A 110,651-nucleotide genomic window follows, 5' to 3' on the forward strand; every position below is an offset into this window, starting at 1 on the left:
GACGGCGTCGCCGTCGCCCAGCAGGCCTACGACCCCGACTCGCCCGAGTCGGCCTGGTACCGCGACGCCCTGACCGGCGAGAACTGGCTCGACGAGCGGATCGGCGACTACAACTACACCCAGGTCGGCACGCGCACCTGGAACGGCACCGAGGTGCGCGTCTTCGAGGAGGCTCGCGACATCGAGGTCCTCGTCGGGTCGGGCGAGGCGCTGACCGTCGAGTCGACGGTGCTGGTCGACCGTCGGGGGGTCGTCCGCCACGTCCGACAGGTCCGGACGCTCCAGCGCGACACCATCGACGGCATCGTCAACACTACAGAAGTCGAGACGTTCACCGTCGGCGAAGTCGGCACCGTCACCGTCGGCCGGCCCGACGCGTTCTGCGTCCCCGGCTCCGAGGCGGTCACCGTCACGACCCCGGCACCGACCGCGACCGACACCGCCGTCGACCGAGCACCGACCGGCACTACCACGACACCGACCCCCGTCGGCACCGAGTCCGCGCCGTCGGCGGTCGGCTCGGCCGCCGCCGGACCGTCGACCCGCTCGCCCACCGTCGCGGCGTCGAGGCCCGGCTAGTGCCCGCGAGTCGCTCACTTCCCGGGGGGTTCGGTCGGCTCCTCCTCCGGCGGGAGTGACGAGACGGGGGCGTCGACGACGGTCGTCTCGGGGATCCGCGCCTCCGGCTCCGGCGGCCTGGTGAGCAGTCGCTGGAGGAGCGTCTCGTCGTCCGGGTCCGGCTTGTCGACCACCTCGTAGTCGACGCGAACGCCGCCGTCGTCGGTCGCGGTGAGCCGGAAGTAGTTGAGTCGATAGGACGCGTAGTACACCGGCGGGAGGAGCCCGATTCGGGGGTCGACGCGATGCAGGCGTTTGAGCCACGTCCCGGTGTTGATCACGAGCCGGTCGCCCACGTCGGTCGCCGACGGACGGTGGGTGTGACCGTAGACGTAGACGGCGACGGCCGGGTCGGCCCGAAAGACCGCCCGCGCCCGGTCGAGGTACTTCTCGACGGGGTCCTCGTCGTTTCCCTCGTGGACGAGCCCGAACCGCCGGAGCGTCTTGCGCACGTCCCTGAAGAAGACGTACAGCGGGACCGCGATCACGGCCAGCAAGCCGATGAGGACCAGATTCGCCGTCAGCACGACGTCGACCAGATATCCCACCGGACCGAACAGCGCGAGGGCGTCCTGCACGAGGGCCATCGGGAACGACCAGACCCCGGTCGCGTCGAGAGCGACGACCCCGACGTACCACAACGCCGCGTTGAACAGGGCCAGGAAGGGGACGACCGCGAACCGCAGCCAGGCGCTCATCTCCCGGTAGAAGTAGTTCGAGGCGATCCAGTCGGGGATCTGCGTCATCGGCGTCACCGCCTGGATGTCCCTGAGCCAGTTGTACGTGCCCCGACCCGAGAGCCGGCCGGCTCGGCTCGTGATCTGGCGGTTGACGAAGTAGCCCGGCGGGTTCGCGTAGGGGTTCCCGAAGTCGGGGATCCGGTTGTTCGGGTCCTGTTGCATCCCGTGTTCGACGTGGACGACCGCGTCGCCCAGCTCGCGGGTGAGCGACACCGACTGGTCGAGCGTGACGTTGTACTCGGCGAGCCCGTCGACGTACTCGTCGTGAGCGGCGAGTTCGTAGTCGTGGTTGCCCGGGATGAGCGTGATCGGGACTCGCTCGCCGGTCGCTCGCAACTGCGCGAACAGCTCCGGGTAGTCGGCGACCAGCGCGTCGAGCTTCGCCGGGCCCTCGACCTCGGTGAACTCCCACAGCCCGAACGCGTCGCCGTTGATCAACAGCTCCGCGTCCTCCTCGCCGTCTTCCAGGTCTTGGAGAAAGTCGATCAGCTCCTCGTGGAATTCGACGTGTCGCAACTGCTCGTCGCCGCCGATGTGGAGGTCACTGATCAGATAGTACGTGTCGGTCATCCGACTCCGTCCCCCCGGTGGACCGCCGACTCGATCCCGGCCGCGACGGACGGCCGGGCAACCGCGGGGCTCGCGAGCGGCGACGAAACCCGTGCCATCTCGTCTCGGAGCGAGGGGCGAGGCGGACAAGTCGGTTGTTTCCACTTGGAACCGGCTCTGTGGCCAGCCGCCGAGGCGCCGTCGCGTCCCGCCGCCGGACGGGCGCCGTGGCTCCGGTAAGCTCCCCGTTCCCCGGTAGCCGTACGCAACCGCTCCCGACGGTGTGCGGATTGGCCACAATATCAAAACAATATCACGAATACGGTTATGCCGGGGGTCGACGTAGCTCCGATCGAGAGACAATGAGCACAGACACATCCTCGGTCGTATCGGCGGACACACAGCGGAGCTGGCGGTATCTGTTGGGTGCCGGTGTCCTGATCACGGTCCTCGGACTGATCGCGATCGCCGCGCCGTTCGTGACGGGCGTCGCGGTCTCGGTCCTGCTGGGCGCGTTGCTGGTCGTCGGCGCGCTCGGGCACGCCGTCAACGCCTTCTCGGCGGGCGGGGTCGCCGGAACCGTCTGGCAGGTCGCGCTCGCGGCCATCTACGCGGTCGCCGGGATCTCGCTGCTGGCGAACCCGGTGCTCGGCCTGACGACCGTGACGATCCTGCTCATCGTCTACTTCGCCGTGGAAGGCCTCGTCGAGGTCGCGATGGGCGTCGGGACGCGCTCGGACCCCAACTGGCCCTGGTACGTCGTGAGCGGGACTGTCTCGGTGGGGCTGGCCGTCCTGTTGTGGGCCGGCTTCCCGAGCACGGCCGCGTGGGCGGTCGGACTCCTGACCGGGGTGCACCTGCTGTCGACCGGCCTCCTGTTGGCGTACGTCGGCTACACGGGCCGGCGGAACGTCGCCGCGAGCGGCGAGGCGACGGGCGAAGCCAGAGCCGGGTGACCGGCCGGCTCGACACGGGTTCGAACCGATTTCCCGGGTGCTCCGGGGACCATCGCCACGGGAACGGCACCCCTTACTCCGCTTCTCCGGGAGATTACTCGCGGTTCGGCGACCTTTCTCGTCGTTGGCGCGTCTATTACTATGTGTGAACTCCACTCACGGTCGGACGTATGAGTTCACTCGTCGTACTGGCGTTCGACACCGAAGACGGCGCCGAGCAGATGCGCGAGAAGATGTACGACTTCCAGCGGCGGGAGCTGATCACACTCGACGACGCCGCGGTGATGGTCCGAAAGGAGAACGGTCGCGCGAAGGTCAAACAGGCCCATAGCCTCGTCGGCGCGGGCGCCCTCGGCGGTGCCTTCTGGGGCATGCTGATCGGGCTGCTGTTTTTCGCTCCGTGGGCGGGGTTGCTCGCGGGTGCCGCCGCCGGCGCGGTCTCCGGAAAGCTCGGTGACATCGGGATCGACGACTCGTTCATCGAGGAGGTCAGCGAGACCGTCGAGCCGGGTCACTCGGCACTGTTCCTCCTCACTCGCGACGCCAACCTGGAGCGCATCGCCGAGGAGACCGGGGACGTGGACTTCGAGGTCATCGAGACCAACCTCTCTCCCGACGAGGAGACGCAGCTACGCGAGACGTTCGCCGCAGAAGAGGTCGCTGGATGAAGCGACAGCCGCCGCGGCGCGACCGGTCGCGCCGCAGACCAGTCGGAGCGTAGCACACTCATACTGCCGGCGGTCGTCGCTCGGGTCGGCCGCCCGACGACCCCGGTTCGATTCGCGACGGAGACCACCCGAGATAGATGCGACTCGTTCAGGTCCTGATCCCGGAAGGGAATCGCGCGCCCGTCCTCGACGCGCTCGACGAGGAGGGCATCGACTACGCCGTGTTCGACGAGGTCGGCCGCGGCGACTTCGAGGCGATGGCACAGTTCCCGGTCCCGCCGGGCGGGGTCGAACCGGTGCTGGAGGACCTCGTGGCCGCCGGTATCCGCGAGGACTCCTACACTATCGTCGTGCCCACGGAGACGGTCGTCTCCCAGCGGCTCTCGGCGCTCGCCGAGAAGTTCCCCGGACTCCGGATCTCCCGCGAGGAGCTGTACGCCCGGGCTCAAGATCTGGCACCCGCCAATTCGACGTTTTTCGCCTTCCTCCTGCTGAGTACCGTCATCGCGACGACCGGGCTGTTGCTCGATTCCGCGGCGACGATCATCGGCGCGATGGTCGTCGCTCCGCTGATGGGACCGGCGATCTCCGCCTCGGTGGGAACGATCCTCGACGAGCCGAAGATGGCCCGTCGGGGCGCCGTGTTGCAGGCGACGGGGCTCGTCGCAGCGATCGCGACGGCGGCCGTCATGGGACTGGTCCTCCAGCAGACCATCCTCGTTCCACCCGGACTCGACATCACGACCATCCCGCAGGTCGCCGAACGGACGAGCCCGAACTTCCTGTCGCTGTTTCTCGCGCTCGGGTCCGGGCTCGCCGGGTCGATCAGCATCATGCGCGGGTCGGGTTCGACCCTGGTCGGCGTCGCGATCGCCGTCGCGCTCGTCCCGCCCGCGGCGACCGCCGGGCTCGGCATCGCCTTCGGCCCGCCCGGCGTCGTCGTCGCGGCGACCGTCCTCGTCGTCGTCAACCTGCTCGCGATCAACGTCTCGGCGCTCGTCCTGTTCTATCTCTCGGGGTTCAAACCGATCGACGCGGGACAGTTCGAAGGCGTCCGCGCCTCGGTGTTCTCCCGCGTCGTCGTCCTCGCCGTCGCGATCGCCGTCCTCTCGATCGCACTCGGCGCCGTCACGTGGACGACCTACCAGACTCAGTCGTTCGAACAGCGCGTCTCGGGCGAACTGCAACAGCGCTTCGACGAGGCCGACGTCGAAGGGGTCGAACTCCTCTCGGTCGGCGTCGACTACGAACCGATCGACCTGATCCTCGGGAACGAGGCGCGGGTGAACGTACTGGTCGGCCTCCCGCGCAACGAGACGGCCCCGCCCGACCTCGCCCAGCGGTGGGACGATCAGCTGTCCGCCGAGTTCGACCGCGAGATGGTCGTTCGCGTCGGCTTCGTCGAGGAGCAACTCTCCGAAGGCGACGTCGCCGGGTCCGAACCGGCGACCGGCGACGGCACGACGTTCGGCGGCGGAACGTTGTCGGAGAGCGAGAGCGGGTTCGGGCCCGACGCACCCACCGCTGGTCTCCGACCCGGACGATCCGAACCGCGGGGTGACGGCGAGTCCGTGGCCGGTCGACCGTCCGTCGATCGAACTGTGTGGGTACCCTCTCTATTGTGCCAGTGATCGTACCCCGTATATCGGCCCCGTCTCCGCCATGACACAGCTACGCCCGGTCGTCGGCACCCCCGACGAATACGATCTTGACGACTCGAACCGCGTCCCGTGGATCCTCGGGACCCACCTCCACCCCGAGGTCGGGCCGCTCGATCGCGCGCCCTCGGGATCGCGCGTCTGCATGATCGAAGCCCACGGGTTCGCCCGTCGCAAGCCCTACCACCACCACAAGCTCACACTCGTCTTCGCCGCGATGCGTCACGTCCGCGACGAACTCCGCGAGGCTGGCTACGAGGTCGAGTACGTGCGGACCGAAACCTTCCGCGAGGGTCTCGCGACGTACTTCGACCGCCACCCCGACGACACGCTCGTCGCCATGCGCTCGCCGAGCCACCGCAGCGGCGACCGCTTCGCCGATCTGGTCGACGCCGTCGGCGGCGACCTCGAACTCGTCGGCAACGAACTGTTCTGCTCCACCCGCGCCGCCTTCGACGAGTGGGCCGACGGCGAGACCGACGCCTTCCGCCACGAGGGGTTCTACCGGTGGCTGCGCAGCGAGAGCGGCGTTCTCCTGCGCGAGGACGGGAGCCCGGTCGGCGGCGAGTGGAACTTGGACGAGGACAATCGCGAGTTCCCGCCCGACGACTGGGCGGCCCCGCCGGTCTACGAGCCCGAACTCGACGATCTGACCGCGGAAGTGAGCGAGTGGGTCGCCGCGGAGTTCGACACCTGGGGGTCGACGTCGGACTTTCCCTGGTCGGTCACCCGCGAGGACGCGCTCGCCGCCCTCGACCACTTCGTCACCGAGCGCTTGCCCGAATTCGGCCCCTATCAGGACGCGATGCGCGCCGACGACCCCGCGATGGCCCACGCGCTGTTGTCGCCCGCGGTCAACCTCGGCCTGCTCCATCCCTGGGAGGCGGTCACCGCGATCGAGGACGCCTACCGGTCCCGCGACGACGTGCCACTCAACTCCGCAGAGGGGGCCATCCGCCAGTTCCTCGGCTGGCGGGAGTTCATGCGCCACGTCTACCGCCACGCCATGCCCGACCTGGCCGAAGCGAGCCAGCTGGGCGCCGAGCGACCGCTACCCGACTTGTTCTGGAGCGGTGAGACCGACATGGCCTGCGTCGGCGGCAGCGTCGGCGACGTGTACGACCGGGGCTACTCCCATCACATCCAGCGACTGATGGTCCTCTCGAACTTCGCGACGCTGTGGGGGGTCGACCCCGACGAACTCAACGAGTGGTTCCACGCGACCTACGTCGACGCCTACCACTGGGTGACCACGCCCAACGTCGTCGAGATGGGGAGCTACGGCAGCGGCGTCTTCGCCACCAAACCGTACGTCTCCTCGGCCAACTACGTCGACCGGATGAGCGACTACTGCGAGGGCTGCGCCTACGACCCCGACCAGACCACCGGCAAGGGCGCCTGCCCGTTCAACGCGCTGTACTGGGACTTCCTCGCACGTAACGAGGACGACCTGCGCAGTAACCACCGCATGGGCCTGCTGTACGGCCACGTCGACGACAAGCGCGAGGACTGCGAGATGGACGAGATCTACCAGCGCGTCAGCGAGCTCCGAACGATGGAACGGGAAGGCGAGCTGTAGCCGGAGACCGGTCCGACCGGTCGGCGAACGCCGGCCCGGCCGGATCTCGGCGGAGACGACCGTGCCACGCGTACATCGCACGGTGTCTTGAGTCCGGCTACCGTGGCGCTCGCGAACGGTGGCGGTACCGGCGGAGCCGACCGAGAAAGGTGTCCATACTCCCCGACGCAGTCGGGACCGCGGCGGTCGGGGCCGTCCGTGCCCGACGCGTCACCGGCCGACGCGCCGACGGTCTCCCTGCTCGGATTCGCGAAGCTCGTCGATGGCGGCGACGACGGCGAGGACGAACGCGTCGTCCTCGCCCGGTACAACCTCGACGCCGTATGTGTCCCGGACGCGGAAATACCGCTTCGAGACGGTGGCGATCCGCAGGCCGTCGCGCGTGATCGCGTACTCGTGGTCGAAGACGTTCCCTTGGACGGACAACGGCGGGCCGCCCTCGACCTGTACGTCGAAGCGATCGCGCAGCGGCGTCACCAGCGCCTTGTGGATAGTCGCCACTCGCTGCCCGTCTCGCTCGATCACCATCGTTTCCCTGAACCGGAGCATGCGCTCCTGAACGCGGTAGAGCGGAGTCCCCTCTCGGTCCCGGATCTGGATCGTGTCGCGGACCCGGAGCGCCTTTCCGTCGACCCGAAACGCGGGCTGACCCGCCGCCGTCTCGATCACGAAGTCGTCGCCGATCGCGAGCAGTCGCTCGCGCATCCGGTAGCGGGTCGGCGTCGCCGTCTGACCGCCCGACCCGACGCCCCGATCGGGTGGCACTGTGGACGGTGGACCTGGTCCGACACCTCCCCGAGGCGGTGGCGCTGCCGACCCGCCTCGCCTGCTCGCGCGGCGCTGGCGCCTCGCTTCGCGACGCCGCTGGCGTCGCTCTCGCCCCCCTGGCGGGCTCATCCCCGCACCTCACCGGGTCGCCGTTTCGTTTCGAGAGCTGTCCCGCGGTGCTCTGTGATTCGATTTCGTATCATGATCGTGGGTCTCGGGTCGAGACGGCGATCCGGGATCGGGTGCCGACGACCCGCGGTCGGTGCGAGTTCGCCGGCCGGTCGCTTCGTAATGTGGCCGGTTCCAGCCTCTGTCACCGGGGTCCCGCCCGGTATGGTCGGCCTTGTCCGGTGGCGACCACGTGGCGACGCGCGACCGATCGGGTGCGACCGGAGCGGTCGGGAGATGGCTGAGCATTACAAAACCGTCGGGCCCTGTACCGACCAGTCGGTGACGCTCGGGTGACCGACGGCGACACATCGCGAACTGCTCTCCTCGCGACGCTGCTCGCGCTCGGCACCCTCTCCGTCCTGATGGTGGTCCCGCTGTTTCAGGCGATCGTCCTGGGGGGGTTGCTGGCCTACCTCGTCGCCCCCGTCAACGAGCGACTCGCGCGCCGGGCGAACGCGACCGTCGCGGCGCTGGTCACGACCGTCGCGACGACGCTGGTCGTCCTCGTCCCGCTGGCGCTGCTTGTCGGCGTCGCGGTCGAGCAGGCGGTCTCGCTGGGCCGCGGCGTCGAGGTCCCCGACACCGACAGCCTCGCGGTCGGGCTCCGCGAGTGGCTCGGGACGGCTCGCGTCCCGGCGATGTCCGACAGCTCGCTCGGGGACCTCGCCAGCGCGGTTCTCGGCGGGCTCACCGGCCGGGTCGCCGGCGTCGTCGGCCTGATCCCGGGGGCTGCCATCGGCGTGGTGGTGTTCCTGTTCACGTTCTTCTACCTCCTTCGCGACGGCGACGCGCTCCTGACGTGGGTCCGCGCGAACAGTCCGCTAGCGGAGGCGGAGACAGCGAAGCTGTTCCGCCGCACGGACGACCTGCTGTGGGCGGCCGTCGTCGGCAACGTCGTCGTCGCCGCCCTGCAGGCGGTGCTGACGGTCCTCGGTCTGGCCGTCGTCGGCTTCGGCGACCTCGTCTTCTGGGGCGTGCTGACGTTCGCGCTCTCCTTGCTCCCGCTCATCGGCGCGTCGGTGGTCTGGATCCCGGTGGTCGTGTACCTCGCGGTTACGGGCCAGACGGCGGCCGCGGTCGGGTTGACCGTCTACGGGGCCGTCGTCGTGAGCGGCTCGGACAACGTGGTCAGGCCGTTCGCGATGCGCCGCGGTGCGCGACTCAACCCCGCCCTGCTCGTCGTCGGTATCTTCGGCGGGATCGCCGCCTTCGGCTTTCTGGGCCTGTTCGTCGGCCCAGTCGTCCTCGGCCTGGCGAAGACCGTCGTCGAACTGCTGGCGGCGGACCGGGACGGCACCGCCGGGGCGGCCTGAAGCGAGTGCGTCGGTGAGGACGACACCGATCGGTCGGCTCAGCCTCCGATCTGCAGTCTCGGGACGGCGGGCAACTCGGCGAGGAGCGTCGAGCAGTCCTGGAGAAAGGGGCCGGGGTCGTCGAGCGAGAGGTAGTCGAACCGCGGGTGTCGATAGGTTGAGACGGCGATATCGCGCAGCGTCGCGGCGTAGCCCGGCCGCTCGACGTGCGGGGAGTCGAAGCGGAACAGACTCAGCGCGTGGAGGAACTCGCCTTTCACCCAGTGGCAGCCGACGCCGACGTCGTAGGCGGGATCGATCTCGTCGGCCCGGCCGGTCGCCTGCTGCCAGTAGTACCGGGGGAAGTCCGCGCCCATCGCGACGGTCGAGGCGAGCGACTGCCACATGCGCGGGTTGATCTCCGCGAGGACGAACTCGCCGGTGGTCTCGTCTCGCAGGTACTCCAGACAGGCCAGCCCGTGCCACTCGAGGTGGTCGAGCAGGTCCGTCGCCACCGCCTCGAGTTCGGGGATCGACACCGACTCGCGGTAGGCGCCGCCCGACCCGGTGTAGCGGGTCCCACGGACCTGGCGGTGCTGGAACACGGCCAGTGGCTCCCCGGAGTCGTACAGGGCTGCGACCATGAACTCCTCGTCGGCCGGGACGAACTCTTGGACGATCGGCTCGACCTGGTGGCGGGCCCGCAGCGAGTCCAGATCCGGCACCACCCCGGCTTCGAGGTGCTCGATGGTGTCCGAGGTCGCGCTCTCCTCGGGCCCCAGCGAGTCGTCGTAGGTGGCCGTGAGCAGGTTGTACCGGGACTTGGCGAGCAGGTCGCGCGACCAGTCATCGACCTCGTCCGGTCGGTAGGTCTCTGGCACCGGAACGCCCGCCGCCCGGGCTTCCTCGGCCAGCAACAGCCTGTCGTGGACCCGCTCCAGTCGCTCGACGTCCGGCACCGGCAGGGAGACGTGCGGTTCGAACGCCGACCGGTATCGCGAGAGAACGTACGCGTCGACCTCGCGGACGGGGACGATGGTCCGAACGTCGTCACGAGCCGCCACGTCGAGCAGGTCGTCCCTGTAGGCGAGCAGGTCCGCGCTGGGGTCGGCCGTCGTGACGACCTCGTCACAGTACTTCGAGGCGAAGGCCTGGGAGGTGGACTTCTCCGAGAGGACGACCGTGTGGATGCCCCGCGGGCCGAGCGAGCGGATCGTGGCGACGGTGCTCGGGACGTTCGTGACCGGCACCGCGACCGACGGCCCGTCGGACGTGCTGCCTTCGACCATGCTCGAGCACACGGACGGACGGCTCGTAGTAATCGACCCTGAAACGGCCGGTATCGAGACGTTTCGCTGTCGTAAGCCGGGAGTACTCGCCGAGTTCACTCGACGCGGTCGGAGCGGACCGCACCGGCCGGCCCGGTCGCTCCACCGCTCGGAACCCCGAGGCCGCTCGACGCGGTGGCGAGCGGAGCGATCCGGCGGTAACCCGAGCGTATCGCTCGGTTACACGCGTCCAGACGCCGCCGGGTCGGCGCCTCACCGGTTCAGCGCGACGACGAGCAGCGTCGCGGCGATCAGGAGGACAAAGAGCGTGGTGACTGGCTGGCGGGTCGGCCCGACCTCGAAGAGGACGAGCCCGAAGACGGCCGTGAGGAGGCCGACGACGGCACCGACCATCGCGTGGAGATTCTCCGCGCGGACGGTGTCGGCTTGCGCCCCCAGCTGTCGGCCCAGCGAGACGGCGTTTGTCCCGGTGTCCCAGGCGACGACCGCCGCGACCGTCCCGAACAGGACCGCCGCCGCGGGGGCGTCCGACAGCGCCGCGACGGCGACGCCGAGGAAGGCCACCAGCCCGCCCGCGTCGACGGCGCGGTGGTTCGCCCTGTGGACGCCCGCGAGCAACGCGAGCGTCCCCAGCGCCGCCACGACCGCACCGGTCCCACCGCCGGTCAACGCCATCGCCGCCGCCGTCGCGCCCGCGACGCCAGAGACGACCAACGAGTGCCGCCCCGGCCGACGCGTGATCTCCGTCCCGCTCACGACGACCGCCTCCCGGGCCGCGCCGGCGCCACACGGCTCGTCCGGACCACGGCCGGTCTCGCGCCGCTCATCCAGACCACCGCCTGCGTGCGCGCTCGAGCGCCTCGGCCAGCCGCTCGTCACCGTCCCAGTCGACGACGCGCACGTCGCTGCCCCGCAAGTCGTTCAGCCGGTTCGACCGCTCGACGGCCGCCAGCCGCCGCCCGGGCGTGTCGCTCATCGTCGGGTCCGGGCTGATGACGGTGACTGCGTGGCCCCGCACGTGCAGCGAGCGGGCGATCACCGTGCTGGTGTCGTCGGGCATCGGCGAGACGAACACCACCTGCGCGTCGTCGTCGAGTCGCTGGGCCAGCCGACGCAGCTGGAAGCGGACATACACCCGCCCGTCGGGCGGGAGCGGCGACAGCGCCGAGTGGGTGGACAGCAGTTCACGGGCGCGAGCGCGGTGAGTCGGCCCCGCGCCGGGCGACAGCCAGACGGATTCGGCCGCGAACGCGGCGATCCCGACGCGGTCGCCCGTGTCGAGCAGCGAGTTGAACACGCGGCGAGCGGCGTCGATGCCCCGGTCGACGGCGTGTTGGCCGTCGTCGCCGGCCTGGAGGTACGCCTCCGGGCGCAGGTCGAGGACGACCACCACCGTCGCCATGCGCTCCTCGCGGAACTCCATCGTCGTCAGCGTCCGGTCGCGGGCGAACGTGTTCCAGTCGATCCGCGAGAGGGAGTCGCCGTGCTGGTACTCCCGTAGCGACGAGAACTCGGTCCCCTCGCCCGAGGAGTCCGTCGAGACGCGGCCGGTGTACGGCGACGTGAGCCCGCGCAACGGGACCGTCGCGGTCGCGTCGACCGGGGCCAGACAGGTGATCGCCGCCGACTCGGTCCCGACGTCGAGTTCGCGCTCGCGACTGCCGCTGGCGTTGCGGGCGATCACGGTCACCCCCTCGAACCGGTAGGCCCCCCGCCGCGCGAGGACGGTGTATGAGAAGGTCATCCGCGCGCCCGGGCGGAGCGCGGTCGCCGCCCGCGCCGGTCCGTCGGTGACCGCAAGCGCCTCCGGCACCTGCTCGACGACCCGCAGGTCCGCCAGCGCCGCCTCGCCCACGTTCTCGACGACGACCGTCACCTCGACGGTGTCCCCCGGCTCCGGGTCCTCCTCGGAGAGGCGCCGCTGGATGGCGAGCTCGGGCTCGGGCGCCTCGGTCGTGTTCGCGTACGCGAGATACCCGACGCCGACCACCGCCGCGAGCATGAGCGGCCGCGAGCGCAACAGGGCCCCCAGCCCCGCCGAGCCGAAGACGAGCGTCGCGAACCCTACCCAGTGGTTGGTCGACCGGAGCCGCGACGACCGAACCGTCGCCGCCGCTATCTCCCCGGCCCCGCCCGTGTCCACCGAGGCGTCGCCCGCGCTCGTCCCGTCGGCCGGCGCCGTCTCCACCGCGTCGTCGTCCCGCTCGGACCCATCGGCCGTCCGACGTTCGTCGTCGACCGCGACGGACGGCTCGTCGGCCTCGTCGATCACCGCCCGGCCGCCGTCCGGCCGCTCGGGGCCGTCCTCACTCATCGTCGGCCTCCGGTTGGCCGTCGGTCTCGCGTCGGTCGTCGACCGCCCGCCTGTCGTCTGCCTCCAGCAGCCGTTCGAGCGCGTCGATCGCCCGGACGGCGCGGCGCTTGAACGGCGACTCGCGGTCGAACAGCTCCCGGAGGCGGTCGGTCGTCGGCGCCTCGGGCACCCGACCGGTGAAGAAGGCCGCCGCGAACGGGTCGTCGGTCCAGGTCCCCTCGTCGAGCGCCCGCTGGGCCGCCTCCGCCGAGCCGCGCTCGCGGCGCCGGATCGTCTCGGCGGCCACGCCGCCGATCTCGTCGCGGATGCGGTGGCGTTCGGCCTCGTTGAACCGCGTCAGCTGCAGCCGACCGAGCCGCCGGTCCAGGTCGTCGCCCGGCGTCGGCAGGTTGACCGCCAGCTCGGCATCCGGCGTCTCCGCGTACTCGAGGTCGGTGTGGCGTCGGCGCTGGACCTGCGCCACCGCCCCTAGGAGGAGGACCAACCCGACGATCAGGACGAACGACTCGCCGGTCGGTAGCGGCGTCGTAATCGACGGGACGGCGAGCGCGGCGAGCCCGACGACGCCCAGGAGCACCCCCAGCGTCGCCGTGACGCTCCGACTCATCGGTCGTTCGCCTCCCCGTCGACACCGTCCTCGCCCCGCGACCCCTCGGCGTCCGCGTCGGCGTAGGTCGCCTCGATCCGCCGCAGCGTCTCGACGGCCGCTCGCTCGCGTTCAGCCGTCGGCTCCTCGCCGCCGTAGCGCACTTCCTCGAAGACCTCTGTGAGCCGGGCCACGTCCGACGGGTCCATCCCCGCGGCCGTCGCGGCGGTCGCGAACTCGGCGGGCGTGCTCGACTCGGGTCGGTCGACCGCGAGGTGGTCGGTCATCGCCGCCCACGCCCGGTAGACTTCGTTCTCGAACTCGTCGCTCTCCTCGATGCGGTCGGCCGCCCGCCCCGCGGCCGCGCCGACCGCCCGCATATCCGCGGGCGACTCAGGCTCGGGGTCGTCCTCGTCGCCGCCGCGCTCGTGGTCCTCGCGCTGGTCGTGGTTACCGGTCAACACCAGCGCGGCGACGGCGACCAGCGTGACGACGACGAGCACGAGCAGCGCGGCCGTCGAGAACGAGGGCGGCGCGACGGTGGCCTCCCCGCCGAACAGCCCGCCGCCCTCCTGTGCGGGTCGGCCACCGTCGGCGAGCGAGAGCAGCCCCAGGTCCGACCGACAGGTCGTAAAGAGGAGATACAGGAAGAAACCGGGGTAACCGACGACGAAGACGGCGGCCAGCCCCGTCGCCGCGTCGTCGAGCCAGCGACCGACCGAGAACACGCCGACGGTCCCGAGCACCAACAGCAGCTGGACGAGCGGCTGTTTGAGCCACGGCTGGCAGAACTGCAGCGGCGTCCCCCGCTCGAAGTCGAGGTCGAACAACGAGTCGCGCTGGCTCCTGCTGTCGCCGGTCGACTCCTCGGCCGGGGTGCGCTCGCCACCCAGCTGGTCGACCGGGCCGGTGTATCCCGCGCCGGCCGACGCGCTCGGGTCAGTCGTCGAGTCGAGCGTCGCCGCCGCGAACGCGATCACCGCGACGCACAGCACGGCGAGCGCGACCGTCCGCGGGCTCAGGCGTGACGCATCCACACCCGCCCTAGCGGGTAGCCGCCCTTAGGGGTACCGCAGAGCGAACCCGACGGGCGGCCCCCTCCCGAACCCGCGGACGGGCGACATCGAACCCCGCACTCACCGGTTCGTCGACGGTTTGGGCGGCATGTGTCGCTTGTGTCGCGTCGTCGCGCACCACTCTTTCAGCCGGGTCACGACCGAGCGGTCGATCCCCAGACGGTCGGCAACCGCCCGCGGCTCGCGGCCCTCGTCGACGTGGAGTCGCAGCGCCCGGTCGACTGTCTCGACGTCGACGTCGAGCCTGTCCGCGTCGGTCGAGTCGTGAGGCGGCGCGCGCTCGGCCCCTCCGAGCAGGTCGACCGGCAGGTCCATCGCCGCAGCGAGCGCGTGGACCTCCGTCCAGTAGAGATCGCCGAACAGGAAACAGTCGACGCCCGTCTCGCCGTACTTCGTCGCCGACCCGAGCAGCCGGGCCGTCCGGTCGACCGGCCCGACGACCAGCGACTCCCGACGGTTGGCGAAGTAGTAGGTCGTCGCCGTCCGGAACCGCTCGACGGCGTTGTCCGTCGCGACGATATCGTCGGCCGGACCGCCGGCGTCGCCCACCGTCTCCTGAAACGCCGCGACGACCGGCTGCAGCTGCAGTCGCCGGTGGTCGACGCCGAGCATCTCCGCGACCGTCTCGGCGGTCCGCGCGGTCGCCTCGTCGGTCAACCCCGCGGGCATCGTGAGCGCGAGCACGTCTTCGGCGCCGACCGCGTCGACGGCCAGCGCCACCGCCGTCGCGGTGGCGACCCCGCCGTCCAGCGGGACGACCAGCCCCTCGGCGTCGGCGTCGGTCACTCGGTCGACGAGGAACTCCGGCAACAGCTCCTGCAGTCGTCTGAGCGCGACGGTCGTCGTCGCCAGCCCGGTCTCGTCGCGGGGCAGGTCCAGCACGCGCGGGTGCCTGGCCGCGTCACTCACGGCGTACCACCGCCCCGGTCCGTCGGTTCGCGTCGTCGGCGTGGCGTCGTTCGGTCACACCTGATCCGGACGACTGGTCACCCTTAGCGGTTATCTACATACCTATCATGGGACCCCCGTAGCCATGATACACCTAATACGCGCTCGGCGGCGGGATCGGGGGCAGTGGCGGGTAGTGGCCGTCCCTCGAACGTCGGTGGCGTGTGCCGGCCGGGGTGTTTTGTCGGCCGCACGTCTAGACCGTTCGCCCGAACCACACGATGAGCGAGCCATCGACGACGCGCCCCGCCGGCGAGCTTCGCGACCTGCTCGGAGCGGGCGAATCGATCACCATCCTCTGTCACAACAACCCTGACCCCGATTGCCTGGCGAGCGCGCTCGCGCTCGGACAGATCGCCGCGTCCGCCGGCGTCGACGAGTGGCAGATCGTCTACAGCGGAGAGATCTCCCACCAGCAGAATCGCGCGTTCGTCACCCTGCTCGACATCGACTTAGAGCGGTTCGACCCCGAGACGGTTCGGGACCGGCCCGAAGCGTCGCTGCTCGCGTTCGTCGACCACTCGGTCCCCGGCCAGAACAACCGGGTCCCCGAGGGGACTCCCGTCGATATCGTCGTCGACCACCACCCGGCCGACGAGGTCGACGCCCGGTTCGTCGACCGCCGCGAGGCGGTCGGCGCGACCGCCACCATCTTCACCGAGTACGTCCGCGACCTCGACACGAACCTCGACGCGGACCTCGCGACCGCACTGTTGTTCGCGATCCGCCGGGAGACCCTGGAGTTCCTCCGCGGGACGACCCGCGCCGAGTACGAGGCCGCCGGCTTCCTCCAGGAACACGCCGACACCGACCTGCTCCGGCAACTGGCCAGCCCGTCGGCCAGCGGCGCTACGCTCGACGCCATCGCCACCGCCATCGAGAACCGCCGCACCCGCGGCTCGGTGCTCATCTCCCACGTCGGCCGCACCACCGAACACGACGCCCTCCCCCAGGCCGCCGACTACCTCCAGACGCTCGAAGGCGTCGAGACCGCCATCGTCTTCGGCATCGTCGGCCGCTCGATCCATCTCAGCGGGCGGACGACCGACCCGCGCATCCACCTCGGCGACGCGCTCGACGACGCCTTCGCCGACGTGGGCACCGCCGGCGGCCACCAGGACATGGCCGGCGGCGAAGTTCCGCTGGGCGTCTTCGCCGACTACACCGCCGACGACGAGCACCTGCTCGCCATGGTCGAAGCGGTCGTCAGCGACCGCCTCGTCTCCGAGTTGCGGCTTTCCGAGGACTCGTCAGGGTGAGCGACGCCGGTCGCGGACGACGGGAGCGCGGTCGGGCCGGCTCCCTGAGGACGGTCACTCCCAGAGGAGGAGACACGGGAGGTCCGCACCGGCCAGTCGGAGGAGGCTGTAGCCGATCCCGGGCTCGCCCAGGAACAGCGATTTCGCGTACCAGTTGTCGGTCTGCCACGGGACGGAGAACTCGCCCCGCTGTTCGGCCCGGTGGACGGCGTCGGTCGCCAGCTCCTCGGCCTGTCGCCAGTACGCGTCGACGTCGAGGACGCGAGACGCGCGGAGCAGGAACTCGACGCGGCTGAAATTACCGCAGCAGACCTGGTCCTCGCGCGCGAGGCTGTCGTGGTCGAGGCCGCCGAGCGCCCGGTCGAGGTCTCGGCGCAAGACCGGCCGCCGGTCGGTCTCGAACATCCGCAAGCGTGTGAGTCCGATCCCTGCGCGGCCGGCACACCACCCCTCGCGGTACCGATCGAACCGAAAATCAGGCCATCTCGGCTGCTCGGGGACGTAGTGGCGGTCCTCGAACCGCAGCGCCTCGACGGCCGCGGCCGAAAAGCGGCTCTCTCCAGTGGCGTCACCGAGTCGGTCCGGCGACCGCGGGTGCGGGGGCGCGTTTTCGCGGCCAGTTCGTGATTTTTGATTTGCATCATATTTTTACCTTTCGGCAGTCACCGCTCTAGCATGAACGGGACGAGTGTCGGACGCCGCCGGTTTCTGTCGGCCGCTGCCCTGTCCGGTCTCGGTGGGCTGGCCGGCTGTCTGGGATCCGGCGGCGTCTCGGACGCGGGGAAACGTGACGTTTCGTCGAATCCTGTCGCCAGTTCGTTGGACGGGCGTCCCCGACTCGGTCCCGCGCGGTCAGAGACCGACATCACGCTCGTGACCTTCGACGACCCCAGCTGTCCGTCGTGTGCCAGCTACCACGGCGGGACGTTCGGGGAGATCGAGTCGAAGTGGGTCGAATCCGGGAAGGCGACCGTGTACAACCGACTCTACCCGTACGTCGCCCCGTGGGGACGGACGGCTATCCACGCCCTCGTCGCGCTCAACCGCCGGCGACCCGAACAGTTCTGGTCGCTCAAGTCGAAGTACTACGCCAACCAGGACCGGCTCTCGGCGGACAACATCGTCGAGGAGACCAGGCGGTTCCTCCGGGACACCGATGTCGACGCCGACGCCGTCGCGCGGGCCGCGGAGAACGGCGCCAACGAGTCGTACGTATCGACGGAAGTGTCCGACGGGGACGACGCCGGGCTCTACGGTGTCCCGCTCACCTACCTGTTCGAGGACGGCGAGTTCGTGACGACGATCATGACCGAGAGTTTCGGTACGTTCTCCAGTGCGGTCGAGAGCCATGGGTAGCCTCTCGCTGCCGACCAGTTCGACGGACTGGCGCCGAACCGCCCGGACGACTCGGGACGTGCTTCGCTCGCCGCAGTGGCTGGCGGTGGCGGTCCTCGGGGCCGTGTTGACGGTCACGACGTTCGCCGCGTTCAACAGCCCGGTGTACGTCCGACGGGTCGTCGTCGGCGGCGACCTCTCCGTGGTCGGCCGGGTTCAGGCGCTCGCCTCGCTGTATCCGCTCGCCGGCCCCAGCACCTACGTGCTACAGGACACGCTCCTGTACGTCATCGCGGCCGTCGTCGGGACGAACCTCGCGGTGGTCGGGTATCACCTGCGCCGAAACACGGTCGGGCTGCGAAGCGGGACCGGAGGCGCGTTCGGCGTCGTCGTTGGGACCCTCGGTGCCGGCTGTGCCCCCTGCGGTGCGGCGGTGTTCGCGGGTATCACGTCGGTGTTGGGTGTCACTACGGGGGTTTCCGCGCTCCCGTTGAAAGGCGCCGAGTTCCTAGTGCTTTCGCTGGCCGTGGCAGTTCTCTCGCTGTACTGGGTCGCCGACGGCGTCAGAATGGCGGACCGCGAGGTGTGCCCCGTCGACCCCTGACCGGCGACCCGGCCTCTCCCACCGGTCGTCCGGGGGAGCGAGGATCCCCGCCCGGTCAGCGAGCCGAACGGGGCCGTCGGGAGTCGACCAACCGGTATTTTAATTATATTTAGAAAACCATATCATATATCACAACGGTGGGATAACTATCTCGCGAATATTCCGGGTGTTAGCACTCTACAGTCTGTTCGGCCCATCGGTCCGAGTCGTTCTGATAGACCATTTTTTGACCAGAATGCTGCCAGAGCACGGATCGCGGTCCATTTCGTAGGTTATCGTGTATGGAAATGAATCACACACTATCGTTGTTTCCCCCTGACTTCCCGATGAATCTATCGTCCCGATGCTATGACGGCAGACGACCGTTCCCTGTTCGTTTTGAACGACTACCGATACGTTTCGGATCGGTTCCCAGTCGCCGGAAACACCGACTTCCGTCTCGGCACGGATTTCATACCCGGACTCTACCTCACTCACATCGAGTGACCGGACGCTAATCGAGATATTCGAATCAGCCAGACATCCCGCAACAGCTACCCCTGCGAGTCCCACTGCGGCCAGAGTTTCGCGTCGAGTCACTCGATCAGTCATTTATCCAATTCGTGCCGGCAAATAGTATAGTTTCGTAGGGAATGCCGATATCGTTTTTGTGATCGCTACCCGTGTGGAGACCACCCGCTCAATCGTGTACCGCGAACCAATCAGTCGTCACATTCGACGATCTCCTCCGTCGACCAATCTTCTTCCTCGACGTACACTCGCTTGTGAACGGTGGTATCCCCCCGGCACGGATCACGGTCTAACTCGTACGTGATCGTGTGAGGGAACTCGTCGCAGGTGAAAGTGACCGGATCGTATTCACCCGATTTTGTGAGGTCACCAATCGGATTCCGACAGACGACGACATCCGCCTCAATTTATATTACAACTGATACGTTACGGAATGGTTCCCAATCACCGACGACTCCGACTTCCGGCGTCATCTCAATCGTGTATGTCCCATCTGATTCTGATACGTTGAGTGAGTCCGTCCCGAGACTCGCTTGAGACCCAGAATCAGGGACACAGCCAGCGAACGAAGCCATCGCTGCCGACACGACAGCGAGCAAACGTCGTCTCGTGAATCGGTCAGTCATTTTTCGATGGGATATCCTCAAAGTCTACCGTGAAGAGTTCCTCAATGCTGAAGACGAAGCGGTCCCCATCGAGGCTATCTGGTCGACCAGTCGGTGCCATAATACTCCACACGGAGTCCGGGTTCTGGCTGTTGGGGAAGACGACCTCCTCCCGCGTTTCGTCGTTGCCTCCACCGACGCCAAACTGACCGACACAGAAACTACCGCTGTAACACTCGGCGATGTGGCCGGACCCTTTGTCGTCGAGCCAGCCGATTCCCAGGCCGTGGCCGAGTTCGTACATAATCTCATTGCCTCGCGAATAATCCACGGTATTAACACTCTACATTTTCTGGGGCCCAACTGTCTGTGTCGTCCTGATAGACCATCTTTTTGACTAGAATACTTTCCGAGCACGGGTCCCGATCCATCTCGTACGTTATCGTATGTGGGAAATGTTCACACGCCATTGTTGTTTCCCCCTGACTTCCCGATGTATTTATCGTTCCGATGTTTCGACGACATACAACTGTTCCCTGTTCATTTTGAACAACCACCGATGCGTTTCGGATTGGTTCCCAGTCACCGGAAACTCCAACTTTCGTCTCAACGTGGATCTCGTATTCGGACTCCATTTCGCTCACATTGAGTGATCGGACGCTGATCGAAACATTCGAACCAGGACCGTGACATCCCGAGACAGATACTCCCGCGAGCACCATAGCGGTCAGGATATCGCGTCGAGTTACTCGATCAGTCATCTGTCGAAGGGATGTCCTCGAAGTCGATAGTCAGTACTTCTTCGATACTGAACCCATACATATTATTCCTGATCGGTTCCGGATCATCGGTGGGGGCCATAACACTCCAGACCTCTTGTCTATTCCCTCCGAGGACTACTTCCTCGGGGGTTTCATCGTTGCCATCGCCAACACCGAAGGCACCGACACAGAAACTCCCGCTGTAACACTCGGCGATGTGGCCGGGCCCTTTGTCGTCGAGCCAGCCGATTCCCAGGCCGTGGCCGAGTTCGTGCATCGTCGTGCTCTTCAACGTCTCGACGTCGCTTAATTCTGGTTGGTCGGCCAGTATGACTGATCCATACGGTGCGGTCGGGATCAGATTGCGTTGGCCCGGTGAGCCAGTGTGACCTTCGAGTCCGTCGACGTCGGAATCGATAAAGGGGTCGTGAGTCGACAATATCGGTGTGTCAGCCGCGTAGTTCGTCGCGAACAGGATGTGATGTCTACTGGTGTCGTCGTGGTACTGATCTTCTACCTTGTCGAGTTCGTGCGCGTTCAACCCAGGAAGGGTGACTGTGCCACCGCAGGTAGGTCCGGGCCCAGCTATAGGCTGTTTGCAGACACTAGTTACGTTGGCAGTCGTGAGGCGGTCGTCCCGGTGGAAGACGATATTGAGTCCATAGAGGGCATAGTTGTCCTCGATCGAGTCGAGCAGACGCTGCCCGCCGATGGTCTCGTTGTACGGGTTTTGTCCTTCGATCCAGTCCACCTCGACGTGCAGAGTCGTTCGCTGGTCCAGACTGGGTGTCGGCGTTTCCGGGACGGTCCCCCAGTGGAGTTCACCGATGTGGGTATTCGAGTGTTCGAGGTTGTTGTCGCCGTCGATGTCCGCACCTGTAATCGGACTCGAAACGTTGTGGATTCCGACCTGTTCGGAGACGATTTCGTCGCCTTCGATCCCATCTCCAGTTGAAAGATGCTCCTGGTACAGAACGACGTTATCAGACCACTCTACCCCGTAGACCCCTATCCAGCCGTCCCAGTACCCGTCACCGTCGGTGTCGGCATCCGCCGGGTCGGTCCCGTAACTCACGCTCTCGTCAGTCTTGACGACACTCCGGCCGTTGACCTTCGTCAGCCCGTGGACTTCTTGACCGTCGGTCAAGCCGTCGTCGTCCGTGTCGGGATCCCAGACACCCAGCTCGCCCGCGTTGAACACCTCCCAGTCGAGTTCCTCCCCGTTCGACAGCCACGTGTCGGTCCGGGTCGTCCCGTCCAGCGCCGTGAAGTCGAGCCGGTCGACGAAGTTCTTCCCGTCGTCGGGCCGCACGAAGTCGAAGTCGTCGGTCCGGTCGGACAACTCCAGCGACGACAATTGCTCGCGATTGTCGACGATGTGGGCGCCGATCGCCACCCTGGCACGGCCGTCCGCTTCGAGACGTTCGACGAGGTCCTGATGTCGCTCGGTCAGTTCGTACGTTACCTCGGCTCTGGGGTCGGTAAACGTGGTCGCTTTCTCGACGCCGTCGACGAGACCGTCACCGTCGGTGTCACGGTCCAGCGGATCCGACGCGACGTGTAGACTTCCGAGCGTTCGCCCACTCTTCGGTGGATCACTCTTCGAACGATTGTAGTACCGGAACGGGTCGCCGTTGGCCGTCTCGACGACGGTGATGTTCCACCCTCTGAACTCGTCGTCTAATGCGCCATCACCGTCGGTGTCCGGGTCCGTCGGATGTGTCGTCGAGTTGGCGACCAACCGCGCTGTCTCGCGCGTCTCGTTCGCGGGTAATCGCCGCACCGAGTACTCCTGGCTGTCCAACACACCGTCGTCGTCAGTGTCCGGGTCCTGCCAGGACGTGTTGAACGTCTGTGTCGGTCGAATCCGCCCGGTCGTACGGCCCGAATCCGTCGCCGCCCCGTGCTCGTACGTGTAGGTCTTGTTCTCCCAGCCGTTCCACAGCCCGTCACCATCCGTGTCCGTCCGCGTCGTCACCTGCAACCGCGTCGAGACGTTCGCCGACACCGCCCGCACCGTCACGTCAGTGCCCGGCTGGAACGCGTCGAACGAGACATATTGGCGCACCGTGCCGACCGTCCCCATGGTCAGATTGCACTCCTTCGAGAGCGGCAAGCAATTCTGAGGCCCAGTAGTCGGTTCGCCTCTGATCGTGGGTTTCCCGCGGTCAGTACTCTGGATCGTAGTCCGAATATGTCCTGTATCGGTGGATTCCTTCGTATTTATCGGTCAAACGTAAACCGATAGCGTCCCCAGCCGCGTTAGACGGTTGACTCAGTGAGTCGTACTTGAAATTGATATAGTGGGGGCGCTGGGGGAGTACAACGCTGAAATTGTGGTACCCCGTTCCACGTTCGTTGGCCATCGTTCCGAGGCTGTGGCTCTCGATGACACGCCTATTAGCGGAGAGGAAGACGGCTTTTACGCCTGTGAGTTTTACACCATCTCCCTGCCCCTGAATAGAGAGAGTTACTGTCATGTTGATCCCGGTATCCATCTGAGAGATTCGTTCCACATCGCCTTCCAGTGTCCACGATTGGGGACTGGCGTGACACCCAGCTACAACGACCAATAGACAGATCCCTGCTGTGAGGCTTATATCGTTACGAACCATCGTTTTCAACTGTGGCAATGTTGCGCAGTTCGACGGATAGTAGCTCCTCGATACTATATGCCATGTACGAACCGTTCATCGGGTGGGCAGCCGCTTCATCTACCCATCCGGAAGACATGACGCTCCATCTTGGATCGTCGAATACGGGCCTTCCAACGGCTTCGAGAGTCCGATCTACTGGAGGGTTCTCACTGCCGCTGTATACTTCACCGAACGGATTGAGTCCCACACCATCATCTTTCCGTCCAGCACCGATGATATGGCCGACTTCGTGTACTATCGTCTTTTGTAGATGATGTGCACGCTTGTGATTTGGATTCTGAGACTGGTCGTGATCCGCGGTGAATATGAGTACGCCCCATCCAAATCCAGCACTGTTCCCGTTTGTAGAAGCGATCCCCTCATCAAAACTTTGAACGATGAATTCAGAGTTATTCCCACCTTCCGTTGTCACGAACATATAGAGTTTCGACGGCTCGTCGTGATACATCTGCTCCAGAGCGACGCTCTCTTTGTAATCTATCGGCAAGCCGACTTTCCCATATTGCAGTAGTTTAGTCCGGAGATAAGAGCGGGAAAACGTATCGGAGCTTGTGAACGTGATGTTGAATCCGTATAACGCGTAGTTGTTGCTAACGTTCTCGAACAACTGTTCGAACCCGATCGGATGAGCGGAAGCGTTCTCGTACCGGTCGACTTCGACAGCGAGGTCGAGGTCGGGTTCCGAACCTGCGTCTATCGGATCTGCCGAATGGCCCGCTTTGCCGTCCCAGTACGTCTCGCCCAGATGGATATTCGAGTGTTCGCGTTTGCCGTCGCTGTCGACATCTGCACCTGGCACTGGACTCGAAACGTGATGGGTGCCGATCTGTTCGGGCACTACTTCTTCACCTTCGATCCCATCTCCAGTTGAAAGATGCTCCTGGTACAGAACGACGTTATCAGACCACTCTACCCCGTAGACCCCTATCCAGCCGTCCCAGTACCCGTCACCGTCGGTGTCGGCATCCGCCGGGTCGGTCCCGTAACTCACGCTCTCGTCGGTCTTGACGACACTCCAGCCGTTGACCTTCGTCAGCCCGTGGACTTCTTGACCGTCGGTCAAGCCGTCGTCGTCCGTGTCGGGATCCCAGACACCCAGCTCGCCCGCGTTGAACACCTCCCAGTCGAGTTCCTCCTCGTTCGAGAGCCACGTGTCGGTCCGGGTCGTCCCGTCCAGTGCCGTGAAGTCGAGTCGGTCGACGAAATTCGTCCCGCCGTCGGGCCGCACGAAGTCGAAGTCGTCGGTCCGGTCAGTCAACACGAGATCGTCGACGCGCCCGCGCCGCTCGACGATGTCCTTACCATGCCACCTTGCTGCCTGTTCTAGCCAAGGTAAGGTCCATAGTACGGAGTGCCGCTGGATTGAGCAGTCCAGTATTCGGCGAGGTCTTCGTTGACGTTCTGTGAAATTTCGGGAATTCTGCCTTCGAAGAGGCCCATTTTGACTGGTAGTTGGGCTGCCCGTCGAACATTCCCGCTTTGTAGTAGTAGAGGGTTTGAATATTAGACCGGGACCAAAAGTCAGGAGAGTCGACAATCACGTACTTTGGCGCGGTTTCGACCCGTACCGAAACGTTTAGTCTACTATTGAGTTCTCCGACTCCCCGTTTCTCTAATAATTCTCCGTCTTCAGAGTAGAAATAGACCGAGATATTTTCGATCCCTGGTTCCGAGTAAGGATTTGGGATAATCGCACCATGCATCTGAAATCGATCTCCAACCATTTCGAACTGGCCGTCAAACTCAACATCGGTCCCAGGTCCGGGGGAGATCGCGGCAGAAAACAGGACGAGGTAGATGACGGCAGCGACTACCAGTGCCAAGCAACCGAACAGTAAGTACCGAGGGGGGATATCTGTATCAGCAGTCATGGCTTTTCGATACTCAGAAGCTCTTCGATAGAGTAAACGTAGTACCCGACACTATCGGATTCGAAGACTGTTCCGCTCCTCCAACCTTTACTCATCACACTCCACCGAGCACCCGGGCGATTGGCCAGTGTCTCGGTTGTTGAGTCCCCATCTCCGCCGGTGTATACTTCTGAGAACGGCAACGGACCGACATGGTCGTCAGCCAAACCGATGTCGAACGAGTGGCCCAGTTCGTGCAGTTCTGTTTTCGCTGCGTAGAGCTCAGTCTCTGTATTATACGGAGAAACGGAGACGTGAGCCTGTCCGTTCTTGTAGTCGTCCTGTGCGAGCGTTTGCGCGTAGATCATGTGTCCGTTGAGTGGTATCGGTGCCGGCACCACTGAAGCGTCGAGATTATATCCGGTTGAATCTCCTGCAATATTATTTTTCTTCACCACAGATAAGTGGAGATCTGTATTCATGTCGGACTCGATACCAGTGAGAGCAGCTACCTCGGTGACGGTATCATCGCGTTTGAGGTCCAGATCGATCCCGTAAAGAGCGAGATTTTGTTCGATCCCCGCTTCCCAGACACTGTTGTTGAGGCGGTTTTCTGGAAGTCCAGCGATGAAGTCCGCTTCGACGGATATGCTGAGGTTCGGTGTGCTACCCCCTGTAGGATCCGTATGCCACTGCAACTCACCGATGTGAACGTTCGAGTGTTCCCGAGTACCATCCCGGTCGATGTCTGCGCCGATCGAAGACGACTGAAGCATGTCGTGAATGCCGACCTGCTTTTGAACGATTTCAGTACTATCGATCCCACCGCCAGTCAGCAGATTTTCACGATAAAGCACAACATTGGTTGTGAACTCCGAACTCACGTTGTAGACTCCGATCCAGCCATCCCAGTACCCGTCGCCGTCCGTGTCCGGATCCGTCGGATCCGTGTCGTAGCTCACCGACTCGTCTATCTCGACGAGATCGGAACTCACTGCTTCTGTCACATCGTGAACTTCCTGACCGTCGGTCAACCCGTCGTCGTCAGAGTCCGGATCCCACGGGTTGACGCTCCGCTTAAACACGAGCGATTTGTCGACCTCCTCTTCGTTCGACAGCCACGTGTCCGTCCGCACGACCGAATCCAGCGCGTGGAAGTCCACTCTGGCCAGGTCCTAGCCGAACGTCGGCCGGACGAAATCGAAGTCGTCGGTATCGGTGCTCAACGGGCCCGAGAAGAATTGGACGGTATCGATGGTTCGACCGTCCGTCGGCTCGTCCATATCGAGGGGAGCGGTTCGCGGCCAGACGGCTATCAGTACGTCGCCGTGTACTCCGCGTAGGTGACGTACCGGTACTGGCTTTCTCCACTACCCATGAGCCGTAATCCGACGACGCCGCCGTCAGCGTCGGTCGGTCGATCGACGCTGTCGTACCGTAGGTTGATGTAGTACGGTCGCGTCGGCGTGGTAACGGTAAACGACCGACCCCCACCCCAGTCGATCTCGACGGTTCCTAGGCCGGTTTCGTTGAGGACAGTTTCGTTTTGAGTGAGGAACACGACTTTGACGCCGTTCAGAACCACCGGACTCGCGTTCCCCTCCAAGGTGAACTGAACGGTCGTCGAGTGCCCGTCGTCGGTCTGGACACTGTCTGAGACTTCCGGAGCGACTGTCCACCCCTTCGATTCGTTCCCGACCTCGTGGCAACCGGCAGTCAAGACGAGAAGAACGACGAGATACTTCGCGTAACGAGTCATCGTCTATGTACTAGTCCCTCCTCACAGTCGCGATGTTATTGAATTCGATCGTCGATAGCTCCTCGAGGCTGAATGCGATGTAGTTCCCGTTCATCGGTGGGGCGTTGAGGTCGTCAACCCAGCCGCGAGTCATCACGCTCCAACGTGGGTCATTGTACCCGGGTATTCCGGAGTATTCCAAAGTCTCGTCAATTCCGTTTCTCTGAGCACCGCTGTATATTTCGCCAAATGGATTGAGTCCCTTCCCATCGTCTGCTCTACCCGCTCCGAGTATGTGCCCGATTTCGTGGGTGATGGTCTTCTGGAGATGAGTCGAACGACTGTGGTTTCTCGATCCGTTGTGATCCCGTGTAAACACGAGGACACCCCATCCGAATCCACCCACATCGTTTCCGTTCGTCGAAGCGATGCCTTGGGTACCGTTGAAGCTCGGAGCGAGGTACCCGGAGTTCTCGGCGCCTTTCGTTGTCACGAAGGTGTAGAGCTTAGACTTATCATCGTGCTCGATCTGCTCCAAAGCGACACTCTCTTCGTAACCTATCGGTAGTCCCACCTTTCCGTAGGGGAGTAGTTTGGTTCGAAGGCGGGAGCGGGAAAACGTATCAGACATAGTGAACGTGACATTGAATCCGTACAGTGCGTAGTTGTTGCTAACGTTCTCGAACAATTGTTCGAACCCGATCGGATGGGCGGAAGCGTTCTCGTACCGGTCGACTTCGACAGCGAGGTTGAGGTCGGGTTCGGATCCTGCGCCCATCGGATCTGCCGAATGTCCCGCTTTGCCGTCCCAGTACGTCTCGCCCAGGTGGATGTTCGAGTGTTCGCGTTTGCCGTCGCTGTCGACATCTGCGCCCGGTACCGGTCCTGAAACGTGATGTGTGCCGACCTGTTGTGGGACCACCTCGTCGCCTTCGACCCCGTCACCGGTGTAGAGATGTTCCTGATACAGGATCACGTTGTCGCTCCAGTCGACACCGTACACCCCGATCCAGCCGTCCCAGTACCCATCGCCGTCCGTGTCCGGGTCCGTCGGATCCGTCTCGTAACTCACCGACTCGTCCATCTCGACGAGGCCGGCACTGACGGTTTCCGTCACCCCGTGGATTTCCTGCCCGTCGGTCAGCCCGTCGTCGTCCGAGTCAGGATCCCACGGATTGACGCTCCCGTTGAACACGACCGATTTGTCGACTTCTTCCTCGTTCGAGAGCCACGTGTCCGTCCGCACGACCGAATCCAGCGCGTGGAAGTCCACTCTGGCGAGATCTTGCCCGAACGTCGGCCGGACGAAGTCGAAGTCGTCGGTCCGGTCGGTCAACTCCAGCGACGACAATTGCCCACGGCGCTCGACGATATGCGCGCCGATAGCCACACCCGCACGGCCATCCGCTGCCAGATCCTCGATGAGGTCTTGATGCTGCTCGGTCAGTTCGTACGTTACCTCCGACTTGGGGTCGGTGAACGTGGTCGCTTTCTCGACCCCGTCGACGAGACCGTCGCCGTCAGTGTCACGGTCCAGCGGGTCCGAAGCGACGTGTAGGCTCTCGACCGTTCGTCCGCTCTCCGGTGGATCGCTTTTCGAACGGTTGTAGTACCGATACGGGTCGCCACTTGCGGTTTCGACGACGGTAATGTTCCAGCCGCGGAACTCGTCGTCCAGCAAGCCGTCGCCGTCGGTATCGGGCATCGTCGGATGGGTCGTCGAATTGGCGACCAGCCGCACCGTCTCGCGCGTCTCGTTCGCGGGCAGTCGCCGCACCGAATACTCCTGACCGTCGGCAACCCCGTCGTCGTCAGTGTCCGGGTCTTTCCAGGACGTGTTGAACGTCTGGGTCGGCCGTATCCGCCCGGTCGTGCGGCCCGAATCCGTCGCCGCCCCGTGCTCGTACGTGTAGGTCTTGTTCTCCCAGCCGTTCCACAGCCCGTCGCCATCGGTGTCCGTCCGCGTCGTCACCTGCAGCCGCGTCGAGACGTTCGCCGACACCGCCCGCACCGTCACGTCAGTGCCCGGCTGGAACGCGTCCAGCGGAAGGTACTGGCGCACCGTCCCGACCGTCCCCAGCGTCAGATTGTACCGTTCGGTAATCTGACGGCGATTCCGCGGGTCGGCCGCCTGCTCGTACCCGCTCACGACCACCGTCGCGTTGGGGTCGATCCCCGTCTGCTCGGTCTGGTAGGTCAGGTCCAGCCCGCGGTCGCCGACCGCCGACGGCACGTCGTAACTCCATTCGAGCGAGCCGTTCATCGCGCGGTCGGAACCGCTGGCCTGCTCCCGCGTCTCGGGCACTTCGATGGTGATCGGCTCGTCCACGTCGAGACTGACGTTGCGCGGGTCAGTCGCCTGGCCGGTGAGGAACTGCCAATCGGTGATTTCGCCCGTCGTCAGCGGTTCGAGTCGCGCGGCACTGCCGAACGCCGACGCGACGGTAAACGTCGAGTTGACCAGCCCGCCGCGGTAGGCGCCGCCGTCGGTGTTTTGCCCGTTCCAGGTCCAATCGGGGTCCATCCCGTCGTCGGAGTAGTCGTCTTTCGCGGGTAGCTGGTCGTCTCTGACGACCCACCGGCCCTCTTCAGTCGGAAGCCCCGAGATATCGAGCGATGCCGCGCCACCCGACCCGTCGTTCGGAAGATCGTGAACCGTGACGAGGCTCAGTCCGTTGGGGCCCGCCCAGAAGAACAACCGACTCGTATCACTCGCCGCGACCGGGAGCGGCGAGTTGAGTTGCGCGCTCCCGTAGTTGTAGAATTTCTGGATCGATTGACCGTTACTCAGCGGCACGACCGAGAACTCCCGGTCGCCCTGCCGGACCACGATCTCCCTGGCGTCCGGCGTCCCGCCCAGCGTCGCCGTCGCGTTCGTCACGTTGCAATCGCCCGAACACGAGAGCCGACCCGCGTCCCGTTCGGTCTCGAGATCGACCGGCGCGACGCCGTCGACCCGGCGAGCCGACCGCCAGCTGTCCACGTCGATGACCGTGTAGTACGAGAACGAATCGGTCGTCACCGTCGCCGTCCCGTTCGCCCGGTCGAACGTAGCGCCAACGTTGTGCCAGTCGCCGCCGCGCGTCCCGTCCCACTTGTACACCGCCAGGTCGTCGTACTCGGACGGGTCGCGCGAGTTCGCGATCGCCAGTGTGAGCGTCGCGCTTTGGAAGCTCGTCCGGTTCTCGATGTGGACCGTTGGCCCGGCGCTGACGGTCTCGTTGCCCAGCGGACTCGGCGTCTCCTCGACCGTGACACCGCTGGCGACGTTCCCCGCGCCCGTTACCGACAGCGAGACGCCGATCGTCTCGTTCTCGATCCGCGTCGTGTACGTCTCGTTGCCGTCGTCGACGCCGTCGCCGTCGGTATCGGGGTCGAGCGGGTCGGTCTCGAACGGCGCGGTCGGCTCCTCGGCGTCGGTGAGGCCGTCGCCGTCCGAATCGGCGTCGAGCGGGTCCGTCCCGTTGGCCAACTCGGCAGGGTCGGAGACGCCGTCGGCGTCGCCGTCGGCGAACAGCGGCGCGGTTCCCTCGGCGACCTCCTCGGCGTTGGTCAGTCCGTCGCCGTCGGGGTCCTCCGCGCCGTCGACGGTCCCGTCGTCGTCCGTGTCCGCCACGAGTGGGTCGGTCTCGGTCAGGAACTCCTCGCGGTCGGTCAGGCCGTCACCGTCCGTGTCGGCGTCGAGCGGATCGGTCCCGATGTCGTGTTCGGTCAGTGTCCCGAGCGAGTCGTCGTCGAAGTCCGCCCGACCGTCGATCGTCCCGTCGTCGGCCTCGTCGGCGCCGGTCGCCGACGAGTCGCTGTCGGGGTCGAGCGGGTCCGTCCCGAGGACTTCGGTCTCGTAGGTCGCGTTCAGGCCGTCACCGTCGAGCCTGAGTGTCGCGTTCGCGCCGGTCGTTCCGTTGTTCCCGGCGACGGTCACACGAACGCGGTTCCCGCCCGCGTCGAGCGGCACCGAGACGGCGACCGGGAGACTTCGGTTCTCGGTGACGGTCAGGCCGGAGAGGTTCCGTTCGGCGACGCGCTCGCCGTCGACTGCGGCCGCGAGCGTCTCCAGCGAGACCGGACCGTCCGCCGAGACGTTCACGCCGACGGTGTAGTTGCCGGGTTCGCTCCGGTTCCGGATCGGGTCGTTTCTGGAGAGGACCGTCGCCGAGACGTTCCCGTCGAGCCGTCCGTCGGTCTCGTTGCCGTCACCAGCGCCAGTCTCGTTGCCCTCGCCGATGGTCCCGACAGGCAACGTCGCGTTCGTCCGCTCGACCGCCCGTTCGACGACGAAGTGGGCCTGTCGCCATGTCTCTCGCAACTGCCGGATCGCGCTCGCACGCAACCGGAGCGCCCGCCGTCCGTCTACGTCGCGCGCCCGAGACATCGTCTCCTCGGCGCGGTCGTAGGTCCGCTCGGCGTTGTCCAGATGCGCCTCCATACTGCGGACGATCCCCTCGTTGTCGATCGCTTCGCGAGAGTCGTTCAGCAGCCGTCGGGCATCGGTTATCTCCTGGGAGGCAGTCCGGTTATCCATCCGCACGACAGCGTCTGCGACCGCCGTCGCGTTGGCCTCCGTGTCGGTCCCGGCGAACGCCCGCAACGCTTGGATCCCCTTCGCGTCGTGATTGAACAGTTTCGTCGAGGACGCGCGGACCGGTCCGCGATAGTGTCGCCGCGAATCGTTGAATCGGCCGACAGCGCGGTCGCGCGCCGACTCGAACCGTCCCTTCGTCGCGGTCAGTTCCCTCGTGTCGTCGACCGCCTGTGCCTTCAGTGACTGGGGCGCGTTGTCCGCCGTGATTGATTCGTTGCCACCCGCCTCGACCACCCCGACCGAGACCAGCGGCGCGAACGTCGCCGTCACCAGCAGGTAGGCAGCCACCACTGCCCCCAGGCGACCAATAGATCCCATGACACGAACGAGAACCGCCCCGGTACAAAACACTACCTATATTACACGTTACCGGAACAGGTTTGTGTAGTGATTGGCGAGAGAACAGGCGTATCGCTGCCGACCAGCAGCGGCGCTGTCGAGCTCGATTCGAGCCGCCCCAGCGACGTCCGGACGGCCCAGCCCCGAATTCGGCACTGTCGACCGTCGCGTCCGCCGCAGACCGGTCACATCGTCGTGTAGCGGTCCTCGGCCCAGGGATTGGCGGTGTTGGAGTAGCCGCGTTTCTCCCAGTAGCCTCGCTGGGGTTCGGTGAGGAAGGTGACGCCGTCGACCCACTTGGCGCCCTTGTAGGCGTACTTGTGGGGAGTGACCACACGCAGCGGGCCGCCGTGGTCTGAGGGGAGCGGGTCGCCGTCGAGCTCGCGGACGAACAGGACCTCCTGTCGCATGCACTCGTCGAGTGGGAGGTTCGTCGTGTAGCCGTCCATCGCGCCGAACATGACGTGGACGGCGTCGTCGGCCACCCCGGCGCGCTCGGCGATCTCCGGGAACGGCACGCCCACGAACTCGTTGTCGAAGCGACTCCAGCCGGTGACGCAGTGGAAGTCCTGGCGCTGGGTGTCGGTGGGAAGGTCGCGGAACTCGTCCCAGGAGTAGGTCAGTTCTTCCTCGACGGCGCCGCGGACGGTGAACGTCCACTCGTCGGGATCGAAGTCGGGGGTGTCTTTCAGCGAGAGGACGGGGAACCGCTCGGTCTCGCGCTGGCCCGGCGGGAGCCGGTCGCCGTCGAACTCCTCGTGGATGTCGGTCACGTCGCGGATGCCCATGGACCTCCTTGTGCGGGACGGCCCCTAAGCGACCGGTCTGAGAACGCCGCGTGCCGTCGCCACCGAAGCCTGCGGCGGCCGGCCGACGGTTTATGGGTCCGGCGCCGATACGTCCGGGCGACCCGCGATGCCCGTCATCAGACTCGAAGCCGACTCGCCCGAGCGCACCCAGATCGGCGAGGGGCTCGTCAAGTTCGCCGTCCAGGCCGGTCGCCTGGAGACCGGCCGCGAGGAGGGGCGGTACTTTCTGGGCCACGGCGACGGCTGCGCCGTCGACGGCCGGCGGATCGCCCCCGGCGACCCGTTCGCTTTCGACACCGAATCCGGGGAGATCCGCTGTCTCGACCACGTCGAAGAGGGAACTGCGACCGCCCGTACCGAGCGCGAGTGAGGACGGACCGGGTACACCGACCGCCGCTCACTCGAGCGACGCCAGCACTGCCCCGAACGTCGCTATCGCTGGCTCGATCTCGGCGGCGACCTCGACGAACACGAGCGTCCGCGGCGGTCTCGTCGCTTTCGGTCGAACGCGCAGTCCCGCGTCCGTCGCCGCAGTAGCCGCTTTTTCGGGCGCGACACGGAACTCGACGCGTAGCCGCTCGGGATGTACGGAGACGTCCGCGAGCGTTCGCGATCCGGCCGCCACCGCGTAGGCGACCGTTCCGTCGACCGTCGGGTCCGGCTCGACCCGCTCGTCGACGACCGACAGCTCTCCGTCGTCGACGACCCCCGGGTCAGCGGTCGCGACCGCGTCCGCGAATCGCCGCGCGAGCGCTCGCCCGTCCAGCGGTTCCGAGACCATATCCGGGATCGGTGTGGCGGCCCGAAAAGGACCCCGCTCGGCCGCTCGGCGGCGGGACGGCGATCGACGGGTGCTCCACCAGCGGTTAGAAGATGTCTCCACGCGTCTCTCTCGTACGGACCATGGACACGACAGGGGGGCTGGGAGCGCTCGTGCGGAGCGCGCGGGTGAACGCGGCGATAGCCTGGGCCTTGCTGGTCGGGGTAGTCCTGCTCGCGGTCGGTCACACCGTCAGCGGCCGGGTCCTGTGGCTCGGGTTCGCCGCGGCAGTCCTCGCGCTCGCGGTCGTCCCACCGCTGGCCGCCCGGACCGCCTCCGAGATGCTCCCGTGGGAGGTGCTGGCGGTGACGGTCCTGCCGCTCGCCGGGGGGGTCGCGCTCCCGGCGGCGACCCGGCCGCTGGCTGCACACCTCGCGGTCGCGGCGCTGGCGCTCGTCCTCGCGGTCGAACTCCACCTGTTCACGGCCGTCCGACTGTCCGACCGATTCGCCGTCGTCTTCGTCGTGGTCGCGACGCTGGCGACGGCGGGCGTCTGGGCTGTCGCCGCGTGGCTCTCGGATCTGTTGCTCGGGACGGCGCTCGTGCCGAGCTTGCGGGCGCTGATGATAGATTTCACCGCCGCGACGGTCGCCGGCGTCGCCGCCAGCGTCGGCTTCACCGCCTACGTGCGACGGCTTGGCGCCGCGAACGCGCGGGTCCCCTGGGATCCGCCGTCGAATCCGGCCGTCACCGCCGCCGCGGACTCGACTCCGGCGTCGACCACGCCCGACACCGCGGTGCCGTCGCGCCGGATCCGCGACCGGCTCGGCGTCACCGAGCGTCGCCAGCGCCTGCTCGCCCGAACGCTCCAGCTCGCGCTCGTCGCGCTGCTGGTCGCCGGGCTCGTGGACCGACATCTGGGCGTCGTGGTCAACTGCGCGGCCGCACTGGTCGTCACCGAACTCCCGGCCGCCCTCGAACGGGACTACCGGCTGGCGGCGGACCCCGGACTCGTCCTCTGGATCACGGGGGCCGTGTTCGTCCACGCGGTGGGCATCGCCGGCCCCTACGACAACGTCTGGTGGTACGACCACCTCGCCCACGCGCTGTCGGCGTCGGTCGTCGCCGCCGTCGGGTACACCGCCGTCCGTGCCGTCGTGGACCACTCCGACTCCGTGTCGGTCCCGCCGCGATTGCTCGCGGTGTTCGTCGTGCTGGTCGTCGTCGCGGCCGGCGTCGTCTGGGAAGTCGTCGAGTTCCTCGTCGCCGAGTTCGCCCGGGCCACCGGCGTCGGCGACGTGCTGATCCAGTACGGCCTGACCGACACGATGCTCGATCTGGTCTTCGACGTGGCCGGTGGACTCGTCGTCGCGCTGTGGGGCCACGCCTCCCTCGCCGGCCCGGTCGAGACGCTGATCCGGTGGCTCGACGAGCGAAGCGCCCGCTGAATCGCGCTAGACTCCGTCCGAACCACGGACGGCTCGCGGCGACCCCACCTTGCCGGGTCGCTCAGTCCCCGGGCTCCGCGGGGACCGATTCCGGTTCCGCCGAGACCGGGTCGTTCGACTCGAGCCACGTCTCGGCGTCGAGCGCGGCCATGCTGCCCATGCCGGCGGCGGTGACGGCCTGCTGGTACTCGCGGTCCATCACGTCGCCTGCGGCGAAGACGCCGTCGGTCGCTGTCGCCGTCGTGGCCCACGCGTCGACGCCGTCGGCAGTGCGCACGTAGCCGCCCCCGTCGAGTTCGACCGGGGTGTCCCGCAGGAACTCGGTGTTCGGTTCGTGGCCGATAGCGTAGAAGACGCCGCCGATATCGACCTCTTCGACGGTGACGTCCTCGCCGGCCTCGCGTTGCTCCGTCGGGTACCCGTCGGGGTGTGAGACGAGCCTCGCACCGGTGACGCCCGCCTCCTGGGAGCCCTGGACGGCGAGCAGTTCCGTGTTCCATCGGAACTCGACGTCGTCGTGCTCGCGCGCGCGGTCGGCCATGATCTCCGAGGCCCGCAGCTCCTCGCGGCGGTGCAGCACCGTCACGGAGTCGGCGAACTTCGCGAGGAACAGGGCCTCTTCCATCGCGCTGTCGCCACCGCCGACGACGAGTACGTCGTCGCCCCTGTGGAAGGCGCCGTCGCAGGTGGCACACGTCGACAGGCCGTAGCCCATCAGTTCGTCCTCGCCGTCGGCGCCGACCCAGCGGGCGCTCGCGCCGGTCGCGACGACGAGCGCGCGCGTTCGCAGCCGCTCGCCCGTCGACAACTCCAGCAGCTTGGGCTGGCCGGTGAGGTCGGCCGACTCGATGGTGCCGTGGCGGAACTCCGCACCGAACCGCTCGGCCTGCTCGCGGCCCCGCTGGACGAGGTCCATCCCGCCGACGCCCTCGGGGAACCCGAGGTAGTTCTCGACGTCGGTCGTGAGCGTCAGCTGCCCGCCGGGCTCGTCGCCCTCCAGTACGAGCGGGTCGAGGTCGGCCCGCGCCGCGTAGACGGCCGCCGAGAGCCCGGCGACGCCGGACCCGGCGATCACCAGGTTCCTGGTGCCCTCGCTCATCTATTCGGCGTACCTCCCGATCAGCGCTCGGAGCTGGTCCTCGCCCTGGACGCCCACGACCTCCTCGACCTGCTCGCCGTCGGCGAACAGCACGAGCGTCGGGACGCCGCGGACGCCGTAGGCGCCGGCGAGCTGCTGGTTCGCGTCGACGTCGACCTTCGCGACCGCGGCCTCGGTCTCGGCCGCGAGCGTCTCGACGACCGGCTCGAGCATCTGGCACGGCCCGCACCAGTCGGCGTAGAAGTCCGCGAGGACGACGTCGTTGTCCGCGACGAACTCGTCCAGGGCGGCCCGCCCGTCGACCTGACGGGGCGCCTCGGGCGCGGTAGCGTCTGCATCGGGAGCTGATTCGACTGTCATCGATCCTCGCTACGCGCCGTCAGTAATTAAGAGTTTTGGACATAGTATGCAAGACCATCGTCCGCTCGACGACCGGCGCGGTCCGAGCTGGACGACAGACCGGATACGGGAGCGAAGCGGCCAGGACGAGCCGGACGGTCGAGAGCGCGGCGACGAGGCGACCGGGTAGAACGGTGGGAGAACGCGGGGAGCGGGAGGCGAGCGAACGAGTCGGTCAGCTCTCGGCCGAGCTGGCGGCCACGTCGGTCCCCTCGTACTTCGTCTCGAACTCCTGGATGAGCTGGCCCATCTTGGCGTACCAGTCGTTGAGCATGCGCTGCATGTCGTCGGCGATCTTGTCGGGATCGGTCGGTTTGTAGACGTGGTAGTAGCCACCCTGGTCGTAGTTGACCTGCTCTTTCTGGATGAATCCGGACTGGAGCAGCCGCTGAACGGCACGGTAGGCGGTCGAACGCTCGCGGTCGACCGCGTCGGCGACCTCGTCGACGGTGAGCGGTTCGTCGGTGGAGACCAGCGCCTGAAAGACGTCCCTGTCGAGCTGTTTGAGCCCGTGGAAGCACTCTAACAGCCCCTCGCACTCCATGTCCTGCTGCAGTTGTTCCGACATCGAATCTGGCATCTGTATCACTCGAAGTTAAGCAATACGCGACCATAAGACTTGTGCATAGATTGCACAATTTCATCCACGAGTCGGGGGGACGACGAGCGGGAGGAGGCGGGGAGTCGGTCCGGGGCGGCGACCGGACGCGGAGGCGGTCGTCAGTCCGCGGTGGTGGTCGAGTAGCCGGTCTCCGACCGGAGGGCCCGGACCGAACTGACGACGACTGCGCCGGAGACGAGCGCGGCCGCGCCGAGGATGACGACCAGCGAGACCGTCTGGAGGACGGGGACGTCCGCGAACTCTCCGACCTTGCGGATCGCGACGGCCAGCGCGCCCAGCAGGAGCATCACGCCGAAGTACACCTTGATCTCGTCCTCGTCGACGAGGTCGGTCGCCGCGGCGCCCAGCCGCGCGCCGAGGGCGCTCCCGGCCAGCAGCGGGACGACGATCGACAGGTCGACCGCCCCGTCGATCGCGTAGAGGAAGCTCCCGATCCCGCCCGAGAAGACGATCTCGAAGAGGTCGGTCCCGACGGCGACCGGGACCGGCACGCCGATGAGATAGAACAGCGCGGGCATGCGGATGAACCCGCCACCGACACCGAGGAACCCCGACAGCAGGCCGGTCGCGAACGCCACCCCGAGGATCATCCACAGCGACACGGAGATGCCACCGCGGAGGTTCATCATCGGGGGCACCCGGTAGGACTGGATCTTCTTGGCGATGTCGGGGATGTCCTCGTCGTCGACGTCGGCCTCGCCCTCCGCGTCGTGGCTGATGCCGCCACCGCCACCACCCCGCGTCGCGGTGTAGGTGATGAACACGCCGATACCGCCCAGCAGGGCGACGTAGATGACGCTGACGACGGTGTCGGCCAGCCCGATGTCCTGCAGCCAGTGCAGCCCCAGCTTCCCGACCTCGATCCCCGCGGTCGTCCCGGCGATCATGAGGACGCCGAGCTTGTAGTCGACCTGGCCGAGGTCGCGGTGTTTGAGCGTCGCGATCACCGACGTGGCGAACACGAACGCCAGCCCGGAGGCGACGGCCACGTCCGTCTCGTAGCCCATCACCATCAGCGCGGGCGTGACGAGAAAGGACCCCCCCATCCCGAAGAAGCCGAAGAGGAGACCGATCAGTACCCCGAAGCCGGCGAACAACGCGAGCAGGGTGACTGCGACGCCGAACAGCTCCATCACGAATCACCCCGCAGCGCCGCGACGAGCCGCGGGCCGACCAGGCGTTCGAGGAACCCGTAGCCGACGTACAGGACGATCGCCTCCACCAGTACGACCCCGATCACGAGCGCGGCACCGTCGACGCCGGCCGCGCTCTCAAGCCCGAACATTCGTCGACACCTCGATCGATATTGCGCGTTTCATGGATTTCTACTCACGTCCCGGTAGTCGACTACTACATTTAACGGTTTTGGGACCGCAATACAATATTACTGCAGCGGATGGCATCGCTAACTCACCCGAATATTTCCGTACGTTATGGAGATATTCGGTCGCGAACGGTCGGTTCGAGGGGGGCTCGAAACGGTGCAGGTGTCGCTCGCGCGCGGATCGGTGCGAGTGGGCCCGAGCGGGTTCGCCGACAGATCTCGACCGGGTCGGATCCGGTCGATCGGCCCGTCGGCGAGCGACGTGGGACGCGTTTCGGCGCACCTGTATTGTTTAATCCAAACAATATTATACGAGCGACGCGTCGGTCCGATCATGAGAGCGATCTACGCGACGGACCTCTCGGCGGCGAGCGAGGCGGCCATCGAGAACGAGACCTGTCTGGAGTGTCTCGAACGGATCGGCGTCGAGACGATCCACCTGGTGACGGTCGTCCCCTCGAACGTCCATCCGGGGATGCCGGGACTGGACCTGGAGGGGCGCCGCGAGCGCGCGCTCGACCGTTACCGCGGCGTGATGGAGGCGGCGGGCTTCGGCGTCGAGACCCACGTCGTCCGGGGGACCCCCTACCGGCGCATCAACGGGATCGCGGAGACGGTGCGGGCGGACCTGACGATCGTCGGCTCGCGGGGACAGAGCCCGCTGGCCAACCGCGTCATCGGCTCGACCGCCCGGAATCTCGCGCGGACGACCGTCGTCCCGCTGCTGGTCAACCGCGTCGAACGCGAGGACGACCAGCCGGCGGTGCTCCGCGAGCACCTGTTCCAGCGGGTGCTCTACGCCACCGACTTCTCCGAGAACGCCGAACGGGCCTTCGACGCGTTCTCGTACCTCCGTCACGCGACCCAGGAGGCGACGCTCGTCCACGTCGAATCGCCGAAAGATCAGGGCGAGACGGACCCCGAGGGGCGCCTCGCCGAACTCGCCGAGACGCTCGACGACTGGGACATCGAGACGGCGATCGAGGTCCGACGTGGCGACCCCGCCGAGGAGATCCTCGACGTCGAGACGGCGGTGACGCCGACCACGACGCTGGTCGGGTCGCGCGGGCAGAGTCGGATCCGCCGGCTGATGCTCGGGAGCGTCTCCGAGGACCTGGTCGCCCGGGCCAGCGGGAACGTCTACCTGGTCCCGCCGCCCCGGACGACCTGACGAGCCGTCCGTCTCGACGGATCGGCGGACCGCCACGGCACGATTTTCGGGAAGGAAGTCGTGAGGAGCAGCCGGTTCAGACCGGCAACACGGCGATCGAGCCGTAGCCGAGTACGAACGCGAGCGCGAACGACCCCGCCCAGGCGCCGACGGTCACGGCGATCTTGCGCGCGCTGACCGCGTCGCTGCCGCCGACGGCGGCACCGCTGCCGATGATCGCGCTGACCACGATCTCGTTGAACGAGACCGGGACGCCCAGCAGCACGGCGAGCTGTGCGATCAGGAAGGAAGGGACCAGCGCGGCGATCGACCGGCGCGGACCCAGCGAGGAGTAGTCCCGCGCCAGCGACTTGATCATCCGCGGGGCGCCGGTCCACGAGCCGACGAGGATCCCGAGTCCGCCGCCGACGAGCACGGCCGCTACCGGGACCATCTCCACCGAGTCGAGCAACGGGAGCAGCGGCCCGACGGCGAGGCCGACCTGACTCCCGCCCGCGGAGAAGGCGACGAGCGACCCGAGCGCGAGCAGCACGCGCCGGAGCCCGCCGCTCGTGTCCCGTCGGACGTCCCACCAGACGAGGACACCGATCGAGAGCGCGACGACCCCCGAGACCGCGACCGGCCCGACCGTCGCGACGTCGATGGTTCGCCCGGCGAGCCCGACGAACGAGCCCGCCGTCTTCCCCGGACCGACGTACGCGAACTCGACGTTCGCAAGGACGGCGCCGACGAGCGCGGCCAGCGTCGCGACGCTGTAGCGTTCGGGCACGTCGACCCGCGGGAGGACGCTCGCGATCGCGTAGGCCAGCCCGCCGCCGACGAACGGCGTCAGCAGCCAGACCGCGCCGATCTGCAGGTACTTCGACGGGACGGGCGAGCCACCCAGCGCCAGCCCGACGCCGACGACCGAGCCGGTGACGGTGAACGCCGTCGCGATCGGGTAGCCGGTCCGGATCCCGACCGCCATCAACCCCGCGCCGATCGCGAGGACGACGATGACGCCAGTCACCGGGAGGGAGATGCCGCCGACGAGGCCGCGACCGACCGCCTCGGAGACGTTCGCCCCCTGGACGACCGCGCCCGCGAACCCGAAGATCCCCACGACGAAGGCCGCTCGCATCGTCGAGATGGCGTTGGCACCGACCGCGGGGGCGAAGGGAGTCGCACCGCTCGACCCCGCGCCGATCACCCACGCCATGAACAGGCTCGCGGCTCCGGCGACGAGGAACAGGCCGACGACAGATGGATCCATGAGCGAAGCGTGCGAACCGGTGTCAGTCCGCTCCCGACGGTGCGGGGGCGGTGTCGGCCGCGCGACTCCGCCAGTATCCCTGGACGTACGCGCCGAGGAACATCCCGGCGAGCGCCCAGAGGATGGTCACGTTGCCGGTTCCGAGGCTGGCGTAGGCGGCGCCCGGACAGATACCCGACAGCCCCCAGCCGACGCCGAAGACGGCGCCGCCGACCAGGACGTTCCGGTCGAACGGCTTCAGCCGTCGCTCGTAGGGGTCGCCCGTCAGCGGTGCGGCGTCCCGGATCCGGGGCAACAGCGCGAACGCGACCCCGGAGACGATCGCGGCCCCGAACATCACGAACGGCAGCCCGAGGTCCTCGAACTGGAGGAAATTCAGCACGACCTCCGGCCGCGCCATGTGGCTGAACCCGAGGCCGAACCCGAAGACGATGCCGCCGGCGAAGACCAGCGGCTTGAACAGCGGATGTCGGTCCGCGCTCACGTGTCGCTCCCTCCGGTCGCTCCCGTTCGCGCAGTTCGAGACGCAAGCGTCTCGCGCATTACGGGCTCACCCCCAGCGCCGCGACGATCTGGGCGGTCCCGATCGCCACCGTCAGGAACGTCACTACGCCGACCAGCGACGTCTTCGACGCCGAACCGACGCCGCAGACGCCGTGGCCGGACGTGCAGCCCTTCCCGATGCGGGTGCCGACACCGACCAGGATACCGCCCAGGAACAGCCGCCAGGGCTGGACCGCGGTCGACCACAGCGTCACGCCGGCGACCTCGTAGAGCTGGCCGGTCGTCCCGGGCTCGTACAGCGAACTCGTGACTACGCCGGACTGAACCGTCGCGGCGAACGCCAGCCCGCCCAGGACGATCCCGGCCGTGAACACGAGCCGCCAGTCACGCGAGCCGACGTACTGCTGGAACCGCGACTGGCCGGAGACGTACGACAGCGTCGACTCCAGGAACGTGCTCGCCCCGGCCGGGATGCCCGTACCGACGTAGATCACGACGGTCCCGAGCCCGACCAGCAGGCCGCCGACGGCGTAGCGACTGACGCCGTTGGGGAACAGGTCGGCGGCCGCCTGCAGCGCGACTGGATCAGCTACCATGGGTCCGTTCAGTCACCCGCGAGCGATTCCTGGCTGGCGGCACAGTTGTTCGGCCCCAGTTCGAGCGTGAACGCCGCCTCGTCGTCGACGGCGTTCTGGCCGAGGTTCGTCGCGATTATCTCCTCGTAGTTGGCCGGCCGGGGCGGCATGTCCGAGAGGATCAGCTCGACGAACCCGTCTTCGTCCATGGTGAGGGCGTCCATCTCGTCGACCAGCTGGCCGATCGGCGCCGTGTAGGTGCCGTCGTCGGCCGGCTCGGCGGCGTCGCTGAAGTGCGCGCCGCCGACGAGCGTGTCGTCGGGCAGCGCCAGGACCCGTTCCTGCAGCGACTCGTAGAGCATCCGCGCCGCGTCGGGCGCGCCGTCGTCACCCTCTTCGAGGTCGGGGCGGGCGACGCTCTCGACGAACAGCCCGTCGCCCGTGGCGAGCAGACCGTCGTCGAGCAGGTAGGAGGTCATCCCGGTCGTGTGGCCGGGCGTGTGGACGGCCTCGATCGTCGCGTCGCCGACTTCGAAGGTGTCGCCGTCGGCGGCGGTCGTCAGCTCGTCCGCGTAGGTGACGCCGCGGTCGACCGCGGCCTCGGGGACGACGCCCTCGACGCCCTCGGTGTCGAGGTCGCGCACGCCCGAGATGTGGTCGGCGTGAACGTGGGTGTCGAGCGCGTACTTCAGATCGACACCGAGGTCGTCGGTATCGGAGAGATAGCGGTCGGTGAACGCGCGCAGCGGGTCGACGACGGCGGCCTCGCCGTCGTCGTAGAGCAGGTAGCCCAGACAGCCCGAGGACGGGCGCTGATACTGCAACAGCGTCCCCGCGCCGTCGTAGCGCTCGACTTCGACCGCCTCGTAGATGCGCGCCCAGCCGTTCATGCCGTCTTCGAGGTGGTTCACGTCGTACCCGCGCTCGGCGAGCGTCCCCGCGACGAACTCGCTGGCGCCGCCTTTCGCACAGAGGACGGTCACCTCGCGGTCGTCGGGGATCCGATCGAGGGCGTCCGCGTCGATATCGTCCTCGAGGAACTCGAAGTACGGGACGTTGACCGACGTGACGTTCTCGCCGTCGATGCGCCACTCTTCGTAGTCGGAACCCATCCGCGCGTCGAGCAGCGTCACGTCCTCGCCCGCGTCGATGCGATCCTTCAGCGTCTCCGGGGCGACCGTCGCCACGTCGGCGTCCGGAGTCGGGAAGTCGTCTGCGTTCATGAGTGTACCCCCACCTACCGGGTGGACACACTAAAGAGTTTGCATAGAAATCCACCAACCACACAATATAGTTCGCGGCACAGTCGACCCCGAAGCACGCATATAAGCATACGTGCGCGGAATAGGGCGCATTTTCACCGTGTTCCCAGAGACCAGTTGTTTGTATACTGCGCAAGAACCAACATTCTTTTAACCACGTAGCCGATATTGTGCGTTAGCTCCAAGACAGACCAACGGAGCGGACACAACAATGAGTGCAGAATACGACATCGCGGAGACGCTCGACGTGAAAGGCGCATCGTGCCCGATGCCGGTCGTCAAGACCAAATCGGCCATCGACGACCTCGGCGCCGACGAGGTCCTGGAAGTACTCGCCACCGACTCCGGCAGCATGAGCGACATCGACGGCTGGGCCGACGGCACCGAGGGCGTCGAACTGCTCGGACAGGAGGAGAGCGGTGACGTGTACAAACACTACGTGCGCAAGACGGAGTGACGATGAGCACGGACACGTCAGACACGCCGGCCGACGACGCCCCCGACGCGGCCGAGAGTGACGCGCCCTCCCGTGCGGAACTGGCCGCGCGCGTCGCGGAACTCGAGGAGTCACTCGCCGAGGCGACCGACGACGACGACGGCAAGAAGATGTCCATCATCGCCACCAAGGGGACGCTGGACATGGCCTACCCGCCGCTGATCCTCGCCAGCACCGCCGCCGCCTTCGGCTACGAGGTGACGGTCTTCCACACGTTCTGGGGACTGGACATCCTCCACGAGGAGCGGTCGAAGAACCTCAAGCTCAGTTCCGTCGGCAACCCCAACATGCCCGTGCCCAACGCGGTCGCCGCCCTCCCCGGCATGGACCGGGTGACCACGAAGATGATGGAGAAGAAGATCGACGACAACGACACCGCCACGATCGAGGAACTCCTCGAGACGAGCCTCGACATGGGCGTGGAGTTCCAGGCCTGCCAGATGACCATCGAGTTGATGGACTACGACGAGGCGGAGTTCTACGACGGCGTCACCACCGGCGTCGGCGCGGCGACCGCGCTACAGGACATGGCCGACGCCGACATCCAGCTGCTGGTCTAACCTCCGATGGGCGAGCTCGAGAATCCGATTTCACGCATCTCCGACGCCGTCGGCGAGGCAGAGGGCACCGGTGCGGTCGACCTCAAGCCGCCACGCACGGAGATCATCGATCCGGACGCGCTCGGAACGTTTCTCGAAGATACGACGCCGTCTGGACTCGAAGTTCGCTTCACGTATCGTGGTCACGACGTCGTCGACGAGAGCGGTCACGTCCGAGTCGGCTGAAGCGGACCGTCTTCTCTCTCGCCGTACCCTGTTCCTCACAGGACACGCCCGCAGCGTCGCTGGTTGGTTTCCACGGATGCCCGGCGACGAGAGCGGTCGTGTGTCTGCCTGTGCAAGTTGTTTCGCAAGGGTCGATCTGGGAAGTTCACTCCCCGTACCCCTCACTTTCTATCGGCCCGCTGAAGACGCCGTAGAGGAACTTGAAGTACCACAGCACCAGCAACAGTACCGGGAAGCCGAGGACAGTCACGAGGTTCAGCGCCAGCGGCGAGACGACCGCTTCTCTAACCAACAGCCCGGTCGGCGGATAGATCGTCGGGTACAGCAGAATTGCGACCAGGATCGTCAACAGTGTGGGCAGCGCCAGCGCGCTCACGAGCCAGGCTCGGTACCGGCCGCGTCTGGCCAGTACGCTCCCGCCCAGCCCGACGGCGACCGAGAGAGCGACGACTGCAGCGACGGGCAGCGAGAGCACCGCGTCGGCAGCGCCGCCCGCATCGGTCAGGACGACGGTTCCCAGCAGCACGACCACACCGCCGAGGTACGCCAGTGTCGCACCGATGCCGTACGTGCGTAGCTCCGCCGCCAGACCGGGCTCGGTCTTGGCCGCGAGAAACGCTGCACCCGTGAGTATCGAGACGGCGACCAGCCCGACGCCAGTCAGCGCCACTGGTAGCGTCGCCCCGCCGAACAGCCAGCGACCCGCGAGCATCCCCAACAGGAGCGGCGCGAACACACTCCCGCCGATGAACGCGTAGTCGGTGTAGCGCTTCCAGCGCTCGTCGTCGCGCTGCTCGCGGAGTTCCGGACCGAGGCCGCGGAACACCAGCGCGACGACGAACCCGAGCGCGAGCAGATAGTTGTCCGCCAGCAGGCGGGAGTACACCCGCGGGAACGCCGCCAGCAGCATCGTTCCGAAGGCGACGATCCACACCTCGTTCGCGTCCCAGATCGGTCCGAACGCCGCCAGGAACGCCTCCCGCTCGCGTTCGTCCGTCCGGATCGCGTACAGCATCCCGATACCGAAGTCGAACCCGTCGAGGACGACGTACATCCCCAACGCGAACAGCACGGCCCCGAACCAGATCTCCGGCAGCGATTCGACGAGATACGCGTCGACGGGCAGCAGCTGGTCAGTCATCGCCACTCACCCACGGAATCGGGCCGTGCCAGCGGCTCTCGTTCGATTCTCGGACGCCGAGTGACCGGAGTTCTTCCCGGACTAGCCACTTCAGAATATACAGGGCTGTCAGCACCAACCCGACGTAGACGACGACGAACCCGCCCAGGGTCAGTGTCGCCTCGGCACCGGTGAGCGTCGACGACACCGCCTCGCTCGTCTTGAGCTCGCCCTGGATGACCCACGGCTGCCGACCGATCTCGGTGACGTACCAGCCGGTGAGCAACGCGGCGTACCCGAGAGGCGATGCGGCGATCATCGCCTTCAGGTACCGTGTGCTGTCAGACAGCCGCCCGCGGTACACGAGGTAACCGCCCCACAGTGCCAGCCCGATGAACAGGAATCCGAGCCCCACCATGAAGCGGAACGACCAGAACACGAGTGCGACCGGCGGGTTCTCCTCGTACTCGTTCAAGCCGACGACCTCGGCGCCGAAGTCCCCGCCACTGGCGAGATACGATCCGACTGCGGGGAGACTCACCGTGAAGAGGTTCTCGGCCCGTGGATCAGTGAGTGCGTCGGTGGACTTCGGGAACGCGAGCAGGTGCAGGTCGGCCTGCCCCGTCTCGTAGTGAGCCTCCATCGCGGCGAACTTCTGGGGTTGCGTATCCTCGACGTGACGACCGTATGCGTCGCCGTGAACCGCCTGGAACGGCGCCGAGACGAGTAGCAGGACGACGGCGAGCCTGAGCGCTGAGTTCCAGGCGTCCGTCTCCGGCCGCTTCCAGACGATGTACGCCGAGACGCCCGCGACGAGCAGTGCGACCGAGATCACCGAGGCGTTCATCATGTGGAGGTACATCCAGGGCATTCGCGGGGTGAGGAACGCGGCGACCGGGTCGGTCAGTTTGGCGACCTCCATCCCGTTGCGGGTGACCATCTCGTAGCCCCGTGGGGTCTGCATCCAGGCGTTGACGATCAGGATCCAGAACCCCGAGAGCCAGGCGCCGAGGCCGACCAGTACCGACGAGAGGACGTACGTTCGGTCCCCGACGCGGTCGCGACCGTACAGCAACACGCCGAGAAAGACGGCCTCCAGGAAGAACGCCATCTTCGCCTCGAACGCGAGTGGCCCGCCGATCAGTTCTCCGGCCACCTCGGCGAACTGTGGGAAGTTCGTGCCGAACTGGAAGCTCATCGGGATCCCGGTGACCGTCCCCATCACGAACCCGGCGGCGAACACCTTCACCCAAAACGAGCGCAATCGCGCGTACCGTTGCTCGTTCGTCCGGACGTCTCTCCAGGTGAAGTAGACGATAAACGGTGCAAGCCCGATCGAGAGCGACGCGAAGATGATGTGCACGGAGATGGTCCATCCAAATTGCATTCGACTCGCGATCTCTGGAGAGAGCAACGCTGCCCACCCCAGGTCGACGGCGGATAGCAGTAGCGGTGGACCCATGCGCCCGACGGTACGGGACACGAGCTAATGAGTCGTCCCGGGATCCCCGCGTTGCAGCATTCGACGCGAAACCTTTTATCCCTCGTATCGTACGTTTACTGTTGTTCAGAACAACCCAGTTTTTGATACACCGACGGTCGTTTGGAAACACGCGAGAGGAACGGGATCGAGCCTCTCGAGGCGGCGATACTGTGAGAAGCAAGCCAGTCCCGTCGTAGGTGGTAGCGGGAGATCGGCTGTGAGAGCCCGGACATCCCCGCCGCGCCGACGACGAGTACCGACAAAGCGCGACCGTCCGAGTGCAGATCGTTTAGAGAGTCTGTTCGTCGGTGAGAAACGTGCGGTGTTCTGCGAGGGAGTCGTAGACACCACCGAGGACCATTCCGTAGATCACGTAGGCCACCAGTGTTACGGCCAAGAACGGGAGATCCCCGACGAGGGTTTCGTTCCCGACGGAGATATTCAACAGGTCGCCGACGACGTATCCGGACCAGAGAACGAGCCCGAATACCGCCCCGTGAGCGAGTCCCGATTCGCCCGGTAATCCCCACGTGAAGCCGCCGAAGAGGAGCGGCCAGGCCACCGCGAAGAGGAGTGCGAACCAGAGAAACGTAATCACCGTCGCGGTGAGCGTCCCGAGTTCGCAATAGGGCGGGCCCCCAACTGCACAGAGACTCGTAAAGGTCGCAAACACGAAGAGGTTGGTTCCCGCGAGCAAGAGATCCGCAACCGAGAGAAATATCAGTAGCGTGACCGTCGCTGCGATTCCCCCGCCGAGGCTACTTCGGACTGGTTCCATGGATTCATTCTGTCTGCCCGACTGAAAATTCTGAGTATGACCCGTGTGTCTCGTACGTTCCTCGAAGGTTCGTTCGATTCGAGGATGCAGATCAGCTGGTTGCGTACTACACGATCCAGCGCCCACGAGCGGCTAGATACGACGGACGCGGTCAAAGCGCGAGACCGGAATCGAGTGGGAAAGGGACGAATCGAAGGGCCCCACTACTGTGACTCGCCGGTGGAATGAGCACGGCCGAGGGCGCCTGCGAGCGCCAGCAGGTAGCCCAGCCCGTACTGGACGTCCGGATCGCGTACTCCGCGAAGCAGGCCGACGGCTCCGACCTGCTCGGGGGAGGTCCGTTCCGCTTCACCGACGCTCTCCAGCAGCCGTTCGATGCCGTCACGAGTGTCGTCGTCGGACGCCGTCTGCGCGACCTCGCCGAGCGCGGCGCCGGTACCGGCCAGTGACGTGACCATCTCGTCGTCGAGCGCCGCGGTCGCCAGCGACCCGACCTCCGCGAGTTCGGCCAGTTCGTCGAGCGTACCGCTGCGCTGGAGCGCGAGCAACGTGTCGAGTGCCGCACGCAGTTCGTCCCCGTTCTCTCCGACCGTCTCGGCCAGCGCCACGGTCTCGTCGGTCGCCAGGCCGTCGGCCGACTCCGCCAGCGTCGATCCCGTCGCCGAGAGCTCCCGGACCATCTCGTCGTCGAGTGCGCTTTCGCCCAGCGAGAGCACGTCCAGGAGCCCGTTGACGGCGTCGAGGTGGTCCACGAACTCGGCGACCGCCTCGGGGTTCCGTTCGATCGCCGCCGCTAGCTCGGACCGCTCGGGATTCTGCTGTTCAGCCATGATCAGAGTAATCCTCGTGCAGTCAGCCAGTAGGACTCGTTGTAGGCCAGCTTCGACCAGTGGAGCTTCTCGGAGGGCGGCGCCGGCGACGGCGGGCGCTCGTAGTCGAACTCGACGAACGACGCCGCGTCCATCCCCGTCTCGACGAAACACAGCGTCTTGCCGTCGTAGGTCGCCGTGGCCGGGCGACCTCGGATCTGGCTGGCGATCCGCTGGCCGACGACACCGGCCTGGTAGTGGGCGACGCTTCCGGCGTTCGGGACGCCCGTCGCGGCCGTGTCGCCGAGCGCGTAGACGTTCTCGGCGGCCTCGGCCTCGAGGGTGTGCTTGTCGACGTCGACCCAGCCGTCGTCGCCGAGCCCCGCCTCCTCGATCAGGTCGATACCGCGGTGGGGCGGGATGGCCACGAGCAGGTCGTAGTCGATATCGGTTCCCTCCATCGAGGTTATCGTCCCGGCGTCGGGGTCGACCGACTCCGCGTTGAAGAACGTCTCCACCTCGATGTCGCGCTCGTCCATCAGCGGCCGCGCCCACTCGGCGATATGGGGATTGCCGTGGACGCGCTGTATCGGGTACGTGTACGTGATGTCGACGTCCTCGCGCAGGCCGCGCTCGCGGAGCCAGTCGTCGGCCATGAACACGAACTCCAGAGGCGCCGCCGGGCACATGTGGGGCGTCCCGACGACGCTCAACACGAGGTGGCCCTCGGTGAACGAGAGCAGTTCCTCCCGGAGGGCCTCGGCGCCCGACTCGCTGTAGTAGTCGTGGCCACCCTCGGCGAGTCCGGGGATCTCCTCCGGCGCGAGCGTCGACCCGGTCGCGAGCACGAGGTAGTCGTAGTCGATCGGCTCCGGCGCCTCGTGGTATCGGACCTGCCCGGCGTCGGTGTCGATGTCGGTCACGCGGTCGACCCGGACGGCGACGCGGTCGTCGACCAGCTCGCGCAGTCGCCGGCGTCCGTCCTCGGGTTCGCGCTGGCCGAAGGGGACGTACAGCCACACCGGTTTGTAGACGTGGTCGGGGCCGTCGTTGACCAGCGTTACCTCGACGTCTCCGGCGTCGATCTCCGCGCCGAGCCGGTCCGCGAGGTCGTTGGCCAGGACGGTCCCCCCGGTGCCACCGCCGACGACGATGACGCGCTCGGTCATGCTTTCTCCACGTAGAACGCGTGGTGGTCGTCGCCCTCTTCGGTCGCGAGCAGCTCGTTGTCGGTCTCCTCGACCCACTCGGGGACGTCCGTCAGCGACCGCTCGGTGTCGCTCAACAGCCGGACGACTGCGCCCGATTCGGCGCCCCGGACCGCACCGATCAGGTCCATCAGCGGCCCCGGGCACGCCGCCCCGCGCGCGTCGACGGTCGTTTCGGGCTCGATATCGGTCTGGCTCATTGGTACGTGTGTATCTCCGCGCCGAACGCCATTAATATTGTGCTGCTATTCCAAGATTGTGGAAAAGCGTCCGGGTACACCGCCCGGACGTAGCGCGTCGCGCCCCGGACACCTCGGACCGCCCCTAGACGCGTTCGCGTTCGAACACGACGCCGTCGTGGTACGGCGGTAACTCGTGGCGGTCCGCGAGGGCGAACGGTGCGGCGTCCGTGACGATGTCGGCGTCGAGGGCACTCGTCGGGTTCCGGGCGTCGCAGTGGACGGCGACGACGTTGTCGATCCCCTGTCGGTCCGCGAGGCGTTCGAGTTCGCCCAGCAGCGACTCGTCGAGGTCGAGCCCGTACGTCCGGGCGGGCGCGGTGACCCGCGCGGTGGGGAGCGCGAGGTAACCGTTGCCCGACCCGACTTCGGCGAGCGTGTCGCCCGAAGAGAGCCCGAGACTCCGGAGCGTGGCCCCGGGCGTCGGCCACAGCCGCTCCCACCGGTCCCAGTCGGGCTAGCCCGTGTTCCGAAAGCGCTCCACCTCACGTGGTGTCGACACCGACGAGTTCGTACAGGAGGCAGACGTTCGCCAACGCGGTCCCGAGCAAGACCGCACCGAGGAGCAGCGCCACCCCCCCGACGACCGGCCCGAGACTCGATACCCCGGCGAACACGGCGACGCCCGACACCGCCAGCACGGTGCCGACGACCAGTCTCACCGTCCTATCCGTCGACCCAATATTGGACTTCATACCCACTTCTATGCACGATATACTCATAAACGTTGCCTGGAGCGGTCGGGGTCCGGTCTCGGGCCCGCCACGCCGACGCGGGGGCGCGGCAGGCCGTCAGGTCGTCGCCGCGCTGTCGGCGAACGCGCGGGGGAGCGACGCGTAGACGAGGGCGTTGTCGACGAGCGCGTCGACGGTCGTGTACTCGTCGACCGCGTGGACGGTGTCGGTGCCGAACGCGAACTCGACGGTCGGGATGTCGGCCGCCCGGAGTCGCTTCGCGTCGCCGCCGCCGGTCGCGCTCCGACGGTAGACCCGCTCGCCGCCGACCGCTTCCGCCGTCGACGCGACGGCGTCGACGAGCGGGCTGTCGATCGGTTCGACCGAGCCGACGCTCCAGGACACGTCCGCGATCGTGATCCCCTCACAGTCGGCGACGCAGGACCGGATCTCCGCGAGCATCTCGTCCGTCTCGACGCCCGCCGTCAGCCGGATATCCACTTCTGCCCGGGCGGACTGGGGCACGCTGTTTATCGCCTCCCCGCCTTCGACGGTTCCGAGGTTGATCGAAGGCGTCTCGAAGAGGTCGCGAGCGGTCGTCTCGCCCATCGACGGGGCGTAGAACGCGACCGACTCGTCGACGATCGGCGCCATCTCCGGCCCGACGTCGAGGTCGCGCCGGCCGAACCGCTGGCGGAGCGTCTCGACGGCGCCGTAGAGCCGGTCGATCGCGTTCTCGCCGAGTGTCGGTCGCGACCCGTGGGCCGCCTCGCCGCTGGCGTCGAGGGTGAGCCAGATGCTCCCCCGGTCGGCGACGGTCACGGAGTGGCGCCCCAGTTCACAGGTCGGCTCGCCGATGACGCAGGCCGCGGCGTCGAGTCGATCCGCCGCCAGCAACGCGGGGAGGCCGGCGTCGCCGCCGACCTCCTCGTCGCTGACGAACGCGAACTGCAGCGTCACCGGCGGTGTCGTCCCGGTCTCGGCGAACGCGACGATCGCGAACACCATCGCCGCGAGCGGCCCCTTCATGTCCGTGGCCCCGCGACCGTAGACGCGGTCGTCGACGCGCTCGCCGAGCGGCGACCGAGTCCACTGCTCGGCGTCGAACGGAACCGTATCGAGATGACCGTTGTACAGGAGCCGCTCCCCGCGCTCGCCGGGCACGGTCACCAGCAGGTTCGGCTTCGCCGGGTCGACGGTGACCCGCTCGACTTCGACCGCGTGCTCGGCGAGATAGTCCTCGATCAGGTCGGCGAGGTCGGTCGTGTCGCCCGGCGGGTTCGACGTGTCCACCGCCAGCAGGTCGAGCGCCAGCTCGGCGAGGTCGTCGCCGTGGGCCTCGACGTATTCGGTCGGATCCGACACCGTCACACCCCCTCCGACGGCCGGGACGACCGGTCCGCACAGTACGCGCACACCGCACCGGGACCGGCGAACCGACCGCGCGACTGACCGTTCATGTGAACACGTTGGTTCGCGACCGTCTAAAGTATTTTGCAGATCATACAATACTGATGGCGGTGGAGGAACCACGGCCGGCGCGGTCGCGTGGGCGGTCGGCGGCGAGGGCCGGTCAGTCGGCCGACCGCCGCCGCGAGAGCCGGGCGATACCGGCGAGGGCACCGACCGTCAGGGCCGTCACGGCGACCTGGACGAGACCGCCGCCGAGCGCCGCCGTCGTCCCGCCGGCGGCGGCGCCGCTCGCGGCCCCCGTCGTCGCCGGCGCGACCAACAGGCAACAGAGACTCGCGAGCCCGCCGATGCCGAGGACCGACCACCGAGCGCCACTCTCCTCGTCCGTGCTCTCCTCCGAAGTCGTCATCTGTCGGGTCGTTGGCGGACGCGTCTGTTGAATCTTGCCCAGCGAGGCGCCGTCAGTCAACACGCCTCGCACCGCCGCCGCTGGTAGTAGAGCAGGCCAGCGAACGACAGGACCGAGACGGTTCCCAGCAGCGGACGGAGCGGGTCAAAGTGGGTCATCAGCGCCGACGAACTGAACAGCGCGAGCAACACGGCGTTGCAGATCGGACAGCCGAACGCGAGGAACCCCCCCACGAGGCCGCCGGCCGCGTACCGGTCGCCGATCGGGTCCGCGGTCAGCGACCGCTGGTAGGTGAAGGCCCCGGCGAAAGTGGCCGTCGCGGTCAGAAACAGGTAGTCCGCGGGCGTCCGGGCGACCATGCGGACGTACACCGGATTCGGCACCAGACCGGTCACGACACCGAACAGCAGGAAGGCGCCGGCGCCGACGCCGAGGCTCCGGAGCAGGCGCGGTCGCGGGAAGTCGGTCATCGGTCGCCCCCGATCGAGCACGTCAGCGGGTCGCCCGTTCGGCCGAGGAAAAACAGGAGCAGCGCGATCCCGCCGAGCCGCAGGAGGTTGCCCTGGAACGGCAGCGCCGCCATCGCCCCGACGAATCCCAGCGCGCCGAGGACGCCGGCGCCGCAGCTCGCACAGCCGGCCGCGAGCACGCCCGGGACCACGCCGAGCGCCGTCGACGCACCCGCCCGCTGGGCGCGTCCGAGCAGCGCGACCGCGTTGGTGAGCGCGACGCCGGCCAGCACCGCGTAGGCCGCGACCAGCGCCAGCCCGACCCAGCCGACGGTCAGATACGTCTCCCGGGTGAGCGCGGCCACCGCGTAGGGGAGATGAGTCGGGTCGCTCGCGAGCGTCTGGACGGTAAACCCCGGGAACGTGCTCAGGACCAGCACGGCGTAGGTGACGGTAGTCGCGAGCGCGGCGCCCAGGAGCCGCGCGTTCGACGTGAGCGGGTGGACGAGCGCGTCGGGAACTCCTCGCGCCCACCTGGGGACGGCGACGCCGAACGCGCTGGTCACGCCGCTAACACCCGGTCGAGCGAGTCGGAGAAGGTGTCGAACGGGTGCGCGTCGACCAGCTTCCCCGCCGCGTCGGCGTCGCGATTGTACAGCACGAAACTCGGCGTCCCCCGGACGCCGGCCGACTGCGCGACACCGAGGTTGGTCTCGACGGCGTCGCGGATCGACCCGGCGCTGGCGCTCCGACAGCTGTCGACCGCCTCGGTCGGGACACCCTCCGTCCGCTCGGTGATCCGGCCGAACGTTTCCTCGTCCGCCCAGTCGGTGCCCGACTCCGGCTGGGCGTCGAAGGCCGCCCCGTGCCACCGCCAGAACGCCGTCGGGTCGCTCTCCGCGACCTGACGCCACACGCACCGACCCCAGACCGCCGCAGGCATCGAGTACGACCCGATGTTCGGGTACGGCAGGACGACGACCCTCGCCTCGCCGGTGTCGACGTACTCCCGTCCGACGGCCGGGAGCGTCTCGGTCTCGAACCGCTTGCAGAACGGACACAGGTAGTCGGTCCAGTAGTAGATATCCACCGGCGCCCCGCGGTCGCCCGCGATCGGCCGACCGCCGAGTTCGACCCCGAACGCCGTCGCCCCCTCGCCGGTGTGAAACGACTCGGGAACGTAGCCGGATTCGCCGGATTCGGACCGGGTCGCGAGATACGCGACACCGCCGCCGAACAGCGCCGTCGCGCCGCCGGCCGCGATCGCCCGGCGTCGCGTGATCTTGTCCTTCGAGCCCATTTTGACGCAATATTGCTCGCACCGTTCATGCGTCTTTCGACCGCGCCCGACGATCCGCTACGACGAGTCGGCGGGGACCGACCCCGTCTCCCCGCGAGGACCGCCGTACCGGTCGTCGAACTCCCCGACGAGTCGCCCGACCTGCGCGTACCAGTCGTTGAGCAGGCGCCGCATGTCGTCGGCCACTTCGCGCGACGAGCGGGGCCGATAGACGTGATAGTAGCCGCCGTGGTCGTAGTTCACCTGTTCGCTCGCCACGAACCCCGCTTCCGCGAGCCGAGAGATCGACCGATAGGCGGTCGACCGCTCGCAACCCACCCGGTCGGCGACCGCGTCGACGGTCAGCCCGCCGTCAGCGTCGGTCAGCGCGCGAAACACCGCCGTGTCCCGACCGTTCATTCCATGGACGCACTCGAGCAGGTCGACGCACTCGAGGTCCCGCTGCAGGTATTCGGCGATGGCGTCTGCCATATGCGGATCTAGCGAATGGCTGTCCATAAAGTTGTTCTTGGTTTTCCCAATACTATACATTATAAAGGCACACCGCGCAGCCCGTCCCGAGCGCGCGGGCGACGGGAGCGACTCGTCGGCGGTCGAGTCGACCGGGGCGGTCAGTGACGGTCGGACCCGAAAGGGATTTGTCTGAACGGCCCAATACTCTACAGGAATGACGCTTCCGATCGACCCGACCGAGATCGACCCCGAGGACTTCGGGGAAGCACAGACGACCCTGGAGATGGACCACGAGGAAGCGATCGAGCACGTCCGCGAGGTGTTCACCGACGCCGGGTTCGGCGTCCCCGTCGAGTTCTCCCCGTCGGAGATGCTCAACGAGAAGGTCGACGCGGACCGGGACCCCTACTACGTGCTAGGAGCCTGCAACCCGGCGATCGCCGACAGGGCACTGGACGCGACCGACGACAAACTCGGCGCGCTGATGCCCTGTAACGTCGTCGTCTGGGAGGAAGAACCCGGCGTCCAGCGCGTCTACCACGTCTCGATCATGCGCATCGCCCGACTGCTCGGGATGGTGTCCGACGAGGCGGCGATGGACGAGCTCGTCGCCGAGACCGGCGAACTCGTCGACGAAGCCTTCGCGAACCTCTGAGACCGGGAAATCGCACTCCCCCAGCGGTCCGTTTTCGCCGCGTTGCCGATCCTGAAGTCGTACACACATTTATATACGAGCGGCGTGCGACGGTCGAGATACGATGCGTCCCCGAAACGCCCTTCCCTCCGTTAGCACCGGCCCTCGCCGTCTGCGCCGAACGCTCCGGCGCGTCGGCGCCGCGGCCCGAACACTCCGCCCGAGATCCCTACGCGAGGCGGCCGACGCGACCGCGTACGTCGGCCTCGTCGCCGTCGTCGTCGTCGCCGGCTACCTCCAGGGCGGCATGACGGTCGTCGTCGCGGTCCCGACCGTGCTCGGGCTCGGCCTCGGCAGTATCGTCGTCGTGCAGGCGGTGATGGCCTGTTTCACCGTCTCCGGGATGTTCGGCTGCTCGGCGCTCGCGCTGTTCGGCCAGCGCGCCGTGGAGACGACCGACCGCCGCCCGGCGACCGGCCCGACCGTCACCGCCGTCGTCCCCGTCCACCGCGACGCCGAAGTCCTGGACCGCAGCGTCGAGAGCCTGCTCGGTGGGCGCTACGAGGACCTCAGAGTGGTCGTCGTCGCCGAACCGGACGACGAGGCCTCGATCGCGCGCGCACGCGAATACGCCGCCCGCGAGGAGCGCGTCGACCTGCTGGTCAACACCCGCTACCCCGGCAGCAAGGCCGGCGCTATCAACTACGCCGCCGAAGTGACCGACTCGGAACACCTCGCCGTCTTCGACGCCGACGAGCGGGTCGACCCGCGGTTCGTCTCGACGGCCGTCGCCCGCCTCGACGACTGCGACGTGGTGCAGGGCCGGACCGTCCCCGAGCCCGACGGCCTCGTCGAGACGGTCGCCTACTACGAGTCGGTCGTGCTGGGCGACCTGAGCCAGCGGCTGCTCACGCTGGTCACCGACTTCACGATGGCCGCCAGCCGCACCGTCGTCGTGCGCCGGTCGGCCTTCGAGGCCGTCGGCGGCTACGACCCCGCGATGCTCACCGAGGACTACGCCTTCGCATTCGACTGCTACGAGGCCGATCTGGACGTGGTCGAGTTGCTCTCCCGGACCTCGACCATCGAAGGCGCCCACTCGGTCACCGACTGGTGGGGCCAGCGCAAGCGCTGGATGACCGGCTACGCACAGACGCTCCACGACCTCCTGGTCGAGTGTCGCTCGCCCCGGAACTACCGGACGCTGCTCGCCCCGCTGCTCTGTGCGGGCTCGGTGTTCGGCAACGTCTTCATGCTCTCGCTGGTCTCGAAGGCCGCCGTCCTCGTCGTCAGCGGCGCGGCCACCTGGCTCGCGCTCCCCGTCGCGACGCTCGCCGGCGCCGCGCTGGCGCTGCGGGTAAGCGACGCTCGGCGAGGGCGGGTCGACTCCGTCGGCCTCGGATGGCTCGCGACGCCGCTCGTCCTCCCGCTGTACAGCCTCGTCGGCATCCGCGCCGCCGTCGCCTACCTGTTCACCTGGGACGGTGAGTGGTACAGCGTCGCCAAGGGGGTCTAACCACCGAGACGCCGCGACGACGGCTGCCTCCGCCATCCCGGACCGCCCGCGCCCGCGGCGCTCACGCGCCCAGCGCGTAGAGCCGGTCGCCGACGGCGGCGAACAGCCCGTCCTCGACGACGGCCGGCGACGAGACGCCGATCGGCGACGGCGGAAGCGCGTCCCCCTCGTAGGACTGCGAGCGGTCGAACTGCCACAGGAACTCGCCCGACGAGCGGTCGTACGCGGCGATCCGTCCCGTACGCCGCTCGGGCCGACCCCCGACGTACACCGTCTCGTCGGTCACCGTCGGCGCCGTCGTCGCCGACGCCTCGGTCTCCCACCGCCGCTCGCCCGTCGCCGCGTCGAGCGCCAGCAGTCGCGCGGCCCGCGGATCGGCGTCGTCCTCAGCTCCCCTGGCGACGACGTAGAGCGTCCCGTCGGCGACCGCGACACCGGCGACGCCTCCGACACGGCGCCACCACCGTGGCGACCCGTCCACCGTCGCGAACGCCTGGAGCGGACCGTCGGTCACCGACTGCGCGAAGACCGTCTCCTCCCCGACGACGAGCGTCCCGAAACGGCCCCCGCGGTCGCTCTGCCAGAGCAGCGAGCCGTCGGCCGCGTCGAGCGCGTACAGTCGCTCGGCGGTCGGGTCCCCGACGAACACCGAGCCGTCCGCGACCGCGACCGGCGCGACCGCGTTCTCGCCCGTTCTCGCGGTCCAGCGGTGGTCGCCGGAGTCCGCGTCGAACGCGGCGACCCGCAGCGGTGCCGCGTCGGCCTCGCCCAGTTTCACCGTCGTGTAGATCACCCCGTCGGCCAGGGTCGGCGTCCCGCCGGCGAGGACGCCGTCGGGCGGCGCGGTCGCCCACTCGACCTCGCCGGTGTCGGCCGACAGCGCGTGCAGTCGCCGCTCGCCGTCGACCTCGGCAGTGAGGGAGGCCAGCCCGTCGCCGAGGACGAGCCGGTCGAACTGGGCCGGGAACGGCATCGACCACAGCTGGTTCCCGTCGGGCTGGTCGTAGGCGCCGAGCGGGAGGTACGTCCGCCCGTCGCCGACCGTCGACGGTCCCGACGTGAGGGGCATCGACCCCGCCGAGACGTCCAGCGTCCAGTACACCCGCCGCGACTCCCGGGGTCCCGTCGTCGGGTTGTACCCCGTGTTTGCCGCGTCGTACCGCGGTTGCGGGTAGCTTCCGGACGACGCCAGCGACCGGAACGACCGGGCGACCCCACAGCCCGCCAGCGACGCGAGGCCGACGGCGGTCGTCCCGAGCAGTGCCCGACGGCGCATTGGTTTCCGATGACAGGACGGGCACAAAGAGGTTGTGACGGCGACCGGAAGCCCGCGCACGGGTGCGGTTACGCCCGGACGGGGTCGGGCGCGGGGTACAGCGAGCGCACCAGCAGCGCGAACCCGGGCGCGACGAGCAATCCCTGCACGAGCAGCGTCGATTCGGCGTCGAGTCCGAGTGCGACCGCGCCGAGCGCACCGACCAGCGGGCCGAGCGCGACCGCGCCGAGACCGTAACTGAGCAGCTGTAGCGAGCGCGACGACGTTCGATCGGCCGCACGATAGGCGAGCGAGGCGACGACCCCGCCGAAGACGACGGCGGCCGTCGTCACGACGAGCGTCGCGACCGTCAGCGTGGTATGCGTGGACATGGGGTATCACCGTCGGGGAGCGACTCGCCGTCCGCCCGTCGCCCCGCGGCGAGCGACGGCGGCGGTCGGACCGCGATCGGTCCCCGGCCGTGTGCGGATCTACCACGGAAACTGTCTTCAAGCCCCGACGGGCTTCTCGCCGGCCGGGAACGGTGGGGGAGGGGCCGCACGCGGCCCGGAGACGATCCGCCGGGTCTCGACGTGCTGTGCCGGGAAGACGCCGAATGCGTCGCTTCGACGGTACGCGACCGCTCCCAGCGGCTGGGAATCACGACACGGCTTATCCACCCGCTGGGGCAACGTCGGTGTATGGCGACGCGAGAGCTCGAATCACAGGTGTTCGGTCGGGACGTTGAGTTCACCTACTCGGAGACGTGGATCGGCTACGCGCTGTTCGGACTGCGTCTCATCATGGGCTGGACGCTGTTTTACGCCGGGATCACGAAGGTGGTCGACCCCGAGTGGAGCGTCCGCGGATTCCTGCTGTACGCGATCCCCGAAGGCAACCCGCTGACCGGCCTGTGGACGACGATGGCCAACGACTGGGCGTGGCTGCTGACGCCGCTGAACCAGCTCGGCCTGACGCTGGTGGGCCTCGCGCTGATCCTCGGACTGTTCGTCCGATTCAGCGCGTTCTGGGGCGCCACCATGATGCTGTTCTACTGGCTGGCTTCGTACCCCTTCGACAACGCCCTGCTCATCGACTACCACATGGTGTACGTGTTCCTCCTGTTCGGCCTCGGCGCGTTCGGCTCCGGCCGCATCCTCGGCCTCGACGCCCGTATCGAACGGCTCGATATCGTCGACCGGTACCCGCAGCTCCGGCTGTTCCTCGGATAACTCGGGCACGTCGACCGGCTTCGACGGTCCGCAGTTTCCGGCTTCCGCCGCGGTCGCGACCGGCGACCGCGGCCGCCGCTCGCCTCTTAACTCTTGCCGTGTCCACCGCCTGCGTGGAAGCTGGCACAGACGTATTCGATGGAGTCGCGAACGGACACACATGGACGACGAATCCGGAGTGTCCAGCGACCTGAAGGAGACGCTCCAGCGCCACCGCCGCGGCAGCGGCTCGGACGGGACGCTGGTGTTGAGCGACCAGGAGGGGTACGTCGGCGACGAGATCACCCTGAAGGGCCGCAACTTCCCGGCCGACGAGGAGTACGAACTGCTGTGGAACTCGACGGAGGGCCGATGGGGCGTCCTGGAAGGCAACGAGGTGGTCGGCCCGCAGTACCAGCCCCGGACCGACCAGATCGCGACCGTGAGGACCGACGGCGACGGCGCCTTTGACGAGCACTGGACGGTCCCCAGAGACTACGGCGGCGCCCACCGTATCCAGGTCCAGAACGGCGACGGCAACGTCGTCGCGCGCGACGAGTTCTCCGTCACGCCCCACTTCGAGATCGACCGCACGGAGGCGCCGCTGGGCGAAGCGTTCACGATCACCGGCTACGGCATCGGCCCGAACGTCGTCACGAACAACTACCAGGTCTCCTGGGACAACGGCAACGTCGGCTTTATGACCGGCGTGATGAACCGCGGGACCGCCACCGCCGAGATCCGCGCCGTCGGCCCGCCCGGCGAGCACGTGATCCAGGTGTGGCGCAACTACAAGGGCGTCCCCTACCTCCAGAACAACACCCAGTCGCCGTACGGCCCGGTCGCGGGCGGCCGCCAGTCCGTCTGGACCGTCGAGGTGACCGAGCGCGACGACGACCCCCGGACCGCCTGGGTCGACCCGCTGCTCGACGAGCAGCCGATGAGCGTCCACTACCCCGAGATCGACGCCGACTCCGAGGCCGAGTTGGAGATCTCCCCGCCCTCCGGCCAGGCCGGGACGACCGCCGTCATCACCGGCCGGGACTTCCCCGCGGAGACCGAGGTCGACCTGATCTGGTACCGCCACGAGGGCCACCGCGTCAAGGGGATCCCGATCACCCCCGAGCCCAAGCCCGACGTGCTCCCGACCGTCGAGACCGATTCGGAGGGCGGCTTCCAGACGGAGATCGCCGTCCCCCGCGCCGAGGGGTCGACGCGGCCGATCACCGCCGCCGTCGACGGCCGCGAGGTCGCAGTGACGGGGTTCATGATGCAGCCCTCCATCGAGACGTTCGCGCCCGTCCGCGGCCCCGTCGGCACGGAGATCGACATCGAGCTGTCGGGGATCGGCTGGACGATCTACGAGAACGCCCCCTTCTTCGTCTACGACAACACGCCGCTGGGCTACGTCTGTGGCACCGCCGGCGACGACAAGCAGGGCACCGTCCACGCCCGGATCCGCGCGGCCGGCGAACCGGGCTGGCACTTCCTCGATATCTACCCCAGCCTCTTCGACATGCAGGAGGAGAAACCCGTCTTCGAGGTGCGTCCGCACCTCTCGTATCTCGACAACCACCCCGTCCGGCCGCTGCCGGCGCTGCACATGGCCTTCGAGGTCACCGAGTGATGGCCCTGAACCTCTCGCTCGCCGTCCACCCCTACGCCTGGACGCAGCCCCTGCGCGACGGCCGCGTCGAACCCGAGGGCGTGAACCTCTCCGCGGTCAACTACCCCAACCCCGTCCGCTTCTCGCGGATGGTCCGGGACCTGGAGTTCGACGCCTGCGAGCTGTCGATGGGCACCTACCTCGCCACCCGCCGCGACGTCGACCGCTTCCCGTTCACCGCGATCCCGGTCTTCCCCTTCCGCAAGTTCCGCCACGCGTACATGTACGTCCGCGAGGGCGCCGGGATCGACTCGGTCGCGGATCTCTCGGGCGCCCGCGTCGGCATCGTCAACTGGCAGACCACGACGGGCATCTGGCAGCGCGGCACCCTCGCCGACCGCCACGGCCTCGATCTGGGCTCGGTCGAGTGGGTCGCCGGCGGGTCGGAGATCGTCGATATCGACGTACCCGAGCGGTTCGACGTCGAGTACGTCGGCCACCAGGGCTCGACGATCGGCCTCTTAGAGGACATGATCGAGCGCGGCGAGATCGACGCGATCTTCCACCCGGTCGACGCCGGGATCGAAAACGCCCGGCGGCTGTTCGACGACGCGAAGGGCGTCGAACAGACCTACTACCGCGAGACCGGGATCTTTCCGATCATGCACGCGATCGTCGTCCGCGACGACGTGCTGGCCGAGCACCCGTGGGTCGTCCAGCCGCTGTACGACGCCTTCGAGCGCGCCAAGGAGATCGGGCTGACGGCGCTGGAGCGACCCCGCGAACTGCCCCTGGTGTGGGCCGACGTGTACGCAGACGAACAGCGGGCGGTGCTGGGCGAGGACCCCTGGGAGTACGGCCTCACCGACGACAACGTCACCGCCGTCGAGACCCTCGCCGGGTACGCCCGCGACCAGGGCGTCGCCGCCGAGCGCTACGACGCCGACGACCTGTTCGCGACCGACCACCTCGACACCGACTACTACGCGTAGGTCGGCAGGGCCGAACGCGGTTCGAACGGCCTGAAACACTCGATAGGACTGTGGCCGAGCGCCCACACGACAGACACCTGGGCGCGCCTCTCCCGCGTCGAACGGGAACGGACCTTCGGCGGGGACGCCGGGAGTGCGGTCTCACCGACTGCACCGTCCCCGAACTGGAGACGTTCCGGGCGTACGCCGACGGTCGGGGGCAGACCCGCGAACTGGACGGCCTCGACGACCCGTTCGTCGACGCTCCGGTCGCACGGAACTGACGCGGTCGAGTCACTCGACTCGGCCGGGGTCCTCCGGCCACCGGTCAGGACTCGGCCTCGTAGACCTGCAGGGCCTTGGGCTGGAACTGGAGGTTGATCCCGTCGCCGCGGTCGAACTGCCGGTTGCTCTCGGTGTGGACGACCAGCGTCGCGTCGGTGTCGTCGATCCGAACCGTCAGCTCGTAGCGGTCGCCGATGATACCCTCGGCGACGACCGTCCCCGACAGCTCGATACGGCCGTCGACCTCGCCCGCGAACTGGCCTATCTCGATATCGTCGGGTCGGAGGAAACACGCCACCTCCTCGGTCTCACCGCCGTTTTCGACGTAATCGACGTTGCCCAGCGGGAAGTCGACGAACGCCGTCCGGACGACCCGGCCGCCGTCGCCGTTCGACTCCGTCCGCCCGGTGAAGCGGTTACGGACGCCGACGAACTGCCGGGTGAACGGTGACTCGGGCCGCCGGTACAGCGCCTCGGGCTCGCCGCGCTCGACGACCTCCCCGTCGTTCATGACGAGCACCCGGTCGGCGAGGTAAAAGGCCTCCTGCTGGTCGTGAGTCACGTACAGCACGCTGAGCCCGAGCTCGTGTTGGAGCCGCTGGAGCTCGTAGCGCATGTGCTTGCGAAGCTCCTTGTCGAGGTTGCTCAGCGGCTCGTCCAGCAACAGCAGTCCGGGGTCGTGGACGATCGCGCGAGCGAGCGCCGTCCGCTGTTGCTGGCCCCCGCTCAGGTCGGTCGCCGGCGACTCGGCGAGATCTGCGATCTCCATCAGCTCGAGCACGTCCGCGACGCGCTCGTCGTACTCGTCGCTGGGCACGTCAGTCGCGTGTTCGAGCGGGAAGACGACGTTCTCGTGGACGGTCTTGTGGGGCCAGATCGCGTAGTTCTGGTAGACCATCCCCAGGTCCCGTCGCTCCGGCGGCAGCGACCGCTCCCCGTCGAAGACGGGCTCGCCGTCGATGGCGATCTCGCCGCCGTCGGGCGTCTCGACGCCGGCGACACAGCGGAGGACCGTCGTCTTGCCGCAGCCGCTCGGGCCGAGCAAGGCGACGATCTCGTCGGCGCCGACGGTCACGTCGACCCCCGAGAGGTGGAACTCGCTGCCGAACCCCTTCTCTAAGTCCCGTACCGTCAGTCGCGTGTCGCTGTCCATAGCTGTGGTCGTGTCCCTGGCGGGCCGGCGACCGGGCGTCTCGGCCCGGCGGCCCGCCGCTCTCACGTGTCGGGTTACCGCCCGTACACATTAACCCTCACCGCAGATTTCTACGCCGTGGGAATCGGGGGCTTCGGGACTCCGTGCCGGGGCGGTGGGCGGGAGAGCGTCGGGCGTGGGCGATAGCTCAGTGCTGTCCGAGTTCGTAGAAGGTGATCCCGCAGACCCGCATGGCGAGCACGAAGACGACAGTCAGCCCGATGAACACGGTCGAGATGGCGGCGACCAGCGACAGCGCCGGCTCGTACATGTACAGCTGGAACAGCTCGACGGGGATGACGACCGTATCAGAAGAGTATGTCATCCACGGGATCGACAGCAGCTGGAAGACGTGGACCGCCAGGAAGAACCAGAGGACGACCGCCGTGTTGCGGAACAGCGGGAGGAAGACCTCCCGGAGCTGGCGGAGCCAGGAGGCGCCGGCGACCCGCGCGGCCTCCTCCAGCACCGAGTGGATCTGGACGACGTTCCCGACCGCGATACGCGAGGAGACGGGGAGGAAGACGATGACCGAGCCCAGCGCGATGATTGCGAGGGTCCCGTAGAGGGTGACCCCCGGTAGCTTGCCGAGCCAGAGACTCAGGAAGATCAGGCCGGCGCCGGTGATGATCCCCGGCACCGCCAGCGGCGTGAGCGTCAGGAAATCGACCGCGCCGCGGAAACGGCCGTCGGTCCGCTCGGTGTAGTAGGCCGCGCCGACGACGAGGACCGTCCCGACCGTCGCCGCGCCGACCGCGACCACGACGCTGTTGCCGAACGCCTCGCGCAGCCCCGGGCTCGTGACCGCCGTGACGTAGTGTTCGAGCGAGAGCCCCGAGAGCCGGACCTGGCCCGTCCACGTCGAGTGCAGGGACGTGAGCGCGAGCGCGAGGATCGGCAGGAGCCACACCAGGGTGACGACCGTCCATAGCCCGCCGGCGATCGGCCACCGCCACCGCCCGAGGTCCCAGGTCCGCCGTCGCCCGCTCCGGCCGGTCAGCGTCATGAACTCCCGCTTGCGGCTCGTCACCCGCCGGTAGTAATAGACGAGGACGCCCGTCGCGAGCAGCAGGCTACAGGAAAGCGCCGCGGCCTCGCCGTAGGCCGGGGGGAACCGCGAGTTGATCGCCGAGCCGATCACCGTCGAGTACACGTCGAACCCGTGGCGCGATCCCAGCACCGAGACGATGGCGAACTCCCCCATGCCGTAGAGGAAGACGGTGATGACCGCCGAGAGCAGCGCCGGCTTGACCAGCGGGAGCGTGACCGACCGCAGCGTCTCGGTGACGCTCGCCCCGTGGATCCGGCTCACCTCCTCGAACGACGCGTCCATGTCCTGCAGCGCCGGCACCGTCAGCAGATACGCCGTCGAGACGACGTTGACGCCCGCGACGAACGCGACTCCCCACGGGGTGAACAGACCGACCGAGAGTGACCCCAGCCCCAGTGCGTCGGCGACGGCGACCGAGACGAGCCCGTTCTGCGGTCCGTAGGCGGTGATGTACATGATCCCGAAGACGTACCCCGGGATCGCCTGCCCGGACAGCAACACCAGCTCCAGGCCGCCTTTCGTCGGGAGATTCGTCCGCACGAACAGCCAGGCCAGCGTCAGCCCGAGCGCGACGCCGGTGACCGTCATCCCCACCGCGACGACGAGGGTGTTCGCCAGCAGCGTCGGGACGTCGAAGAATTCCTCGCGATACACCGCGAGGAAGTGCGCGGGTGTGAACGAGCCGCCGATCTCGCCGGGGTAGCCCGACCAGACGCTCGTCCAGAGGAGAAAGACGAGCGGCACCAGCGTCAGGACGGTGACGCCCGCGACGACCGTCCCGAGGACGAGCCGCTCGGCCGAGACCCGGCGGTCCGTGAGCCCGCCGACGCCGCCCCGTAGCGCGGCGGCTACCTCGTCGCGGACGCTCATCGCTGGCCTCCGTGCGCGTTCGAGAGGTCGGTGCCGTCCATGGGTATCGGTCGCGGATCGCAGTCGCGTGGCCCGCTCGCTACCGTGCTACGGCTCGAACATGCCGGTGTCGACGGCTTCCTGGCCGAGCGTGGAGTACTCGGCGGACTCCCAGAACCCGATCGGGTACAGGTTCGCGTTCAGGCGCCGCTTCGTGTAGGGGTCGACGTCGATCCCCGACAGATCCAGGTCGGTCCGGGCGGGCACCTGGTCGGTCACGTCGGTCAGTATCCGGCGCTGGACCGATTTTTCGAGCATCGCGCTGACGAAGTAGCGAGCGACCCACGGGTGCGGGGCGTTCCGGTTGATGCTCAGGCCGCCCTCGGTTGCGTTGCGCTTGGCCGGGTCGGTGAAGATCCCCTCTACCGCGAGATCCTCGTTCTTGACGAACGGCGCGGCCGACCACGGCCAGTTGTACAGCATCATCGCGGCGTTGCCCGTCCCGACCTCGCGCATCCCCGCCGAGTGGGAGTTGACCCCGACCACCTCGAACCGATCCATCAAGCTCCGGATCCACTCCATCTCGCCCATGTCGGTCTGGGCGGCGTGGTAGCGAGCGATCCAGCCGATCATCCCCGGGCTGACGTAGCCGGAGAAAGCCACTTCGAGCCCCTCGTACTGGTCGTCGAACAGATCGTTGTACGTCTCGGGGTAGTCCAGCCCCCGTTCCTCGAAAACGTCCGTGCTCACCGGGAGGACGACGCCGGCGCCGCCGTTGAACCCCGACACCAGGAACGGGAGCACGCGTTTTTCCGGCAGAGCGTCGGCGAACCAGAAGTTCTCGTCGACCCCCCACTCGAACCACTCCTTCGCGTAGGCGGTCCCTTCCTCGCGGCCCTTCTGTTTGATCCGGTCGCGGAGGTTCGACGCGCCGCTGATCACGTCGGCCGTGTCCTCGCCGGCCTGGCGCTCCTGGAGGAGCCGCTGGGAGACGGCCGCGCCGTCGCTGGCGAACACCGTCGCCTCGATGGTCGTCCCGAACTCGTCGTTGATCACGTCGACGAGGTCGTACCACTGCTGAGAGTCACCCGTCCCCGCGTAGACGGTGATCTCGGCCCCGTCGTCGACGTAGTCGGCGAGCTGTTCCGTCGTCCACGGCGGCTCGGGCTCGCCGGCCGCCGACGCGGTCCCGCCGGCGACCGACGCGGTTCCGCCAGGCGTCGATCCGCCCCCGCTGCCGGCCGCTCCATCGCCCACATCGGGCGTCGAGGTCACCGGTGAGTCCGAAGCGAGACACCCCACGAGCGACGCCGCCGAGACCGCCGCTCCCGTCGCGAGAAACGCCCGTCGCGAGGGGAGACCGGTCCGCCGCCGGTCGTCGCGCCCGTCGCGTCCTCGGTCGGCGTCGGCCGAACGCTGTTCCGTCATACACGCAGCTACCCCACGTTCGGATAAACGGGTATCGTAGATTGTTATTCGATGGGAAGACGTCGGTCGAACGGCGGCGACTGCGGGCCGGTCGGCCACGGCGAGCCCGCGGTCGCGACCCCGGTCAGTCCTCGCTCTCGACGAGCTCGGTGAGGTTCCCGAAGTAGGAGTCGATGTCCCGTTCGACGATGGGGCGCAACACCGACGGGGTGAGCGTGGCGGCGCCGCCGGTGTAGGTCACCTCGGCGGTGTAGGCCAGTTTCGCCCCGTAGCGGTCGCCGTCTTGGATCTCCATGGCGGCGAGCACGTCGAACTCGCTGCCGGTCGTCGAGTCGAAGGCGGTCGCGCTCGTGACGACGTGGTCCGGCGGGTCCATCTCGACGAACTCCGCCTCGCCCGACAGGGAGACCGTGAGCCTGCTCACGCCCCTGGTGATCTCGACGGAGTAGCGCCGCTCGGACAGTCGTTCGATCGACTCGGCGCCGGGCACGCACTCGGTGAGCGTCGCCGGGTCCGAGAGGTGGTCCCACAGCTCACCGGGCGCGGCGTCGACGTAGACGGCGTCGGCGAACTCCAGGCGCTCGCCGCCGGTGTCGTCCGACGGCGGGTCGTCGCCGCGCTCGTCGCCGGTCGGTTCCTCGCTCTGTCGCGTGTCGTCGGAGTGGCTCATTGGTGAAAGGCGGCGAGCGACGGCGGGTCGCTACACTTCGATGATGGTGAACTGGTTCGAGGCGATCCCGACGTCGTGGAAGTTCGCCTCCCCGTCGGTGACGACCACGTCGTAGCCGTAACTACCGGGGTCGAGCGACTCCGTCTCCAGCGTGCCGGTCCACTGGGCGGTCGTCTCCTCGCCGCTCTCCTGCCAGGACAGTTCGACGGGGTCGAAGGCGCCGTCGGTCGACTCCACCGTCACCGAGTCGAGCGCGTCGCCACCGATCAGGTCGCCGCTGGCGCCGTCGTAGATCCCGACGGAGAAGGTCACGTCCATCTCGCCGCTGAACTGCCGCTCGGGCGCGCAGCCGCCGACGAAGCCGCCCGCGGACTCGACGGGCGCGCCGTTCCAGAACGTCTCGGTCGTGACGACGTAGTTCGTGGGGTTGGAGTACTCGATGACCTCGATGGCGTCCTCGAGGATGCCGACCGCCCGGAAGTTCGCGTCGCCGTCGGTGACCTCGACCGTGTAGGCGTAGGTGCCCGTCGAGATATCACTCGGGAGCTCCCAGGAGCCGCCCCACTCTTGGGCGGGGTTCTCCTCGTCGTCGCCGGCCCAACCCAGTTCTACCTCGGGGCCGCCGTCGACGTTCACGACGACGCTGTCGAGGTCCTCGTCGGTGAGCTGGTCGCCCGTCTCGGGGTCGTAGATGCCGACGTAGAACACCGCCAGCATGCCGGGGACGAACCTGCGGGTAGCCGAACACGCCGACGCGAACGCCGCGCCCTCGGGGACCGAGCCGGTCCCGGTCTCGGCGGTCACGACGTAGTTCTCCGGCTGGGGCTCGGGCGTCGCCGTCGGCGTGTCGGTCGGCGCCTCGGTGTCCGTGTCCTGGGCCGGCTCGGCGGTGTCGGTCTCGCCGCCGTCGCTCGGACAGCCGGCGAGCGCGACGGTCGCCCAGCTGGCTGCTCCGCCGGCGAGCACGCGTCTACGGGTCGCCCCGTCGTCGCCGTCGTCGGACCCGGCGAGCGATTCTTCCTCGGTCGAGTAGCTGCTGTCGCGGCTCATCGTACACGTCGAACTCCACGAGGTGTCGACAAAACCCTCTCCGTAGTTCCTACTCGCTGGGAGAGACGCCGGTCGTTTTAGCGGAACCTCCCCGAAGTCCCTAACGAGATGGCCGAAGACACCTCCGAAGCCGACGGCGACGGTCGCGCGGGCGAACAGGACGAACCGCCGGACGAGGACCCCGGATCCGACTCGACGGGCGACGGGCGAGTGACGAGACGGCGACTCATGGCGGCGGGCGCGGCGACCTGGGCCACGGCGAGTGTCTCCGGCTGTCAGTACATCACCGACCCCGGCACCGGCGACGACGACACCGACACGCCGACGGTCACCACCGAGACCACGACCACCGACGACCCCGTCGGCCCGGCGACTCCGACCCCCGACTCCGGCGAGGAGACCGACGACTCCGCTGCGACGCCGGACGGGGACGAGGAGACCCCGACGCCGACCGCGTCGCCGACCGCGACGCCGCCACCGACGACCACCTCCTGTGCCAGCCTCGGCCGGTTCGCCGCCGGGATGGAGGTCGGCCTCCACGTCGCCCTCTACGACCCCGAGACCGGCGACCCGCTCGGCGACGACGCCGTCGACGCCGTCCGCGTCGAGTTCCCCGACGCCGAGTACGGCCCGCTCGAACTGAACTGGCGGGGCGACCACGAGGCCTACTCGGCCGACACCTGGGGGTCGAAGATCGCCACCGACGAAGACACCGAACGGGGGACCTACCGCTACGAAGTCAGCGTCGAGGCCGACGACGAGACCGTCGAGACGAAAGTCGCCGACCAGTTCACCGTCGTTTAGCTCGCCCGTCGCTGACGACTCGGGTTCCGGTCCCGACCCGCGGTCGCGGTCCGCCCGCCGGACCGCCGCCCGAATCACCCGCCCGCGCCGTTACTTCTCGATCTCGATCCGTCGACCCGGCGGGCTCTCGCCCGGGTCGACCGGGAGTTCGACGTCGAGGACGCCCTCCCGGTAGGTCGCGGTGATGGCCTCGGTGTCCACCGCTCGCGGGACGTTCACCTCGTGGTCGAAGACGCGCGAGCTGCCCGGGCCGCCGGTCCGCCGCGCCGAGACCGTCAGCCGGTGGTGGACCCACGCGACGTCGATCTCCTCGGGGTCGAACCCCGGCAGGTCGACGAAGACTCTGTAGACGCCGTCGTCGCGGTACAGTTCGACGTCGTGGTCGGGATGCTGTGTCATCGGAGTCGCCCTGACGAATGGTACCTCACACCGACGTAGTTACGTTTCGGTAGTTACAGCTCGATGAGAACAGCGGACTCGTGACCCTTCGACACCCCCGATCCGTGGCCTACGTTTTTGCACGCTCGCGACGTAGCTTCCGCCAACGTGACGGGCAACGGGTCGCAGCCGGAGACGGGTGAACGGGACCGCCAGGGGTACGCGGTCGACGCCGCGAGCGAACGAGCGACACTCGACGCCGTCGCGAGCGCGACCGGGGCGGGCGTCGTCGTCGTCGAAGACGAGCGTATCTCGTTCGCGAACGCGAGCGTCGAGCGATACCTCGGGCGCGAACCGGGCGAGCTGACCGGCGCCCCCGTCGAGTCGGTCCTGCCCGACCGCGGGGTCGAGGCGGTCGCGACGGTCGCCGACGGTGACGCCGAGCGGACGGTCGCGTGGCGCCCGCCGGGGGCGAACGGGAACGACAGCGCCGACGCGAACACCGCCGCGGTCGGCGACGTCGGCGACGCGGACGGGACTACCGGCGCGGTCGGCGGTGGTGTCGTCGCGACGGTCAGCCCCGCCGACGGCGAGCGAGTCGTCGTGACGCTCACCCGAGGCGGCCGGGGCGGAGAGTGGCCGTCCGACGACGGCGTCGCCCGCGTCGCGCTCGACGCCGACGCCCGAATCTCCGACTGGAGCGCGGGCGCCGAGGCACTCACGGGGTGGTCGGCCGCCGAAGCCGTCGGCGCGGACCTGTCGCTTCTGTACCCCGACGACGCCGTGGCCGACCCCGAGGAGACGCTCGCCAGCGCGCCCAACGGGGGAACGGGCGAGACGGAGGGGTGGCGACTGCGCCGCGACGGGAGCGAGTTCTGGGCGAGCGTCTCGGTCACCCCGCGGCGGGACGCAAGCGGTGGTATCGCGGGGTTCGACCTGCGGCTGCGCGACCGAACCGACCGCAAGCGCCTGGCCGACGAGCGCGAGTTGCTGGCGGCGGTCAACCACGCGATCGCCGACGCCGACGGCTTCCGCGAGGGCGTCGAGACGACCCTCGAAGCCGTGTGTGCGCACACCCAGTGGGCCTACGGCGAGGCGTGGGTCCCGGCCGACGACGGCGACTACCTCGAACACCTGGTCGGCCACGCCGAGTCGGAGCGACTCGCGCCGTTCCTGCGGACCAGCCGCTCGGTCACGTTCCCCTTCGAGGCGGGACTACCCGGCCGGGTCTGGGCGAGCGCCAGCTCGGAGTGGATCCCCGACGCCGCCGCCGAGTCGGCGTCGGTGTTCCACCGGACGGCGATGGCCGAGGAGGTCGGCCTCCAGGCGGCGCTCGGCGTCCCGATCGAGACCGAGGACGGCGTCGTGGCCGTGTTGACGTTCTGCCTCCGGGAACGGCGGGCCGCCGACGAGGAACTGGTCGAGGCCGTCACCGACGTGGCCGCCGATCTGGGCGCACTGATGGCGAGCAAGCGCGCCGAAGAGGACTTGCGCACCTTCCGGAAGGCCGTCGAGCAGGCCGGCCACTCCGTCTACGTCACCGACACCGACGGTACCATCGAGTACGTCAACCCAACCTTCGAGCGAGTGACGGGCTACCCCGCCGCGGAGGCGGTCGGCGCCGACCCCTCGATCCTCAACTCGGGCGAGCACGACGACGGCTTCTTCGTCGACCTCTGGGAGACGATCCTCGACGGCGAGATCTGGACCGACGAGGTGTACAATCGCCGTAGGTCCGGCGAGGTCTACGTCGTCAACCAGACGATCGCACCGATCGTCGACGGCTCGGGCGACATCGAACGGTTCGTCGCCATCAACGACGAGATCACCGACCAGAAGCGCCGCGAGCGCGAGCTACGCAGCCAGCGCAACTCCCTGCGGCGGATCAAACAGATCATCGAGAGTCTGCGCCCGATCAACCGTGAACTCGCGCGCGCCGACACCCGCGAAGCCGTCGACCGCGGCGCCTGCGAGGGGCTGGCCGCGTCGGAGGCGTACCTCGCGGCGTGGATCGGCGACTACAACGCGGCGGCCGACGAGATCGCACCCCGCGGGTGGGCCGGCGTCGAGGACGACTTCGTCGAGGGGCTCGACCTCGGACTGGGCGGCGATCCCGACGGAGGAGTGGGGGGCGACGGGGTCGAGAAGGGAGGTGTGGACGACCTCTACCGCCGCGCGGTCGCCGACGGCGAGGTCCAGGCCGTACGGGACCTCACGACGGCGCCGACCGGCGGTCCGCGCCGCGAGCGCGCGCTGTCCCACGGGTTCCAGTCCCAGGCGGTGGTCCCCGCGGTCTACGGGGAGTCCGTGCTCGGGGTGCTCACCGTCTACTCGGCGCGGCCCGACGCCTTCGACGAGTACGAGCGGGGACTGCTGGCCGAGCTCGGCGAGCGGGTCGGCCACGCCATCAACGCCGCCGAGAACCGCCAGCTGCTCCACACCGACACCGTCGTCGAGCTGGAGTTCGCGGTCGGCGCCCGGGACTCACCGACCGCCGCTGTCGCGGGCGAGCTGGACTGTCGGCTCTCGCTGAACGGCGTCGCACCGGCCGCCGCGGGGCACGTCGCCTACGTCGCCGTCGACGGCGCCCGGCCCGAACCGGTCGCCGAGGCGCTCGCCGAGCGCGACGACGTGGCCGGGGCCAGGGTCGTCGAAGCCCACGGCGAGACGGGCGTCGTAGAGGTGACCGGCGGCGCCGACCCCGTCGCCGCCCTGGTCGAGCACGGGGCGACCGTCCGCACCTTCGAGACGACCGGCGAGGTCGCGACGGTCCGCTGTGAGATCGCGCCCCGCTCGGACGTCGAGTCGCTCATCACCGCGGTCGAGGCCGCCGGTGAGGACACAGTCTTCACCGCCAAACGGACCCGCGACCGGAACGTGCGGACCGTCGAACTGACTCGCACCGCCGTCGAGGAACAGCTGACCGACCGCCAGCGAGAGGCGCTCGCGCTCGCGTACCACGCCGGTTTCTTCGCCTCACCGCGCCACTCCACCGGCGAGGAACTCGCCGACGTGCTCGACATCGCCTCGCCGACCTTCTACCGCCACGTCCGCGAGGGCACCCGGAAGATCCTCGAACTCCTCGTCGACGCCGAGGACGCCCCGCCCACAGATGCAAACTTTTCTCGACACTAGTCGACTAGCGTCTCTCGTATAGGGTCGATTTTCGTGTACTAGTCGACTAGGTCGATCGGCTATGCTCCCCCGCGGTCAAGGGCTAGACACAGATGTCAGAGTGTAGAGACCGGGCGTTTCTGGACGCGGTAGGTGACGAGGACTGCAAGACGATCCTCGACGCCGTCCGCGCGGAGGCCAAGACCATCCCGGAGCTGTCCGAGGAGTGTGACATCCCGCTGTCGACGGCCTACCGGAAGGTCAACCGCCTCCAGGAGGCGGAGCTCGTCGCGGAGAAAAACCGGCTACCGGAGGACTGCCGGCCCAAGAACGTCTACGAGCTGCGCTTCGACGGCGCGGTGGTGACGATGGGCGAGGAGGGATTCGCCGTCGAGTTCGCCGGCGAGTCGTCCGAACCGACCGCTTTCGACGGAGCCGTCGACCTGTCGCGGTCGGCGGTCGGGAGCGACTGAGCGGAGCGATGGCGCGGTTCAGCGTCGACTGCGAGACGTGCTCGTTCTCCGCCGAGGCGCCCTCGGTCGCGGCGGCGCTGTCCGAGGAACGCGCCCACAGACGCGAGCAGGGCGTCGAGCACCGAGTGACCATCGAACGGCGTTCGCGCGCCCGGGCACGGCCGTCCGCGAGCGGTGGCGTCGACGGACGGCCCGCGAGTGATCGCCCGTGACGTCGACCATCAGCCACGACCGGGACCCGCGACCACCAGACCCCATGACCGACCACTGGTACTGTCTCGACTGCGACCGGCGCATCGATCCGGACGACCCCTCGCGTCACGCCGCCGCGGACCACCGACTGCGGGGCGTCCCTGCGCCGAGTCGACCGACCCCGACGGCCATCCGACGGGTCGACCCCGGCGAGACCGCTATCCGACGGGCTGACGACGGCGAGACCGCTATCCAACGGGCTGACGACGGCGAGACCGCTATCCAGCGGGCCGGCTCCGGTGAAACGGCGATCCGACCGGTCCGAGCGGCCGAGACGCGGCTCGCCCGGCGACCCGACGACTGACGCGTCGCGGTCGCGGTCGCGGGACCGGCGAGGGCGCCGACGCCGCGGCCGACCGCACCGCCGAACCCGAGCGGGCCGCTCACTCACCGGCGTCGTCGGTCGGCGTCGCCAGGAGGTCTGCCTCGTAGGCCGCGATCGCCTGGACCACTTTGTCGGCGTCGTCGTCGGGCACGTCGAACGCCGCGAGCGTCCCCTCTAGGATATCGATCGCCCGCTGGATGTGGCTCTCCGTGAACGGGACGTGGAGGTGGGCCTCTCGGACCGGCGCCGCGTCGTAGGTCTCCGGCCCGCCCGCGGCCTCACAGAGGAAGTCCGTCTGCGTCCGCCGCAGCATCTCCAAGTCCGAATCCTCGAAGAACGGCCCGAGTTCGTCGTCGGCGAGCAGTCGGTCGTAGAACTCGTCGACGACCGCCTCGATCCCCTCGCGCCCGCCGAGCCGGTCGTACAGCGTCGCTCCGGTCATGGGCGGACGACAGCGGCCGAGGGGTTTGAGCCTACCGCTCGTTCCCACGTCGTGGTAACCGCCGCGTCGCCGAGCCCGCTCGGCCAGGGCTCCCCGGACCGTGGCACGGGTACCGGCGCCCAGTCGTCGCTCCCACCGGTTCGGATTCGACGAACGGCGACGGAACGGTCTCAGTCGATGTCGGCGAGCGGACCGAAGTCGTCGACGGGCAACACCGAGTAGTCGACCGTGAGCGTGTCCTTCGTCGCCCGGATCTTGCCGACGAACGTCGAGATGTCCTCGAGCGACCCTTCGAGGATGAACAGCTCCATACAGTGGTGGCCGCCGACGTGGCTGTGGAAGTTCGAGGCGACCAGGTCCTCGTGTTCGTGGCGCAGGTGCATCATCTTCTCCTCGACGGTCGTCGTCTCGTAGTCGAAGACCACAGTGATGACCCCCATCAGCTCGCGGCCCTCCAGTTTCCTGTCCTCGAACTCACCGAGGAGGTTCCGACTGGCCTCCCGCACCACTTCGCTCCGGCCGGTGTAGCCGTGGTCGTCCGCGAACTGGTCGATCCGTTCGAGCAGTTCCTCCGGCATCGAGACGCTTACGACGCTCATATAACAACACAATCGCCTATAATTATTAAATTTTATCACTCGAATCCACCACTCGTGGGAACCGGGTCCGATTTCGCTCGGTCCGGAAGCAAAGATTCTTACTCGCGCCCGGACTGAGTGTAGGTATCGACCCGATAGCCGTCGGGTTTTTCGACGGTTCTCGCGGCGCGTCGCCCGATTCGAAGGAAACGCATGAAAACGACACACGATTCGATCGACGAGATCCACGCGCAGATCGACGAAGAGACACCCGACGACATCGAGATATCGAGCGTCCAGTTCGAGGGGCCGGACCTGGTCATCTACTCGCCCGACGTCGAGACGTTCGCCGAGCGCGACCGGCTCGTGCCGAAGCTGGCGAGCACGTTCAAGAAACGCATCACGGTTCGCCCGACCGCGGACGCGCTCGTCCCCGAGCGCGAAGCCGAGGGGACGATCCGTAACACGATCCCGGACGACGCCGGAGTCCAGTCGCTCGATTTCGACAGTTCGACCGGCGAAGTGCTCGTCGAGGCCGAGAAGCCCGGGATGGTCATCGGCCGCCACGGCGAGACGCTCGAGGAGATCCGGGCGGCGGTCGGCTGGACGCCCGAGGTCGTCCGAACGCCCCCGATCGAGTCCTCGACCGTCTCGAACGTCCGTAACTTCCTCAAACAGGAACGGGACGAGCGACGGACGATCCTCGAGGACGTCGGCCGGAAGATCCACAGTCCGACGACGGCCGACGACGAGTGGGTCCGCATCACGACGCTGGGCTGCTGTCGCGAGGTCGGCCGCGCCTCCTTCCTGCTGTCGACGCCCGAGACGCGAGTCCTGATCGACTGCGGCGACAAGCCCGGCGCCGAAGGGGAGGTCCCGTACCTCCAGGCGCCCGAGGCGCTCGCGGCCGGCCCCGATTCGATCGACGCCGTCGTGCTCACCCACGCCCACCTCGACCACTCGGCGCTCATCCCGATCCTGTTCAAGTACGGCTACGACGGGCCCATCTACTGCACCGAACCGACCCGGGACCTGATGGGCTTGCTGCAACTGGACTACCTCGACGTCGCCTCGAAGGAGGGGCGGACCCCGCCCTACGACAGCGCGATGGTCCGCAAGGCGCTCAAACACACGATCCCCGTCGAGTACGGCAACGTCACGGACATCGCTCCCGACGTGAAGCTGACGATGCACAACGCCGGTCACATCCTCGGATCGGCCGTCTCCCACTTCCACGTCGGCGAGGGGTTCTACAACGTCGCCTTCTCCGGGGACATCCACTACCGCGACACCCGCCTGCTCGACGGCGCCGTCAACGACTTCCCCCGGGTCGAGACCCTGGTGCTGGAGTCGACCTACGGGAGCCGTGACGACTACCAGACCGACCAGGAAGACTCCGAGCGCAAGCTCGAGACGGTGATCAACGAGGCCCACGCGAAAGGCGGGAAGATCCTCATCCCCGCGTTCGCGGTCGGGCGCTCGCAGGAACTCATGCTCGTGCTCGAGGAGGCGATGCGCGAGGACCGGATCCCGACGATGCCGGTGTACCTCGACGGGATGATCCGCGAGGCGACGGCGATCCACGCAGCCTACCCCGACCACCTCCGCGAGCGGCTCCGCGAACGGATCCTCTACGAGGACGACAACCCGTTCCTCGCCGACCAGTTCCGGCAGGTCGACGGCGGCGAGGAGATGCGCCGGGACGTCGCCGACGACGAACCCGCGATCGTCCTGACGACCTCGGGGATGATCACCGGCGGTCCCATCATGTCCTGGCTCCGACTGCTCGGCGGCGACCCCGAGAGCACGCTCGTGTTCGTCGGCTACCAGGCCGAAGGGACGCTGGGCCGTCAGATCCAGCAGGGCCGCGACGAGATCTCGATGAACGACACCGCCGGCCGCGGCGCCGACCGAGTCGCCCTGAACATGGGCGTCGAGACCGTCGACGGCTTCTCCGGCCACGCCGACCGCCAGGGCCTGGAGACGTTCGTCCAGACGATGAACCCTCGCCCCGAACGGGTCCTCTGCGTCCACGGCGACGAGGCCTCGACCGACCACCTCTCCTCGGCGCTCTACGAGGAGTTCGGCATGCGAACCGTCGCCCCGAAGAACCTGGAGACCTTCCGACTGGACTGACGGGGGTAGCCGCCTCGACGTCGAGGAGGGCTCAGCCCACCTCGTCGAATCCCCACTCGTCGGCCCGCTCGGCGGCTTCCGCGCGGGCCTGCTCGCGGATCGCCTCGATCTTCTCGGCGTCGTCGAGGAACGCCTCGACCGCCCCCGGCTGGCGCTCGTCGACGCCGTCCGCGTCGTCAGTCTCGCTCTCGACCCCGCCGGCCGCCGACTCCGTGGCGCCGGCCAGCCGGTCGGGCGGCGCTGCCGCGCGCGTCCGGTCTGCCAGCGCCGGGTCGCCGGCGAGTCGTTCGGCGGCCATCCCGGGCGGGACCCGGAAGGTCGACCGGTCGTGGACGGCTTCGAGGTCGGCCGGAGCCAGGGCGAACAGTCGGATGCGGTACGGTCCCTCGGCGGCCAGATCCGCGAGCGCCGGCGGTCCGGCGCGGTCGGTCCCGGTGTGGTAGGCGACGACCGGGACGCCGCCGCGGAAGGTGACGACGCCGCGACCGCTGGCTTCGAGCAGGAGCGCGTCCTGCGGTTCGAAGACCGCGTAACCCGTGAGTTCGCGGTCGAGCGCGTCGACGAGGACGGTCCGTGGGTCTTCGACGACCCGCGACCGGACGAGTCGCCCCTCGGGCAGCTTCATGGTGACTCGGGGAGGACCGCGCTGCGGAACCGGTCCGCGACCGCTCCCGAATCACGGTCGCGGATCGAAAGCGTCGCCGCGGCCTCGCGGTAGGCGCGGGCGGCCTCGGCGTCGGGCGCGTGGGCGAGCAGCGGCCGGCCGCTCCGGCGGGCCGCTCGCACCCGGTCGCTGGCCGGCACCGTCGCCAGCGTCGGCCCTTCGAAGTACCGCTCGGCCTTCGGTGCGATGCGCTCGATCGCGTCAGCGTCCCGTACCTTGTTGAAGAGGATCCCGGCCGTGTCGGTCCCGTAGGAGGTGGCGTACTCCTGGACCTTCAGCCCGTCCGACAGCGCGGGGATCGTCGGTTCGAGGACGACCACGACCCGGTCGGCCAGCACGACCGGGAGGACCGCGGCACGAGAGGAGAGCGTGGCCGCCGAGTCGAGCAGGAGTACGTCCGTGTCGGCGGCCAGCGTCGCGACCACCTCGCGCAGACGCGCGGGGTCGGCCGCCTCGAAGTCGGCGAGGTTCGTCCCGCAGGGCACCACGTCCATACCGTGGCGCTCGTAGACGGCCGCGTCGACCGGCGCGCCGCCCGCGACGAGCACGTCGTGCAGCGTCGTCTCCACCTCCGCCAGGCCGGTGTGAAAGAGCAGGTTCGCCATCCCCATGTCGGCGTCGACGACCGTCACGTCGTGCTCCTCGGCCAGGGCCATCCCCAGCGCGAGCGTGCTCGTGGTCTTTCCGGTCCCCCCTTTCCCGCTGGCGACCGCGAACGCCTCGACCATCACATCGGGGTGGTTCCCCCTGGCTTAAAAACGTTCGTGTGAACGACAGGTAGACGACCGTGTGGCGCATCGGCGCGGACGGTGACCACGCCGCCCTCACCAGGGACTTCGGTGACGGGAGAGACGCCGAGGGGTGGGAGGCCTCTCGCGAGTACGGCTCGTCGGATACCGACAGCGTCGAGCTGACCGCGACCGACGACACGAATCGGACGGCGGCCGAGACGGTCGATATCAGCGCAGAGTGGCGCTTGGCGAGAGGGCGTCGCGAGCACTGCCGTCTCGGCCGACCCCGCAGTGGTCGAACTCGTCACAGAGCCACTGGGTGACGGCCGTCGCGACCCGACGGTGGGCGTCGTCGGTCCCGATCCGCGCGGATCTGTCGCCGCGCTGGCCGCCGTAGGACCCCGCCTGGGAGTGGTTCATCCCTTCGATGCGTTCGACCGTCGCGTCGGCGGGCAGGTTCGCGCGGCTGTCGGCGAACTGCTCGCGATCGAGTACCGAATCGCGCGTCCCGACGACCGTCAGCGCGGGCAGACCACGGACGGGCTGGTCGCAGTAGGCACCGACGAGCAACAGGCCGTCGACGGCGTCGGGATGGCTCCCGGCGTACCGACACGCCATCGCACCACCCAGCGAGTGCCCGCCGACGACCCACCGCGAGACGTTCCCTTCGCCCGCGAGGACCGCGTCGGCCCGACCGATCGAGAACACCGCGAGATTCGCCCGCATCTTCGGAACGACGACGGTGACGTTCGCGCGTTCGGCGAGTCGAGCCGCCGTCGGGAGATACGCGTCGGGCGCGACCCGCCCGCCGGGGTAAAACACCACGCCGAGGCGTTCGACCTCGGGGTCGGCGTCCGAGACGACGAACCCGCCGTAGTCCTCGGTCACGGTCACGTTCTCGTTCGCCCGGACCGACTCCCGAACCTCCTCGGGAGCGTGGTGCGCGAAGACCCCGAAATACGCGTAGAACGCCAGTCCGCCCGCGAGCGCGAGGACGGCGACGGCCGCGGCGATTCGGAGCGCGATCGCTCGGGCCGACCGAGCGCCGATCCACGCGCGGGCGTCCTCGACGGAGGGGAGCGACATAGGCGACCCACGGCCGCCGGCCCAGTCAGTCTACCGGAGCGAGCCGCCGTCGAGCGCACGCAGACCGAGGCCATCGACCAGCGCCTCCCTCCCCAGGCCCGCGACCAGGTCGGCCGCCCGGTCGTACGGTGATATCCCCGTCGAGTCGGTCCTCGCTCGTTCGACACCTGCGTGGGAAAAGACGCCGGTCACGAACGCGTCCCGAGCGGCCTCGTTTTCGAACAGTCCGTGCAGATACGTCCCCAGCACCCGATCGGTCGCCGCGCCGGCCCCGGCGTCGGGGAACGGTCGTTCGACAGTGGCGGGTTCGCTGCCCCCGAGCGGACGCGTCTCGCCCATGTGGATCTCGTAGCCCGAGACCGCACCCGCGGCGCCCGCGAGCGGTCCGACGCCGTCGATCCGCCGCGTCGTCCGTTCGACCCGTTTGTCCGGCGAGAAGCGCGTCTCGACCGGTATCAGCCCGATACCTTCGAGGGTATCGACGTCGTCGGTGCTCTCGATCCCCGCGTTCGTGATCCGCTCGCCGAGCAGCTGGTAGCCGCCACAGAGGCCGACGACCGGGCCGTCGAACGCGCGGAGTCGCTCGGGGAAGCCCGCCGCCCGGAGCGCCCGCAGGTCGTCGACCGTGTTCTTCGTCCCCGGGACGACCACCGCGTCGGCGCCGCGGCCGGTACCCGCGTCGAGCGCGCCAGGGTCGTCCAGGTCGGCATCGAGGGGCAGGTAGACGACGCGGACGCCCGGTTCGGAGACGAGCGGCTCGAGATCGGTGAAATTGGAGATCCGCGGGAGTCGCGGGACCGCGACAGTGACCGCCCGGTCGTCGGGGACGCCGTCGTCGTGGCCCCGCACCGCCCGCTCACTCTCGGCGGGGAGGTCGACGCTGTCCTCGGCGGGCAGGCCGGGATCGTCGTGGGGGATCACGCCCAAAACGGGGACGCCCGTTCGCTCTTCGACCTCCTCGATGGCGGGGTCGAGCAGCGACGCGTCGCCGCGGAACTTCGTGAGGACCGCGCCCGCGACCCGCTCGCCCACGTCGTCGGGGAGCAGTTCGACCGTCCCCACGAGGCTGGCGAACGCGCCCCCGCGTTCGATGTCGACCGTCAGGAGGATCTCGGCGTCGGCGAAGCGCGCCGTCTCGATGTTCGCCAGGTCGCGGTCGCGTAGGTTCGGCTCGGCGATCGACCCCGCCCCTTCGGCGACGACCACCTCGTGGTCGGCCACGAGTCGCTCGTGGGCGCGGCGGGCGGTCTCGCGGGCGCGCTCCCAGTGGTCCTCGTAGTACTCGCCGGCCTCGTAGTGGGCGACCGCTTCCCCGTCGAGGACGAGCTGTGACTCGCCGTCGCCCCGTGGCTTGAGCAGGACGGGGTTGTGGTCCGTCGTCGCCGGGACGCGTGCCGCCCGCGCCTGGACGTACTGCGAGACGCCGATCTCGCCGAACGCGGTATCGGACTCGTCGTCCGTGACGGCCGCCGCCCTCGGCACCGCGCGGGCGTTGTTGCTCATGTTCTGGGCCTTGAACGGGGCGACGTCGACGCCCCGATCCGCGAGGAGCCGACACAGCCCGGCGGCGACGGTACTCTTGCCCACGTGGCTGGCCGTTCCGGCGATCAGGATCGTCCGTGCCATCCGGGGTCGCTCGTCGGTTCGGCGCCGAGCGGTAAATACTGGCCGGGCTCGACCGATCGGTTCGACGGGTACCGCCACGCCGGGCATCGTGGCCGCGACAGACGGACACTCGGTACGGACAAGACACTTCCCGGCCCGAGTTGCAGAACGGATCGTGAACCGGCGCAGACTATTGGGGCTCCTCGGGGCATCCGCGCTCGCTACGCCGGGCTGTCTCGGTTCCGGGATGCCCGACGATGCGGTGGTGAGAGCCGAACCCGCGTCCCGGCCCCAGGATGACACGGCGGTTCGGTACGAGGCGCTCCCGGAGAGCGAACAGGAGATCGTACAGACCGCTATCGAGGAGGGGTTGTATCACGCCTGTCCCGAGCTTCCGGACGCGATCCACTCGTTCGCCGACCGATTCGGAGAGTCAGCGTATCTTCGGTATCGGGACACGACCTACGCGCTGTGGATCCGGATCACCGATATGGTATTCGCGACGAGTGCATCCCCTCCCGAGAAGGATCCGTCCTGTGGCTTTCTCTGACGCTGCCAGGCGTCCGCTCCCGCTCGACGCACGGTAGATCGAACGGTCGAATCACTGAAGTGACGACGCCGTCCATCCGAGTGCAGACATCGACGCCATGTCCGACGACCACTACGACGCCCTCGCCGACGACTGGCACGACTACGCCGAGGCGCCGTGGCGCGCCCAGATACTCTGGCCCACCATCGACGAACTGCTGCCCAACCTCGACGGCCGTCGCGTGCTCGACGCGGGCTGTGGCGACGGCACCCACGCGGCCGCGCTCGCCGACCGCGGCGCCGACGTGGTCGGCGTCGACGCGAGCGACGGAATGATCGACACTGCGCGCGAGCGCTACGGCGACCGCGACCGCGTCGAGTTTCACCGCGCCGACCTCGCCGAGGGCCTCGACTCCCTCGCCGACGACGACTTCGACCTCGTCCTCTGCCAGCACGTGCTCTCGCACGTCCCCGACCTCGAAGCGGTCGCCGCGGCGTTCGCCCGCCTCGTCCGCCCCGGCGGCTCGGTCGTCCTGTCGACCCACCACCCGTTCCACGAGTACCTCGTCGTCCGTGAGGAGTCCTACCCCGACACCCGAGCCATCGACGGCCTCGACGCTCGCCCGGCCGTCGATGCCGACGCCGACTCGCATCCACCGACGTACGCCGACACCGAGCGCTACGATCTCTACTGGGGCGGTGAGGTGCCCGAGAACGCGTCGGACGGACACGGCGGAGCGGATCCCACCACCTTCCACCGACGGCCGCTCGACGACCTCACCGGCCCGCTGTTCGACGCCGGCTTCGCGCTCAGCGGCCTGCGCGAGCCCGACCTGACCGAGCGGCTGGACGACGAACTGGCCGAAGCGGTGTCGACACTGCTCGACCGACCGCCGCGGTCGCTCTGTCTCCGGGCCGAACTGTCCGAGTAGTCTCCCGTTCGCCCTCGACCCGCTCGCGGTCGCTCAGGCGACTGCACGAGCGCGAGCGCGCCTCGCCCGTTCAGTCCACCAGGAGAGCAAGCTCTCCTGAGCCCTCGTTCGCTCCGCTCACGAGGACGTCAGGACCGCGACCGTCCCGCACAGCACCACAGACGCCCTCACACCTCCCCAGCCGCTTGCGCTTCTCGCAAGCTGCAATGCTCATCCCTCGCGCGACGCTGTCGCGCCACGAGAGTCGCGACAGCGCGCGCCGACCGCTACCGCACCCGCACCCGCACCGCACCCGCACCGCACCCGCACCGTACCCACACCGCTACCGCACCCGCACCGTACCCACACCGCTACCGCACCTGCACCGCACGGTACAGCCACCGCGAACGCACACAGTCCGTCGGTCGGTCACGACCCTCCCCGGCCGGTTCGGCGGTCCCGGACGCCCATTTCGACCGATCAAATAAGGGTGAGACGCGTGAAAGGGCCGGTATGGTCCCTGAACGTCCCCCAGACGGCCCTGCGATCGAGACGAACGAGTTGACGAAACGGTTCGGCGACGTGCTCGCGGTCGACGGCCTCGACCTGTCGATCGAGCAGGGCGAGGTGTACGGCTTCCTCGGGCCGAACGGCTCCGGGAAGACGACGACGATGCGGATGCTGACGACGCTCACCCGACCCACGAGCGGGTCGGCCCGCGTGATGGGCGTCGACGTGACCGACCGGCGAGAGCTGATCTCCGTCGTGGGCTACCTCCCCGAGGAGCCGCCGCTGTTCGACGAGCTGACCGCCCGCGAGCAGCTACGTCACGTCGCCGCCCTCCACGACCTGCCCCGCGAGCGAGCCCGCGACCGCATCGACCGCTACCTCGACCGCTTCTCGCTGGCCGAGGAAGCCGACCGCCGGCTCGAAGGTTTCTCGACGGGGATGCGAAAGAAAGTCGGCCTGATCGCGACGGTACTGCACGAACCGCCCGTGCTCTTTCTCGACGAGCCGACTAACGGGCTGGACCCGCGAGCCGCCCGCACCGTCAAGGACCTCATCGCCGAGCTTTCGGGCGGGGAGACGACCGTCTTCCTCTCGACGCACATCTTGCCGGTGGTCGACGAGCTCTCCGACAGGGTCGGGGTGCTCCATCACGGTGACCTGGTCGCCGAGGGTGCGCCCGACGGGCTCAAACAGCGCGCCGAGCGCGGCCAAGCCGGGTCGCTGGAGGACGTGTTCCTCGAAGTGACGACCGACCATAGCGAAGGGGCGACCGCCCCGGAAGCGAGCACGACGACGCCGGACTCCCAGCCATGAACGTCGCCCACAGCCTCCGACTGACTCGTATCGACGTGCGCCGGATGGTCCGCAAGCGTACCGCGCCGGACAGCAGGGTGGCCTCGGTCGTCTCTATCGGGCTGTTCGCCCTGCTGACGCTCGGGCTCACCGCCGGCGGCGTCTACGGCGGCCGCGCACTCGGACGAGCGCTCGCCTCGGGGTCGTTGGACCTCTCGGGCGAGGGCGCGCTGACCGCGGCCCGCGGCGTCTTCGGCGTCGTGTGGGTGATCGCCGTCGTCATCTTCGGCGTCCGCGTGGTCGGCCAGCGCGGCACGCTCACCAACGCCGAAGGCGTCCTGACGGTCGTCCCCACGGCCGAGGCGTACCTCGGCCTCGTCGCCAGCGAGTTCGTCTACCTGCTGGCCTGGACGCTGTTGCCCGCCGCCGGCGCAGGTGCAGGACTCGCACTCGGGGCCGAGACGCTCTGGCCGGCGGCCGGCGTCCCGCTCGCGCTGGCCGTCGCCGGTGCGACGGCCGTCGCGACCGCCTGCGCGCTCGGCCTCGGACTCCGCCACGTCGTCACCCGCTTCCCGTTCGTCGCCGAGCACAAGACCGGGCTGATCGCGCTCGTCTTCGTCGCTTACATGGCGTCGATCGTCAGCGGGTCGCTCAACCGCGTCGTCGGGAGCCTCTTCGAACCGATGGCCGCCTCGCCGGTCGGCTGGTACGCCGACCTGGGCCTGCTCGGCCTGCCCGGCCTCGGCTTCGACGCCACGCGGGCGGCCGCCGTCGTCGCCGCCTCGGTCGTCTTCGTCGCCGCGGCCCTCGCCGCCGGCAGTCGGATCGCCGACCGTCACTGGTTCGCCGACCCCGCGCTGGCCGGCGAGACCGACGACGAACCCGCGCCCGCGGCGACCGGCACCGACGTCCCGACCGACGGCGACGCCGCGACCGACGCCGCAGGAGAGGACTGGCTGACCCGCCGCGTCGAGACCGTCGTCGATCGACCGACTGCGGCGCTGGTCGTCCTCTCGTGGCGTCGCGCCGCCCGCGCGCCGCTCAAGCTGATGTACGCGGCCTACCCCCTCTTCTTCGGGACGGGCGCGTTCGTCGAGATCATCCAGACCGGGGAGATCCCGGTGTATCTGCCCTACGCCCTGCTCGTGTTCGTCGCCTGGGCCGGCGGCGTCGTCTTCACGCTCAACCCGCTGGGCGACCAGGGGTCGGTGCTCGGCCCAACGCTGCTCTCGAAGGTGACCGGCCGCACGTTCGTCCTCGCCCACGTCCTCGCGGGACTGGTCGTCGTCGTCCCGGTCGGAACCGCGCTCGTCGCCGTCACCGCCGTCTTGAGTCCGGTCGGGACCGGGAAGACGGCGATCCTCGTCGGCCTCTCGCCGGTCGCGATGGTCGTCGCCGCCGGCCTGTCGGTCGGCATCGGGACCGCCTTCCCCCGCTTCGAGGCGACGAATATCACCCGCTCGATGGAGACCGTGGTCCCGAGCCCTTGGGCGTTCGCGCTCTTCAGCGCACACGTCGTTCTGACGGCCGTCGCCGCCGTCTTCGTCGGTCTCGAGGGCGCCCGAACGCTCGGCGCGACGCTGATCGGCGGGCTCGCCTCGTTCGCCCTCTCGACACAGGTGTCGCTGGCGCCGAGCACGCTCTACACCGTCAGCGCGGTGGCGCTCGTGGTGCTGTTGCTCCTGCCCGCCCTGTCCTATCGGTACGCCGTTCGCACGTTCGACCGGTACGAACTCGCGTGAGCGGCGCCGGCGGACCGGCGACTCGCCGACGGGGCCCCCGCGCCGACCGAGTCAGTACTCGGTTCCCTTGCGCGCGCTGTGCCCCGACTCGAGCGGGTGGGCTTCCTTGCGAACGTTCGTCACCAGGTCCGCGACCGCCGTGACGAACTCGGGGCGCTCGTGGCCGCCGGTCAGGACGAGTTCCAGATCCTCGGGCTTGGACTCGACCAGGTCCCGCACGTCGTCGGGGTCGACGAGCCCGCGGTTGCCCGCGTAGCAGATCTCGTCGAGGATCAGCATGTGGACGCCGTCGTCGGCGGGGGCCTCGAGCGGCAGAGGCGAGGACAGGTCGGCCTCCCCGGCGGCGTCGACGAGGTCTCGCGCCCGCTCGAAGCCGCCTCTCGCGCGGGCGGCGTGTTCGTCGTCGTCGGTGCCGTCGTGGAAGCGGTGCCAGCCGTAGTGGCCGCTGTTCTCGTAGGAGTAGCCCGGTAGCGCCGCGATGGCGTTGTACTCGCCGCGCACGTCCTCGACGCTGGCGGTCCCGCCCTTCATGAACTGGAGCACGTGGACGCGATAGCCGTGGCCGGCCGCGCGCATCCCCATCCCCAGCGCCGCGGTCGTCTTTCCCTTCCCGTCGCCCCACCAGACCTGCGTCAGTCCGAACTCCTCGGGCGCCGCCGGCTCGATAGGTCGCGGTTCCAGCGGGTCGGCGCTGTCGGTACCGTCGTCGCCCGCCGCTGCGCTCGCGTCGTCGGTCTCGTCGGTCATACTCGCGGCGACGGCTCCCGGGTCTGTAGCTGTGTCGACACGCTCGCCGCGACGCCGTCGCCGACCGCGAGCCGACGCCGAAGACGCCGCTCGGTCACTCGTCGAGTCGCGAGACGGTCGCGTGGCCGCTCGAACGGACGCCGTACTCGGCCGCCGTGACGGAGGCCGGAACGTCGTCGGCACTCTCGCCGTCGTACCGCGCCGCGAGACTCGCTCGGACCGCGTCGCGCACGCAGACCCGCGCGGCTCGCCCCACCGGCGTCGCGCTCCCGGCGAACGCCGCGGGCTCGCCCGACGGGTCCGACCCGACTACCACTGCGTCCGAGGTCGTCCCGGTGAAGCTCGTCTTCGCGAGCATCGTCGCTGTCTTCGCCTCGACGACCGTCGCCAGCAGCGTCGCGAGCGCGCCGTCGGAGAGCGCCCGCGTCGTCCCGACGACGAGGTTGACCGTCCCCGGCCGCGGCGGGTCGTCTTCGGCCGAGCCCGTCGCGGAGTCCGCCGTCCCCGCCGCCACGCCCTCCGACTCGGTCGCGGCTTCGACGCCGTCGCCCATCGGTAGCGCCGCCGGGTTCGAGACACCCGCGGTCGCGACCGCCTCGACGCCGTCCAGCCGAGCGCGCCGCGCGTGTCGCAGGTCGACGCCCGTCAACATCGCCGGACCGGCGTCGAGAAATCCCGCCTTCTCCCGCCGTTCGGCGACGTAGGCGGAGAGATCCGTCCGGTCGAACCCCTCGGGGACCGTGCAGTTGTACGCGGCGTCGGCAGTCTCGTATCCGCCCGAAAACCCCGTCGAGAGCCAGCGGGTATCCGGCCGGCACACGCGCAGCACGTCCGCCGATATCTCACTCTCGAACATCGAGCGCCCCCAGCAGCCGGTCGTGCTCGGCGGGTGCCCGGACCGCGACGCGGACGTGCGTGTCGAGCCCCGAGAACGAGCGGGCGTCCCGGAGTTCGATATCCGCCGCTCGCGCCCGTGCGAGCAGCTCCTCGACGCCCGCTTCGCTCCCGCAATCGAGCAGGAGGAACGGCGCACTCTCGTCCGCCATCGGTGGGTCGGGCCGATACACCGAAAAGCGCGGATCGGCGTCGAAGGCCCGACGGAGGCGCTCGCGCTCGCTCGTCACGCGGTCGCGCGTCTCCGCGACGAAGCCCGGGCTGTCCATGCAGTGGGCGCCCACCGCGGCCGCGGGCCACCCCAGCCCCCAGGTGATCGCCGCCGTCCGGACCCGCTCGCCCAGCTCGCCCGTCGCGACGGCGAACCCCGCACGCAACCCCGGCAGCCCGAACAGCTTCGTCAGCGACCGCGCGACGACCACCTCCGGTTCGCCGGCCAGCGACGGCCGGTCCGTGAATCCCAGAAACGCCTCGTCGACGAGCAGCGGCGTCTCCGCCGCGCGACAGCGCTCGGCGAACTCGGCCAGCGCCGCCGGCTCGTAGGCGTCACCGGTCGGGTTGTTCGGGTTGCAGAGGATCGCGAGCGCGAACTCGCCCGGGTCGCGGTCGAGCACGGCGTCGTGGGCGACCGCCACGGGCTCGCCGCCCTGTAGCTCGACCTCGCGTTCGTACTCGCCGAAGCTCGGCGCGGGCACGAGCGCCCGGTCGCCCGGGTCGACGGTCACCGCGACGGCCAGCCGGATAGCCGCCAGTCCGCCCGGCGTCGGGATCACCGCGTCGGCGTCGCAGTCCACGTAGCGAGCCGCGGCGTGACGATACTCGGGGTAGTCCTCGGGGGGGTAGGTCCGCGAGTCGTCGAGCGCGTCCGCGTAGGTCTCGGCGACGCCGTCGGGCACCGCCGGGTTGACGTTCGCGCTGAAATCGAGCACGTCGGGGTCGTCGCTGCTGCCGTGGACCACTCCTGACCCCGCGAGCCGCGCGACCGCCTCGTTGTCCATACCGAGGGGTCGGCCAGCGGCGACAAGAAGCTCCCGCTCCGGCCGCGGCCGACGCGACAGACCGCTTTCACAGGCCCTCGCGACCCCCGCGAGGGCCCCTCGGGTCGCTCCGTCGTCCCGTCACTCCCAGATGTAGCCGAACGCCTCGGAACCGCGCTCGACGTACCGGTTCTCCAGCACCTCGCTGACGGTCCGACCGAGTTCGTCCAGCGCCTCCTCGATGTCCGCGCGGTCGCTCCGCGCCAGCCGGTCGCCCCACGGCTCGGGGAGGTCGTCGGCGAGTTCCGGCGCACGATACCCCACGTCGCCGGCGGCTTCGTTCCAGTAGAAATCGAGGGCGTCGACGAGCCCCAGCGCGCGGGCCGCCTCGAACTGGTCGGCGTCCAGGTAGGTGTGGTCGGTCCACTCGACGAAGCCGTCCTCCCAGGCGCCCTCGGCGAGGAACTCCGCGAGCGCGTCGCGGCGCCCGTCCTCGCCCGTTCGGTCGGCAACCGCTTCGACGGCGTCGTAGTCGCCCGGGAACTCGGGGTCGTCGAGCGTCGGCGGGTCGGGTACCTCGGCGTCGAGTGACATACCGAGATTTCGACCGGGAGGGCAATGAGGATTGTCCACGCGACCGTGGTGACAAGACACTTACTCGATCCGGTCGTCACCGTCGCCATGACCTCCAGACGGTCGGTGCTCGCCGCGGCGTCGCTCGGACTCGCCGTGACGGCCGGCGGCTGTCTCACCTCGTCCGACGCCGACGACGGACCGACGGAGACGCGAGAACGACCGCGCAGCGACACCGCTACGGCGGCCGACCCGGTCGCGGCGCCCACCGACGATACCGACACGGCGACCGGCTCGCGTGCGCCGACCTCCGACGACGTCGCGGCCCTGGCCGAGGAGTGCGTGACCGACGAGTTCGCCGGGTACACGGGCACCACACCGCAGCCGACACCCGAGCGACCGGCCGACCCGACCCCGGAGTCGGCGGTCGCCTACGCCCGGGCGTACGAGCGGTACTACCTCGCGTATCAGGCGCTGTACGACATCGGTCCACGGACGCCGGACGGGCTGACCGGGGTCCCCGCACACGACTTCCCCGAGGTGACGCTGGCCGAGGCGACGGCCGAACCGCTCGACGGAGGCGACGGCTGGGCGGTCGTCAGGCTGGCGTACGACCGCGTCTTCGAGGAAGGCTCGCGCGGGCCCTACACGGTGACGTACTACGTCTCGACCGAGGCCACGGTTCGAGCGGAGACGGCGGGCCGCGTGTCGCCCGGTCCCGACCCCGTCGCGGACGGGCGAATCCAGCAGTGCTGATGGGGTTACAGCAGGCGTTCGGCCACTTCGGCGTCCTCGCAGCGGTTGACGTTGACCGCCAGCCGCGCGTCGTCGCGGACGAGCGTCCGGTCGGGGCCGTCGCCGACGACGTTGACACCCGCGGGGGCGAGCTCCTCGCCCTCGTGGACGAACGTGGTGTCGACGCTCACACCGAGCGCACTCTTGAGGAACGTCGGCGCCGCGACGGTCAACGACCCCGACTCGTGGGCGTCGAGGACGCCGTCGACCGCCTCGGCGTCCAGCAGCGGCAGGTCCGCCGCGACCGTCAGCACCGGCTCGGTGACTCGCTCGTCGGCCAGGGCGTATTGCAGGTCCGCGACGTACCCCTCGCCGGGCGCCTCGACGGTCGGACAGTCGACGTGGGCCGCGGTCTCGGGTGCGTGGGGCGAGACGACGGCGTACACCCGGTCGACTCGGCTGTCGGCCAGCGCCGCCAGCACCCGGTCGACCATCGGCTCGCCGTCGACGGGAAACAGGGGCTTTTCCCCCTCGTAGTCGAGCCGCGTGCCCTTCCCGCCGCAGATCACCAGGGCGTCCACGCGACCACCTCCCCGAGCCCCACCGGCACCGCAAGCCCCACCGGCACCGCGAGTCTCACTGACTCTCCGAGGCCCGCCGGCACAGCGAGGTCGGCGCGCCAGACTACCAGTCCCGCGTGGAGCGCGACCACCCGCGCGAGTTCGTTCGCCCCGCCGACCACGTCGCCGGTCACGCCGCCCAGCCGTCCGCGGGCCCACCACAGCAACGCGAGGGCGACCACCACGCCGCTCGCGAGCGCCGCCAGGGCCGCGAGCGACGAGCCCGTCAGCGCGACGGTGGGGACGGCGAGCGCGAGCGGAGCGACGAGCCCGCGGGGCGGCGTCTCGTCGGCGACCGCCGCGCCCATGCCGTCGTGGGCCGCCGAGCCCAGCGCGACCAGCGTCGCCATCGCCGCCTTGGCCGCGACCTCCGCGGCGACGACTAGCCCGACCGCCGCCGCGACCGGCAGCGCGGCGAGTCCGACCCCAGCGAGCGCGAGCCCGGCGACCACCGTCAGGAGCGCGAGCGTGCCGCCGACGCCCAGAACTGTGTCGGCCATCACCTCGCGCCGGCGCTCGGCGTCGCCGTGGACGACCGCCCCGTCGCCGAGGTCGGCCACGCCGTCGAAGTGGTTGATCCCCGTCAGCGCGACCACGGCGCCGAGATACGCGAGCCCGACCGTGACCGCTGGCACGGGCGCGAGGAGCGCGACCGCGATCGGAACGGCGGCGAGCCCGCCGAGCAGGTACCCCGCGATTGGCAGCGTCCACGGCGCCGTCCGAAACGCCTCCCAGGCGCGCTCGTCGCGGCCCACCGGGAGCCGCGAGAGGAAGCCCAGCGCACCGCGGACCGCCGTCGGGACCTCCCTCAGGCCCACGTGAACACCCCCGCACCGACGTACGTCGCCAGGCCTGCACCCACGTACGTCGCCAGGCCCGCCAGCCCTACCCGCCGAACCGCCCGTTCGGCGTCTTCGACCGTCGGCAACGGCGCGTCGGCGTTGATGTCGTACGCTCCGGGTTTGACGAGTCGCACGTCGATCGCCGCGGCGATCGTCCCCATCGGCCACCCGGAGTTCGGTGAGGGGACGCGGTCGAGCCAGCGCCGCGCGGCGACCAGCGAGCCCGGCGACAGGGTCGCCGCGGCGATCAGGACCGCGCCGACCCGCGCTGGGACCCACATCACGACGTCGTCCAGCCGCGCCGGCGCCCACCCGACGGGTTTCGAGCGATAGCCCAGCATCGAATCCATCGTGTTCACCGCCTTGACCCACGCCGCCCCCGCCGCGCCGAACGCGAGCGCCGCGACCGCCGGGTCGACACCGGCCGGAACGGACTCCGCTCCCGACGGCACCACGACGCCGACGGCGACCGCCAGCGCCGCGAACGCGCCCAGCGGCGCGACCAGCCCGTCGGCGAGGTTCTCGGCGACGCTCTCGACGACCGCGCTCCGCACCTCGTCGGCCGACAGCGCCGACGCGTCCCGGCCGGCGAGCGCGCGCAGTTCCGAGCGGGCGGCGTCGATGTCCGTCCCCGTCAGCGCCGTCACCTCACGGGCGACCGACAGCAGCCGACGGAGACTCGTCGTCAGAAACAGCGCGACCCCGCCGGCGACGGCGCCCGCGAGCGGCCGCCAGGCGCCCGCCGCGGCCACGACTCCGCCGACGGCCACCGCGGCGGCGAGCGGGAGCGCGACGGTCCCGAGCGCGCCCGCCGCTCGCGGGCGGGCCCACGCCCGATCCAGGTGCCCGACCAGCCGGCCGAACCAGGCGACGGGATGGACTCGCGTCGGCGGTTCACCGACCGCCGCGTCGAGCGCGAGCGCCAGCCCGACCGCGACCGTGCTCAGCGACACTCCATCGCCTCCAGTCGCGCCGGCAGATCCGTCAGGTCGATGTCGGTCAGGAGGACGCTCCGCGCGCCCGCGTCGCCGGCGCCGCCGTCGGTCGCGGGGTCGTCGCCGACGTGGACCAGGTCGTCGACCGTGACGTCCAGCCCGCGCGCGATGGCGTCGAACGCGCGGCGGTCGGGCTTGCGCCACCCGCAGTCGACGCTCGCGACGACCGCGTCGAACCGGTCGGCGTCGAGGCGCGACCGTTCGAGTGTCCGCTCGACGAGCCCGTCGACGCTGCAGTTCGAGCAGACCCCGACGGGGCCGCGCTCGGCAGCGGCTTCGACGGCCGCTTGGGCGCCCTCGCGGGTCTTCACCGGGCCGTCGAACGCCCCGCGGACGGCCGTCGCGACCGTCTCCGCGTCGGCGTCGACCCCGCGGTTCGCGAGCGCGTGTCCGACGTGGTCCGACAGCGCGAGTTCCGACCCGTCCTGGAGGGAGACCTGCGGCTCGCGGTAGACCGCCGCCCAGTTCTCCGGGACGGCGACCCCGCGCTCGCGGAGCTGAGCGGCGACGGCCTCCGCGGGGTCGGCGGGGCGGGAGACGGCGACGAGCGTACCGAACAGGTCGAACGAGACTGCCACGCACCCCCCGTCGAACCGCCACACCTTGAACGATACGGACTGTTCAGCGCGCTCGCGTTCCGGGACCGCGGGCTGCGAGTGCGAGCTAAAGGAGCGACCGACCGTCGACGCCGTCGCTCGGCGAGCGGTCGTCATAGATAAAGGGGTGTGCGGGCCGATTCGGCCCCGGGTCACATGGGTCGTGGGCCGTGCGCTCGGCTTCGGGCAGGCCTGGGCTGTCGGCGAGGCGCCCGGACGACCGCCGTCAGCGACGGTCCCCGTCCGCGTTCACCCACTTGGCCCGTCGGATGTCGTACTTCCCACAGACCGGGCAGGTGTGATACTGGATATCGAACTGCGTCTCGCACCCGAGACACAGATACGGTAACGCCTCGGGCTTCGACAGCCCTGAAGCGCGTTTGGCCCGTTCCAAGACGCCCATCGTGACCACACTATCGGCAGGGCCGCTCACAATAAAAAGAGCGAGGATAGTTTACACCCGGCGAAAACGCTCCGGTCCGGCTCTACAGCCACTTTGAGCCGTGTTTTCGTCGACGGCCTTCCGGCGCCCGCTCGGCCCCGCTGGCGCGGGCCCGACGAGCGGTTCGCGGGGGCGGACCGTCGCTTACTCCTCGTCGGCGTCGTCGCGGTCGTCGGCCTCGGTCACCGGGACGCGCGTCGGCCCGTCGTCGCTCCCGCGGCCGTCGCCGGGGCGGTGCTCGCCGTCGCCGCCGACCGGGAGCCGCTCGCGCATCTCGCTGGCGAACGACTCGACGCGGTTGCGGACCGTCGAGGCCTCGTCCTCGAAGCGCTCGACGTTGCGCTCGACGGAGTGGACCCGGTCGCGGGGGATCTGTTTCATGAGGTCGTTGCCGTCGTCGTCGGTCCCGGACTTGAGCATCCAGTGGTCCCGGGCGTAGACGACCTCCTCGTTGTCGACCGTGACCTCGGTCGTGCCCTCTTCGGGGTCGTCGTAGACGATCGTCGCCTGGCCGAGTTCGATCTCGTCCATACGTGGAGTTGTGGCCCCAGGGGTTTACACCCGGCGGCGAATGCCGCCCCCCGACCCTCGACCGGTGACTGGCACCTTCGCCCGCGGCCACCCGACGCCCCCTCCCATTCGATGGCCGGCCAGCGGCTTTTGTCACCGGGAGTCCAACCGAAGTCGTGGCCGAGCAGCCGACCCCCCGCGCGATCTTCGACCGAGCCGTCGCGGAGGGCGACCGCCGGCTCGACCAGCCGACCCTCGAACTCGTGTCGACGAGTTTCATCGCCGGCTTCACCGTCGTCTTCGGCCACGTCGCACTCGGGATCGTCGAGGCGTTCACGGAGCCCGTCTTCGGCCACGCCGCCAGGGTCGCGGGCGCGCTCGCGTTCGGCCTCGGTGTCGTCTTCCTCGTCGCCGGCCGGACCGAGCTGTTCAACGAGAACTTCTCCGACCCGGCCGCGGCCGCCGTCGAACGCCCCGGATTCTCGGCTGCCCCCGCCCTGGGCCGACTCTGGGTCGGCACGCTGGCGTTCAATCTCCTCGGCGGTTGCTTCATGTCACTGGTCTTCGCCGTCGACGGGGCGATCCCGCCCGCCTCGACGGCCGTCCTCCGAACGACGGCGGTCGATATCGCCGGCCGGACGACCGCCGCGTGGTTCGCCCGCGCCGTCGCCGGCGGCACCCTCGTGAGCCTCCTGTCTTTTCTCCTCGTCGCCGTCCGGAGCGACGGGAGCCGCCTGGCACTGGCCTACGCCGTCGGCTTCCTGCTCGCGCTCGGCCCGTTCGAACACGTGGTCGTCTCCGTGATCCACGTCGTCCTCGGGGCGCTGCTGGGCGCGACCGTCGGACTCCCCACGCTCGCCGCGATGACCGCCGTCGTCACCGCCGGCAACCTCGTCGGCGGGCTCGGACTCGTCACCGTCACACACGTCACACAGGCGATGGGCGCCGGCGAGTGAAAGCGGGGTGTCCCGGACCCTGGGCAACCGGAACTCGCCAGCGCGTCTGTGGAAGGGGTCGGGGGTCGGACGCGCGACGACCGGGACACTGTCACGGGCTAGCGCGTGCCAGCCTCAGGGAACTCGGGACTGGTCCGTCATAAGCCCTCTGACGCCGCGTGAGTCGACCCCGATTGCACTCGAAGCGACGTCGCTCGCCAGTCGACCACGGTTCGGCTCGAAAACGAGTCCGCCCTCCCCGATTTGAACAGATGAGAGACGGTCCCGCTCGGCTCGTTCCGCTCGCCTGCGCGGGCGTGCGACTCTCGTGCTCAAACCGGCTCGGGTGAAGACACACGCGGCGCTCGCGAGTGAGCGCCGCGAGAAGTATCCGCCCTCCCCGATTTGAACGGGGGGCAAGTCGATCTACAGTCGACTGCTCTACCAGTCTGAGCTAAGGGCGGGCGTACTTGCAGGTAGCCGCCGAGTCGGACTTAACCGTTTTGACTCGCGTCGAGGGTGAGAGAGGGACCCAGCCACACCGCCGGCGACAGACACGCGTCAGACACTGCGGGAAGATTGAAATACCCAGAAGACGACCACTACGACGAGTCGGATGAGTAAGATAACCTTCCGCGCGGACGACGATCTCATCGAGCGACTCGAGGGGTTCGACGCCTCGAAGAGCGAGATCATGCGGGAGGCCCTGCGGGAGTATCTGGGCGAGGCGTCGGACACGCGACCGAGCGCGACAGCGACCGAATCGACGCCGACCGCCGACGCGTCGGACACGAGCGAGTCCATCGACGACCTCATCGCCGAGCGCGTCGACGCCATCGTCGCCGACCGCCTCGACGGCGTGTTTACGCCGAGCCAACCCCAGGACATCAACGTAAACATCGCTCTAGACGGCGAAAACGCCGCATCTACTCGGTCGGAGACGGAGGCGTCACCGACCCCGACCGCCGAGGCGTCCGGCACCGATCCCGGTCGTAAGACGGGCGCGGACACGGGTGAAAACACGCCCGACGACCCGGACCACTCGTGCGCCAAATGCGGCGAAACCGTCTCCGCTGGGCACGTTTACTGCCCGAACTGTGGGGAGAAGGCGTCCCACCGCGTCTTCTGTGACTGCGGGGACGAGCTCCGGTCCGACTGGGGCTTCTGTCCCAGTTGCGGCCGTCGAACCCCCGCTGCCGACGTGCTCGACCAATCCTGAAAACGCCGTAAACGCACCAGAGAATCGCTTAAACGGCGTAAACGGGTGAGTGTATGACGATCGCCGTTACCTTTATAACCCTACACCCAGATGTAATTCCTGCGTAAGACGGTCGTCTTACACGGGCCGCGGCGCGGACGTGTGACCCGCGCCTTCGTGCGATTACGTCGGATGGGAGTTCGAAGTCGCCGTGTAAGACGAACGGGCGACCGCGTCCACGGCTGCCGTCTTACCCAAAGGGGAACAACAAACATGGAGCGTGTGACACTACGGATTCCGAAGCAGCAGATCGAAGAGGTCGAGCGAATGGTCGAAACGGGGGAGTACCCCAACCGGAGCGAGGCCATCCGGGCGGCCGTCCGCGAGAAACTGAACGAGCAGGACGGGAGCAAGGAGCGCCCCTCGGAAAAGCGCAAGCGGCGCAGCTTCCAGAGGGCCTGACCGATGCAGGACATCGTCAAGGAAGCCCTCGAACGCGACGAGGCCGAACAGCAGCAGATGGAGGAGCAGGAGGGCGACGGGTTCGGTGACCCCCGGATCGTCATCGTCGGTTGCGGTGGCGCGGGCAACAACACCGTCAATCGCCTGTACAACATCGGCGTCGACGGTGCCGACACCGTCGCCATCAACACCGACAAGCAGCACCTCCAGATGATCGAGGCCGACACGAAGATCCTGGTCGGCAAGTCGCTGACCTCCGGACTCGGCGCCGGTGGCGACCCCGAGATGGGCAAGCGCGCCACCGAGATGGCCCAGGGTACCATCGAGGAAGTCCTGGGCGACGCCGACCTCGTCTTCGTCACCGCCGGTATGGGCGGCGGGACGGGGACCGGCGCGGCGCCGGTCGTCTCGAACATCGCCAAAGACCAGGGCGCCATCGTCGTCGGCATGGTCTCGACGCCGTTCAACGTCGAGCGCGCCCGCACGGTCAAGGCCGAGAAGGGGCTGGAGACCCTCCGCAGCGAGGCGGACTCCATCATCGTGCTGGACAACAATCGCCTGCTGGACTACGTCCCGAACCTGCCCATCGGCAAGGCCTTCTCCGTGATGGACCAGATCATCGCCGAGACGGTCAAGGGCATCTCGGAGACGATCACCCAGCCCTCGCTCATCAACCTGGACTACGCCGACATGACCGCCATCATGAACCAGGGCGGCGTCGCGGTGATGCTCGTCGGCGAGACTCAGGACAAGAACAAGACCGAGGAAGTGGTGAAAGACGCGATGAACCATCCGCTGCTCGACGTGGACTACCGCGGGGCCACCGGCGGCCTCGTCCACATCACCGGCGGCCCGGACCTCGCGCTGAAAGAGGCCGAGGGCATCGCGCAGAACATCACCGAGCGCCTCGACGCGAGCGCCAACGTCATCTGGGGCGCCCGCATCGAGGAGGAGTACAAGGGCAAGGTTCGGGTCATGGCCATCATGACCGGCGTCAAGTCCGCGCAGGTCCTCGGTCCGACGACCCAGAAGCAGGCCGACAAGTCCCGGCAGGCGCTCGACGACGTGGACGACTCGACCTTCGACGCCAGCCAGAACGTCGACACCGAGTTCGGCGATTCGGGCGGCATGGGCGGCGGTGGCGGCCACGGCGGTGCCGGCGGGAACTCGGGCGGCGAGCCCGACTACGGCCACACCGACGGCGGTCGCGACAACCTCGAGAAGAACAACGGGCTGGACGTCATCCGCCCGGACTGACCGCTTGCGGCTCCCGGGTCGACTCCCCACTGGAGACCCCTCCACTGGTTCCAGGGGCCCGCTCGACCCGCTCTCTCTTTCCGTTTTCGACCGGCCAGTGACGACGCCGACCGACTCGCGGATAGCCGTCCGACGGTCGAGCTGTGCGACTCGTCACACGCTGTCAGACGTCGGGGACAGTGACGATACGAGCGCCAGCGGCGAGGTGGCGTGACGCGAGAGAACGCGCTCAGACCGCTTCGAGCGCGTCCAAGAGGTCGCACTTCCGACAGATCTGTCGGCCGGTCGGCGCGCCGCAGCGCTCGCACTCGCCGTAGTCGGGCGCCTTGGCCCCGCCGAACGCCGACGCCGCCAGCGCCGCGAACTGCTCGTAGCCGGCCATGATCGAGTGGCGCGTCCCCGGATGGTTGTCCTCCATCTCGAGCAGTAGCTCCTGGACCTCCCCGCGATAGGCCTCCTCGGCGTGGGGACACTCCGTGATGTGCGCGGGCAGGTCCCGCAGGTGGGCGTACAGCGCCACCTCCTTCTCGGGCACGTCCCGCAGCGGTTTGGCCCGTGGGACGTGGTGGTCCTGTGCGTGGCGCGGGCGCTCGGTCGGGTCCGCCGGCGGGTCGACGGGGTCGCCGTGTCGGTCCTCCTCGGGGAACGGCCCCAGCGACGCGTCGTAGTGACTGGCCATCTGCTCGACGTCACCCTCGAAGACGTTCATCAGCGCGGTCTGGGCTTCGTCGTCTAAGTTGTGACCGGTCAGCAGCTTGTCCGCGCCGAGCGTCTCGGCGTAGCGTTCGAGAGCGTCGCGGCGGAAGACGCCGCAGTAGGCGCAGGCGGCCATTCCCTCGGGGTCCTCCTCGACCACGTCGTCCATCCGGACGCCGAACTCCTCGGCGTAGGAGACGACCTCGTGGCGCAGGTCGAGGTCGGTCGTCAGTTCCTCGCAGGCGTCGATCGACTCGTCGCGGTAGCCCTCGATCCCCTCGTGGATCGACAGCGCGACGAGGTCGATCCGAGGGTCCTCGTGGAAGGTGTCGTGGAGGATCTCGGTGAGGACGACCGAGTCCTTCCCGCCGGAGAGCCCGATCACCCAGGTCTCGGGGTCGTCGGGCGTCGCCGAGCGAGGGATCAGGTTGTCCTCGCGGACGCGGCGGCGGACCCGGGTCTCGACGGTCCGACAGAGGTGCTCCTCACAGAGGTGCAGCCCCGAGTAGGCGGCGTGCATCACCGCCGACTCGCCGCACTTGTCGCAGTCCATCGCCCCGACCTACCGGGGCGACGGTCCTCAGGGTTTCGTTCCCGGCTCACCCCCGTCGGGGCCCAGACGCAGAGACTCCCGCGTTCGGCGGGCACCCGGTTCGCCGGTCACTCGGCGGTCGGCCCGTCGGCGGGTTCGGTGGGGACGACGACGGTGACGGTCGTCCCGCCGTCGACGGTGACGGACAGCTCGCCGTCGCACCAGTGGACGAGCCAGGTGACCAGCCAGAGGCCAAGTCCCGCCCCGTGCTGAGTGGGCGTCTCGACGAAGCTATCGGTGAGGACGCGCCGCTCGACGGCGGGCATCCCCGGACCGTCGTCGGCGACCGTGAACGTCACCGTGCCGTCGTCGACCGCCGCCTCGATCTCGACCGTGGGCGTGGGTGCCTCGTTGTGCGCGATCGCGTTGCGCGCGAGTTCGTCGAGCGCCACCAGCAGCAGGTCGCCGTTGGGGACCGCGACCGGTTCTTCGGGAGCCGGCGCTCGCACGTCCGCGTGCGGGAACTCTTCGCGGAGCGTCGTCGCCACGTCTTCGACGACGGCACCGGCTCCACGGGTCGCCGCCTCGTCCGGGCGGGCGCCCAGCGACGACTCGATGGCGCGGGCGTGGTCGGCCAGGTCCAGCAGCGACTCGCCGCGCCGGCGGATGCGGTCCGCTTCCGCCGCGGTCGTCTCGTCGTCGGTGCGCTCGGCGATGCGGTCGGCGTTGCCGACGACGACGGTCATCGCGTTGCGGAGATTGTGGCGCAACACGCGGTTGAGGACCAGCACCTCGGTGCGCCGCTGGGCGAGTACCTCGCTCAGGTCGTTGAACCGCCACTCGAGTTCGGTCCACTCGGTCGCGCCCGTCAGCGAGACGGTCGACCCGTAATCGCCGTCGGACAGCGAGGCGAAGCCCCCGTGGAGCCGCTCGATGTTCCCCACGAACTCCCGGTAGAGCCAGAGACCGAGCGCGGCGATCGACAGCAACACCAGCCCGAAGGCCCCGGCCTGAGCGGCCGTCGCGGTCCACAGCCGCGACTCGAAGGCCGCCCGCGTCGTCGTCGCCGAGACCGTCCAGCCAGTCCCCTCGACACGTTCGTTCGCCACGATCAGGTCGGCGTCCGCGCCAGCGTCCGTCCCTGCGACCGGCCCGGCCGCGTACAGCGTCGTCCCGTTCGCCGCGATCCGGGTCCCCTGAGTCGGCCCGGTGTTCGCCCGCACGATCGATGCCAGGTCCCCCCGTTCGAGGTGGAACGCTCCGTTGAACGTTCCGACGGTCTCACCGGACCGGCGCAACGGCGTGCTCACCGTCACGATGAGGTTGCCCGTCTCGGCCCTGACCGGGTCGCTGACGTACGTCTCGCCCGCCATCGCCCGCCTGAAGTACGTTCGGTCGTCGAACCGCTGCCCGACGACACGCTCGCGGGCGGTCGGCGTGAGCCCCGTCGAGTACAGTCCCGTCATCGTCCCGTTGGCCGCGATCACGGAAGCGCCGCTGAACTCCGTGGTGTGCACGAACGAGCGCAACCGCGCCTCCTGCGAGGGCGAACCGTGATCGACCAGGGACGGCGACGACCCCCAGAGCTCGACCTGTCGCTCGCGTTCGGCGAGCACGGCGTCGAGCTGGGTCGCCACGGACTCGGCCGAGTGGGCCAGTTCGGTCCGCTCCTGGGCGACGACCGCGTCCCGATAGAGGACGAATCCCACCAGCGACGTGGCCGACAGCACCAGCGCGACCAGCACCAGCGCCAGAGCGAACCGCGTCCGAAGTCGCATCGCTTACCCTTTTCCGACGAGCCGCATAAAACTGCGCGCCTCCGAGATCGGTCACTGATAGCTGCGGCCGGCCTCCGACGCGAGACGCTGGCGGCGCCGACACCGGCGGCGACGCGCCGACGTCGAGAAACCGTTTTGCCCCTCCGGCGGCTACCTCGCGTCGATGACAGACCTCTCGCGCGAGGAGGCCGTCGCCCGCGTCGAGGACCTCGTCGCCAGCGTCGAAGCGGACCGCATGCCCGTCCCGGTCCGGGAGATCTGGGTCTTCGGCGACGTGACGCTCGGCCTCGACCCCGTCGAGCGCCTCGACGTCTACCTCACCAAGGACATCCTCGTCGGCGGCGACGACAGCGACACCGACCCCGAAGAGCTGGCGCTGGGCGTCGACGGCATCGGCGAGACGGTCCGCGCCGACTGGGCCGCCGCGCACACCGAGCACGTCCGCACCAACGCCAACGGCTACGCCGCCCCCGAGAAGTGTCTCGCCGCTCACCTCGTCGACGACGACGAGCCCGTCCACCTCGAGGTCTGCAACGCCTCCTTCGACGACAACGTCACCCAGCGCCTGGAGGGGGCACTGGCAACCGGCGACTACGAGAACATCCTCGACCCCCGCGGCGCCTGCCTCTGGGTCGACGGTCGCCGGAGCGAGGACGCCTTCGAGAAGCTGCGCGACGGCGAGTTCGTCCTCCCGACGCTGTCTGGCGCCCTCGAGATGCTCGGCGCCGAGCCCGACGTGGCCGAGGAGGCCGCCGACGCCGTCCGCGCCTATCGCGCCGAGCAGGAGGGCGCGACCGTCCGCGGCGACGTGGTCTGACCGCCGCTCGCGCGACCGCGCCCCACCGGTCTCCCGTTCCACCCCGTCGGCCCGATCCCGTTCTAGCGACCCCTTGTGACGACGAAACGATCGCCTGACCGCGGTCAAGGGGTGGATAACAATCCGTCGGGACCTCGTTCGTCGCGGTATGCTCCTGTGGGCGATTCTCCTCGGTGTCCTCGCCTGGGCGCTGGCCACGCTGTTGTTCCTGGCACTCGTGTACGCGTACGACGACGGTCGCGGAGGACGGACGCGCGTCTGACCGACGCCCCGGGGTCGCGACCGCGGTCCCCGCCTGGCGCGGGACGCTCGACGGTCGCGGCGGTCCGATACGACTTTGCCGGTCGACTCCCTGCGGTCGGCCATGACCCGTGTCGGCGCACACACATCGATCGCGGGCGGCGTCCCCAACGCCGTCGACGAACAGCTCGAGATCGGCGGCAACTGCGGCCAGATCTTCTCCCACTCGCCGCAGGTCTGGCAGGACCCCAACATCGGCGACGACGAGGCCGCCGAGTTCCGCGACCTCGCCGACGAGCACAACCTCGGACCGTGGGTCATCCACTCCTCGTATCTCGTCAACCTCTGTACCCCGAAAGACGACCTGCGCGAGAAGTCGGTCGACTCGATGCAGAAGGAGGTCGACGCCGCCGAGAAGCTCGACATCCCGTACGTCAACGTCCACCTCGGCGCCCACACCGGCGCCGGCGTCGACGGCGGCCTCGACAACGCCGCCAGCGCCCTGGACGAACTGGAGATTCCGGACGGTGTCACCGTCCTCGTCGAGTCCGACGCCGGCTCGGGGACGAAACTCGGCGGCGACTTCGAGCACCTCGCCGAAGTGCTCGACCGCTCGGTCCAGGATCTGGACGTCTGTCTCGACACCGCTCACGCCTTCGCCGCGGGCTACGACCTCTCGACGCCGGAGGGCGTCGCCGACACCGTCGCGGAGTTCGACGACGTGGTCGGGCTGGAGCACCTCGACTGCATCCACCTCAACGACTCGAAACACGCCTGCGGGACCAACAAGGACGAACACGCCCACGTCGGCGAGGGCGAGATCGGCGAGGACGGAATGGCCGCGTTCCTGAATCACGACGACCTGCTGGACGTGCCGCTCGTGCTCGAAACCCCGACCGAGAACGGCAAGAGCTTCGCGTGGAACGTCGAGCGAGTGCGAGAGTTGCGAGATTCGGAGTGAGCGACCGGCGGGAGCCGTGAGCTGCGAGGCTCCGAGTGACCGCCGAACACCGGTGAGACGCGGCGCAGTTCCGACGGTCACTCGGTGACGACGACCACTTCGTCGGTCTCGAGGTCGATCTGCGCTTCGAACGCCACCGCACCGGTCGCGTTCCGGGCCGCGACCTCGACGTGACCGTCGTACGACTGCTCGCTGACGGTCACCGAGCCGTCCCGGGTTTCGACCGTCGCGTTCCGGACCTCGAACGTCCTGGCACCGCCCGCCTCGGTCCCGTTGTCCGCGGTCACGGTCCAGTTCCCGTCGACGGAGACGTTCGTCGACCTGACCCGGTCGGCGCTGATCCCGTAGATCGGTTCGACGGTGAGTTCGTACTCGCCTAACTCGGCGAGCCGCTGGCGGACCCGGTCGTCGGTTCGCGCGACCGTCTTCGCGCGGTCGCGATCCGCCGGGGAGAGCACTCGATCGGTCGTTTCGACGGCCAGCCGGCCGTCGGTCGCACGCATCTCGACGGCCGTGACCCCGGTCATGTTCTCGACGACGGTGACGGTCCCGTTGGTCCCCGAGACGCTGACGCCGCCGTCCGAGACGCGGAACTCCCCTGCCGGTGCCTGTTCGGTGAGCGAGCCGCCGACGCCCAGCACGGTCCCGGCGTAGCCGGCGCCGCCGCCGAGCACGGCGAGCGCGACCAGCGCCAGCGCCCGTAGTCGGATGTCGGTCATCGGTCGACAGTTGTCTGAAAGCCCTCATCAGCGTTCGGGTGAAAGCGCTTCGAAACGCGTTTCGTCGACGTTTCACCGCCGTTCCGCGGAGAAACGAACCGATGGCATTAGGGGACCGCGGAGGATGGCCGGGAACGTATGCCGCCCCTCCAGCGACGCCAACTCGCCGCGGCGGTGGCGTTCGTCGCCGCCGCGGTGGTCCTCGCAGTGCAGCTCATCACCCCCTCCCCGGTCGTCGTCTCCGTCGGCGAGAACGGGACGACCGTCTCCGAACTCGGGACGTATTTCACCACCGAGGACGTCGCGGTCGTCGCCGCCGCCGCCGCGCTACTGGGCGCGAGCGGCACGTACCTCCTCGTCGGCGACAGTTCGACCCCCGACGCGGTCGGGTCGGCGGCCAGCGCCGCGACCACGTCGCCCGACGGGAACGGTTCGGCCGCCACCGATTCGACCGCTCCCGAGCGGTCGTCCGGACCCGAACCGAGCGACGACCTGGTCGAGACGCGCCGGGAGGAGATCGAGGAGACCGCGAAGCGACTCTCGACCAACGAACGGGCCGTCTACGAGACCGTGCTCGACGCCGACGGTGTCCTCCCGCAGACGGAGATCGTCGCCGGGACGGACTTCTCCAAGGCGACGGTCAGCCGCACGCTCGACACCCTGGAGAGCAAAGACCTCCTCGAACGCAGGCGACGCGGCATGGGAAACGTCGTCTACCTCCGGTAAGATACGACCGAAACGGCGTTCGAACGGCGATTTCGGGCGTTTCCAACGGGGATATATCCGGTCTTTCAGGCAACGTGTACTCGCCGTGGCGCGGTGTCGCGCCGGAGTCCTCCGGCGATGACCCACGCGTCACGCGAACAGACAGATGAAACGCAAGACCCTGATCGCGTCCCTCTGCGTCGCGGCGCTCACCCTCGGCGGCGCCTCCGTCGCCGCGGCGGACCTCGGGACGCCCGATCGACCGATAGCACAGCACCACGACGACACCCACGAGATCACCGTCGAGATCCTCGACCCCGACGGCGAACTGACCGTCGACGAGCGCGAGCGGACCCGCTCGCTCCTCGACGGGGCCGACGACGCCGTCGCCTCGCTGGCCGACCGCTTCGAGGACGGAACGGTGACCCTGACCGTCAGCGGGGTCGATCCGAACGACCGCGTCCACATGGACGCGAGCGCATCCGACGGCGGCCCCGAGACGATCGTCGTCGCCGACCTCGGCGAGGCGTCGGTGCACGTCGAAGACGGCGTACTGGTCGACGACAGCGAGGTCGTCAGTCAGACCGTCGACGGCGACAACGTCACACTCGTCGACGGCGACAACGTCACACTCGTCGACGGCGACCGCTCCGCGAACTGACGAACGGACGACCGGATAGCTCCGCACCACCGCCGTCGCCGATCCCGGCGACGGCCGTTCCCCCACGTTACCGCTCGACGGCGTCGGGCCGGTTCTGCACGCGCGGGTACCTGACGCCCAGCGCTTTCCAGTCCAGCCAACGTGCGCCCGGGCGGTCGTCGGCGAGTTGCCCGTACGGTGGATCGCCACCGGTCGGGACGCCGTCGGCCGGGCCGCTCGGGTCGACCGCCTCAGCGACGTAACCGAGGGCGTCGTCGGTCGCCCGCCAGACGCCCGCCGCACACGACGGCAGCGCGACGCCGACGTTTTCGAGCCCGCCGAGCGGTTCGGCGTGGGGGACGGCCTCGTCGTCGACCCGCTGCTGGAGTGTCGCGTAGGCGTAGAACGACAGGTCGGCCTCGCCCGCGGCGCGCTCTTTGACGGCCGGGACGAGTTCGAACAGCTTGTTGTAGCCGACCTCGACCTTCTCGGGGTCGAGCGTGCCCATCGCCTCGTCGGTGGTGTCCTCGGGGTCGACGTCCTCGGCGGCGGTGTCGTTCGTGACGTACCAGGTGACGTAGTTGGCCTCGCGGTGGCGGTGGCGCCGCGGGACGACGGTCATCCCCTTGTGCGGGAGGTACGCCCCGACCGCAGGGAGGTGCTCGGCCGGCCCGCGCACCGCGAGGACGAGCTGGTTGCGGTAGGTCACCGGCGCCAGCGACGACCGGACCGCGTCGGCGTCGCCGCCGGCCTCACGGAACGACTCGCCCCCGACCAGCGAGTCGACGAACCGGTGCGTGCCGGTCCCCGTCGCGGCGACGAGGTAGTCGGGGTCGACTCGCAGGGTGAGACCCCGACGGGTCTCGACCGTGAGTCGCTCCAGCGCGGGCTGGCCGGCCGAGTCGGCGCCCGCGAACGCCGCGTCGATGACGTCGCCGACGACGATGCGCTCGGCGTGGTCGGCGGCCAGCGTGCGGACGAGCGCCTCGCGGTCGATCACGTACTCGTCGACCGCCGCCACGTGCTCGCCGCTCCCCTTCGCGAAGACGGTCCCCTCGCGATAGACATCGTGGAGCCCCTCGACTCCCCGTTCGTCGTACTCGTAGCCGGCCTCGTCCCACTGGTCGGTGAGATGGCGATAGGGGTAGTCCGTCGAAGCGACGTACCACTCGCCGCCCTCGACGGGGACGCGGGCGTCCTCTGCGAACGGCAGCCACCGCTCGTCGACGGCCGCGCGACGGCCGCGGTCGGGGTTCAGGTACCCCTTGGCGAGGACGCCCGGCCAGTCGAAGGTCTGGCCGGCGCCCAGCGGCCTGTTCGAGACGAGCGCCGCGGCGTACCCCCGACCGACGAGTTCGTCGAGGAGCACGAGGCCCTGAACGCCACCACCGACGACCAGCGCGTCCACGTCGGCGGTCGGGTACCACTCCAGGTACTCCCGGACCTGCTCGAACAGCGTCACCCCACGGTCGAACTCCGGTTCGTCCGCTCCCATTCGTTGTCCCCGCTATTCGCGGACCGTACAAATGCTTGACTCCACAGTCGACGACCACGGTTCCGCTAGTGCGCCCACGAGCGCGCACTGGCACCTTCCGTCACCCCCACCGAAATTGTTGATAGGACTGAACGCCTAGTGGAGGGGCAGTGGTGACAATGACACACAAAACGGACATCGGTCGAGAGTCGAGCGACAGTATCGTGAGCGCTGTCCGAACGAGCCTCGGTGACGAGCTCCGAAGCGTCGTGTACTTCACCCCTTCGGCGTTCGATATCCTGTACACGCGCCAGGACCTCTACGGGTCGACCGACGATGCCAGAACGGCCAAGTCACAGCTGGTCGAGTTCGAACGCACCGGTTTCGCGGAGGGACCGATCCGGACGGCGATCGCACGCAGGGAGGGCGGGTCGGACATCGGCCCCTACGAGTTTACCGTCCGGTTCCACGAGGACGGGTTCGTCGTCCGGGTCATCCACGGCGACGTCGGCGTCCTCTTCACGACGGACAGCATGGACGTCAACGGTTTCGAGGACGCGGCCACGGCTGTCACCGGACTACTGGACGAGAACTGAGGCCGACTCGGTCGAGCGCGAGCGGGCGGTCGACCGTCGAGAGATCGGGACCCTGAACTGGACGACCGGCGACACCCACGTATGCGAGTCCCCTCCGTCGGCCGCCCGGGGCCGCTCGCGGTGGTCGCCTCGAACGCAGTGGCCCCCGTCGGCGTCCTGGCGTTCGGGTGGTCGACGACCGTCCTCCTCGGCGTGTTCGTCCTCGAACTCGCGGCCGTGCTGTGCTGGGCGGCGGTGAAAGTCCCCTTCGCCGCCAAGCGCCCGAACAACGCGATCGACGACCACCGGCTGCTGGGCGCGCTCCAAGCCAAGCGCTGCGGGATCGACCTCCCCGGACCGTTCCCGCCGGTGTATCTCCGGAACCTGCCGACGCTCCTCACGCTCGTCGTCCTCCTCGCGCCGATCGAGCTCGGGGCCGCCGTCCTCCTGTTCGCGCTCGCCGAGCCGACGATCACGACCGAGACCACCGGCCAGATACTGCTCGGTGGCGTCGGTGTCTTCGCCGCTCGGGGCGTCGAGACCGCCACGGACTACTTCCGCGACGGCGGCTACCGCGACCACTCCCCGCGGTCCGTGATACTGGCCCCGTTCAAGTACGTCTTCGGCGTCGGGACGCTCCTGTTCGTCGTCGGCCCGTTCGGCCTCGACAGCGGCGTCGTGCTCGCCCTGGTCGTCGCCGGCAAGCTCGTCTACGACCTCCGGACGATCCAGGTCGAGCGCGACCCCGACAGACGGGGCGTCTTCTACCGACTCTACGGCAGCAAGGAGACCGAGATCGAACCCGAACCGGTCGTCGAACCCGACGGCGACCCGGTCGTCCGCGCACAGCCTCCGCGGACGATCGCAGTCGCCGACGCCCTCTACCGCGGCGTCGTCTACACCCTGACCAGCACCGTCGTCGTCTGCTACGCTGTCGCCGCGTTCCTCGCCGTCTTCGCGCTGCGACTGGCGGCAGTCCCCCTCGCCGTCGTCTTCGCGTTCGGGACGCTCCGGACGATCACTCGCTACCTCCGCTACGGCCCGCTGGAGTACCGCGGGTACGACGGCGTCCTCGTCGCCTACGACACGCTGTTCGACGAACCGCAGGCGCGGATCGAGCGCGACGAGGTGAAAAGCGTCGTCGTCGAGACCGACCGCGTCGACCGGATCTTCGACACCGAGAGCGTCGAGTTCGACCGCGGCGACCGGACTCCGGAGCTGCAGTTTACCGTCCCCGACCCCGACGAGGTCGAGCACGACGACACGCCCGGGTCGCTGACGGCCCCCCACGTCGACGACCCGAAGGCAATCGCCGACGCGCTCGGCGTCGGCTGGCTCTACGAACGCGACGTCGAGGAACCGGCCGCGGCGGACTGAACCGTTTCCGACCCGATTCCCCACCGAGAACGGTCGGTCCGCTCCTTCTCGAAGTCTCGACCTCGCCCGTCGGTGAGCGGCGCGGTTGCGGTGAGCGGCGCGGTTGCGGTGAGCGGCGCGGTTGGCGCGTGCTGTCGAGCGGTGCGAGGTCGACCGGAGGGAGACCTCGATGCGAACGGGGAGCGAAGCGACCCGTGAGCGTGCCCGCCTCCCGGCGGGCCGCTCGAAACAGTCGCGCGAGGGATGAGCGAGTGAGTGGAGCGAACGAGCGAATCGGTTGGGGAGGCGTGAGGCCGTCTGCGGTGCTGTGCGGGTGCGGTCTGGTGGACTGAACGGGCGAGGCGCGCGTGGCGGCGAAGCCGCCACGGCTTGCGGCGGTCGGCGGAGCCGACCGCCCTGCTCGCGCTCGTTCAGTCGTCTGAGTCGGCACTATCCGCGCGGACGGTGCGGAGAGCGCGGATATCCGACTCAGCGAGCGCGAGCGGGGCGAGGGCGTTCGTCGCCTGCCGTCGAGTGCGGTACCGATTACTGCTAGCGAGCGCGCCGAGGGCGTTCGTCGCCTGCCGTCGAGTGCGGTCCATACGCGAACGTCGTCGACCGACGCGCCTATGCGGCCGCGGTGTCGAACGAACCTCAGTGCGAGAGTTTAGCGCCGACTACCTGGAGACCACCCGCGAGGGGATGTGGGACGACTCCCGCGCAGCCCTGTCGGACCTCGATCTCGACAGTCGTGAGCGGGTGCTCGACGTGGGCTGCGGGACGGGCGAACTCACTCGCGTCCTCGCCGAGGAGAGCGGCGCCGAAGTCGTCGGCGCCGACGTGGACCCGCGGCTGCTCGCCGCCGCGAGCGAGGTCGCCCCGGTCGTCCGCGCCGACGCGACGCGTCTCCCCTTCGTCGCCGACGCCGTCGACCTCGTCGTCTGTCAGGCGCTGCTCATCAACCTCCCCGACCCCGTCGGCGCGGTCGAGGCGTTCGCCCGTGCCTCCTCGGATCTGGTCGCCGCGGTCGAGCCCGACAACGGCGCCGTCTCCGTCGACTCGACCGTCGACGCCGAGGCGCCGCTGGCCCGCCGGGCCCGCGACCGGTTTCTCGATGGCGTCGAGACCGACGTGACGCTGGGCGCCGACGCTCGCGAGGTGTTCGAGGCGGCGGGGCTGGACGTGGTGTCGACCCGCCGGTACGACCACGAACGGGTGGTGGCACCGCCGTACTCCGAGGCCGCCGTCGAGGCCGCCCGGAAGAAAGTGACCGGCGAGGGGCTAGCCGACGACCGCGAGACGATCCTCTCCGGCGAGACCTCCGAACGGGAGTACGACGACCTGCGCGCGTCCTGGCGCGCGATGGGCCGCGACGTGGTCGACCAGATGAGCGACGAGGCGTACGTCCGCACCGAGACGGTCCCCTTCTTCGTCACCGTCGGCCGCGTCTGAGAGGTGGCCGCCGAGCTCTGTTCCGTCGGTCTCGACCCGAAGCGAGCGGCCTCGGACGCACTCGACGGTGAGCGGTGAAAGCCCTCCGACTCGTTGGCCCGCCGCGCGTCGTCTCGTCGCGGACGGACCGCTCGGGGAACCGTTAACGGGCCGGCGCCCCACTCGTCGATATGGATCCCCGAGTCGAAGACCAAGCGGACGTCGTCGTCGACCACTCGATCGACCTGCAGGCCGGCGACGAGGTGTTGATCTCCGCCCCCGCGGTGGCCGAGGACCTGGTCGTCGCCCTGGAAGAGCGCATCGCCGAGCGAGGGGCTCACAGCGTCTCGCTCGGGGGAAGCGCTCGCGCCCAGCGGGCGTTCAAACGGGCGATGGACCCGGAGGACTACGACGAACCGCCGGCGTCGCTCGTGGCGATGGTCGAGGAGATCGACGCCGCCGTCGGCGTCCGAGCGGCGACCAACACCCACGAGACGGGCGACGTGCCGCCCGAGAAGAACGCCGCCTACGCGCAGATCATGAAGCCGATTCAGGACGCCTACACGGACAAGCGCTGGGTCGCCACGCAGTACCCCGCCACGGGCAACGCCCAGGCCGCCGAGATGAGCACGGAAGCCTACGAGGACTTCGTCTACGACGCCGTCACCAAAGACTGGGACGAACAGCGGGCGTTCCAGGCAAACATGATCGAGATCTTGGAGGGCGCCGACGAGGTCCGTATCGTCTCCGGCGACACCACCGACGTGACCATGTCCGTCTCGGGGATGAACCCCGTCAACGACTACGCCGAGAAGAACCTCCCCGGCGGCGAGGTGTTCACCGCGCCGGTCCCCGACTCCGTCGAGGGCGAAGTGCTGTTCGACATGCCGCTGATGGCCCAGGGTCGCGAGGTCGAGGACGTGCGGCTGGTCTTCGAGGACGGCGAGGTCGTCGACTCCTCGGCGGGCAAAAACGAGGACGTGCTCGCCGCGGTGCTGGACACCGACCCCGGTGCCCGCCGCCTGGGCGAGCTGGGTATCGGCATGAACCGCGACATCGATCGGTTCACGTACAACATGCTGTTCGACGAGAAGATGGGCGACACCGTCCACATGGCCTTGGGTCGGACTATCGACGAGAACGTCCCCGACGACGGTGACGTCGAGGGGAACGACTCGGCGATGCACATGGACATGATCGTCGACATGAGCGAGGACTCCTACATCGAGGTCGACGGCGAGCGCGTGCAGGAGGACGGGACCTTCCGGTTCGAGGACGGCTTCGAGGCGTAACGCACCTCGGCCCGCGTTACCGGCCCGCCGCCATCACAGCGGGTCGTCGCCGTCGCGCGTCCACTCCGGATTCTCGAACTTCTCACGCGCTCGCTCGCGCGCCTGCGCGAGCTCCCGGTCCGACCACGTGCCTTCGTGGGAACTAACCCACGACCGGAGCGACGATTCGAGTTCCGCGACTGCCGCCTCGCGGTCGATCCCGGACTGCTCGCGGACGCTCGTCACTCGCTCGTCGAACTCCTCGGTAGTCGCGTCGGGGTCGGCGAAACAGGACAGATGACGCTCGGTCCTCGGCGCGAACGTGATCGACCCGTGCTGGACGACGGCGTCCTTCCGGCGGTACTGGGCGTTACCGGAGATCTTCCGGCCGTCGCCGGCGACCACGTCGTGAGCGGGGTGGAGCGCCCGCAGGTAACACGCCGGCTCGTAGATGGCGGGCCGCTCCTCGTCGGCGAACCGGGCGTCGATACCCATACCCTCGAGGGCATCGAGCAGCGGTTCGCAGAGCAGTTCGTACGATTCCATCAGGTCGCCGGGGAGTTCCTCGGCCGGCGCGACGACGGAGTAGGA

116 protein-coding genes and 1 tRNA gene (2 of these 117 only partly in view) are annotated in these 110,651 nt (G+C 68.6%); 45 read left to right on the forward strand and 72 right to left on the reverse strand.

The window, feature by feature from the left end; genetic code table 11:
- Positions 1-579 carry the 3' portion of a hypothetical protein gene (locus I7X12_RS05760; RefSeq protein ID WP_198062904.1) on the forward strand. 444 nt of this gene lie to the left of the window's left edge, so the window shows 579 of its 1,023 coding nt (coding positions 445-1,023); its start codon lies off the left edge, out of view; its stop codon occupies positions 577-579.
- Positions 580-593: 14 nt separating this feature from the next.
- Here I7X12_RS05760 and I7X12_RS05765 read toward each other — a convergent pair whose 3' ends face one another.
- On the reverse strand, positions 594-1,928 hold the full coding sequence (locus tag I7X12_RS05765; RefSeq protein ID WP_198062905.1) for a metallophosphoesterase: 1,335 nt from the start codon (positions 1,926-1,928) through the stop codon (positions 594-596).
- 341 nt (positions 1,929-2,269) lie between these two features.
- Here I7X12_RS05765 and I7X12_RS05770 point away from each other — a divergent pair, with 341 nt between their 5' ends.
- The 4 genes from I7X12_RS05770 to I7X12_RS05785 all read left to right on the forward strand — a co-directional run bounded on the left by I7X12_RS05770 (position 2,270) and on the right by I7X12_RS05785 (position 6,768).
- Positions 2,270-2,863 carry an HdeD family acid-resistance protein gene (locus I7X12_RS05770; protein ID WP_198062906.1) on the forward strand — a complete coding sequence of 198 codons (594 nt, stop codon included), beginning with the start codon at positions 2,270-2,272 and terminating at the stop codon, positions 2,861-2,863.
- Positions 2,864-3,033: 170 nt separating this feature from the next.
- The gene (locus I7X12_RS05775; RefSeq protein WP_198062907.1) at positions 3,034-3,531 is read left to right on the forward strand and encodes a DUF1269 domain-containing protein; all 498 of its coding nucleotides are present in this window, start codon (positions 3,034-3,036) and stop codon (positions 3,529-3,531) included.
- A 137-nt stretch (positions 3,532-3,668) separates the two neighbouring features.
- Positions 3,669-5,162, forward strand: coding sequence for a TIGR00341 family protein (locus tag I7X12_RS05780; protein ID WP_198062908.1), 1,494 nt, complete (start codon positions 3,669-3,671; stop codon positions 5,160-5,162).
- A 31-nt stretch (positions 5,163-5,193) separates the two neighbouring features.
- Entirely contained in the window at positions 5,194-6,768 is a 1,575-nt protein-coding gene (locus I7X12_RS05785; RefSeq protein ID WP_198062909.1) for a cryptochrome/photolyase family protein, read from the forward strand.
- A 210-nt stretch (positions 6,769-6,978) separates the two neighbouring features.
- Here I7X12_RS05785 and I7X12_RS05790 read toward each other — a convergent pair whose 3' ends face one another.
- Complete coding sequence (locus I7X12_RS05790; RefSeq protein ID WP_198062910.1) at positions 6,979-7,533, reverse strand: LURP-one-related/scramblase family protein; 555 nt, start codon at positions 7,531-7,533, stop codon at positions 6,979-6,981.
- 464 nt (positions 7,534-7,997) lie between these two features.
- On the opposite strand from I7X12_RS05790, the gene I7X12_RS05795 reads away from it, so the two are divergent.
- On the forward strand, positions 7,998-9,020 hold the full coding sequence (locus I7X12_RS05795; protein ID WP_198062911.1) for an AI-2E family transporter: 1,023 nt from the start codon (positions 7,998-8,000) through the stop codon (positions 9,018-9,020).
- Between the two features lie 38 nt (positions 9,021-9,058).
- Here I7X12_RS05795 and I7X12_RS05800 read toward each other — a convergent pair whose 3' ends face one another.
- From I7X12_RS05800 to nadE, 6 genes are all read right to left on the reverse strand, one after another.
- The gene (locus tag I7X12_RS05800; RefSeq protein WP_198062912.1) at positions 9,059-10,288 is read right to left on the reverse strand and encodes a carboxylate--amine ligase; all 1,230 of its coding nucleotides are present in this window, start codon (positions 10,286-10,288) and stop codon (positions 9,059-9,061) included.
- Between the two features lie 252 nt (positions 10,289-10,540).
- Positions 10,541-11,002, reverse strand: a complete 462-nt coding sequence (locus I7X12_RS05805; RefSeq protein WP_198062913.1) for a DUF7519 family protein — start codon at positions 11,000-11,002, stop codon at positions 10,541-10,543.
- A 109-nt stretch (positions 11,003-11,111) separates the two neighbouring features.
- Positions 11,112-12,602, reverse strand: a complete 1,491-nt coding sequence (locus I7X12_RS05810; RefSeq protein WP_198062914.1) for a DUF58 domain-containing protein — start codon at positions 12,600-12,602, stop codon at positions 11,112-11,114.
- The gene (locus I7X12_RS05815) at positions 12,595-13,209 is read right to left on the reverse strand and encodes a DUF7269 family protein (protein WP_198062915.1); all 615 of its coding nucleotides are present in this window, start codon (positions 13,207-13,209) and stop codon (positions 12,595-12,597) included. Before I7X12_RS05815 ends, I7X12_RS05810 begins: the two co-directional genes overlap by 8 nt.
- On the reverse strand, positions 13,206-14,225 hold the full coding sequence (locus I7X12_RS05820; RefSeq protein ID WP_198062916.1) for a DUF4129 domain-containing protein: 1,020 nt from the start codon (positions 14,223-14,225) through the stop codon (positions 13,206-13,208). The genes I7X12_RS05815 and I7X12_RS05820 overlap by 4 nt, the downstream gene beginning before the upstream one ends.
- 99 nt (positions 14,226-14,324) lie before the next feature.
- Positions 14,325-15,173, reverse strand: a complete 849-nt coding sequence (nadE, locus tag I7X12_RS05825) for an NAD(+) synthase (protein WP_232343070.1) — start codon at positions 15,171-15,173, stop codon at positions 14,325-14,327.
- A gap of 260 nt (positions 15,174-15,433) precedes the next feature.
- Here nadE and I7X12_RS05830 point away from each other — a divergent pair, with 260 nt between their 5' ends.
- A complete protein-coding gene (locus tag I7X12_RS05830) occupies positions 15,434-16,471 on the forward strand; it encodes a DHH family phosphoesterase (protein ID WP_198062917.1) in 1,038 nt (345 codons plus the stop codon).
- A 54-nt stretch (positions 16,472-16,525) separates the two neighbouring features.
- On the opposite strand, the gene I7X12_RS05835 is transcribed toward I7X12_RS05830, so the two are convergent.
- Positions 16,526-16,996, reverse strand: coding sequence for a lanthionine synthetase LanC family protein (locus I7X12_RS05835; RefSeq protein WP_198063799.1), 471 nt, complete (start codon positions 16,994-16,996; stop codon positions 16,526-16,528).
- 150 nt (positions 16,997-17,146) lie between these two features.
- On the opposite strand from I7X12_RS05835, the gene I7X12_RS05840 reads away from it, so the two are divergent.
- Both I7X12_RS05840 and I7X12_RS05845 read left to right on the forward strand, forming a co-directional pair.
- Positions 17,147-17,827 carry a DsbA family protein gene (locus I7X12_RS05840; RefSeq protein ID WP_198062918.1) on the forward strand — a complete coding sequence of 227 codons (681 nt, stop codon included), beginning with the start codon at positions 17,147-17,149 and terminating at the stop codon, positions 17,825-17,827.
- On the forward strand, positions 17,820-18,410 hold the full coding sequence (locus I7X12_RS05845; protein WP_198062919.1) for a hypothetical protein: 591 nt from the start codon (positions 17,820-17,822) through the stop codon (positions 18,408-18,410). Before I7X12_RS05840 ends, I7X12_RS05845 begins: the two co-directional genes overlap by 8 nt.
- A gap of 1,128 nt (positions 18,411-19,538) precedes the next feature.
- Here I7X12_RS05845 and I7X12_RS05850 read toward each other — a convergent pair.
- The 9 genes from I7X12_RS05850 to I7X12_RS05890 all read right to left on the reverse strand — a co-directional run bounded on the left by I7X12_RS05850 (position 19,539) and on the right by I7X12_RS05890 (position 32,240).
- A complete protein-coding gene (locus tag I7X12_RS05850; protein ID WP_198062920.1) occupies positions 19,539-19,829 on the reverse strand; it encodes a hypothetical protein in 291 nt (96 codons plus the stop codon).
- 449 nt (positions 19,830-20,278) lie between these two features.
- Entirely contained in the window at positions 20,279-22,372 is a 2,094-nt protein-coding gene (locus tag I7X12_RS05855; RefSeq protein ID WP_198062921.1) for a hypothetical protein, read from the reverse strand.
- An 82-nt stretch (positions 22,373-22,454) separates the two neighbouring features.
- Entirely contained in the window at positions 22,455-22,784 is a 330-nt protein-coding gene (locus tag I7X12_RS05860; RefSeq protein ID WP_198062922.1) for a hypothetical protein, read from the reverse strand.
- Between the two features lie 106 nt (positions 22,785-22,890).
- On the reverse strand, positions 22,891-24,201 hold the full coding sequence (locus tag I7X12_RS05865) for a hypothetical protein (RefSeq protein WP_198062923.1): 1,311 nt from the start codon (positions 24,199-24,201) through the stop codon (positions 22,891-22,893).
- A gap of 40 nt (positions 24,202-24,241) precedes the next feature.
- The gene (locus I7X12_RS05870; RefSeq protein WP_198062924.1) at positions 24,242-24,766 is read right to left on the reverse strand and encodes a hypothetical protein; all 525 of its coding nucleotides are present in this window, start codon (positions 24,764-24,766) and stop codon (positions 24,242-24,244) included.
- Positions 24,767-24,810: 44 nt separating this feature from the next.
- Positions 24,811-25,956, reverse strand: a complete 1,146-nt coding sequence (locus tag I7X12_RS05875; protein WP_198062925.1) for a hypothetical protein — start codon at positions 25,954-25,956, stop codon at positions 24,811-24,813.
- A 152-nt stretch (positions 25,957-26,108) separates the two neighbouring features.
- Positions 26,109-26,552, reverse strand: a complete 444-nt coding sequence (locus I7X12_RS05880) for a hypothetical protein (protein WP_198062926.1) — start codon at positions 26,550-26,552, stop codon at positions 26,109-26,111.
- A gap of 10 nt (positions 26,553-26,562) precedes the next feature.
- The gene (locus I7X12_RS05885) at positions 26,563-31,431 is read right to left on the reverse strand and encodes a hypothetical protein (protein WP_198062927.1); all 4,869 of its coding nucleotides are present in this window, start codon (positions 31,429-31,431) and stop codon (positions 26,563-26,565) included.
- Between the two features lie 206 nt (positions 31,432-31,637).
- On the reverse strand, positions 31,638-32,240 hold the full coding sequence (locus I7X12_RS05890; RefSeq protein ID WP_198062928.1) for a sulfite oxidase-like oxidoreductase: 603 nt from the start codon (positions 32,238-32,240) through the stop codon (positions 31,638-31,640).
- Between the two features lie 127 nt (positions 32,241-32,367).
- Between I7X12_RS05890 and I7X12_RS05895 the strand changes: the two genes are divergently transcribed.
- Positions 32,368-32,631 (forward strand): hypothetical protein, encoded by a 264-nt coding sequence (locus I7X12_RS05895; protein WP_198062929.1) that lies wholly within the window; start codon positions 32,368-32,370, stop codon positions 32,629-32,631.
- A 27-nt stretch (positions 32,632-32,658) separates the two neighbouring features.
- Here I7X12_RS05895 and I7X12_RS05900 read toward each other — a convergent pair whose 3' ends face one another.
- Positions 32,659-33,042 (reverse strand): hypothetical protein, encoded by a 384-nt coding sequence (locus I7X12_RS05900; protein WP_198062930.1) that lies wholly within the window; start codon positions 33,040-33,042, stop codon positions 32,659-32,661.
- A gap of 122 nt (positions 33,043-33,164) precedes the next feature.
- Here I7X12_RS05900 and I7X12_RS20775 point away from each other — a divergent pair, with 122 nt between their 5' ends.
- Entirely contained in the window at positions 33,165-34,469 is a 1,305-nt protein-coding gene (locus tag I7X12_RS20775) for a hypothetical protein (protein WP_332309549.1), read from the forward strand.
- A 61-nt stretch (positions 34,470-34,530) separates the two neighbouring features.
- Here I7X12_RS20775 and I7X12_RS05915 read toward each other — a convergent pair whose 3' ends face one another.
- Both I7X12_RS05915 and trxA read right to left on the reverse strand, forming a co-directional pair.
- Positions 34,531-35,568, reverse strand: a complete 1,038-nt coding sequence (locus I7X12_RS05915; protein WP_198062931.1) for an NAD(P)/FAD-dependent oxidoreductase — start codon at positions 35,566-35,568, stop codon at positions 34,531-34,533.
- Positions 35,569-35,928, reverse strand: coding sequence for a thioredoxin (gene trxA, locus I7X12_RS05920; protein ID WP_198062932.1), 360 nt, complete (start codon positions 35,926-35,928; stop codon positions 35,569-35,571).
- 46 nt (positions 35,929-35,974) lie between these two features.
- Between trxA and I7X12_RS20670 the strand changes: the two genes are divergently transcribed.
- Positions 35,975-36,097, forward strand: a complete 123-nt coding sequence (locus tag I7X12_RS20670; RefSeq protein ID WP_269750354.1) for a hypothetical protein — start codon at positions 35,975-35,977, stop codon at positions 36,095-36,097.
- Between the two features lie 45 nt (positions 36,098-36,142).
- Here the strand turns inward: I7X12_RS20670 and I7X12_RS05925 are convergent, their stop codons facing one another.
- The 3 genes from I7X12_RS05925 to I7X12_RS05935 all read right to left on the reverse strand — a co-directional run bounded on the left by I7X12_RS05925 (position 36,143) and on the right by I7X12_RS05935 (position 37,874).
- Positions 36,143-36,547 carry a helix-turn-helix domain-containing protein gene (locus I7X12_RS05925; RefSeq protein WP_198062933.1) on the reverse strand — a complete coding sequence of 135 codons (405 nt, stop codon included), beginning with the start codon at positions 36,545-36,547 and terminating at the stop codon, positions 36,143-36,145.
- A gap of 140 nt (positions 36,548-36,687) precedes the next feature.
- Positions 36,688-37,722: a sulfite exporter TauE/SafE family protein gene (locus tag I7X12_RS05930; protein ID WP_198062934.1), complete on the reverse strand. Its 1,035-nt coding sequence runs from the start codon at positions 37,720-37,722 to the stop codon at positions 36,688-36,690.
- Entirely contained in the window at positions 37,722-37,874 is a 153-nt protein-coding gene (locus tag I7X12_RS05935) for a DUF7512 family protein (protein WP_198062935.1), read from the reverse strand. The genes I7X12_RS05930 and I7X12_RS05935 overlap by 1 nt, the downstream gene beginning before the upstream one ends.
- Before the next feature lie 373 nt (positions 37,875-38,247).
- Here I7X12_RS05935 and I7X12_RS05940 point away from each other — a divergent pair, with 373 nt between their 5' ends.
- Positions 38,248-39,084: a universal stress protein gene (locus I7X12_RS05940; RefSeq protein ID WP_198062936.1), complete on the forward strand. Its 837-nt coding sequence runs from the start codon at positions 38,248-38,250 to the stop codon at positions 39,082-39,084.
- 76 nt (positions 39,085-39,160) lie between these two features.
- Here I7X12_RS05940 and I7X12_RS05945 read toward each other — a convergent pair whose 3' ends face one another.
- The 4 genes from I7X12_RS05945 to I7X12_RS05960 are packed head-to-tail and all read right to left on the reverse strand — an operon-like array spanning position 39,161 to position 42,638.
- Positions 39,161-40,336 carry an inorganic phosphate transporter gene (locus I7X12_RS05945; RefSeq protein WP_198062937.1) on the reverse strand — a complete coding sequence of 392 codons (1,176 nt, stop codon included), beginning with the start codon at positions 40,334-40,336 and terminating at the stop codon, positions 39,161-39,163.
- Positions 40,337-40,358: 22 nt separating this feature from the next.
- Entirely contained in the window at positions 40,359-40,820 is a 462-nt protein-coding gene (locus I7X12_RS05950; protein ID WP_198062938.1) for a YeeE/YedE family protein, read from the reverse strand.
- A 58-nt stretch (positions 40,821-40,878) separates the two neighbouring features.
- A complete protein-coding gene (locus I7X12_RS05955; protein WP_198062939.1) occupies positions 40,879-41,436 on the reverse strand; it encodes a YeeE/YedE family protein in 558 nt (185 codons plus the stop codon).
- 8 nt (positions 41,437-41,444) lie between these two features.
- The gene (locus tag I7X12_RS05960) at positions 41,445-42,638 is read right to left on the reverse strand and encodes an MBL fold metallo-hydrolase (RefSeq protein ID WP_198062940.1); all 1,194 of its coding nucleotides are present in this window, start codon (positions 42,636-42,638) and stop codon (positions 41,445-41,447) included.
- 250 nt (positions 42,639-42,888) lie between these two features.
- On the opposite strand from I7X12_RS05960, the gene I7X12_RS05965 reads away from it, so the two are divergent.
- The 3 genes from I7X12_RS05965 to I7X12_RS05975 are packed head-to-tail and all read left to right on the forward strand — an operon-like array spanning position 42,889 to position 43,958.
- Positions 42,889-43,134 (forward strand): sulfurtransferase TusA family protein, encoded by a 246-nt coding sequence (locus I7X12_RS05965; RefSeq protein ID WP_198062941.1) that lies wholly within the window; start codon positions 42,889-42,891, stop codon positions 43,132-43,134.
- 2 nt (positions 43,135-43,136) lie between these two features.
- Entirely contained in the window at positions 43,137-43,733 is a 597-nt protein-coding gene (locus I7X12_RS05970; RefSeq protein ID WP_198062942.1) for a DsrE/DsrF/DrsH-like family protein, read from the forward strand.
- A gap of 6 nt (positions 43,734-43,739) precedes the next feature.
- Positions 43,740-43,958 carry a HalOD1 output domain-containing protein gene (locus I7X12_RS05975; RefSeq protein ID WP_198062943.1) on the forward strand — a complete coding sequence of 73 codons (219 nt, stop codon included), beginning with the start codon at positions 43,740-43,742 and terminating at the stop codon, positions 43,956-43,958.
- Between the two features lie 145 nt (positions 43,959-44,103).
- Here I7X12_RS05975 and I7X12_RS05980 read toward each other — a convergent pair whose 3' ends face one another.
- From I7X12_RS05980 to I7X12_RS06045, 14 genes are all read right to left on the reverse strand, one after another.
- Positions 44,104-45,099 (reverse strand): cytochrome d ubiquinol oxidase subunit II, encoded by a 996-nt coding sequence (locus I7X12_RS05980; RefSeq protein ID WP_198062944.1) that lies wholly within the window; start codon positions 45,097-45,099, stop codon positions 44,104-44,106.
- Positions 45,092-46,540 (reverse strand): cytochrome ubiquinol oxidase subunit I, encoded by a 1,449-nt coding sequence (locus I7X12_RS05985; protein ID WP_198062945.1) that lies wholly within the window; start codon positions 46,538-46,540, stop codon positions 45,092-45,094. The genes I7X12_RS05980 and I7X12_RS05985 overlap by 8 nt, the downstream gene beginning before the upstream one ends.
- A 310-nt stretch (positions 46,541-46,850) precedes the next feature.
- Positions 46,851-47,339, reverse strand: coding sequence for a DUF6789 family protein (locus I7X12_RS05990; protein ID WP_198062946.1), 489 nt, complete (start codon positions 47,337-47,339; stop codon positions 46,851-46,853).
- A gap of 203 nt (positions 47,340-47,542) precedes the next feature.
- Positions 47,543-48,169, reverse strand: coding sequence for a DUF1641 domain-containing protein (locus tag I7X12_RS05995; RefSeq protein ID WP_198062947.1), 627 nt, complete (start codon positions 48,167-48,169; stop codon positions 47,543-47,545).
- Positions 48,170-48,171: 2 nt separating this feature from the next.
- Positions 48,172-49,317, reverse strand: coding sequence for an NAD(P)/FAD-dependent oxidoreductase (locus I7X12_RS06000; RefSeq protein WP_198062948.1), 1,146 nt, complete (start codon positions 49,315-49,317; stop codon positions 48,172-48,174).
- On the reverse strand, positions 49,314-49,556 hold the full coding sequence (locus I7X12_RS06005) for a sulfurtransferase TusA family protein (protein ID WP_198062949.1): 243 nt from the start codon (positions 49,554-49,556) through the stop codon (positions 49,314-49,316). Before I7X12_RS06005 ends, I7X12_RS06000 begins: the two co-directional genes overlap by 4 nt.
- 124 nt (positions 49,557-49,680) lie before the next feature.
- Positions 49,681-50,028: a methyltransferase domain-containing protein gene (locus tag I7X12_RS06010; protein WP_232343146.1), complete on the reverse strand. Its 348-nt coding sequence runs from the start codon at positions 50,026-50,028 to the stop codon at positions 49,681-49,683.
- Between the two features lie 52 nt (positions 50,029-50,080).
- A complete protein-coding gene (locus tag I7X12_RS06015; protein ID WP_198062950.1) occupies positions 50,081-50,290 on the reverse strand; it encodes a YgaP family membrane protein in 210 nt (69 codons plus the stop codon).
- A gap of 96 nt (positions 50,291-50,386) precedes the next feature.
- Positions 50,387-51,640, reverse strand: a complete 1,254-nt coding sequence (locus I7X12_RS06020; RefSeq protein ID WP_198062951.1) for a M20 family metallopeptidase — start codon at positions 51,638-51,640, stop codon at positions 50,387-50,389.
- A gap of 202 nt (positions 51,641-51,842) precedes the next feature.
- On the reverse strand, positions 51,843-52,091 hold the full coding sequence (locus I7X12_RS06025) for a hypothetical protein (protein WP_198062952.1): 249 nt from the start codon (positions 52,089-52,091) through the stop codon (positions 51,843-51,845).
- A gap of 56 nt (positions 52,092-52,147) precedes the next feature.
- Positions 52,148-52,561 carry a hypothetical protein gene (locus tag I7X12_RS06030; RefSeq protein ID WP_198062953.1) on the reverse strand — a complete coding sequence of 138 codons (414 nt, stop codon included), beginning with the start codon at positions 52,559-52,561 and terminating at the stop codon, positions 52,148-52,150.
- On the reverse strand, positions 52,558-53,106 hold the full coding sequence (locus I7X12_RS06035; RefSeq protein ID WP_198062954.1) for a hypothetical protein: 549 nt from the start codon (positions 53,104-53,106) through the stop codon (positions 52,558-52,560). The genes I7X12_RS06030 and I7X12_RS06035 overlap by 4 nt, the downstream gene beginning before the upstream one ends.
- Positions 53,103-53,840, reverse strand: a complete 738-nt coding sequence (locus tag I7X12_RS06040; RefSeq protein ID WP_198062955.1) for a DsbA family protein — start codon at positions 53,838-53,840, stop codon at positions 53,103-53,105. The genes I7X12_RS06035 and I7X12_RS06040 overlap by 4 nt, the downstream gene beginning before the upstream one ends.
- Before the next feature lie 57 nt (positions 53,841-53,897).
- Complete coding sequence (locus I7X12_RS06045; protein ID WP_198062956.1) at positions 53,898-54,311, reverse strand: helix-turn-helix domain-containing protein; 414 nt, start codon at positions 54,309-54,311, stop codon at positions 53,898-53,900.
- A gap of 196 nt (positions 54,312-54,507) precedes the next feature.
- Here I7X12_RS06045 and I7X12_RS06050 point away from each other — a divergent pair, with 196 nt between their 5' ends.
- Together I7X12_RS06050 and I7X12_RS06055 are read left to right on the forward strand one after the other, a co-directional pair.
- Positions 54,508-54,948, forward strand: coding sequence for a DUF302 domain-containing protein (locus I7X12_RS06050; protein WP_198062957.1), 441 nt, complete (start codon positions 54,508-54,510; stop codon positions 54,946-54,948).
- A gap of 103 nt (positions 54,949-55,051) precedes the next feature.
- Positions 55,052-56,443: a glycosyltransferase gene (locus tag I7X12_RS06055; protein ID WP_198062958.1), complete on the forward strand. Its 1,392-nt coding sequence runs from the start codon at positions 55,052-55,054 to the stop codon at positions 56,441-56,443.
- A 61-nt stretch (positions 56,444-56,504) separates the two neighbouring features.
- On the opposite strand, the gene I7X12_RS06060 is transcribed toward I7X12_RS06055, so the two are convergent.
- Together I7X12_RS06060 and I7X12_RS06065 are read right to left on the reverse strand one after the other, a co-directional pair.
- Positions 56,505-57,719, reverse strand: a complete 1,215-nt coding sequence (locus I7X12_RS06060; protein WP_198062959.1) for an outer membrane protein assembly factor BamB family protein — start codon at positions 57,717-57,719, stop codon at positions 56,505-56,507.
- Positions 57,720-57,787: 68 nt separating this feature from the next.
- Positions 57,788-58,090: a DUF7521 family protein gene (locus tag I7X12_RS06065; protein WP_198062960.1), complete on the reverse strand. Its 303-nt coding sequence runs from the start codon at positions 58,088-58,090 to the stop codon at positions 57,788-57,790.
- A 309-nt stretch (positions 58,091-58,399) separates the two neighbouring features.
- Between I7X12_RS06065 and I7X12_RS06070 the strand changes: the two genes are divergently transcribed.
- The 4 genes from I7X12_RS06070 (at position 58,400) to I7X12_RS06085 (ending at position 61,770) form a co-directional block, all read left to right on the forward strand.
- Positions 58,400-58,930, forward strand: coding sequence for a DoxX family protein (locus I7X12_RS06070; protein WP_198062961.1), 531 nt, complete (start codon positions 58,400-58,402; stop codon positions 58,928-58,930).
- Between the two features lie 160 nt (positions 58,931-59,090).
- Positions 59,091-60,536: a hypothetical protein gene (locus tag I7X12_RS06075; RefSeq protein ID WP_198062962.1), complete on the forward strand. Its 1,446-nt coding sequence runs from the start codon at positions 59,091-59,093 to the stop codon at positions 60,534-60,536.
- Positions 60,536-61,507: a substrate-binding domain-containing protein gene (locus I7X12_RS06080; protein ID WP_198062963.1), complete on the forward strand. Its 972-nt coding sequence runs from the start codon at positions 60,536-60,538 to the stop codon at positions 61,505-61,507. Before I7X12_RS06075 ends, I7X12_RS06080 begins: the two co-directional genes overlap by 1 nt.
- A gap of 50 nt (positions 61,508-61,557) precedes the next feature.
- Entirely contained in the window at positions 61,558-61,770 is a 213-nt protein-coding gene (locus tag I7X12_RS06085; RefSeq protein ID WP_198062964.1) for a hypothetical protein, read from the forward strand.
- Positions 61,771-61,814: 44 nt separating this feature from the next.
- Here the strand turns inward: I7X12_RS06085 and I7X12_RS06090 are convergent, their stop codons facing one another.
- From I7X12_RS06090 to I7X12_RS06110, 5 genes are all read right to left on the reverse strand, one after another.
- Entirely contained in the window at positions 61,815-62,924 is a 1,110-nt protein-coding gene (locus I7X12_RS06090; protein ID WP_198062965.1) for an ABC transporter ATP-binding protein, read from the reverse strand.
- A gap of 187 nt (positions 62,925-63,111) precedes the next feature.
- The gene (locus I7X12_RS06095; RefSeq protein WP_198062966.1) at positions 63,112-64,884 is read right to left on the reverse strand and encodes an ABC transporter permease; all 1,773 of its coding nucleotides are present in this window, start codon (positions 64,882-64,884) and stop codon (positions 63,112-63,114) included.
- Between the two features lie 87 nt (positions 64,885-64,971).
- Positions 64,972-66,291: a hypothetical protein gene (locus tag I7X12_RS06100; protein ID WP_198062967.1), complete on the reverse strand. Its 1,320-nt coding sequence runs from the start codon at positions 66,289-66,291 to the stop codon at positions 64,972-64,974.
- Between the two features lie 124 nt (positions 66,292-66,415).
- On the reverse strand, positions 66,416-66,961 hold the full coding sequence (locus I7X12_RS06105; protein WP_198062968.1) for a CoxG family protein: 546 nt from the start codon (positions 66,959-66,961) through the stop codon (positions 66,416-66,418).
- A 30-nt stretch (positions 66,962-66,991) separates the two neighbouring features.
- The gene (locus I7X12_RS06110; RefSeq protein WP_198062969.1) at positions 66,992-68,011 is read right to left on the reverse strand and encodes a hypothetical protein; all 1,020 of its coding nucleotides are present in this window, start codon (positions 68,009-68,011) and stop codon (positions 66,992-66,994) included.
- A gap of 108 nt (positions 68,012-68,119) precedes the next feature.
- Here I7X12_RS06110 and I7X12_RS06115 point away from each other — a divergent pair, with 108 nt between their 5' ends.
- The gene (locus tag I7X12_RS06115) at positions 68,120-68,815 is read left to right on the forward strand and encodes a hypothetical protein (protein ID WP_198062970.1); all 696 of its coding nucleotides are present in this window, start codon (positions 68,120-68,122) and stop codon (positions 68,813-68,815) included.
- 90 nt (positions 68,816-68,905) lie between these two features.
- On the opposite strand, the gene I7X12_RS06120 is transcribed toward I7X12_RS06115, so the two are convergent.
- Entirely contained in the window at positions 68,906-69,214 is a 309-nt protein-coding gene (locus I7X12_RS06120; protein WP_198062971.1) for an Hsp20/alpha crystallin family protein, read from the reverse strand.
- Between the two features lie 147 nt (positions 69,215-69,361).
- On the opposite strand from I7X12_RS06120, the gene I7X12_RS06125 reads away from it, so the two are divergent.
- The 4 genes from I7X12_RS06125 to I7X12_RS06140 all read left to right on the forward strand — a co-directional run bounded on the left by I7X12_RS06125 (position 69,362) and on the right by I7X12_RS06140 (position 73,336).
- On the forward strand, positions 69,362-72,328 hold the full coding sequence (locus I7X12_RS06125) for a PAS domain S-box protein (protein WP_198062972.1): 2,967 nt from the start codon (positions 69,362-69,364) through the stop codon (positions 72,326-72,328).
- A gap of 92 nt (positions 72,329-72,420) precedes the next feature.
- Positions 72,421-72,780, forward strand: coding sequence for a winged helix-turn-helix domain-containing protein (locus I7X12_RS06130; protein ID WP_198062973.1), 360 nt, complete (start codon positions 72,421-72,423; stop codon positions 72,778-72,780).
- An 8-nt stretch (positions 72,781-72,788) separates the two neighbouring features.
- Positions 72,789-72,992: a hypothetical protein gene (locus I7X12_RS06135; RefSeq protein WP_198062974.1), complete on the forward strand. Its 204-nt coding sequence runs from the start codon at positions 72,789-72,791 to the stop codon at positions 72,990-72,992.
- A gap of 44 nt (positions 72,993-73,036) precedes the next feature.
- On the forward strand, positions 73,037-73,336 hold the full coding sequence (locus I7X12_RS06140; RefSeq protein ID WP_198062975.1) for a hypothetical protein: 300 nt from the start codon (positions 73,037-73,039) through the stop codon (positions 73,334-73,336).
- Between the two features lie 79 nt (positions 73,337-73,415).
- On the opposite strand, the gene I7X12_RS06145 is transcribed toward I7X12_RS06140, so the two are convergent.
- Both I7X12_RS06145 and nikR read right to left on the reverse strand, forming a co-directional pair.
- Positions 73,416-73,799 (reverse strand): group I truncated hemoglobin, encoded by a 384-nt coding sequence (locus I7X12_RS06145; protein ID WP_198062976.1) that lies wholly within the window; start codon positions 73,797-73,799, stop codon positions 73,416-73,418.
- Positions 73,800-73,969: 170 nt separating this feature from the next.
- A complete protein-coding gene (nikR, locus tag I7X12_RS06150; RefSeq protein ID WP_198062977.1) occupies positions 73,970-74,398 on the reverse strand; it encodes a nickel-responsive transcriptional regulator NikR in 429 nt (142 codons plus the stop codon).
- Between the two features lie 192 nt (positions 74,399-74,590).
- On the opposite strand from nikR, the gene I7X12_RS06155 reads away from it, so the two are divergent.
- Positions 74,591-76,513 (forward strand): beta-CASP ribonuclease aCPSF1, encoded by a 1,923-nt coding sequence (locus I7X12_RS06155; RefSeq protein ID WP_198062978.1) that lies wholly within the window; start codon positions 74,591-74,593, stop codon positions 76,511-76,513.
- Between the two features lie 31 nt (positions 76,514-76,544).
- On the opposite strand, the gene I7X12_RS06160 is transcribed toward I7X12_RS06155, so the two are convergent.
- From I7X12_RS06160 to I7X12_RS06175, 4 genes are all read right to left on the reverse strand, one after another.
- Positions 76,545-77,138 carry a hypothetical protein gene (locus I7X12_RS06160; protein ID WP_198062979.1) on the reverse strand — a complete coding sequence of 198 codons (594 nt, stop codon included), beginning with the start codon at positions 77,136-77,138 and terminating at the stop codon, positions 76,545-76,547.
- Positions 77,135-77,905, reverse strand: coding sequence for a nucleotide-binding protein (locus I7X12_RS06165; RefSeq protein WP_198062980.1), 771 nt, complete (start codon positions 77,903-77,905; stop codon positions 77,135-77,137). The genes I7X12_RS06160 and I7X12_RS06165 overlap by 4 nt, the downstream gene beginning before the upstream one ends.
- A 231-nt stretch (positions 77,906-78,136) precedes the next feature.
- On the reverse strand, positions 78,137-78,994 hold the full coding sequence (locus I7X12_RS06170; RefSeq protein WP_198062981.1) for an alpha/beta fold hydrolase: 858 nt from the start codon (positions 78,992-78,994) through the stop codon (positions 78,137-78,139).
- 30 nt (positions 78,995-79,024) lie between these two features.
- On the reverse strand, positions 79,025-80,620 hold the full coding sequence (locus I7X12_RS06175; protein ID WP_198062982.1) for a cobyric acid synthase: 1,596 nt from the start codon (positions 80,618-80,620) through the stop codon (positions 79,025-79,027).
- A gap of 154 nt (positions 80,621-80,774) precedes the next feature.
- On the opposite strand from I7X12_RS06175, the gene I7X12_RS06180 reads away from it, so the two are divergent.
- The 4 genes from I7X12_RS06180 to I7X12_RS06195 all read left to right on the forward strand — a co-directional run bounded on the left by I7X12_RS06180 (position 80,775) and on the right by I7X12_RS06195 (position 85,082).
- On the forward strand, positions 80,775-81,149 hold the full coding sequence (locus tag I7X12_RS06180; protein WP_198062983.1) for a hypothetical protein: 375 nt from the start codon (positions 80,775-80,777) through the stop codon (positions 81,147-81,149).
- Between the two features lie 97 nt (positions 81,150-81,246).
- On the forward strand, positions 81,247-82,059 hold the full coding sequence (locus I7X12_RS06185) for a class I SAM-dependent methyltransferase (protein WP_198062984.1): 813 nt from the start codon (positions 81,247-81,249) through the stop codon (positions 82,057-82,059).
- A 492-nt stretch (positions 82,060-82,551) separates the two neighbouring features.
- Entirely contained in the window at positions 82,552-83,361 is an 810-nt protein-coding gene (locus I7X12_RS06190; protein WP_198062985.1) for an ABC transporter ATP-binding protein, read from the forward strand.
- The gene (locus I7X12_RS06195) at positions 83,358-85,082 is read left to right on the forward strand and encodes a hypothetical protein (RefSeq protein ID WP_198062986.1); all 1,725 of its coding nucleotides are present in this window, start codon (positions 83,358-83,360) and stop codon (positions 85,080-85,082) included. Before I7X12_RS06190 ends, I7X12_RS06195 begins: the two co-directional genes overlap by 4 nt.
- A 51-nt stretch (positions 85,083-85,133) precedes the next feature.
- On the opposite strand, the gene I7X12_RS06200 is transcribed toward I7X12_RS06195, so the two are convergent.
- The 4 genes from I7X12_RS06200 to I7X12_RS06215 form a co-directional block, all read right to left on the reverse strand.
- Entirely contained in the window at positions 85,134-85,829 is a 696-nt protein-coding gene (locus I7X12_RS06200) for a cob(I)yrinic acid a,c-diamide adenosyltransferase (protein WP_232343073.1), read from the reverse strand.
- Between the two features lie 94 nt (positions 85,830-85,923).
- Complete coding sequence (locus I7X12_RS06205) at positions 85,924-86,685, reverse strand: adenosylcobinamide amidohydrolase (RefSeq protein ID WP_198062987.1); 762 nt, start codon at positions 86,683-86,685, stop codon at positions 85,924-85,926.
- Entirely contained in the window at positions 86,672-87,721 is a 1,050-nt protein-coding gene (locus tag I7X12_RS06210; protein WP_198062988.1) for an aminotransferase class I/II-fold pyridoxal phosphate-dependent enzyme, read from the reverse strand. Before I7X12_RS06210 ends, I7X12_RS06205 begins: the two co-directional genes overlap by 14 nt.
- 120 nt (positions 87,722-87,841) lie before the next feature.
- Positions 87,842-88,294, reverse strand: coding sequence for a hypothetical protein (locus I7X12_RS06215; protein WP_198062989.1), 453 nt, complete (start codon positions 88,292-88,294; stop codon positions 87,842-87,844).
- 87 nt (positions 88,295-88,381) lie between these two features.
- On the opposite strand from I7X12_RS06215, the gene I7X12_RS06220 reads away from it, so the two are divergent.
- Positions 88,382-89,029: a hypothetical protein gene (locus I7X12_RS06220; RefSeq protein WP_198062990.1), complete on the forward strand. Its 648-nt coding sequence runs from the start codon at positions 88,382-88,384 to the stop codon at positions 89,027-89,029.
- A 5-nt stretch (positions 89,030-89,034) separates the two neighbouring features.
- On the opposite strand, the gene I7X12_RS06225 is transcribed toward I7X12_RS06220, so the two are convergent.
- From I7X12_RS06225 to I7X12_RS06250, 6 genes are all read right to left on the reverse strand, one after another.
- Positions 89,035-89,574, reverse strand: a complete 540-nt coding sequence (locus I7X12_RS06225) for an NTP transferase domain-containing protein (protein WP_198063803.1) — start codon at positions 89,572-89,574, stop codon at positions 89,035-89,037.
- Complete coding sequence (gene cobS, locus I7X12_RS06230; RefSeq protein ID WP_232343080.1) at positions 89,574-90,446, reverse strand: adenosylcobinamide-GDP ribazoletransferase; 873 nt, start codon at positions 90,444-90,446, stop codon at positions 89,574-89,576. Before cobS ends, I7X12_RS06225 begins: the two co-directional genes overlap by 1 nt.
- Positions 90,437-91,423, reverse strand: a complete 987-nt coding sequence (locus I7X12_RS06235; RefSeq protein WP_198062991.1) for a CobD/CbiB family cobalamin biosynthesis protein — start codon at positions 91,421-91,423, stop codon at positions 90,437-90,439. Before I7X12_RS06235 ends, cobS begins: the two co-directional genes overlap by 10 nt.
- Positions 91,414-92,043 (reverse strand): HAD family hydrolase, encoded by a 630-nt coding sequence (locus tag I7X12_RS06240; RefSeq protein WP_198062992.1) that lies wholly within the window; start codon positions 92,041-92,043, stop codon positions 91,414-91,416. Before I7X12_RS06240 ends, I7X12_RS06235 begins: the two co-directional genes overlap by 10 nt.
- A 244-nt stretch (positions 92,044-92,287) precedes the next feature.
- Positions 92,288-92,473, reverse strand: a complete 186-nt coding sequence (locus I7X12_RS06245; protein WP_198063952.1) for a hypothetical protein — start codon at positions 92,471-92,473, stop codon at positions 92,288-92,290.
- A gap of 174 nt (positions 92,474-92,647) precedes the next feature.
- Positions 92,648-93,034 carry a hypothetical protein gene (locus I7X12_RS06250; RefSeq protein ID WP_198062993.1) on the reverse strand — a complete coding sequence of 129 codons (387 nt, stop codon included), beginning with the start codon at positions 93,032-93,034 and terminating at the stop codon, positions 92,648-92,650.
- A 155-nt stretch (positions 93,035-93,189) separates the two neighbouring features.
- On the opposite strand from I7X12_RS06250, the gene I7X12_RS06255 reads away from it, so the two are divergent.
- Complete coding sequence (locus I7X12_RS06255) at positions 93,190-93,969, forward strand: formate/nitrite transporter family protein (protein ID WP_198062994.1); 780 nt, start codon at positions 93,190-93,192, stop codon at positions 93,967-93,969.
- Between the two features lie 369 nt (positions 93,970-94,338).
- On the opposite strand, the gene I7X12_RS06260 is transcribed toward I7X12_RS06255, so the two are convergent.
- A tRNA-Tyr gene (locus tag I7X12_RS06260) sits at positions 94,339-94,412 on the reverse strand.
- Positions 94,413-94,564: 152 nt separating this feature from the next.
- Here I7X12_RS06260 and I7X12_RS06265 point away from each other — a divergent pair.
- From I7X12_RS06265 to ftsZ, 3 genes are all read left to right on the forward strand, one after another.
- A complete protein-coding gene (locus tag I7X12_RS06265) occupies positions 94,565-95,167 on the forward strand; it encodes a double zinc ribbon domain-containing protein (RefSeq protein ID WP_198062995.1) in 603 nt (200 codons plus the stop codon).
- A 252-nt stretch (positions 95,168-95,419) separates the two neighbouring features.
- Positions 95,420-95,608: a ribbon-helix-helix domain-containing protein gene (locus I7X12_RS06270; protein ID WP_006881776.1), complete on the forward strand. Its 189-nt coding sequence runs from the start codon at positions 95,420-95,422 to the stop codon at positions 95,606-95,608.
- 3 nt (positions 95,609-95,611) lie between these two features.
- The gene (gene ftsZ, locus I7X12_RS06275) at positions 95,612-96,865 is read left to right on the forward strand and encodes a cell division protein FtsZ (RefSeq protein ID WP_198062996.1); all 1,254 of its coding nucleotides are present in this window, start codon (positions 95,612-95,614) and stop codon (positions 96,863-96,865) included.
- A 229-nt stretch (positions 96,866-97,094) separates the two neighbouring features.
- Here ftsZ and ncsA read toward each other — a convergent pair whose 3' ends face one another.
- A complete protein-coding gene (gene ncsA / locus I7X12_RS06280) occupies positions 97,095-98,114 on the reverse strand; it encodes a tRNA 2-thiolation protein NcsA (RefSeq protein ID WP_198062997.1) in 1,020 nt (339 codons plus the stop codon).
- Between the two features lie 107 nt (positions 98,115-98,221).
- Positions 98,222-99,871 carry a sensor histidine kinase gene (locus tag I7X12_RS06285; protein ID WP_198062998.1) on the reverse strand — a complete coding sequence of 550 codons (1,650 nt, stop codon included), beginning with the start codon at positions 99,869-99,871 and terminating at the stop codon, positions 98,222-98,224.
- Between the two features lie 163 nt (positions 99,872-100,034).
- On the opposite strand from I7X12_RS06285, the gene I7X12_RS06290 reads away from it, so the two are divergent.
- Both I7X12_RS06290 and I7X12_RS06295 read left to right on the forward strand, forming a co-directional pair.
- Positions 100,035-100,688, forward strand: coding sequence for a DUF7095 family protein (locus I7X12_RS06290; protein WP_198062999.1), 654 nt, complete (start codon positions 100,035-100,037; stop codon positions 100,686-100,688).
- A gap of 364 nt (positions 100,689-101,052) precedes the next feature.
- Positions 101,053-101,889, forward strand: coding sequence for a deoxyribonuclease IV (locus I7X12_RS06295; RefSeq protein ID WP_198063000.1), 837 nt, complete (start codon positions 101,053-101,055; stop codon positions 101,887-101,889).
- A 77-nt stretch (positions 101,890-101,966) separates the two neighbouring features.
- On the opposite strand, the gene I7X12_RS06300 is transcribed toward I7X12_RS06295, so the two are convergent.
- Positions 101,967-102,608 carry a hypothetical protein gene (locus I7X12_RS06300; protein WP_198063001.1) on the reverse strand — a complete coding sequence of 214 codons (642 nt, stop codon included), beginning with the start codon at positions 102,606-102,608 and terminating at the stop codon, positions 101,967-101,969.
- 138 nt (positions 102,609-102,746) lie between these two features.
- On the opposite strand from I7X12_RS06300, the gene I7X12_RS06305 reads away from it, so the two are divergent.
- Positions 102,747-103,334, forward strand: coding sequence for a helix-turn-helix transcriptional regulator (locus I7X12_RS06305; protein ID WP_198063002.1), 588 nt, complete (start codon positions 102,747-102,749; stop codon positions 103,332-103,334).
- A 145-nt stretch (positions 103,335-103,479) separates the two neighbouring features.
- Positions 103,480-103,974, forward strand: coding sequence for a hypothetical protein (locus I7X12_RS06310; protein WP_198063003.1), 495 nt, complete (start codon positions 103,480-103,482; stop codon positions 103,972-103,974).
- A 67-nt stretch (positions 103,975-104,041) separates the two neighbouring features.
- Here I7X12_RS06310 and I7X12_RS06315 read toward each other — a convergent pair whose 3' ends face one another.
- Complete coding sequence (locus tag I7X12_RS06315) at positions 104,042-105,448, reverse strand: hypothetical protein (protein WP_198063004.1); 1,407 nt, start codon at positions 105,446-105,448, stop codon at positions 104,042-104,044.
- A gap of 158 nt (positions 105,449-105,606) precedes the next feature.
- On the opposite strand from I7X12_RS06315, the gene I7X12_RS06320 reads away from it, so the two are divergent.
- From I7X12_RS06320 to I7X12_RS06335, 4 genes are all read left to right on the forward strand, one after another.
- Entirely contained in the window at positions 105,607-106,023 is a 417-nt protein-coding gene (locus I7X12_RS06320; protein ID WP_394355626.1) for a DUF7522 family protein, read from the forward strand.
- 81 nt (positions 106,024-106,104) lie between these two features.
- Entirely contained in the window at positions 106,105-107,379 is a 1,275-nt protein-coding gene (locus I7X12_RS06325; RefSeq protein ID WP_198063006.1) for a DUF6498-containing protein, read from the forward strand.
- 636 nt (positions 107,380-108,015) lie between these two features.
- Complete coding sequence (locus I7X12_RS06330; RefSeq protein WP_232343081.1) at positions 108,016-108,810, forward strand: class I SAM-dependent methyltransferase; 795 nt, start codon at positions 108,016-108,018, stop codon at positions 108,808-108,810.
- Between the two features lie 170 nt (positions 108,811-108,980).
- Positions 108,981-110,081 carry an aminopeptidase gene (locus I7X12_RS06335; protein WP_198063007.1) on the forward strand — a complete coding sequence of 367 codons (1,101 nt, stop codon included), beginning with the start codon at positions 108,981-108,983 and terminating at the stop codon, positions 110,079-110,081.
- Positions 110,082-110,114: 33 nt separating this feature from the next.
- Here I7X12_RS06335 and I7X12_RS06340 read toward each other — a convergent pair whose 3' ends face one another.
- Positions 110,115-110,651: the 3' portion of a lipoate--protein ligase family protein gene (locus I7X12_RS06340; protein ID WP_198063008.1), read on the reverse strand. 273 nt of this gene lie beyond the right edge of the window; the window shows 537 of its 810 coding nt (coding positions 274-810); its start codon lies beyond the right edge, outside the window — the gene reads right to left on this strand; it ends in the stop codon at positions 110,115-110,117.

It is taken from the genome of Halosimplex litoreum (assembly GCF_016065055.1).
In the GTDB taxonomy this organism is placed as follows: Archaea; Halobacteriota; Halobacteria; order Halobacteriales; family Haloarculaceae; genus Halosimplex; species Halosimplex litoreum.

Bases quoted from the DNA above. Each gene is read 5' to 3' on its own strand.
- I7X12_RS06185 (WP_198062984.1), top strand. From the start codon at position 81,247: ATGTCCGACGACCACTACGACGCCCTCGCCGACGACTGGCACGACTAC.
- I7X12_RS05990 (WP_198062946.1), bottom strand. From the start codon at position 47,339: ATGGAACCAGTCCGAAGTAGCCTCGGCGGGGGAATCGCAGCGACGGTC.
- I7X12_RS06120 (WP_198062971.1), bottom strand. From the start codon at position 69,214: ATGACACAGCATCCCGACCACGACGTCGAACTGTACCGCGACGACGGC.
- I7X12_RS05800 (WP_198062912.1), bottom strand. From the start codon at position 10,288: ATGGTCGAAGGCAGCACGTCCGACGGGCCGTCGGTCGCGGTGCCGGTC.
- I7X12_RS05775 (WP_198062907.1), top strand. From the start codon at position 3,034: ATGAGTTCACTCGTCGTACTGGCGTTCGACACCGAAGACGGCGCCGAG.
- I7X12_RS06045 (WP_198062956.1), bottom strand. From the start codon at position 54,311: ATGGCAGACGCCATCGCCGAATACCTGCAGCGGGACCTCGAGTGCGTC.
- I7X12_RS05855 (WP_198062921.1), bottom strand. From the start codon at position 22,372: ATGGGGACGGTCGGCACGGTGCGCCAATATGTCTCGTTCGACGCGTTC.
- I7X12_RS06095 (WP_198062966.1), bottom strand. From the start codon at position 64,884: ATGAGCGTCCGCGACGAGGTAGCCGCCGCGCTACGGGGCGGCGTCGGC.
- I7X12_RS05890 (WP_198062928.1), bottom strand. From the start codon at position 32,240: ATGGGCATCCGCGACGTGACCGACATCCACGAGGAGTTCGACGGCGAC.
- I7X12_RS05840 (WP_198062918.1), top strand. From the start codon at position 17,147: ATGAACGGGACGAGTGTCGGACGCCGCCGGTTTCTGTCGGCCGCTGCC.
- I7X12_RS06310 (WP_198063003.1), top strand. From the start codon at position 103,480: ATGAAACGCAAGACCCTGATCGCGTCCCTCTGCGTCGCGGCGCTCACC.
- I7X12_RS06075 (WP_198062962.1), top strand. From the start codon at position 59,091: ATGGACGACGAATCCGGAGTGTCCAGCGACCTGAAGGAGACGCTCCAG.
- I7X12_RS06170 (WP_198062981.1), bottom strand. From the start codon at position 78,994: ATGTCGCTCCCCTCCGTCGAGGACGCCCGCGCGTGGATCGGCGCTCGG.
- I7X12_RS05930 (WP_198062934.1), bottom strand. From the start codon at position 37,722: ATGGAGCTGTTCGGCGTCGCAGTCACCCTGCTCGCGTTGTTCGCCGGC.
- I7X12_RS06205 (WP_198062987.1), bottom strand. From the start codon at position 86,685: ATGTTCGAGAGTGAGATATCGGCGGACGTGCTGCGCGTGTGCCGGCCG.
- I7X12_RS06040 (WP_198062955.1), bottom strand. From the start codon at position 53,840: ATGGGCTCGAAGGACAAGATCACGCGACGCCGGGCGATCGCGGCCGGC.
- I7X12_RS06015 (WP_198062950.1), bottom strand. From the start codon at position 50,290: ATGAAGTCCAATATTGGGTCGACGGATAGGACGGTGAGACTGGTCGTC.
- I7X12_RS05815 (WP_198062915.1), bottom strand. From the start codon at position 13,209: ATGAGTCGGAGCGTCACGGCGACGCTGGGGGTGCTCCTGGGCGTCGTC.
- I7X12_RS06140 (WP_198062975.1), top strand. From the start codon at position 73,037: ATGACCGACCACTGGTACTGTCTCGACTGCGACCGGCGCATCGATCCG.
- I7X12_RS06155 (WP_198062978.1), top strand. From the start codon at position 74,591: ATGAAAACGACACACGATTCGATCGACGAGATCCACGCGCAGATCGAC.
- I7X12_RS06175 (WP_198062982.1), bottom strand. From the start codon at position 80,620: ATGGCACGGACGATCCTGATCGCCGGAACGGCCAGCCACGTGGGCAAG.
- ncsA (WP_198062997.1), bottom strand. From the start codon at position 98,114: ATGGACTGCGACAAGTGCGGCGAGTCGGCGGTGATGCACGCCGCCTAC.
- I7X12_RS05895 (WP_198062929.1), top strand. From the start codon at position 32,368: ATGCCCGTCATCAGACTCGAAGCCGACTCGCCCGAGCGCACCCAGATC.
- I7X12_RS06130 (WP_198062973.1), top strand. From the start codon at position 72,421: ATGTCAGAGTGTAGAGACCGGGCGTTTCTGGACGCGGTAGGTGACGAG.
- I7X12_RS06290 (WP_198062999.1), top strand. From the start codon at position 100,035: ATGACAGACCTCTCGCGCGAGGAGGCCGTCGCCCGCGTCGAGGACCTC.
- I7X12_RS05995 (WP_198062947.1), bottom strand. From the start codon at position 48,169: ATGGCTGAACAGCAGAATCCCGAGCGGTCCGAGCTAGCGGCGGCGATC.
- I7X12_RS06055 (WP_198062958.1), top strand. From the start codon at position 55,052: ATGCGTCCCCGAAACGCCCTTCCCTCCGTTAGCACCGGCCCTCGCCGT.
- I7X12_RS05785 (WP_198062909.1), top strand. From the start codon at position 5,194: ATGACACAGCTACGCCCGGTCGTCGGCACCCCCGACGAATACGATCTT.
- I7X12_RS05945 (WP_198062937.1), bottom strand. From the start codon at position 40,336: ATGGATCCATCTGTCGTCGGCCTGTTCCTCGTCGCCGGAGCCGCGAGC.
- I7X12_RS05770 (WP_198062906.1), top strand. From the start codon at position 2,270: ATGAGCACAGACACATCCTCGGTCGTATCGGCGGACACACAGCGGAGC.
- I7X12_RS05845 (WP_198062919.1), top strand. From the start codon at position 17,820: ATGGGTAGCCTCTCGCTGCCGACCAGTTCGACGGACTGGCGCCGAACC.
- I7X12_RS20775 (WP_332309549.1), top strand. From the start codon at position 33,165: ATGGACACGACAGGGGGGCTGGGAGCGCTCGTGCGGAGCGCGCGGGTG.
- I7X12_RS06335 (WP_198063007.1), top strand. From the start codon at position 108,981: ATGGATCCCCGAGTCGAAGACCAAGCGGACGTCGTCGTCGACCACTCG.
- I7X12_RS06305 (WP_198063002.1), top strand. From the start codon at position 102,747: ATGCCGCCCCTCCAGCGACGCCAACTCGCCGCGGCGGTGGCGTTCGTC.
- I7X12_RS06115 (WP_198062970.1), top strand. From the start codon at position 68,120: ATGGCCGAAGACACCTCCGAAGCCGACGGCGACGGTCGCGCGGGCGAA.
- trxA (WP_198062932.1), bottom strand. From the start codon at position 35,928: ATGACAGTCGAATCAGCTCCCGATGCAGACGCTACCGCGCCCGAGGCG.
- I7X12_RS06265 (WP_198062995.1), top strand. From the start codon at position 94,565: ATGAGTAAGATAACCTTCCGCGCGGACGACGATCTCATCGAGCGACTC.
- I7X12_RS06315 (WP_198063004.1), bottom strand. From the start codon at position 105,448: ATGGGAGCGGACGAACCGGAGTTCGACCGTGGGGTGACGCTGTTCGAG.
- I7X12_RS05765 (WP_198062905.1), bottom strand. From the start codon at position 1,928: ATGACCGACACGTACTATCTGATCAGTGACCTCCACATCGGCGGCGAC.
- I7X12_RS06220 (WP_198062990.1), top strand. From the start codon at position 88,382: ATGACCTCCAGACGGTCGGTGCTCGCCGCGGCGTCGCTCGGACTCGCC.
- I7X12_RS05975 (WP_198062943.1), top strand. From the start codon at position 43,740: ATGGGCGAGCTCGAGAATCCGATTTCACGCATCTCCGACGCCGTCGGC.
- I7X12_RS06005 (WP_198062949.1), bottom strand. From the start codon at position 49,556: ATGAGCCAGACCGATATCGAGCCCGAAACGACCGTCGACGCGCGCGGG.
- I7X12_RS05830 (WP_198062917.1), top strand. From the start codon at position 15,434: ATGAGCGAGCCATCGACGACGCGCCCCGCCGGCGAGCTTCGCGACCTG.
- I7X12_RS06135 (WP_198062974.1), top strand. From the start codon at position 72,789: ATGGCGCGGTTCAGCGTCGACTGCGAGACGTGCTCGTTCTCCGCCGAG.
- I7X12_RS20670 (WP_269750354.1), top strand. From the start codon at position 35,975: ATGCAAGACCATCGTCCGCTCGACGACCGGCGCGGTCCGAGCTGGACG.
- I7X12_RS06050 (WP_198062957.1), top strand. From the start codon at position 54,508: ATGACGCTTCCGATCGACCCGACCGAGATCGACCCCGAGGACTTCGGG.
- I7X12_RS06250 (WP_198062993.1), bottom strand. From the start codon at position 93,034: ATGGACGAGATCGAACTCGGCCAGGCGACGATCGTCTACGACGACCCC.
- I7X12_RS06070 (WP_198062961.1), top strand. From the start codon at position 58,400: ATGGCGACGCGAGAGCTCGAATCACAGGTGTTCGGTCGGGACGTTGAG.
- I7X12_RS06300 (WP_198063001.1), bottom strand. From the start codon at position 102,608: ATGACCGACATCCGACTACGGGCGCTGGCGCTGGTCGCGCTCGCCGTG.
- I7X12_RS05860 (WP_198062922.1), bottom strand. From the start codon at position 22,784: ATGGATACCGGGATCAACATGACAGTAACTCTCTCTATTCAGGGGCAG.
- I7X12_RS05985 (WP_198062945.1), bottom strand. From the start codon at position 46,540: ATGGGTCCACCGCTACTGCTATCCGCCGTCGACCTGGGGTGGGCAGCG.
- I7X12_RS05970 (WP_198062942.1), top strand. From the start codon at position 43,137: ATGAGCACGGACACGTCAGACACGCCGGCCGACGACGCCCCCGACGCG.
- I7X12_RS05980 (WP_198062944.1), bottom strand. From the start codon at position 45,099: ATGACTGACCAGCTGCTGCCCGTCGACGCGTATCTCGTCGAATCGCTG.
- I7X12_RS06030 (WP_198062953.1), bottom strand. From the start codon at position 52,561: ATGACCGACTTCCCGCGACCGCGCCTGCTCCGGAGCCTCGGCGTCGGC.
- I7X12_RS05880 (WP_198062926.1), bottom strand. From the start codon at position 26,552: ATGACTCGTTACGCGAAGTATCTCGTCGTTCTTCTCGTCTTGACTGCC.
- I7X12_RS06090 (WP_198062965.1), bottom strand. From the start codon at position 62,924: ATGGACAGCGACACGCGACTGACGGTACGGGACTTAGAGAAGGGGTTC.
- I7X12_RS06000 (WP_198062948.1), bottom strand. From the start codon at position 49,317: ATGACCGAGCGCGTCATCGTCGTCGGCGGTGGCACCGGGGGGACCGTC.
- I7X12_RS06145 (WP_198062976.1), bottom strand. From the start codon at position 73,799: ATGACCGGAGCGACGCTGTACGACCGGCTCGGCGGGCGCGAGGGGATC.
- I7X12_RS05900 (WP_198062930.1), bottom strand. From the start codon at position 33,042: ATGGTCTCGGAACCGCTGGACGGGCGAGCGCTCGCGCGGCGATTCGCG.
- I7X12_RS06325 (WP_198063006.1), top strand. From the start codon at position 106,105: ATGCGAGTCCCCTCCGTCGGCCGCCCGGGGCCGCTCGCGGTGGTCGCC.
- I7X12_RS05955 (WP_198062939.1), bottom strand. From the start codon at position 41,436: ATGGTAGCTGATCCAGTCGCGCTGCAGGCGGCCGCCGACCTGTTCCCC.
- nikR (WP_198062977.1), bottom strand. From the start codon at position 74,398: ATGAGCGTCGTAAGCGTCTCGATGCCGGAGGAACTGCTCGAACGGATC.
- I7X12_RS05935 (WP_198062935.1), bottom strand. From the start codon at position 37,874: ATGTTCGGGCTTGAGAGCGCGGCCGGCGTCGACGGTGCCGCGCTCGTG.
- I7X12_RS05810 (WP_198062914.1), bottom strand. From the start codon at position 12,602: ATGAGTGAGGACGGCCCCGAGCGGCCGGACGGCGGCCGGGCGGTGATC.
- I7X12_RS06285 (WP_198062998.1), bottom strand. From the start codon at position 99,871: ATGCGACTTCGGACGCGGTTCGCTCTGGCGCTGGTGCTGGTCGCGCTG.
- I7X12_RS05965 (WP_198062941.1), top strand. From the start codon at position 42,889: ATGAGTGCAGAATACGACATCGCGGAGACGCTCGACGTGAAAGGCGCA.
- ftsZ (WP_198062996.1), top strand. From the start codon at position 95,612: ATGCAGGACATCGTCAAGGAAGCCCTCGAACGCGACGAGGCCGAACAG.
- I7X12_RS06100 (WP_198062967.1), bottom strand. From the start codon at position 66,291: ATGACGGAACAGCGTTCGGCCGACGCCGACCGAGGACGCGACGGGCGC.
- I7X12_RS06025 (WP_198062952.1), bottom strand. From the start codon at position 52,091: ATGACGACTTCGGAGGAGAGCACGGACGAGGAGAGTGGCGCTCGGTGG.
- I7X12_RS06065 (WP_198062960.1), bottom strand. From the start codon at position 58,090: ATGTCCACGCATACCACGCTGACGGTCGCGACGCTCGTCGTGACGACG.
- I7X12_RS05850 (WP_198062920.1), bottom strand. From the start codon at position 19,829: ATGTACGAACTCGGCCACGGCCTGGGAATCGGCTGGCTCGACGACAAA.
- I7X12_RS06200 (WP_232343073.1), bottom strand. From the start codon at position 85,829: ATGACCGACGAGACCGACGACGCGAGCGCAGCGGCGGGCGACGACGGT.
- I7X12_RS06080 (WP_198062963.1), top strand. From the start codon at position 60,536: ATGGCCCTGAACCTCTCGCTCGCCGTCCACCCCTACGCCTGGACGCAG.
- I7X12_RS05885 (WP_198062927.1), bottom strand. From the start codon at position 31,431: ATGGGATCTATTGGTCGCCTGGGGGCAGTGGTGGCTGCCTACCTGCTG.
- I7X12_RS06110 (WP_198062969.1), bottom strand. From the start codon at position 68,011: ATGAGCCGCGACAGCAGCTACTCGACCGAGGAAGAATCGCTCGCCGGG.
- I7X12_RS06320 (WP_394355626.1), top strand. From the start codon at position 105,607: ATGACACACAAAACGGACATCGGTCGAGAGTCGAGCGACAGTATCGTG.
- I7X12_RS06215 (WP_198062989.1), bottom strand. From the start codon at position 88,294: ATGTCACTCGACGCCGAGGTACCCGACCCGCCGACGCTCGACGACCCC.
- I7X12_RS05925 (WP_198062933.1), bottom strand. From the start codon at position 36,547: ATGCCAGATTCGATGTCGGAACAACTGCAGCAGGACATGGAGTGCGAG.
- I7X12_RS06160 (WP_198062979.1), bottom strand. From the start codon at position 77,138: ATGAAGCTGCCCGAGGGGCGACTCGTCCGGTCGCGGGTCGTCGAAGAC.
- I7X12_RS06165 (WP_198062980.1), bottom strand. From the start codon at position 77,905: ATGGTCGAGGCGTTCGCGGTCGCCAGCGGGAAAGGGGGGACCGGAAAG.
- I7X12_RS06190 (WP_198062985.1), top strand. From the start codon at position 82,552: ATGGTCCCTGAACGTCCCCCAGACGGCCCTGCGATCGAGACGAACGAG.
- I7X12_RS06295 (WP_198063000.1), top strand. From the start codon at position 101,053: ATGACCCGTGTCGGCGCACACACATCGATCGCGGGCGGCGTCCCCAAC.
- I7X12_RS05780 (WP_198062908.1), top strand. From the start codon at position 3,669: ATGCGACTCGTTCAGGTCCTGATCCCGGAAGGGAATCGCGCGCCCGTC.
- I7X12_RS06105 (WP_198062968.1), bottom strand. From the start codon at position 66,961: ATGAGCCACTCCGACGACACGCGACAGAGCGAGGAACCGACCGGCGAC.
- I7X12_RS05940 (WP_198062936.1), top strand. From the start codon at position 38,248: ATGAGAGCGATCTACGCGACGGACCTCTCGGCGGCGAGCGAGGCGGCC.
- I7X12_RS05960 (WP_198062940.1), bottom strand. From the start codon at position 42,638: ATGAACGCAGACGACTTCCCGACTCCGGACGCCGACGTGGCGACGGTC.
- I7X12_RS05915 (WP_198062931.1), bottom strand. From the start codon at position 35,568: ATGAGCGAGGGCACCAGGAACCTGGTGATCGCCGGGTCCGGCGTCGCC.
- I7X12_RS06195 (WP_198062986.1), top strand. From the start codon at position 83,358: ATGAACGTCGCCCACAGCCTCCGACTGACTCGTATCGACGTGCGCCGG.
- I7X12_RS06060 (WP_198062959.1), bottom strand. From the start codon at position 57,719: ATGCGCCGTCGGGCACTGCTCGGGACGACCGCCGTCGGCCTCGCGTCG.
- I7X12_RS06270 (WP_006881776.1), top strand. From the start codon at position 95,420: ATGGAGCGTGTGACACTACGGATTCCGAAGCAGCAGATCGAAGAGGTC.
- I7X12_RS06210 (WP_198062988.1), bottom strand. From the start codon at position 87,721: ATGGACAACGAGGCGGTCGCGCGGCTCGCGGGGTCAGGAGTGGTCCAC.